At 70.3% G+C, this 111,807-nt stretch carries 119 protein-coding genes (1 of these 119 cut by a window edge); 32 read left to right on the top strand and 87 right to left on the bottom strand.

All coding sequences use genetic code 11. From position 1 onward, the window contains the following. Positions 1-41 precede the first annotated feature (41 nt). Positions 42-980 carry a UDP-glucose 4-epimerase GalE gene (gene galE / locus AW274_RS14650; RefSeq protein WP_062431494.1) on the top strand — a complete coding sequence of 313 codons (939 nt, stop codon included), beginning with the start codon at positions 42-44 and terminating at the stop codon, positions 978-980. A 42-nt stretch (positions 981-1,022) separates the two neighbouring features. Next, positions 1,023-1,154: a hypothetical protein gene (locus AW274_RS42635; RefSeq protein WP_269750571.1), complete on the top strand. Its 132-nt coding sequence runs from the start codon at positions 1,023-1,025 to the stop codon at positions 1,152-1,154. Here AW274_RS42635 and AW274_RS14645 read toward each other — a convergent pair. Beyond that, a complete protein-coding gene (locus AW274_RS14645) occupies positions 1,129-1,920 on the bottom strand; it encodes a DUF11 domain-containing protein (RefSeq protein WP_157520167.1) in 792 nt (263 codons plus the stop codon). The two genes, AW274_RS42635 and AW274_RS14645, sit on opposite strands and share 26 nt — an antisense overlap. Before the next feature lie 60 nt (positions 1,921-1,980). Between AW274_RS14645 and AW274_RS14640 the strand changes: the two genes are divergently transcribed. After that, positions 1,981-2,352: a hypothetical protein gene (locus tag AW274_RS14640; protein WP_062431492.1), complete on the top strand. Its 372-nt coding sequence runs from the start codon at positions 1,981-1,983 to the stop codon at positions 2,350-2,352. Here the strand turns inward: AW274_RS14640 and AW274_RS14635 are convergent. The 4 genes from AW274_RS14635 to AW274_RS14620 form a co-directional block, all read right to left on the bottom strand. After that, positions 2,349-4,208 carry a serine/threonine-protein kinase gene (locus AW274_RS14635; RefSeq protein WP_062431491.1) on the bottom strand — a complete coding sequence of 620 codons (1,860 nt, stop codon included), beginning with the start codon at positions 4,206-4,208 and terminating at the stop codon, positions 2,349-2,351. The two genes, AW274_RS14640 and AW274_RS14635, sit on opposite strands and share 4 nt — an antisense overlap. Before the next feature lie 104 nt (positions 4,209-4,312). Then, entirely contained in the window at positions 4,313-5,527 is a 1,215-nt protein-coding gene (locus tag AW274_RS14630) for an NADP-dependent isocitrate dehydrogenase (protein ID WP_062431490.1), read from the bottom strand. Between the two features lie 49 nt (positions 5,528-5,576). Beyond that, on the bottom strand, positions 5,577-5,891 hold the full coding sequence (locus tag AW274_RS14625) for a DUF3017 domain-containing protein (RefSeq protein ID WP_062431489.1): 315 nt from the start codon (positions 5,889-5,891) through the stop codon (positions 5,577-5,579). 56 nt (positions 5,892-5,947) lie between these two features. Further along, positions 5,948-7,069, bottom strand: a complete 1,122-nt coding sequence (locus AW274_RS14620; RefSeq protein ID WP_062431488.1) for a citrate/2-methylcitrate synthase — start codon at positions 7,067-7,069, stop codon at positions 5,948-5,950. Positions 7,070-7,250: 181 nt separating this feature from the next. On the opposite strand from AW274_RS14620, the gene AW274_RS14615 reads away from it, so the two are divergent. Continuing rightward, on the top strand, positions 7,251-7,913 hold the full coding sequence (locus AW274_RS14615; protein WP_062431487.1) for an FHA domain-containing protein: 663 nt from the start codon (positions 7,251-7,253) through the stop codon (positions 7,911-7,913). Positions 7,914-7,973: 60 nt separating this feature from the next. Here the strand turns inward: AW274_RS14615 and AW274_RS14610 are convergent, their stop codons facing one another. Genes AW274_RS14610 through purN form a run of 3 tightly spaced genes read right to left on the bottom strand, consistent with a single transcriptional unit; the run spans position 7,974 to position 11,017 of the window. After that, the gene (locus AW274_RS14610) at positions 7,974-8,834 is read right to left on the bottom strand and encodes a bifunctional methylenetetrahydrofolate dehydrogenase/methenyltetrahydrofolate cyclohydrolase (protein WP_062431486.1); all 861 of its coding nucleotides are present in this window, start codon (positions 8,832-8,834) and stop codon (positions 7,974-7,976) included. A 10-nt stretch (positions 8,835-8,844) separates the two neighbouring features. Next, the gene (gene purH / locus AW274_RS14605; RefSeq protein WP_062431485.1) at positions 8,845-10,386 is read right to left on the bottom strand and encodes a bifunctional phosphoribosylaminoimidazolecarboxamide formyltransferase/IMP cyclohydrolase; all 1,542 of its coding nucleotides are present in this window, start codon (positions 10,384-10,386) and stop codon (positions 8,845-8,847) included. Positions 10,387-10,408: 22 nt separating this feature from the next. Beyond that, positions 10,409-11,017: a phosphoribosylglycinamide formyltransferase gene (gene purN, locus AW274_RS14600; protein ID WP_062431484.1), complete on the bottom strand. Its 609-nt coding sequence runs from the start codon at positions 11,015-11,017 to the stop codon at positions 10,409-10,411. Between the two features lie 95 nt (positions 11,018-11,112). On the opposite strand from purN, the gene AW274_RS14595 reads away from it, so the two are divergent. Continuing rightward, positions 11,113-11,514 carry a hypothetical protein gene (locus tag AW274_RS14595; protein WP_063813279.1) on the top strand — a complete coding sequence of 134 codons (402 nt, stop codon included), beginning with the start codon at positions 11,113-11,115 and terminating at the stop codon, positions 11,512-11,514. Position 11,515: 1 nt separating this feature from the next. On the opposite strand, the gene AW274_RS14590 is transcribed toward AW274_RS14595, so the two are convergent. Further along, on the bottom strand, positions 11,516-12,058 hold the full coding sequence (locus AW274_RS14590) for a GNAT family N-acetyltransferase (RefSeq protein ID WP_062431482.1): 543 nt from the start codon (positions 12,056-12,058) through the stop codon (positions 11,516-11,518). 89 nt (positions 12,059-12,147) lie between these two features. On the opposite strand from AW274_RS14590, the gene AW274_RS14585 reads away from it, so the two are divergent. Beyond that, a complete protein-coding gene (locus AW274_RS14585; protein ID WP_062431481.1) occupies positions 12,148-12,588 on the top strand; it encodes a MarR family winged helix-turn-helix transcriptional regulator in 441 nt (146 codons plus the stop codon). On the opposite strand, the gene AW274_RS14580 is transcribed toward AW274_RS14585, so the two are convergent. The 4 genes from AW274_RS14580 to icmB form a co-directional block, all read right to left on the bottom strand. Beyond that, entirely contained in the window at positions 12,585-14,120 is a 1,536-nt protein-coding gene (locus AW274_RS14580) for a cell division protein PerM (RefSeq protein ID WP_062431480.1), read from the bottom strand. The genes AW274_RS14585 and AW274_RS14580 overlap by 4 nt on opposite strands. Before the next feature lie 120 nt (positions 14,121-14,240). After that, on the bottom strand, positions 14,241-15,116 hold the full coding sequence (gene sucD / locus AW274_RS14575) for a succinate--CoA ligase subunit alpha (protein WP_062431479.1): 876 nt from the start codon (positions 15,114-15,116) through the stop codon (positions 14,241-14,243). Further along, positions 15,116-16,297 carry an ADP-forming succinate--CoA ligase subunit beta gene (gene sucC / locus AW274_RS14570; protein ID WP_062431478.1) on the bottom strand — a complete coding sequence of 394 codons (1,182 nt, stop codon included), beginning with the start codon at positions 16,295-16,297 and terminating at the stop codon, positions 15,116-15,118. Before sucC ends, sucD begins: the two co-directional genes overlap by 1 nt. 214 nt (positions 16,298-16,511) lie before the next feature. After that, on the bottom strand, positions 16,512-16,913 hold the full coding sequence (gene icmB / locus AW274_RS14565) for a coenzyme B12-dependent isobutyryl CoA mutase small subunit (RefSeq protein ID WP_062431477.1): 402 nt from the start codon (positions 16,911-16,913) through the stop codon (positions 16,512-16,514). 183 nt (positions 16,914-17,096) lie between these two features. On the opposite strand from icmB, the gene AW274_RS14560 reads away from it, so the two are divergent. Next, positions 17,097-17,942 carry a hypothetical protein gene (locus AW274_RS14560; protein ID WP_062431476.1) on the top strand — a complete coding sequence of 282 codons (846 nt, stop codon included), beginning with the start codon at positions 17,097-17,099 and terminating at the stop codon, positions 17,940-17,942. Between the two features lies 1 nt (position 17,943). Here the strand turns inward: AW274_RS14560 and AW274_RS14555 are convergent, their stop codons facing one another. Next, positions 17,944-18,873 carry an amidohydrolase family protein gene (locus tag AW274_RS14555; RefSeq protein ID WP_062431475.1) on the bottom strand — a complete coding sequence of 310 codons (930 nt, stop codon included), beginning with the start codon at positions 18,871-18,873 and terminating at the stop codon, positions 17,944-17,946. Positions 18,874-19,282: 409 nt separating this feature from the next. After that, positions 19,283-21,469: a DNA helicase PcrA gene (gene pcrA / locus AW274_RS14550; RefSeq protein ID WP_232320105.1), complete on the bottom strand. Its 2,187-nt coding sequence runs from the start codon at positions 21,467-21,469 to the stop codon at positions 19,283-19,285. Positions 21,470-21,543: 74 nt separating this feature from the next. On the opposite strand from pcrA, the gene AW274_RS14545 reads away from it, so the two are divergent. Further along, positions 21,544-22,263, top strand: coding sequence for a PIG-L deacetylase family protein (locus AW274_RS14545; RefSeq protein WP_062432036.1), 720 nt, complete (start codon positions 21,544-21,546; stop codon positions 22,261-22,263). Here AW274_RS14545 and AW274_RS14540 read toward each other — a convergent pair. The 5 genes from AW274_RS14540 to AW274_RS14520 are packed head-to-tail and all read right to left on the bottom strand — an operon-like array spanning position 22,252 to position 27,057. Then, entirely contained in the window at positions 22,252-22,995 is a 744-nt protein-coding gene (locus AW274_RS14540) for a CPBP family intramembrane glutamic endopeptidase (RefSeq protein ID WP_083974160.1), read from the bottom strand. The two genes, AW274_RS14545 and AW274_RS14540, sit on opposite strands and share 12 nt — an antisense overlap. A gap of 17 nt (positions 22,996-23,012) precedes the next feature. After that, positions 23,013-23,738 (bottom strand): neutral zinc metallopeptidase, encoded by a 726-nt coding sequence (locus AW274_RS14535; protein WP_062431474.1) that lies wholly within the window; start codon positions 23,736-23,738, stop codon positions 23,013-23,015. Between the two features lie 50 nt (positions 23,739-23,788). Next, on the bottom strand, positions 23,789-25,246 hold the full coding sequence (locus tag AW274_RS14530) for a glutamate-cysteine ligase family protein (RefSeq protein WP_062431473.1): 1,458 nt from the start codon (positions 25,244-25,246) through the stop codon (positions 23,789-23,791). A 27-nt stretch (positions 25,247-25,273) separates the two neighbouring features. Beyond that, positions 25,274-25,912, bottom strand: a complete 639-nt coding sequence (locus tag AW274_RS14525; protein WP_030451408.1) for a response regulator — start codon at positions 25,910-25,912, stop codon at positions 25,274-25,276. Next, positions 25,909-27,057 (bottom strand): ATP-binding protein, encoded by a 1,149-nt coding sequence (locus AW274_RS14520; protein WP_232320104.1) that lies wholly within the window; start codon positions 27,055-27,057, stop codon positions 25,909-25,911. Before AW274_RS14520 ends, AW274_RS14525 begins: the two co-directional genes overlap by 4 nt. Before the next feature lie 158 nt (positions 27,058-27,215). Here AW274_RS14520 and AW274_RS40270 point away from each other — a divergent pair, with 158 nt between their 5' ends. From AW274_RS40270 to AW274_RS14495, 5 genes are all read left to right on the top strand, one after another. Beyond that, positions 27,216-28,688: a PspC domain-containing protein gene (locus tag AW274_RS40270; protein WP_198169176.1), complete on the top strand. Its 1,473-nt coding sequence runs from the start codon at positions 27,216-27,218 to the stop codon at positions 28,686-28,688. Continuing rightward, positions 28,678-28,890, top strand: coding sequence for a hypothetical protein (locus AW274_RS14510; RefSeq protein ID WP_062431470.1), 213 nt, complete (start codon positions 28,678-28,680; stop codon positions 28,888-28,890). The genes AW274_RS40270 and AW274_RS14510 overlap by 11 nt, the downstream gene beginning before the upstream one ends. A 90-nt stretch (positions 28,891-28,980) precedes the next feature. Continuing rightward, positions 28,981-29,598 (top strand): SRPBCC domain-containing protein, encoded by a 618-nt coding sequence (locus AW274_RS14505; RefSeq protein WP_062431469.1) that lies wholly within the window; start codon positions 28,981-28,983, stop codon positions 29,596-29,598. A gap of 111 nt (positions 29,599-29,709) precedes the next feature. Further along, entirely contained in the window at positions 29,710-32,424 is a 2,715-nt protein-coding gene (locus AW274_RS14500; RefSeq protein WP_232320103.1) for a CDP-glycerol glycerophosphotransferase family protein, read from the top strand. After that, positions 32,421-33,479 (top strand): glycosyltransferase, encoded by a 1,059-nt coding sequence (locus AW274_RS14495; RefSeq protein WP_062431468.1) that lies wholly within the window; start codon positions 32,421-32,423, stop codon positions 33,477-33,479. Before AW274_RS14500 ends, AW274_RS14495 begins: the two co-directional genes overlap by 4 nt. 42 nt (positions 33,480-33,521) lie before the next feature. Here AW274_RS14495 and AW274_RS14490 read toward each other — a convergent pair whose 3' ends face one another. Genes AW274_RS14490 through AW274_RS14480 form a run of 3 tightly spaced genes read right to left on the bottom strand, consistent with a single transcriptional unit; the run spans position 33,522 to position 36,406 of the window. Then, positions 33,522-34,568 carry a sulfotransferase family protein gene (locus tag AW274_RS14490; RefSeq protein ID WP_062431467.1) on the bottom strand — a complete coding sequence of 349 codons (1,047 nt, stop codon included), beginning with the start codon at positions 34,566-34,568 and terminating at the stop codon, positions 33,522-33,524. A 4-nt stretch (positions 34,569-34,572) separates the two neighbouring features. Further along, entirely contained in the window at positions 34,573-35,574 is a 1,002-nt protein-coding gene (locus AW274_RS14485; protein WP_062431466.1) for a sulfotransferase family protein, read from the bottom strand. Beyond that, entirely contained in the window at positions 35,567-36,406 is an 840-nt protein-coding gene (locus AW274_RS14480; protein ID WP_062431465.1) for a CDP-alcohol phosphatidyltransferase family protein, read from the bottom strand. The genes AW274_RS14485 and AW274_RS14480 overlap by 8 nt, the downstream gene beginning before the upstream one ends. 229 nt (positions 36,407-36,635) lie before the next feature. Between AW274_RS14480 and AW274_RS14475 the strand changes: the two genes are divergently transcribed. Next, positions 36,636-38,093 carry a stealth family protein gene (locus AW274_RS14475; protein ID WP_198169175.1) on the top strand — a complete coding sequence of 486 codons (1,458 nt, stop codon included), beginning with the start codon at positions 36,636-36,638 and terminating at the stop codon, positions 38,091-38,093. Here AW274_RS14475 and AW274_RS14470 read toward each other — a convergent pair. Genes AW274_RS14470 through AW274_RS14460 form a run of 3 tightly spaced genes read right to left on the bottom strand, consistent with a single transcriptional unit; the run spans position 38,071 to position 43,228 of the window. After that, a complete protein-coding gene (locus AW274_RS14470; RefSeq protein WP_062431463.1) occupies positions 38,071-40,995 on the bottom strand; it encodes a bifunctional glycosyltransferase/CDP-glycerol:glycerophosphate glycerophosphotransferase in 2,925 nt (974 codons plus the stop codon). The genes AW274_RS14475 and AW274_RS14470 overlap by 23 nt on opposite strands. Further along, positions 40,992-42,284 (bottom strand): polysialyltransferase family glycosyltransferase, encoded by a 1,293-nt coding sequence (locus tag AW274_RS14465; RefSeq protein WP_062431462.1) that lies wholly within the window; start codon positions 42,282-42,284, stop codon positions 40,992-40,994. Before AW274_RS14465 ends, AW274_RS14470 begins: the two co-directional genes overlap by 4 nt. Further along, entirely contained in the window at positions 42,281-43,228 is a 948-nt protein-coding gene (locus AW274_RS14460; RefSeq protein ID WP_062431461.1) for a glycosyltransferase family 2 protein, read from the bottom strand. Before AW274_RS14460 ends, AW274_RS14465 begins: the two co-directional genes overlap by 4 nt. 183 nt (positions 43,229-43,411) lie before the next feature. Between AW274_RS14460 and dprE1 the strand changes: the two genes are divergently transcribed. From dprE1 to AW274_RS14445, 3 genes are all read left to right on the top strand, one after another. Beyond that, positions 43,412-44,716 (top strand): FAD-binding protein, encoded by a 1,305-nt coding sequence (gene dprE1, locus AW274_RS14455; protein WP_062431460.1) that lies wholly within the window; start codon positions 43,412-43,414, stop codon positions 44,714-44,716. Then, positions 44,713-45,447, top strand: a complete 735-nt coding sequence (gene dprE2, locus AW274_RS14450; RefSeq protein ID WP_062431459.1) for a decaprenylphospho-beta-D-erythro-pentofuranosid-2-ulose 2-reductase — start codon at positions 44,713-44,715, stop codon at positions 45,445-45,447. The genes dprE1 and dprE2 overlap by 4 nt, the downstream gene beginning before the upstream one ends. A 69-nt stretch (positions 45,448-45,516) precedes the next feature. Next, a complete protein-coding gene (locus AW274_RS14445; protein WP_062431458.1) occupies positions 45,517-46,317 on the top strand; it encodes a polysaccharide deacetylase family protein in 801 nt (266 codons plus the stop codon). Here AW274_RS14445 and AW274_RS14440 read toward each other — a convergent pair. Genes AW274_RS14440 through AW274_RS14430 form a run of 3 tightly spaced genes read right to left on the bottom strand, consistent with a single transcriptional unit; the run spans position 46,215 to position 50,625 of the window. Further along, positions 46,215-47,456, bottom strand: coding sequence for an acyltransferase family protein (locus tag AW274_RS14440; protein WP_198169174.1), 1,242 nt, complete (start codon positions 47,454-47,456; stop codon positions 46,215-46,217). The two genes, AW274_RS14445 and AW274_RS14440, sit on opposite strands and share 103 nt — an antisense overlap. Before the next feature lie 25 nt (positions 47,457-47,481). After that, positions 47,482-49,029, bottom strand: coding sequence for a glutamine-hydrolyzing GMP synthase (gene guaA, locus AW274_RS14435; protein WP_062431457.1), 1,548 nt, complete (start codon positions 49,027-49,029; stop codon positions 47,482-47,484). A 39-nt stretch (positions 49,030-49,068) separates the two neighbouring features. Beyond that, positions 49,069-50,625 (bottom strand): succinic semialdehyde dehydrogenase, encoded by a 1,557-nt coding sequence (locus tag AW274_RS14430; protein WP_062431456.1) that lies wholly within the window; start codon positions 50,623-50,625, stop codon positions 49,069-49,071. A gap of 98 nt (positions 50,626-50,723) precedes the next feature. Between AW274_RS14430 and AW274_RS14425 the strand changes: the two genes are divergently transcribed. Both AW274_RS14425 and AW274_RS14420 read left to right on the top strand, forming a co-directional pair. After that, positions 50,724-52,631: a serine/threonine-protein kinase gene (locus tag AW274_RS14425; protein ID WP_198169173.1), complete on the top strand. Its 1,908-nt coding sequence runs from the start codon at positions 50,724-50,726 to the stop codon at positions 52,629-52,631. 38 nt (positions 52,632-52,669) lie between these two features. After that, complete coding sequence (locus AW274_RS14420; protein WP_062432032.1) at positions 52,670-54,760, top strand: beta-propeller domain-containing protein; 2,091 nt, start codon at positions 52,670-52,672, stop codon at positions 54,758-54,760. On the opposite strand, the gene AW274_RS14415 is transcribed toward AW274_RS14420, so the two are convergent. Both AW274_RS14415 and AW274_RS14410 read right to left on the bottom strand, forming a co-directional pair. After that, on the bottom strand, positions 54,757-56,499 hold the full coding sequence (locus AW274_RS14415; RefSeq protein WP_083974142.1) for a glycerol-3-phosphate dehydrogenase/oxidase: 1,743 nt from the start codon (positions 56,497-56,499) through the stop codon (positions 54,757-54,759). The genes AW274_RS14420 and AW274_RS14415 overlap by 4 nt on opposite strands. A 49-nt stretch (positions 56,500-56,548) precedes the next feature. Further along, positions 56,549-57,289, bottom strand: a complete 741-nt coding sequence (locus AW274_RS14410; protein ID WP_062432030.1) for a MerR family transcriptional regulator — start codon at positions 57,287-57,289, stop codon at positions 56,549-56,551. 57 nt (positions 57,290-57,346) lie between these two features. On the opposite strand from AW274_RS14410, the gene AW274_RS14405 reads away from it, so the two are divergent. After that, positions 57,347-57,799: a DUF6194 family protein gene (locus AW274_RS14405; protein ID WP_062431453.1), complete on the top strand. Its 453-nt coding sequence runs from the start codon at positions 57,347-57,349 to the stop codon at positions 57,797-57,799. Here the strand turns inward: AW274_RS14405 and AW274_RS14400 are convergent. Continuing rightward, positions 57,763-59,172 (bottom strand): WGR domain-containing protein, encoded by a 1,410-nt coding sequence (locus tag AW274_RS14400; RefSeq protein WP_062431452.1) that lies wholly within the window; start codon positions 59,170-59,172, stop codon positions 57,763-57,765. The two genes, AW274_RS14405 and AW274_RS14400, sit on opposite strands and share 37 nt — an antisense overlap. A 129-nt stretch (positions 59,173-59,301) precedes the next feature. Between AW274_RS14400 and AW274_RS14395 the strand changes: the two genes are divergently transcribed. Genes AW274_RS14395 through nagA form a run of 3 tightly spaced genes read left to right on the top strand, consistent with a single transcriptional unit; the run spans position 59,302 to position 61,874 of the window. Next, positions 59,302-59,865 (top strand): dihydrofolate reductase family protein, encoded by a 564-nt coding sequence (locus tag AW274_RS14395; RefSeq protein ID WP_062431451.1) that lies wholly within the window; start codon positions 59,302-59,304, stop codon positions 59,863-59,865. 27 nt (positions 59,866-59,892) lie between these two features. Next, positions 59,893-60,756: an SIS domain-containing protein gene (locus AW274_RS14390; RefSeq protein WP_062431450.1), complete on the top strand. Its 864-nt coding sequence runs from the start codon at positions 59,893-59,895 to the stop codon at positions 60,754-60,756. Further along, positions 60,753-61,874: an N-acetylglucosamine-6-phosphate deacetylase gene (nagA, locus tag AW274_RS14385; protein ID WP_083974140.1), complete on the top strand. Its 1,122-nt coding sequence runs from the start codon at positions 60,753-60,755 to the stop codon at positions 61,872-61,874. Before AW274_RS14390 ends, nagA begins: the two co-directional genes overlap by 4 nt. Before the next feature lie 152 nt (positions 61,875-62,026). On the opposite strand, the gene AW274_RS14380 is transcribed toward nagA, so the two are convergent. After that, a complete protein-coding gene (locus tag AW274_RS14380) occupies positions 62,027-63,145 on the bottom strand; it encodes a GuaB3 family IMP dehydrogenase-related protein (protein ID WP_174553099.1) in 1,119 nt (372 codons plus the stop codon). Between the two features lie 26 nt (positions 63,146-63,171). Continuing rightward, the gene (guaB, locus tag AW274_RS14375) at positions 63,172-64,653 is read right to left on the bottom strand and encodes an IMP dehydrogenase (protein ID WP_062431449.1); all 1,482 of its coding nucleotides are present in this window, start codon (positions 64,651-64,653) and stop codon (positions 63,172-63,174) included. 521 nt (positions 64,654-65,174) lie between these two features. Between guaB and AW274_RS14370 the strand changes: the two genes are divergently transcribed. Both AW274_RS14370 and AW274_RS14365 read left to right on the top strand, forming a co-directional pair. Continuing rightward, a complete protein-coding gene (locus AW274_RS14370) occupies positions 65,175-66,164 on the top strand; it encodes a helix-turn-helix transcriptional regulator (RefSeq protein WP_062431448.1) in 990 nt (329 codons plus the stop codon). 48 nt (positions 66,165-66,212) lie between these two features. Beyond that, entirely contained in the window at positions 66,213-66,590 is a 378-nt protein-coding gene (locus tag AW274_RS14365; RefSeq protein ID WP_062337713.1) for a DUF5319 domain-containing protein, read from the top strand. On the opposite strand, the gene AW274_RS40265 is transcribed toward AW274_RS14365, so the two are convergent. The 4 genes from AW274_RS40265 to groES form a co-directional block, all read right to left on the bottom strand. After that, complete coding sequence (locus tag AW274_RS40265; RefSeq protein ID WP_157520160.1) at positions 66,551-66,712, bottom strand: hypothetical protein; 162 nt, start codon at positions 66,710-66,712, stop codon at positions 66,551-66,553. The genes AW274_RS14365 and AW274_RS40265 overlap by 40 nt on opposite strands. Then, entirely contained in the window at positions 66,709-67,353 is a 645-nt protein-coding gene (locus tag AW274_RS14360; protein ID WP_081898345.1) for a sigma-70 family RNA polymerase sigma factor, read from the bottom strand. The genes AW274_RS40265 and AW274_RS14360 overlap by 4 nt, the downstream gene beginning before the upstream one ends. Before the next feature lie 244 nt (positions 67,354-67,597). After that, complete coding sequence (groL, locus tag AW274_RS14355; protein WP_062431447.1) at positions 67,598-69,217, bottom strand: chaperonin GroEL; 1,620 nt, start codon at positions 69,215-69,217, stop codon at positions 67,598-67,600. Positions 69,218-69,278: 61 nt separating this feature from the next. Beyond that, entirely contained in the window at positions 69,279-69,590 is a 312-nt protein-coding gene (groES, locus tag AW274_RS14350; RefSeq protein WP_062337716.1) for a co-chaperone GroES, read from the bottom strand. A gap of 200 nt (positions 69,591-69,790) precedes the next feature. Between groES and AW274_RS14345 the strand changes: the two genes are divergently transcribed. Together AW274_RS14345 and AW274_RS14340 are read left to right on the top strand one after the other, a co-directional pair. After that, positions 69,791-70,942 carry a class I SAM-dependent methyltransferase gene (locus AW274_RS14345; RefSeq protein WP_062431446.1) on the top strand — a complete coding sequence of 384 codons (1,152 nt, stop codon included), beginning with the start codon at positions 69,791-69,793 and terminating at the stop codon, positions 70,940-70,942. 181 nt (positions 70,943-71,123) lie between these two features. Continuing rightward, on the top strand, positions 71,124-72,299 hold the full coding sequence (locus AW274_RS14340) for a coiled-coil domain-containing protein (RefSeq protein ID WP_062431445.1): 1,176 nt from the start codon (positions 71,124-71,126) through the stop codon (positions 72,297-72,299). Positions 72,300-72,356: 57 nt separating this feature from the next. Here the strand turns inward: AW274_RS14340 and tsaD are convergent, their stop codons facing one another. The 16 genes from tsaD to coaA form a co-directional block, all read right to left on the bottom strand. Continuing rightward, positions 72,357-73,379 carry a tRNA (adenosine(37)-N6)-threonylcarbamoyltransferase complex transferase subunit TsaD gene (tsaD, locus tag AW274_RS14335; protein ID WP_062431444.1) on the bottom strand — a complete coding sequence of 341 codons (1,023 nt, stop codon included), beginning with the start codon at positions 73,377-73,379 and terminating at the stop codon, positions 72,357-72,359. Then, positions 73,372-73,803 (bottom strand): ribosomal protein S18-alanine N-acetyltransferase, encoded by a 432-nt coding sequence (gene rimI, locus AW274_RS14330; RefSeq protein WP_062432026.1) that lies wholly within the window; start codon positions 73,801-73,803, stop codon positions 73,372-73,374. Before rimI ends, tsaD begins: the two co-directional genes overlap by 8 nt. A gap of 20 nt (positions 73,804-73,823) precedes the next feature. Beyond that, positions 73,824-74,525 carry a tRNA (adenosine(37)-N6)-threonylcarbamoyltransferase complex dimerization subunit type 1 TsaB gene (gene tsaB, locus AW274_RS14325; protein WP_062431443.1) on the bottom strand — a complete coding sequence of 234 codons (702 nt, stop codon included), beginning with the start codon at positions 74,523-74,525 and terminating at the stop codon, positions 73,824-73,826. Between the two features lie 32 nt (positions 74,526-74,557). Next, complete coding sequence (locus AW274_RS14320) at positions 74,558-75,097, bottom strand: class F sortase (RefSeq protein ID WP_062431442.1); 540 nt, start codon at positions 75,095-75,097, stop codon at positions 74,558-74,560. Positions 75,098-75,101: 4 nt separating this feature from the next. Next, positions 75,102-75,737 carry a hypothetical protein gene (locus AW274_RS14315; RefSeq protein WP_157520157.1) on the bottom strand — a complete coding sequence of 212 codons (636 nt, stop codon included), beginning with the start codon at positions 75,735-75,737 and terminating at the stop codon, positions 75,102-75,104. 117 nt (positions 75,738-75,854) lie between these two features. Further along, positions 75,855-76,283 carry a tRNA (adenosine(37)-N6)-threonylcarbamoyltransferase complex ATPase subunit type 1 TsaE gene (gene tsaE, locus AW274_RS14310; protein ID WP_062432024.1) on the bottom strand — a complete coding sequence of 143 codons (429 nt, stop codon included), beginning with the start codon at positions 76,281-76,283 and terminating at the stop codon, positions 75,855-75,857. A 26-nt stretch (positions 76,284-76,309) separates the two neighbouring features. Continuing rightward, positions 76,310-77,362 (bottom strand): alpha/beta fold hydrolase, encoded by a 1,053-nt coding sequence (locus tag AW274_RS14305; protein WP_062431440.1) that lies wholly within the window; start codon positions 77,360-77,362, stop codon positions 76,310-76,312. After that, positions 77,359-78,486: an alanine racemase gene (alr, locus tag AW274_RS14300; RefSeq protein ID WP_062431439.1), complete on the bottom strand. Its 1,128-nt coding sequence runs from the start codon at positions 78,484-78,486 to the stop codon at positions 77,359-77,361. The genes AW274_RS14305 and alr overlap by 4 nt, the downstream gene beginning before the upstream one ends. After that, a complete protein-coding gene (locus AW274_RS14295; RefSeq protein ID WP_062431438.1) occupies positions 78,483-79,943 on the bottom strand; it encodes a bifunctional ADP-dependent NAD(P)H-hydrate dehydratase/NAD(P)H-hydrate epimerase in 1,461 nt (486 codons plus the stop codon). Before AW274_RS14295 ends, alr begins: the two co-directional genes overlap by 4 nt. A 98-nt stretch (positions 79,944-80,041) precedes the next feature. Then, positions 80,042-80,500, bottom strand: coding sequence for a holo-ACP synthase (locus AW274_RS14290; RefSeq protein WP_062431437.1), 459 nt, complete (start codon positions 80,498-80,500; stop codon positions 80,042-80,044). Further along, entirely contained in the window at positions 80,497-81,213 is a 717-nt protein-coding gene (locus tag AW274_RS14285) for an ABC transporter permease (protein WP_062431436.1), read from the bottom strand. The genes AW274_RS14290 and AW274_RS14285 overlap by 4 nt, the downstream gene beginning before the upstream one ends. Then, positions 81,210-82,118, bottom strand: a complete 909-nt coding sequence (locus tag AW274_RS14280; protein ID WP_062431435.1) for an ABC transporter ATP-binding protein — start codon at positions 82,116-82,118, stop codon at positions 81,210-81,212. The genes AW274_RS14285 and AW274_RS14280 overlap by 4 nt, the downstream gene beginning before the upstream one ends. Continuing rightward, positions 82,115-82,981 carry an ABC transporter permease gene (locus AW274_RS14275; protein ID WP_062431434.1) on the bottom strand — a complete coding sequence of 289 codons (867 nt, stop codon included), beginning with the start codon at positions 82,979-82,981 and terminating at the stop codon, positions 82,115-82,117. Before AW274_RS14275 ends, AW274_RS14280 begins: the two co-directional genes overlap by 4 nt. Continuing rightward, the gene (locus AW274_RS14270; RefSeq protein WP_062431433.1) at positions 82,978-83,868 is read right to left on the bottom strand and encodes an ABC transporter ATP-binding protein; all 891 of its coding nucleotides are present in this window, start codon (positions 83,866-83,868) and stop codon (positions 82,978-82,980) included. Before AW274_RS14270 ends, AW274_RS14275 begins: the two co-directional genes overlap by 4 nt. A gap of 53 nt (positions 83,869-83,921) precedes the next feature. Next, positions 83,922-84,878, bottom strand: coding sequence for a DUF389 domain-containing protein (locus AW274_RS14265; protein ID WP_062431432.1), 957 nt, complete (start codon positions 84,876-84,878; stop codon positions 83,922-83,924). An 18-nt stretch (positions 84,879-84,896) separates the two neighbouring features. Further along, positions 84,897-85,820: a type I pantothenate kinase gene (coaA, locus tag AW274_RS14260; RefSeq protein WP_083974294.1), complete on the bottom strand. Its 924-nt coding sequence runs from the start codon at positions 85,818-85,820 to the stop codon at positions 84,897-84,899. A gap of 60 nt (positions 85,821-85,880) precedes the next feature. Here coaA and glmS point away from each other — a divergent pair, with 60 nt between their 5' ends. Together glmS and AW274_RS14250 are read left to right on the top strand one after the other, a co-directional pair. Beyond that, positions 85,881-87,749 carry a glutamine--fructose-6-phosphate transaminase (isomerizing) gene (glmS, locus tag AW274_RS14255; RefSeq protein ID WP_439648761.1) on the top strand — a complete coding sequence of 623 codons (1,869 nt, stop codon included), beginning with the start codon at positions 85,881-85,883 and terminating at the stop codon, positions 87,747-87,749. 41 nt (positions 87,750-87,790) lie between these two features. Continuing rightward, positions 87,791-89,197, top strand: a complete 1,407-nt coding sequence (locus AW274_RS14250; protein WP_062432020.1) for a PhoX family protein — start codon at positions 87,791-87,793, stop codon at positions 89,195-89,197. A 34-nt stretch (positions 89,198-89,231) separates the two neighbouring features. Here the strand turns inward: AW274_RS14250 and glmM are convergent, their stop codons facing one another. From glmM to rplM, 3 genes are read right to left on the bottom strand one after another with little or no spacing between them, the layout of a single operon-like run. Further along, positions 89,232-90,563 (bottom strand): phosphoglucosamine mutase, encoded by a 1,332-nt coding sequence (gene glmM, locus AW274_RS14245; RefSeq protein ID WP_083974136.1) that lies wholly within the window; start codon positions 90,561-90,563, stop codon positions 89,232-89,234. Position 90,564: 1 nt separating this feature from the next. Beyond that, positions 90,565-91,086 (bottom strand): 30S ribosomal protein S9, encoded by a 522-nt coding sequence (gene rpsI / locus AW274_RS14240; RefSeq protein WP_062431430.1) that lies wholly within the window; start codon positions 91,084-91,086, stop codon positions 90,565-90,567. Between the two features lie 30 nt (positions 91,087-91,116). Continuing rightward, positions 91,117-91,560, bottom strand: a complete 444-nt coding sequence (gene rplM, locus AW274_RS14235) for a 50S ribosomal protein L13 (RefSeq protein ID WP_062431429.1) — start codon at positions 91,558-91,560, stop codon at positions 91,117-91,119. 292 nt (positions 91,561-91,852) lie between these two features. Here rplM and AW274_RS14230 point away from each other — a divergent pair, with 292 nt between their 5' ends. The 3 genes from AW274_RS14230 (at position 91,853) to AW274_RS14220 (ending at position 95,536) form a co-directional block, all read left to right on the top strand. Further along, on the top strand, positions 91,853-92,536 hold the full coding sequence (locus AW274_RS14230; RefSeq protein WP_062431428.1) for a CAP domain-containing protein: 684 nt from the start codon (positions 91,853-91,855) through the stop codon (positions 92,534-92,536). Between the two features lie 26 nt (positions 92,537-92,562). Beyond that, positions 92,563-93,282: a hypothetical protein gene (locus AW274_RS14225; RefSeq protein WP_062431427.1), complete on the top strand. Its 720-nt coding sequence runs from the start codon at positions 92,563-92,565 to the stop codon at positions 93,280-93,282. Positions 93,283-93,343: 61 nt separating this feature from the next. Then, positions 93,344-95,536, top strand: a complete 2,193-nt coding sequence (locus tag AW274_RS14220) for a hypothetical protein (RefSeq protein WP_062431426.1) — start codon at positions 93,344-93,346, stop codon at positions 95,534-95,536. Here the strand turns inward: AW274_RS14220 and truA are convergent. From truA to rplB, 30 genes are all read right to left on the bottom strand, one after another. Next, a complete protein-coding gene (truA, locus tag AW274_RS14215; RefSeq protein ID WP_062431425.1) occupies positions 95,533-96,336 on the bottom strand; it encodes a tRNA pseudouridine(38-40) synthase TruA in 804 nt (267 codons plus the stop codon). The two genes, AW274_RS14220 and truA, sit on opposite strands and share 4 nt — an antisense overlap. A 75-nt stretch (positions 96,337-96,411) precedes the next feature. Next, on the bottom strand, positions 96,412-96,927 hold the full coding sequence (rplQ, locus tag AW274_RS14210; protein WP_062431424.1) for a 50S ribosomal protein L17: 516 nt from the start codon (positions 96,925-96,927) through the stop codon (positions 96,412-96,414). A gap of 83 nt (positions 96,928-97,010) precedes the next feature. Then, positions 97,011-98,027 carry a DNA-directed RNA polymerase subunit alpha gene (locus AW274_RS14205; RefSeq protein ID WP_030451474.1) on the bottom strand — a complete coding sequence of 339 codons (1,017 nt, stop codon included), beginning with the start codon at positions 98,025-98,027 and terminating at the stop codon, positions 97,011-97,013. A gap of 107 nt (positions 98,028-98,134) precedes the next feature. Beyond that, positions 98,135-98,761, bottom strand: a complete 627-nt coding sequence (rpsD, locus tag AW274_RS14200) for a 30S ribosomal protein S4 (RefSeq protein WP_062431423.1) — start codon at positions 98,759-98,761, stop codon at positions 98,135-98,137. Between the two features lie 20 nt (positions 98,762-98,781). Next, a complete protein-coding gene (rpsK, locus tag AW274_RS14195) occupies positions 98,782-99,186 on the bottom strand; it encodes a 30S ribosomal protein S11 (RefSeq protein WP_020542285.1) in 405 nt (134 codons plus the stop codon). 37 nt (positions 99,187-99,223) lie between these two features. After that, complete coding sequence (rpsM, locus tag AW274_RS14190) at positions 99,224-99,604, bottom strand: 30S ribosomal protein S13 (protein WP_030451476.1); 381 nt, start codon at positions 99,602-99,604, stop codon at positions 99,224-99,226. Between the two features lie 213 nt (positions 99,605-99,817). Further along, positions 99,818-99,931: a 50S ribosomal protein L36 gene (gene rpmJ, locus AW274_RS14185; protein WP_003956441.1), complete on the bottom strand. Its 114-nt coding sequence runs from the start codon at positions 99,929-99,931 to the stop codon at positions 99,818-99,820. Between the two features lie 15 nt (positions 99,932-99,946). Then, a complete protein-coding gene (gene infA / locus AW274_RS14180; RefSeq protein ID WP_030451477.1) occupies positions 99,947-100,168 on the bottom strand; it encodes a translation initiation factor IF-1 in 222 nt (73 codons plus the stop codon). A gap of 451 nt (positions 100,169-100,619) precedes the next feature. After that, on the bottom strand, positions 100,620-101,087 hold the full coding sequence (locus AW274_RS14175; protein ID WP_062431422.1) for a hypothetical protein: 468 nt from the start codon (positions 101,085-101,087) through the stop codon (positions 100,620-100,622). A gap of 128 nt (positions 101,088-101,215) precedes the next feature. After that, positions 101,216-101,659: a DUF1707 SHOCT-like domain-containing protein gene (locus AW274_RS14170; protein WP_062431421.1), complete on the bottom strand. Its 444-nt coding sequence runs from the start codon at positions 101,657-101,659 to the stop codon at positions 101,216-101,218. 31 nt (positions 101,660-101,690) lie between these two features. Further along, a complete protein-coding gene (map, locus tag AW274_RS14165) occupies positions 101,691-102,494 on the bottom strand; it encodes a type I methionyl aminopeptidase (protein WP_062431420.1) in 804 nt (267 codons plus the stop codon). Between the two features lie 128 nt (positions 102,495-102,622). Then, on the bottom strand, positions 102,623-103,303 hold the full coding sequence (locus AW274_RS14160; protein ID WP_062431419.1) for an adenylate kinase: 681 nt from the start codon (positions 103,301-103,303) through the stop codon (positions 102,623-102,625). Further along, the gene (gene secY, locus AW274_RS14155; RefSeq protein ID WP_062337772.1) at positions 103,303-104,619 is read right to left on the bottom strand and encodes a preprotein translocase subunit SecY; all 1,317 of its coding nucleotides are present in this window, start codon (positions 104,617-104,619) and stop codon (positions 103,303-103,305) included. The genes AW274_RS14160 and secY overlap by 1 nt, the downstream gene beginning before the upstream one ends. Before the next feature lie 215 nt (positions 104,620-104,834). Continuing rightward, entirely contained in the window at positions 104,835-105,290 is a 456-nt protein-coding gene (gene rplO, locus AW274_RS14150) for a 50S ribosomal protein L15 (RefSeq protein WP_030451483.1), read from the bottom strand. A gap of 2 nt (positions 105,291-105,292) precedes the next feature. Further along, complete coding sequence (rpmD, locus tag AW274_RS14145; protein WP_030451484.1) at positions 105,293-105,475, bottom strand: 50S ribosomal protein L30; 183 nt, start codon at positions 105,473-105,475, stop codon at positions 105,293-105,295. Positions 105,476-105,477: 2 nt separating this feature from the next. Continuing rightward, positions 105,478-106,110 (bottom strand): 30S ribosomal protein S5, encoded by a 633-nt coding sequence (gene rpsE / locus AW274_RS14140; RefSeq protein WP_030451485.1) that lies wholly within the window; start codon positions 106,108-106,110, stop codon positions 105,478-105,480. Positions 106,111-106,147: 37 nt separating this feature from the next. Then, on the bottom strand, positions 106,148-106,525 hold the full coding sequence (gene rplR, locus AW274_RS14135) for a 50S ribosomal protein L18 (RefSeq protein WP_062337774.1): 378 nt from the start codon (positions 106,523-106,525) through the stop codon (positions 106,148-106,150). Between the two features lie 2 nt (positions 106,526-106,527). Continuing rightward, positions 106,528-107,070, bottom strand: a complete 543-nt coding sequence (gene rplF, locus AW274_RS14130; RefSeq protein WP_062431418.1) for a 50S ribosomal protein L6 — start codon at positions 107,068-107,070, stop codon at positions 106,528-106,530. An 18-nt stretch (positions 107,071-107,088) separates the two neighbouring features. Next, the gene (gene rpsH / locus AW274_RS14125) at positions 107,089-107,487 is read right to left on the bottom strand and encodes a 30S ribosomal protein S8 (RefSeq protein ID WP_030451488.1); all 399 of its coding nucleotides are present in this window, start codon (positions 107,485-107,487) and stop codon (positions 107,089-107,091) included. 69 nt (positions 107,488-107,556) lie between these two features. Then, the gene (locus tag AW274_RS14120) at positions 107,557-107,742 is read right to left on the bottom strand and encodes a type Z 30S ribosomal protein S14 (RefSeq protein ID WP_030451489.1); all 186 of its coding nucleotides are present in this window, start codon (positions 107,740-107,742) and stop codon (positions 107,557-107,559) included. A gap of 5 nt (positions 107,743-107,747) precedes the next feature. After that, positions 107,748-108,317, bottom strand: coding sequence for a 50S ribosomal protein L5 (gene rplE / locus AW274_RS14115; protein WP_030451490.1), 570 nt, complete (start codon positions 108,315-108,317; stop codon positions 107,748-107,750). Continuing rightward, complete coding sequence (gene rplX, locus AW274_RS14110) at positions 108,314-108,577, bottom strand: 50S ribosomal protein L24 (RefSeq protein ID WP_202610623.1); 264 nt, start codon at positions 108,575-108,577, stop codon at positions 108,314-108,316. The genes rplE and rplX overlap by 4 nt, the downstream gene beginning before the upstream one ends. Positions 108,578-108,586: 9 nt before the next feature. Further along, positions 108,587-108,955, bottom strand: coding sequence for a 50S ribosomal protein L14 (gene rplN / locus AW274_RS14105; RefSeq protein WP_030451492.1), 369 nt, complete (start codon positions 108,953-108,955; stop codon positions 108,587-108,589). 192 nt (positions 108,956-109,147) lie between these two features. Further along, a complete protein-coding gene (rpsQ, locus tag AW274_RS14100) occupies positions 109,148-109,441 on the bottom strand; it encodes a 30S ribosomal protein S17 (RefSeq protein WP_030451493.1) in 294 nt (97 codons plus the stop codon). Next, complete coding sequence (gene rpmC / locus AW274_RS14095) at positions 109,434-109,670, bottom strand: 50S ribosomal protein L29 (RefSeq protein ID WP_062432017.1); 237 nt, start codon at positions 109,668-109,670, stop codon at positions 109,434-109,436. The genes rpsQ and rpmC overlap by 8 nt, the downstream gene beginning before the upstream one ends. Next, a complete protein-coding gene (gene rplP / locus AW274_RS14090; RefSeq protein ID WP_062431417.1) occupies positions 109,670-110,089 on the bottom strand; it encodes a 50S ribosomal protein L16 in 420 nt (139 codons plus the stop codon). The genes rpmC and rplP overlap by 1 nt, the downstream gene beginning before the upstream one ends. A gap of 2 nt (positions 110,090-110,091) precedes the next feature. Then, positions 110,092-110,946 carry a 30S ribosomal protein S3 gene (rpsC, locus tag AW274_RS14085; protein WP_062431416.1) on the bottom strand — a complete coding sequence of 285 codons (855 nt, stop codon included), beginning with the start codon at positions 110,944-110,946 and terminating at the stop codon, positions 110,092-110,094. Beyond that, positions 110,946-111,299 (bottom strand): 50S ribosomal protein L22, encoded by a 354-nt coding sequence (gene rplV / locus AW274_RS14080; protein ID WP_030451497.1) that lies wholly within the window; start codon positions 111,297-111,299, stop codon positions 110,946-110,948. The genes rpsC and rplV overlap by 1 nt, the downstream gene beginning before the upstream one ends. 30 nt (positions 111,300-111,329) lie before the next feature. Then, positions 111,330-111,608: a 30S ribosomal protein S19 gene (rpsS, locus tag AW274_RS14075; protein WP_012887835.1), complete on the bottom strand. Its 279-nt coding sequence runs from the start codon at positions 111,606-111,608 to the stop codon at positions 111,330-111,332. A gap of 11 nt (positions 111,609-111,619) precedes the next feature. Continuing rightward, positions 111,620-111,807 carry the 3' portion of a 50S ribosomal protein L2 gene (gene rplB, locus AW274_RS14070; RefSeq protein WP_062431415.1) on the bottom strand. The gene runs 649 nt beyond the window's last position, so only the last 188 of its 837 coding nucleotides appear in the window; its start codon lies beyond the right edge, outside the window; the stop codon is at positions 111,620-111,622.

Here is a 111,807-nt window from a genome sequence, read left to right as displayed (position 1 = left end):
GGGCGTCGTACAAAAACGAACATAGTCGAACGGAATCCAACGTGAAGCTACTGGTTACCGGAGGCGCGGGCTACATCGGCAGCGTGACCGCGGCGCAGCTCGTCGAGGCGGGGCACGAGGTCACCGTGCTCGACGACCTGTCGACCGGCCACGTCGACGCGGTGCCCGACGGCGCGCGGTTCGTCGAGGGTTCCTTCATGGAGCCGGGCGACCTCTCTGGGTTCGACGCGGTGCTCCACTTCGCGGCCAAGAGCCTGGTCGGCGAGTCCGTCGAGAGACCCGCACTCTACTGGTCGCACAACCTGGGCGGGACCCTGCGGCTCCTGGAGGCCATGCGCAAGGGCGGCGTCGGCCACATCGTCTTCTCCTCCACCGCCGCGACCTACGGCGAGCCCGAGAACACGCCGATCAGGGAGACCGACCCGACCCGGCCCACCAACCCCTACGGCGCCTCGAAGCTGGCCGTCGACACCACCCTGACCGCCTTCGCCGCGATGTACGGCATCGGCGCGGTCAGCCTGCGCTACTTCAACGTGGCCGGCGCCTACGGCCGCTACCGCGAGCGCCATGTCATCGAGACCCACCTGATCCCCAACGTGCTCAAGGTCGCGCTCGGCGAGCGCGAGTCGATCAGTCTGTTCGGCGGCGACTACCCCACGCCCGACGGCACATGCGTGCGCGACTACGTGCACGTCTCCGACGTCGCCAACGCCCACCTGCTGGCGCTGGCGGCCTGCGAGAGGGGTGTCCACAAGATCTTCAACCTGGGCAACGGGGCGGGCTTCTCCAACCAGCAGGTCGTCGACGTCTGCCGCGAGGTGACCGGTCACCCGATCCCCTCGGCCATCGCGGCCCGGCGGGCGGGCGACCCGGCGGTGCTGGTCGCCTCGTCCGAGCTGATCCAGAAGGAGCTGGGCTGGCAGCCGGAGCACAGCGGGCTGACCACGATCGTGGAAGACGCCTGGAGAGCAGTTCGGTAATTGTCCGGATTCACAGCGTGAAAATGTGATTAGGTCTCGGCTATGAGGCGAGTGCTCGCATATGCAGGAATCACGCTGCTCGTCCTGCTGGGCAGCCTCGCCTCCGCGGCGGGGGTGGTGTTCGCCACCGGCGGCGGCGCGTACATGATCACCGGGACGCCGCCCTGTCCCTGAGCTTCATCGACGCCTGGTTGTTGGCGGGATGGCGGTCGCCGCGCCCCTGGGAGCGCACGATCGCCGTCACCGCGCGTTCGCCGCGCCGCACCGCCAGCCGGAACCAGGCCGTGGCCCCGGGCCGGATCGTCGGCACCACGCAGCCGGTCCGGCCGCCGCAGCGGGCCCCGTCGACGAAGACCATGGCGTCGCGCACCACCCTCGGGCCCCGGTTGCGGACCGCCGCGTGCACGGTCGTGCGGTGGCCGCTGCGCCGGGCGGCGGAGAGCCGCACGGTCAGGTCGGCCCCTTCGTCGACCTTGGTGACCGACTCGGCCTCGTTGTCGGTGTCGTGGCCGTCGAGCACCTCGGAGGTGAGCCGCGCCTGGGCGCGCAGCGGGCCGAGGGCGCTGGGCCGCACCACACCGGTGATCACCACCCCGCCCGACTTGCCGGCCGCCACGTCCTTGGGCGAGCGGCACACCACCTCCGACAGGCCGCGACCGGGCTGGCACTCGGCGACGTCCACAGCCACGATCTGGAAGTCTGTCGGGACGCGGATCGTCAGCGTCGGCAGCACCGCGTCGCCCGGCCCGCCGTTCTTCACCTGGACGCTGTAGGTCAGCGGCTGCCCCGGCTGGGCCACCTTCGGGTGGGCCTCGATCGACACCGACAGGTCGGCTCCGCCCCACTGGCCCTCGTGCCCGCCGGGCCCGGCCGCCAGCGCGGGACCGGCGAGGGCCCCCGAGACGAAGAGAGCGACCCCCGCGACCATCCATCGACGCATGGCACCCATTGAACGTGCGGGGCGTCGAGATGATCGTCCGGACACGCTACCGTCGACCTCATGGAAGGGACACGGGACGGCAAAGTCCGCGCCCTGCTCTACGACGTCACCACGGTCCTGCTGCTGACCTTCGGCGGCGTGCTGTTCGTCGTCGGCTGGCTCGTGGGCGCCTACCTGCTGCTGGCCTCCCGGCGCTGGCGTCCGTGGGAGAAGGCGCTCGGCCTGCTGGTGTGGCCGCTGGGCGTGTTGTGGGTGTACGTCGTCCCGCTCGTCCTGTTCAACTGCGAGACGGTCGTGGTCGACGGCACCCCGTTCCGTACCACCTGCCCCGCCCACGCCGAATGGCTGACGCCGACGGTGATGGGGGCGGCGTTCGCGATCGAGGTCCTGGTGATGATCGTGCTGCTGCTGCGCCCCCGGCGGCGCGGCTAGCGGCAGGGCACCTTGACCGGGATGCTGCGGTCGGGCGTGAAGACGGCGTTGCCGAAGAACTTGGTCAGCAGGCCGCGCGCGGTGCCGGAGTCGAACAGCTTCACGATGGCGTGCCTGACCGCCTCGCACGTCTCGAAGTCGCCCTTCGGCACCCCGACCGAATAACGGGCCGAGCCCACGCCGAGGCCGAGCACCCGGTACTTCACCGGCTCACGGTTGGCGAACCCGGCGAGCATGATGTCGTCGCCGGGGAAGGCGTCGACCTGGCCGGTCCGCAGCATGTCCATGCACTGACCCGCGTCGGTGCCCTTCACCGGGGTCATGGCGATCCCCTGGCCCGAGAGCCACTTCTGGATCTCCGAGGCGTTGGTGCCCGGCCGCACGCACAACCGCTTGCCCCGCAGGTCGGCCGCCGACCGGATGTCGGAGTCGTCGACCACCAGCACGTCGTTGCGCGCCTGGTAGTAGGGGCCGGCGAGGGTGGCCCAGTCGTTCCTGGACGTCTCCCAGGCGTAGGTCGCCACCACCAGGTCGACCGCCCCGCTGGTCAACGCCTGCACCCGCGTGTACGCCGTCACCTCCCGGACCTCCACGCTCGTCGCGCCGAGCTCCTTGGCGAGATAGCGGCCCACCTCGACCTCGAACCCCGTCGGCTGTTCGTCGCCGGGGCCGAAGCCGACGCCGGGCAGGTCGCCCTTGACCCCGATCACCAGCTTCCCGGTCCGTTTGGCCTTCTCCAGCACCGAGGTGTAGGCGCCCGACCGGCTCGGCGCCGGGCTCGCCTTCGTGGCGGCGTCGGGCGAGTTGACCATCATGGTGACCACGACCGCTACCCCGCCGAGCACCAGCGCGGCGGCGGCCGCCATGGACGCCGGGAGCCACCACTTCGTGCGCTTCGACGGCGGCTTCGAAGACGGCGGCGGCAGCCGGAACGCCCGCGTGTCCTCGTCGGCCTCCTCGACCGCGGCGCCCTTCACCACGGGGAACGGCCCGGTCTCGGGGTTGGCGACTAACGCGCCCTGGGTCATCACGACGGTCGAGGCGTCGCCGGTCTCGGGGTGGCCGAGCAGCCGCAGCAGGATCTGCCCCGCCGTCGGCCGGTCGGCCGGCCGCTTGCTCACGCTCGCCGCCACCACGCCGCGCAGCGGCTCGGGCAGCGGGGTCAGGTCGACGTCGTGGTTGAGGATCCGGTTCAGCACCGCCGCGATCGACTTCGCCCCGAACGCGGCCTGCCCGGTCGCGGCGTAGGCGATCGTCGCGCCCCACGCGAACACGTCGGTGAAGGCCCCGACGTCGTCCCCGGAGACCTGTTCCGGCGCCATGTACGCCGGAGTGCCGATCGCCCGGCTGGTGATGGTGCCGGTGGAGTCGAGGATGCGGGAGATGCCGAAGTCGACCACCCGGGGGCCGTCGGTCGCCAGCAGCACGTTGTCGGGCTTGAAGTCGCGGTGGATGATGCCCGCCTGGTGGATGGCGGTCAGCGCGGTCGCGGTGCCGACGGCGAGCCGTTCGAGGTCGTCGCCGCCCATCGGGCCCGACCGGTCGATCTGCTCGCGCAGCGACGGGCCGTCGATGTACTCGCTGGCGATGTAGGGGACGTCGCCTTCGAGGTCGGCGGCGATCACCCGGGCCGTGCAGAAACTGGCGACCCGCTCGGCGGCCCGCACCTCCCGCGCGAAGCGGGAGCGGGCCATCGCGTCGCCGGAGAACTTGACGTGCAGCAGTTTCACCGCGGCCCGCTCACCCGAGGCATCGGTGCCGAGGTAGACGGTCCCCTGGCCGCCCTCGCCGATCCGCCCGGACAGGGTGAAGGGACCGAGCTGTTTCGGATCCCCCGACCCGAGCGGCTCGATCATGAATGGATTCCCACCGTTTTCGTCATCAAATGGCGAGGCTGACTTTACGGCAAACACAAGAGCCGCCCACCGGGGAAAGGCGAGCGGCTCAGGGAGAAGGGGTTTTACGCCATCTTCTTCTGCAGGTTCTCGTCGAGCGTGGCGAGGAAGTCCTGGGTGGTCAGCCACTCGGCGTCGCCGCCGACCAGCAGGGCCAGGTCCTTGGTCATCTTGCCGCTCTCGACGGTCTCGACGCAGACCTCTTCGAGCTTGGTCGCGAAGTCGACGACCTCGGGCTGGTTGTCGAGCTTGCCGCGGTGCTGCAGGCCGCGGGTCCAGGCGAAGATCGACGCGATCGGGTTGGTCGACGTCGGCTTGCCCTGCTGGTGCTGCCGGAAGTGGCGGGTCACCGTGCCGTGGGCGGCCTCGGCCTCGACGGTCTGGCCGTCGGGGGTCATCAGCACCGAGGTCATCAGGCCGAGCGACCCGAAGCCCTGCGCGACCGTGTCCGACTGGACGTCGCCGTCGTAGTTCTTGCACGCCCAGACGTAGCCGCCCTCCCACTTGAGGGACGCCGCCACCATGTCGTCGATCAGGCGGTGCTCGTAGGTGATCCCGGCCGCCTCGAAGTCGGCCTTGAACTCGCTCTCGAACACCTCGGCGAAGATGTCCTTGAAGCGGCCGTCGTAGGCCTTCATGATCGTGTTCTTGGTCGACAGGTAGACCGGGTAGTTGCGCGACAGGCCGTAGCGCATCGACGAGCGGGCGAAGTCGCGGATCGACTCGTCGAGGTTGTACATGGCCATGGCCACGCCGCCGCCGGGGAAGTCGAAGACGTTGAGCTCGATCGGCTCGCTGCCGTCCTTCGGGGTGAAGGTCAGGGTCAGCGTGCCCTCGCCGGGGACCTTGAGGTCGGTGGCGCGGTACTGGTCGCCGAACGCGTGACGGCCGACGATGATCGGCTTGGTCCAGCCGGGCACCAGGCGCGGCACGTTCGACATGATGATCGGCTCACGGAAGATGACGCCGCCGAGGATGTTGCGGATGGTCCCGTTCGGGGACTTCCACATCTTCTTCAGGCCGAACTCCTCGACACGGGCCTCGTCGGGGGTGATCGTCGCGCACTTGACGCCGACGCCGTACTGCTTGATCGCGTTCGCGGCGTCGATGGTGACCTGGTCGTCGGTGGCGTCACGGTGCTCGATGCCGAGGTCGAAGTACTTGAGGTCGACGTCGAGGTAGGGCAGGATCAGCTGGTCCTTGATGAACTGCCAGATGATCCGGGTCATCTCGTCGCCGTCAAGCTCGACGACCGGACCCGCTACCTTGATCTTGGGCATGCGTGGGGTTCCCCTTCTGAACGAACTGTGGCCGGAGTCCTTTTTGAGGTCACTGGCCGACGAGGCTATCGGACGGTCGTACCTGGTCGACGATGAGGTCGGAGGGATGGAGGTCGACCTCCAGCAGGACCGCGGCCGCCACCATCAGCAGCCCGAAGACCGTGAGCGTGATCGTGTCGGTGAGGCGCGTGCGCACCGACAGGCCGCCGGAGTGACGCCGGGGCAGCAGCAGCCGCAGCACCGCGCCCGCGAGAAAGGCGGCGCCGAGCACGACGCCGCCCAACCAGGGTTCCGGGAGCACGGCGATGAGGATCAGCCCGGTGGCCGCGCCCGCGGCCACCATGACGTAGGCCCCCCAGGCCATGCGCCTCGCGTTGGTGTTGATGGTCGGTTTCCGTCTCTTATCTCATTTGCGGTTGGTCACCGCTCGTCGATGTGGACCCACTTCTGCTCGCGCTTGCCGATGTACTCGCTGTCCGGGCGGATCAGCCGGTTGTCGGCGTGCTGCTCGATGACGTGGGCGGTCCACCCCGCCATCCGGCTGACCGAGAACACCGGGGTGAACAGGTCGGTCGGGATGCCGAGGAAGTGGTAGACCGTCGCGGCGTAGAAGTCGACGTTGGGGTAGAGGCCCTTCTCCGCGAAGACGACCTCCTCCATCTCCTTCGACATCCGATAGTAGGTGTCGTCGCCGGACGCTTCGCCCAGCTCCTCCGACATGCGGCGCAGGTGGGTGGCGCGCGGATCCTCGGTCTTGTAGACCCGGTGGCCGAACCCCATGATCTTCTCGCCGCCGGCGAGCTTCGCGCGCACCGCGCCCGCGACGCCGCTGGGGTCGAGCGACTCCAGGGTGCGCATGACCTGCTCGTTGGCCCCGCCGTGCAGCGGCCCCTTGAGGGTGCCGATGGCGGCGACCACGGCCGAGTGCATGTCCGACAGGGTGGCCGCGCAGACGCGGGCGGCGAACGTCGAGGCGTTCATCGTGTGGTCGGCGTGCAGCACCAGGCACTCGTCGAAGATCTCGACTTCCCGGGGCGTCGGCTCCTTGCCGGTGATCTGGCGCAGGAAGTTGGCCGCGATCGACTTGTCGGAATCGGGCTCGGGGGCGTCCACGCCCCGGCGGGCCGCGTGGAAGCGGGCCACCAGGATCGGCTGCAGCGCCGTCAGCCGGGCCGCCTTGCGCAGGTTCGCGTCGGCGGCGTTGGAGTCCTTGTCGGGATCGTCGGCGCTGGTCAGCGAGAGCAGCGTGCGCAGGGCCTCCATGGGCTCCTGCTTCTCGGCGATCTCCACGACGTTCTGCTCGACGAGACTGCCGAGCGTGCGCCCCCGGACGAGTTCCGCGCCGTATTCGGCGAGCTGGTCGCGGTTCGGGAGGGTGCCGTGCTGGAGAAGGTGGGCGGTTTCCTCGAATGTCGTACGGCCGGCCAGGTCGTGGATGTCGTATCCGCGGTAGAACAACAGACCGGCCTTGCCGTCGATGTCGCTGAGCGCCGTTGACGCGGCGACGACATCGGCGAGGCCTTTGGTGGGCTTGTCTGCCATGAGTGTTTCCTCCGCTTATCTACCGCGAAAGTCTACCCGTGAGCTGCTGAAGCACCCCTCAAGACTTCCCGGCCGCCTAGGCGCCGATTCTGGTCAAGGTAAAGGCGATTCCCGATCCCCACGTTTGGGTAAGCCGCAGCTGATGTGAAAGTAACGGCGGGCTACCTGGGGAGGAACTGCCGTGGAGGGGCCGTTCATACGGATTGAGGACACCGGCGAGGTGGTGCCCTTGCGCCCCGAGATCACCACGATCGGCCGGGGCCGAGGCGCCGACATCCGGCTGACAGACCCGAGCGTGTCGCGTTTACACGCCGAGTTCGTCAGGCGGGGACCTTACCTGTATGTCGTTGACCTGGGCTTGTCCCGCAACGGCACACGGGTGAACGGCAGGCCGATCGCCCGGAGGGTCCTCGACGACGGCGACGTCGTCTCGTTCGGCGCCGCCCGTGCGCGCGTCGGCGGGATACCTCGCGAAGACCTGGCGCCAGAGGTCGAGTTGCGGCGCGCAGCCGCACCCGAGCTCACCCGGCGCGAGGTCGACGTGCTGACGTCGCTCTGTCGGCCGGCGCTGTCGGACGAAGCGTTCGTGGCGCCCGCGACCGCACGCGAGATCGCCGACGACCTGGTCGTCACGGAAGCCGCGGTGAAGCAGCACCTGCTGCGGCTCTACCAGAAGTTCCGCATTCCCGAGGGCACCAACCGGCGCACCCGCCTCGCCAACGAGGTGGTCGCGCTCGGGCTGGTCCGCCCGACCCCGGTCGTCCCGCCACAACGGGCGACCGAGGGAAGCGGAACTCCGGCGCATCCCGCCTCGGCGCCCACCGCGGGGCGCCGGGCGAGCTGATGACCGGCTGGCTGATGACCGGCTGACGGGTCGCGGAGCTCGGCGAGGGGTCTCCGCTTTCTAGCTCAGCAGACCCGCGTCCCGCTCCGCGGCCTCGACCACGTTGGTCAGCAGCAGGGCGCGGGTCATCGGTCCGACACCGCCGGGATTGGGCGCGACCCACCCGGCGACTTCGGCGACGCCGGGCGCGACGTCGCCGGCGATCTTCCCGTCGACCCGCGAGACGCCGACGTCGAGCACGGCCGCGCCCGGCTTCACCATCTCGGCGGTGATGAGCCCGGGCACCCCGGCCGCCGCCACGACGATGTCGGCCCGCCTGACGTGGTCGGCCAGGTCACGCGTTCCGGTGTGGCACAGGGTGACGGTGGCGTTCTCGGTCCGCCGGGTGAGCAGCAGGCCCAGCGGACGGCCGACCGTGATGCCCCGGCCGATCACCACGACCTCGGCGCCGTTGACCGGCACGTCGTAGGCCCGCAGGAGGTCGACGATGCCGCGCGGCGTGCAGGGCAGCGGCGCGTCGACCATGTGGACCAGCCGGCCGAGGTTGACCGGGTGGAGGCCGTCGGCGTCCTTCGCCGGGTCGACCCGCTCCAGCAGCGCCATCGTGTCGAGGTGCCGCGGCAGCGGCAGCTGCACGATGTAGCCGTTGCACGCCGGGTCGGCGTTGAGCTCGTCGATGACGTCTTCGACCTGGCCGATCGTCGCGTCGGCGGGCAGCTCGCGCTGGATCGAGTTGATGCCGACCTCGGCGCAGTCGCGGTGCTTGCTGGCGACGTAGATGTGGCTGGCCGGGTCGTCGCCGACCAGCACCGTGCCCAGGCCCGGCGTGACGCCCGCCTCGGCGAGCTTGCCGACGCGCAGCGCCAGGTCGAGCTTGATCTTGGCCGCGGTGGCCTTGCCGTCGAGAATCCCTGCGCTCATGTCTGGCCCCTTAGTGGAAGAAGTGGCGGGTGCCGGTGAAGTAGAGGCTCACCCCGGCGGCCTGCGCCGCCGCGATGACCTCGTCGTCACGGATCGAGCCGCCCGGCTCCACGATCGCGGTCACGCCGCCGTCGACCAGCACCTGCAGGCCGTCGGCGAACGGGAAGAAGGCGTCGGAGGCGGCCACCGAACCGGCCGCCCGCTCCCCCGCCCGCGTGACCGCCAGGCGCGCCGAGTCGACCCTGTTGACCTGGCCCATGCCGACGCCGACCGAGGCGCCGTCGCGGGCCAGCAGGATCGCGTTCGACTTGACCGAGCGAACGGCCTTCCAGGCGAACTCGAGATCGGCCAGCGTCTCGGCGGAGACCGCCGGACCGGCCTTCAGTTCCCACCCCGCGACGCCGTCGCCGGGCGCGTCGACGCGGTCGACGGTCTGCACCAGCAGCCCGCCGTCGATGCGCCGGAACTCCGCGGCGTTCCGGGGACCCTGCGGGCAGGCCAGCAGCCGGAGGTTCTTCTTCTCCTTGAGGACGGTCAGCGCCTCGTCGGCGAACGACGGCGCGACGACCACCTCGGTGAAGATGGGCGCGATCTGCTCGGCCAGTTCACGGGTGACCTCGCGGTTGACCGCGATGACACCGCCGTAGGCCGAGACCGGGTCGCACTCGTGGGCCTTGCGGTGAGCCTCGACAACGTCGCCGGCCACGGCGATGCCACACGGGTTGGCGTGCTTGATGATCGCGACGGCCGGGGAGTCGAAGTCCCAGGCCGAGCGCCAGGCGGCATCGGCGTCGACGTAGTTGTTGTAGGACATCTCCTTGCCGTGGAGCTGCTGCGCGCCCGCCAGGCCGCCGGAGCCCGTCGAATAGAGGGCGGCGCGCTGGTGGGGGTTCTCACCGTAACGCAGCACGTCTTTGAGGGTCCAGTCAGCGCCCATGAAGGTCGGCCACTCGCCCTCGGGGGCGTAGACGTTGGCGAACCACGAGGCCACGGCCACGTCGTAGCTGGCGGTGTGGGCGTAGGCGGTGGCGGCCAGGCGGCGGCGCTCGGTGACGGTGAAGCCGCCCTCGCCGATCGCGGCCAGCACCGAGGGGTAGCTGCGCGGGTCGACGACCACGGCGACCGTGCCGTGGTTCTTGGCGGCGGCGCGGATCATCGCCGGGCCGCCGATGTCGATCTTCTCCACGCAGTCGGCGTCGGAGGCGCCCGAGGCGACCGTCTCGCGGAACGGGTAGAGGTTGACCACACAGAGCTGGAACGGCTCGATCTCCAGCTCTTCGAGCTGGGTGACGTGATCGGGGTTGGCGCCGTCGGCCAGCAGCCCGGCGTGCACGCGCGGGTGGAGGGTCTTCACCCGGCCGTCGAGGCACTCGGGGAAGCCCGTCAGCGACTCGACCTTCGTGACCGGGATGCCGTAGGCGGCGATGGCGGCGGCGGTGCCGCCGGTCGAGACGATCTCCACGCCCGCCGCTTCGAGCCCTCGCGCGAGGTCTTCCAGGCCGGTCTTGTCGTAAACCGTGATCAGCGCGCGCCGGATGGCGATCCGAGTCACTGTGTAGCCTCCTGTGTTCTGTTCAGAGGGTCGTGCCGAGGCGCACCGTGCGCCCGGAGACCCGCCAGCCCTCGCGGGCCATCCGCCCGACCACCTCGACCAGCAGCCCGCGCTCGACGCCCTTGATGCGCTCGTGGAGCGTCGTCTCGTCGTCGCCGTCTTCGACGGGCACCACCGTCTGGGCGATCACCGGGCCGGTGTCGACCCCGTCGTCGACCAGGTGGACGGTGCAGCCGGTGACCTTCACCCCGTAGGCGAGCGCGTCGCGCACGGCGTGGGCGCCGGGGAAGGACGGGAGGAGCGCCGGGTGGGTGTTGACCACCGTGAACCGCGACAGCACGGCCGGGCCGAGGATCTTCATGAACCCGGCCGACACCACCAGATCGGGTTTGTACTCGGCGATCTTCTCGGCCAGCGCGGAATCCCACGCCTCACGGGCCGTATGATCACTTACCCGCTCGGCGAACGTGGGCAGGCCGGCGCGTTCGGCGCGGGCCAGCCCCTCGATGGCCGGACGGTCGGCCCCGACGGCCACGACGGTCGCTCCGTAGGCCGGATCTGCCGCGACGTCGAGAAGGGCTTGTAGGTTGGTCCCCGAACCCGAGACGAGGACCACGAGCCGGGAAGACAGAGCGGTCTCCTTCGGGGAAGTGAACGGGTGCGTGACAAAGGGTATCGGTCACGCCGTCGTGCGGCGTGAAGGCCCTATCAGCAAGGCGGGAGATCGTGACCACACCACTGCAGACGGCCGCGGAGATGGGCGGGCGCCGGGCGCTGGCCCTCGCTCTGATGGCGCTGATCTTCACACTGTTCGTGCCGACGATGGGCCTGGCCCTGTCGGTCTTCGGCCTCGTCGTGGGCGTCCGCGACCTGCGCACGCTCAAGAAGGGCGGCCAGCCGACCGGGATGGCGACCGGCGCGGTGGTCATCTCCACGCTGGCGTTCCTGCTCGGCGGGGTCACCACGGCCGTGCAGGTCTACCTGGGGACCGAGCTGACGGCGTACACCGAATGCCTGAAGGGGGCCGGCACCGTCACGGCGCAGACCGAGTGCTCCACCGAGCTGAAGACGGCGCTGGAGGCCAAGCTCGGCATGGCGTGGCCGTCGAACATGCCGCTGCCCGGCTGACTCAGCCGGGGTCGCGCAGAGATCGCACGCGCACGGCGGTGCGGACGGGCCGGCCGGCCTGTTCCGCGGTGTATTCGGCGACCTTGACGTAACCGTGGTCGTCGTAGAGGCGGCCCAGTTCGGCGCTGTCGGCCCAGTGGTCGAGGGCCAGCGCGGGAGCGCTCCGCTCCCGGGCGAGGCGCTCGGCCTCTTCCAGCAACAACACGCCGACACCGTGGCCGGCGGGGCCGCGATCGGTCATCACGGTGTGGATGAACATCGATCCGCCGGGCACGGTCCCGGCGGGGATCCGCGGCGGGACCATGGGCGCCGCGGCCAGCATCCCGACACAGTGGCCGTCTCGTTCGGCCAGGGTGACGACGTTCTGGCCGGCCCATTCGGCGACCCGATCGGGGAAGCCGGGGATCCGCGAGAACGGCGTCGTTCCCCACTGCTCGGGCCGGCCCCGGGCCAGAAGCCATGCGTGGACGGAGTCCATCAACGTCAGCAGGGCCCCGACGTCGCCGGCCGTCGCCGGCCGCAGTACGGCAGCGGATTGTGACATGGTGCCCTCCGTGGGAGTTAGACTTCAGTCGGCCAAATTAATTCAACTTTCTAAGGGTTAGATTGTCAAAGCAATCGGGCGTTCAGGCCGTGACCAGGGGTGTTCAGGAGCTGCAGGACGCCACCGACCTCATCGACGAACTCGCCGCCCGGCGGCTCGGCGTCAACCGCACCGACCTGAGATGCCTGAGCCGGCTGACGGCACGCGGCCCGCTCACCGCGAGCGAACTGGCCGCCGCCGCCGGTCTCACCGGAGGCGCGGCCACCACCGCCATCGACCGGCTGGAGCAGGCCGGCCTGGTCGAACGGGTCCGGGACACGGCCGACCGGCGTCGCGTGCGGGTGCATCTGACCGGGAAGGGGCGAGCCGACGTTCAGGAAATCTGGGGGCCGATCGCCGACGACGCCCGTGCCGAGCTGCTCCGGTTCACCGTCGGCGAGCTCGAGCTCATCGAGACCTTCCTGCGCCGCGCGCTGGCCAATCAGACACGGCACGCCGAGCGCCTGCGCGGCGGAATCGCGGCTCCCTAGTCGTCTTTGCTGTTCAGGTAAGTGACGTGGGCGCCGGTCGGATCGTCGATCGGCTCCTCGTCGTCGTCGGGCCTGATCGGGGTCGAGCGTTTGCGGGCGAAGGTCTCGACGGCGTGGTCGTCGGGCTCGACGTCGCGGATCACCGGGATCGGGATGGTGTCGGCCTCGGTGGCGTCCATCCAGTGACCGGGCAGCGGCTCCTTCTTCGCCTTGCGCTTCTTCTTGACCTTCGTGACGACCTCGGCGATCGGCTTCTCCGCCGGGGTGTGGGAGATCAGCCACCAGTTGGCCAAGCCGGCCGAGATGCCCGCCGCCACGCCCACTTCGAGGGTGACCGAGAAGGCCACCTCCCAGGCCGACGGGCCGACGGCGACCATGCGCGCGCCGCCCAGCGGGCCACCCGACAACGCCGCCAGCAGCCCGGCGACCGCGCCGGAACTCAGCCCGCAGACGAACCCCCACAGCGGCGCCGCCTCCAGCGACGGCGTGGGCGCGATGCGGGCGACCACCACCCCGGCCACCGCCCCGGCCGCGAACGGCAGCGCCACCACGGCCATCAGCCACGGCGACACCGGGCCCGACTCGGGCAGCGCGCCCAGCAGCGGCAACGACGGGATCGTGCCGAGTTTCACCCCGGTCGGCGCGACCAGGGTGCCGGTCCCGATGACGAACCCGGCCCCGGTGATGTACGCCATCCCCCAGATCCCGGCGTTGAACAGGTAGAGCGTCTCGACCAGCGCCAGCAGCGCGCCGCCCACCAGACCGGGGTTGAGCGCGTCGGTGAGGGCCTTGATCTCGCCGAACTTGACGGTGATCATGCCGAGCACCAGCAGCAGCCCGGCCCCGAGCATCAGCGACACGGCGACGAACGTGCCGACCACGACCGAGCGCGGCCGTTCGGGCAGCAGCCGGACCATCGCCCGCCACGGCCCGATCGTGCGGGCGACGGCCACCGACCCGGCCAGGAACGCCAGCAGCAGGTGGCTGATCAGCGCCTCGGCCACCGACGGCCGGGTCACCTCGTTGGCCCCCACCAGGGCGATCACCCCGGCCAGCAGGGCGTAGGGCGCGGCCAGCGAGATGCCGGCGCGGGCGATCAGGATCAGCTGGGCCTTGCGGCGGGCGTTCGCCAGGTCCTTGGACGAGCCCTTCGGCAGCCGCGCGGGCAGCCGCAGCCGCAGGTCGGCGTCGCGGGCCATCCACAACCCGGCCCGGTAGAGCAGGGTGCCCGGCAGGATCATCAGGCCCAGCGGGAGCAGGCCCACCCGGCCGCCGCCCGGGATCTCGAACCCGGCGTGGTGGGCGGCCAGCCACAACTGGCAGGCGGTCCGGAACACCCCCGGCAGCCCCGAGCCGAACGTGCCGCGGGGCGCCGCGATCCAGCCGATCAGCGTCAGCGTGGTGAGCACCGCCAGGCCGATGCCGAGCGTGCCCGCCGCGGCCAGCATGCCCGAGACCGGCAGCGGACGCCGGTCGTCGTCGCCGAAGACGGCCCGGGGGACTGTCCGAATCTGGTCGAGAAGCGCCGTCACAGTAGCCGATGCTCTCAAGGGAGGGCCGTATCTCGGTCACGCCGCGCCGATGGGCCGTCCCGTTTGTCCTTGGGAAAAACGAGAACCCCGGCGCTTGCGGCCGGGGTTCTCGGGGAACGACTAGCGGTTCTGCATGATCTCCCGCATGAGGCGGGCGGTCTCGCTGGGGGTCTTGCCGACGCGGACGCCGACCTTCTCCAGCGCTTCCTTCTTCGCCTGCGCGGTGCCGGCCGAACCCGACACGATGGCGCCGGCGTGGCCCATCGTCTTGCCCTCGGGGGCGGTGAAGCCCGCGACGTAGGCCACGACGGGCTTGGTCACGTTCTTCTCGATGTAGGCCGCCGCGCGCTCCTCGGCGTCGCCGCCGATCTCGCCGATCATGACGATGGCGTCGGTGCCCGGGTCGTCCTGGAACGCCTGGAGGGCGTCGATGTGGGTGGTGCCGATGACCGGGTCGCCGCCGATGCCGACCGCCGTCGAGAAGCCGAAGTCACGCAGCTCGTACATGAGCTGGTAGGTCAGCGTGCCCGACTTCGAGACCAGGCCGATGCGGCCCGGGGTGGTGATGTCGGCGGGGATGATGCCGGCGTTGGAGGCGCCGGGCGAGGCGATGCCCGGGCAGTTCGGGCCGATGATCCGGGTCTTGTTGCCCTTCTTGGTGGCATAGGCCCAGAACTCGGTCGTGTCGTGGATCGGCACGCCCTCGGTGATGACGACCGCGAGCGGGATCTCGGCGTCGATCGCCTCCTTGACCGCGCCCGCGGTGAAGGCCGGCGGCACGAAGATGACACTGACGTCGGCCTTGGTCTTCTCCATCGCCTCGGCGACGGTCGCGAACACCGGCAGGCCCTCGTGGGTGGTGCCCGCCTTGCGCGGGTTCACGCCGCCGACGACGTTGGCGCCGGAGGCCAGCATGCGCAGGGTGTGCTTGGTGCCCTCCGACCCCGTGATGCCCTGGACGATGATTCGGCTTTTCTCGGTGAGCCAGATGGCCATTACGCACCTACCGCGGCGAGTTCGGCGGCGCGCTTGGCCGCGTCGTCCATGGTGTCGACCAGTTCGACGCCCGGGAGGGCGGCGTTCTGCAGGATCTCGCGGCCCAGCGCCGCGTTGTTGCCGTCGAGGCGGACCACGAGCGGGCGGGTGACCGCCTCGCCCCGGTCGCCCAGCAGCTTGAAGGCGCTGACGATGCCGTCGGCGACCGCGTCGCAGGCGGTGATGCCGCCGAAGACGTTCACGAACACCGACTTCACGGCCGGGTCGGACAGGATGATCTCCAGCCCGTTGGCCATCACCTCGGCCGAGGCGCCGCCGCCGATGTCGAGGAAGTTGGCGGGCTTCGGCGAGCCGGCGAACTGCTCGCCGGCGTAGGCGACCACGTCGAGGGTGGACATGACCAGACCGGCGCCGTTGCCGATGATGCCGACGCTGCCGTCGAGCTTCACGTAGTTGAGGTGCTTCTCCTTGGCCCGCGCCTCGAGCGGGTCCTCGGCCGCCTTGTCGACGTACGCCTCGTGCTCCTTCTGGCGGAAGTCGGCGTTGGCGTCGAGGGTGACCTTGCCGTCGAGCGCCTTCACCTGGCCGTCGGCCGCGAGGATCATCGGGTTGACCTCGACGAGCGAGGCGTCTTCGTCGACGAAGACGGCCCACAGGCGCTCGATGAGCTCGGCGGCCCCGTCGAGCGACTTCTCGGGCAGCCCGCCCGCCTGCGCGATCTCGCGCGCCCTCGCCCGGTCGATCCCGTCGATCGGGTTGACCGGGACCTTCGCCACCTTCTCGGGGGCGGTGTGCGCGACCTCTTCGATGTCCATGCCGCCGGCGGCGGAGCAGATCGCGAGGAAGGTACGGTTCGCACGGTCGAGCAGGAAGGAGAAGTAGTACTCCTCCGCGATGTCGCTCGCCTCTTCGATCAGGACCTTGTGGACCGTGTGGCCCTTGATGTCCATGCCGAGGATGGCGGTGGCCTTCGCCTCGGCGTCGTTGGCGTCGTCGGCCACCTTCACGCCGCCGGCCTTGCCCCGGCCACCGGTCTTGACCTGGGCCTTGACCACGACCCGCCCGGTCAGTTGTTCGGCCGCCGCCCGTGCCTCAGCCACGGTGTGCGCGACGATTCCGCGCGGCACCGGGATGCCGTACGCGGCGAAGAGCTCCTTCGCCTGATGTTCGAACAGGTCCACGAGGGTCCGTCCCTTTGAATGTCGAGGGCGCCACTGGACAGGGCGCCGTCGTCCTGCCTGGCATTTCCGCGCAGAAAGCCTAGCCCCAGGCCGTGCGTGGCGCGGTCATAGGGGGGCGTTTGGGGGTTGCCGACTTTCCCGTTATGTACTAGACGTCCGGGATGGGGGTGGGAGGGCTCCCGGATACGTACCGAATGGGCGAGTCGGGCCCCGCTCAGACGGCGGTGGGGATCGTCGTCTTGACCCACTCGACGATCTCGTCGGTGGTCGCGCCGGGGGTGAAGATGCCCTTGACGCCCATGGCGCGGAGCTCGGGGATGTCCTCCTCGGGGATGATTCCGCCGCCGAAGACGACGATGTCGGTGGCGTCCTGTTCGCGCAGGAGGTCCATCACCTTCGCGAACAGGGTCATGTGGGCGCCCGAGAGGATCGACAGCCCGATCGCGGCGGCGTCCTCCTGGATGGCGGTGCGGACGATCTGCTCCGGGGTCTGGTGCAGACCTGTGTAGACGACTTCCATGCCCGCGTCACGCAGGGCGCGGGCGACGACCTTCACGCCGCGGTCGTGACCGTCGAGCCCGGGTTTGGCGACGACGATCCTGATCCTGGATTCCATGGTTCGCACTGTAACCCGGCGGTGCCGACGTCTCGGGGAAGCGTCGGCTTGACGGACTTTGTTGGTGATTCGAGTGTGAAGTTTGTGAAAAGACGCGATAAGTGATCGATTTGAGATAGATGTTCCGGCAGAATCCTCCCCTGTCCCCTCTCCCCTCAAGGGACTCATCGGAGGAACCCCACCATGAGGCGAATCCTCGCCATCGCGGCATGCGCCACGGCCGTCGCGGCCGTCACCGCTGTCGGCGCGGCGCCCGCGCAGGCCGCCCCGAACCCGGTCACCGCGCTCAAGGCGCAGTTCAAGACCGGGATCGGCGTGAAGTTCAGTGACAAGTTCCTCGCCGGCAAGCAGATCATGACCCGCCGGACGGGAACGTTCCAGTTCGGCCGTTCCGGCGTGGCCGCGTCGGACATCTCCACCAAGTTCAACCTCAAGGCCGCCGACATCGCGGAGATGCCGGAGAACATCCAGCCGCTCCTCAAGCCCGAGCAGGTCGTCAAGATCGGCTCCGTCGCCTACATCAAGGGCGGCATGTTCGGCGGCTACCTGCCGGAGGACAAGACCTGGCTGCGCGCCCCCGGCGGTCCGGCCGCCGGGCTGACCGGGATGTTCGGTCAGTACCTCAACCCCACCGAGCCGATGACGCTCCAGAAGCTCGTGAAGAAGGCCAAGCGGGCCGGCTCCGTGTACACCGGCAAGATCACCTTCGGGGAGGTCTACTCGACCTCGAAGTGGATCCAGAGCCACACGGACCGTCCCACCGCGGCGCAGAAGAAGGGCGTCATCTCCTACAAGCTCTACGTGAACGCCAAGGGCCTGGTGGTCCGCGTGGTCAGCACGACCAAGGCGTCGACGCTCGGCATCGCGGACCTGCCGCTCATCACCGCCGACACCCGCTACACGGGCTGGGGCTCGAAGGTGTCCATCAAGGCCCCCACCGAGGGCGTCGCCGAGATGGACGAGCTCGACCTCAGCGGCCTCGACGAGATGAGCGCCCCGCTGGGCCGCCTCGTCGGCAAGGCGTCCTGACTCAGGTCGCGCGCGACAGCAGCCGGCGGGCGTTGGCCGTGGTCAGCGCCCGCCAGGCCGCGTCGACCGACGCCACCTGGGCGGCCACCGCCGGGGGCGGCGTGAAGCAGTAGTCGCTGCCGTAGAGGATCTGGTCGGCGCCGACGGCCTTCTCCAGGGCGGGCACCTGCCGGGGGAACGGCGTGCCGGCGATGTCGAACCACAACCGCCCGACCTGGTCGAGCACCGAGGGGTCGTCGGGCGAGCCGCCGAAGAAGGCGGTCCGGAACAACTCCATGCGGTCGGACAGCAGCGGCAGCGCGCCCCCGCCGTGGGTGAAGATCCACCTGATGCCCGGATGCCGGGCCAGGACCCCCGAGAACACCAGGTCGGAGACGGTCCGGGTGGTGTCGAAAATAAACTCCAGCATCGGCCTCGGCCGCCCGAGCGCGACCTGCTCGTGGTTCACCGGCGAGGTCGGGTGCACGAACACCACCGCCCGCCGCCGGTCGAGCTCCTCCCACAGCGGCTCGTAGGCCGCGTCGCCCAGGTAGCGGCCGTGGGCGTTGCTCATCAGGGCCACCCCGTCACTGCCCAGCTCGTCAAGGGCGTGGACGGCTTCCGCCAGCGCCCCCTCCACATCGGGCAGCGGCAACGAGGCGAAGTGGCCGAACCGGTCGGGATGCCGGTGCACCAGGTCGGCGGCGTAGTCGTTGACCTGCCGCGAGAGCTTCCGGGCCGCCACGTCGTCGCCGAAGTGGGTGCCGGGCGAGGAGACCGACAGGAACGACTTGCGGATGCCGTTGACGTCCATGAGGTTCAGGTGGCCGTCGGGGGTCCAGGCCGGCCACCGGGGCATGCCGTCGGGGGTGACGTGCCCCGCCTCGGAGGCGGCGGCGACGTAGTCACCGGTCACGAAGTGGGCGTGCACGTCGATCAGTTCGCCGGCCATGTGATCCTCGTCTCACGGGTGTACGCGTCAGGAAATATCGCATTCCACCCCCACACGTCACCCATTCCCAGATCTTGATCCCCGGCCCGCGACTCCCCACGCCACCAATCCCGCGCCACCAATCCCGCGCCACCAATCCCTGCGCCACAGATCACGGGGAACCGATCCGGGGAACCGATCCGGGGAACCGATCCTGAGGGACTCGTTTGGCGGGTTCACGAGGGGCCGTCTCACGGGCGCGGGCGGGAGCGGTCGTCGGCGCCGGATGCGGCGCGGGCCGGGAGCGGCCGGGCGGTGCCGGGGTGGGCGGAGCCGTAACGGAAAGAAGACCTCGCGCGGCGGCGCGAAAGGCGCGCCAACAGTGGGACCCGTCGCCAGTAGCGAGGAAAGCAGCGTCGGAGCGCCCCGGTTAGAGCTTTTCGAGGCTTTTCGCGTAGTGGGTCATGAGGGTCTTGACGCCCGCGCTGCCGAAGTCGATCTTCGCGCGGGTCTTCTCGCCCTCGCCCTCGATTTCGAGCACCGTGCCCAGGCCGAACTGGTCGTGGGTGACGCGGTCGCCCGTGGTGAAGACGACGGCGGGCTTGCCGCCGCCCCGGCTCGCGAGCGGGCGGGTCTCGCGCTTGGTCGCGGCGCCCCACGCGTTCTTCTTCGGGTCGTTGCGCCACTCGACCAGGTCGTGGGGGACCTCGGCGAGGAAGCGGGAGGCCGGGTTGAAGGAGGGGGCGCCCCACGCGGTGCGGACGGCGGCGCGGGACAGGTAGAGGCGCTTCTCGGCGCGGGTGATGCCCACGTAGGCGAGGCGGCGCTCCTCTTCGAGCTCCTTCGGGTCGCTCAGGGAGCGCATGTGGGGGAAGACGCCGTCTTCCATCGCGGTCAGGAAGACCACGGGGAACTCCAGGCCCTTGGCGGTGTGGAGGGTCATCAGGGTGACCACGCCGCCGCTCTCGCCGTCGGGGTCGGGGATCGAGTCGGCGTCGGCGACCAGGGAGACCTGTTCGAGGAAGTCGACGAGGGTGCCCTCGGGGTTGGCCGCCTCGAACTCCGACGCGACCGAGATCAGCTCGTTGAGGTTCTCGATGCGGCTCTCGTCCTGCGGGTCGCCGGAGGTCTCGAGCTCGGTGCGGTAGCCGGTCGAGGTGAGGATCTCCTCGGCCAGGTCGGAGATCGGCAGCTCCTTGGCCCGCAGGTCGTCGAGCAGGGTGACGAACTCGCGGATCTGGTTGAGCGAGCGGGTCGCGATGCCGTGGGCCTCTTCGGCGCGGCGCAGGCCCTCCCAGAAGGAGACGCGCTCCCGGGACGCGAACGCCTCGACCATCGCCTCGGCGCGGTCGCCGATGCCGCGCTTGGGCACGTTGAGGATGCGGCGCAGCGACACGGTGTCGCTCGGGTTGGCCAGCACGCGCAGGTAGGCCAGCAGGTCTTTGACCTCTTTGCGCTCGTAGAAGCGCACGCCGCCGACGACCCGGTAGGGCAGGCCGGTGCGGATGAAGATCTCTTCGAAGACGCGGGAGGCCGAGTTGGTGCGGTAGAAGACCGCCACCTGGCCGGGGGTGACGCCCTCGTCGTCGGAGAGGCGGTCGACCTCCTGGGCGACGAAGGTGGCCTCGTCGTGCTCGTTGTCGGCGACGTAGCCGATGATCTTGGGGCCGGCGCCCTGGTCGGACCAGAGGTTCTTGGGCTTGCGGCTCTCGTTGCGGGAGATGACCGCGTTGGCGGCGTTGAGGATGGTCTGGGTGGAGCGGTAGTTCTGCTCCAGCAGGATCGTCTTGGCCGACGGGTAGTCGCGCTCGAACTCCAGGATGTTGCGGATCGACGCCCCTCGGAAGGCGTAGATCGACTGGTCGGCGTCGCCCACGACGACCAGTTCGGCGGGGTCGTCGACGCCGACGAGCTCCTTGATCAGCATGTACTGCGCGTGGTTGGTGTCTTGGTATTCGTCGACCATGACGTGGCGGAAGCGCCGCCGGTAGTGCTCGGCGACGTCGGGGAACAGCTGGAACAGCGTGACCGTGAGCATGATCAGGTCGTCGAAGTCCATCGCGCCGGCCTCGGTGAGGCGGCGCTGGTAGGTGCGGTAGGCCTCGGCGAGGGTCTTCTCGAGGTGGGTCTGCGCCTTGTCGGCGGCGGTCTCGTAGTCGATCAGCTCGTTCTTCATGTTGCTGACCTGGGCCGAGAACGACCGCGGCGGGTAGCGCTTGGGGTCGAGGTCCATCTCGCGGCAGACCAGGGCCATCAGCCGCTGGGAGTCGGCCTGGTCGTAGATGGAGAAGCTGGTGGTGAAGCCCAGCCGCTTGGCCTCGCGGCGCAGGATGCGCACGCAGGCGCTGTGGAAGGTCATCACCCACATGGCCTTGGAGCGCGGGCCGATCAGCTTGTCGACCCGGTCTTTCATCTCGCGGGCGGCCTTGTTGGTGAAGGTGATCGCGAGGATCTCGCCCGGGTGGACGTCGCGCTCGGCCAGCAGATGGGCGATGCGATGGGTCAGGACCCTGGTCTTGCCGGAACCGGCTCCCGCGACGATGAGGAGCGGGCCGCCCTGGTGGACGACGGCCTCCTTCTGCTGGGGGTTGAGGCCGTCAAGCAAGGGATGGGTCACCCGTCTAGCGTAGGGCCGCGCAGCGACAGTTCGCTCAAGTGAACGAACATCCGCACGACTTCCGGGAGGACCCCATGTTGGACGCCGCCGAGATCCGCACCGTACTGGTGGTGACGGCCCACCCCGACGACATCGACTTCGGCGGCGCGGGCACCGTCGCCTCGCTGACCGACCGGGGCGTCGAGGTCGTCTACCTCCTGGCCACCTCGGGCGACGCCGGGGGCTTCGACCGGGCCGTCGACGGCGTCGGCATGGCCGAGCTCCGGCGGGCCGAGCAGGCGGCCGCCGCCAAGCTGGTCGGGGTGAGCGACATCCGCCACCTCGGCTATCCCGACGGGGCCGTCGAGGCGACCCTGGCGCTGCGCAAGGACATCGCCCGGGTGATCCGCCAGGTCAGGCCCGACCTGGTGATCACCTCGACGCCCGAGCGCAACTACGTGCGGCTGGGCCCCACCCACCCCGACCACCGGGCGGTCGGCTCGGCCGCGCTCGACGCGGTCTACCCCGACGCCCGCAACCCCTACGCCTTCCCCGACCTGCTGACGGAGGAGGGGCTGGAGGCGTGGACGGTCAGGGAGGTCTGGATGATCGGCTCCCCCACCCCCAACCACTGGGTCGACGTGACCGCGACCCTCGACCGCAAGCTGGCCGCGCTGCGCGCCCACGAGTCGCAGACCGGCCACATGGACGACCTGGAGGGCTTCGTCACCAACTTCCTGGCGGCCAACGCGCGGGCCGGGGGGTTGCCGGAGGGGACGTACGCGGAGTCGTTCCACGTGATGTCAACCGGCTGAGCGGCGGTTCTTCCTGACGTCCATGCGGCGGGCGCCGCGCGCCGCGACGAAGCCCAGCGAGTTGGTCGCCAGGTGGAGCAGCGCGGGGGCGAGCAGGCCCCCGCGCCGGCGCAGTTCGTGGAAGCCCAGACCGGCCAGGGTCGTGGTGGCGACGGTCCCGGCGACCAGGCGGGGGGTGCCCGCCCTGGCGGCGGCCGGGTTGGCGCGGGCCATGTCGAGGGCGGGCAGCACGTGCCACAACCCGAACAGCAGGTTCGAGGCCACCGCGGCGGTCCGGGGCTTGAAGGAGTGGCCGAACAGCTCCGGCAGCACGCCGCGGAAGGCGACCTCCTCCAGCAGGACCGTGCCGACCGGCACCTGGAGCAGCGCCTCCTCGAACAGCCGGGCCCGGGTCAGCGCCAGCGCCCGTTCGTCCATGAACAGGCGCCGGGTGGGGGGCAGCAGCACGCCGCCGGTGTAGCCGGCCGCCACGGCGGCGGCCAGGCCGCCGCCGATCAGCGCACCCCTGGCGGGTGAGGCGAAGCCGAGGTCGCGGGCGCCCGCCCCGGCCCGCCGGGCGATCAGGAGCAGCGCGCCGGTCGCCGCCGCCGAGGTCAGCGGCGCGTAGCGGCGGGCCACCGTGTTGTTGAGGACGTTGGCCACGGCCAGCACCCCCAGCGCCGCCCCGAGTGCCGCGCCGGGCCGCTGCGCCCGTCGTGGCCGGGCCTGTCCACTCGCCATCGCGTGAGCCATCAGGTAGGTCTGCCCTTTCAGCAGGCCCCGACGCCCTGTTGGAAGCCCCGGGCGAAGTTGAGCTGCCGCTGCTGCGCGGTGCCGTGGGCCCCCGGCTCCCACCACGCGTCGGTCGGGTCGCCGGCGTTCTCCAGGTTCGCCATCAGCTCGGCGTCGTCGCCCGGCTGCGCCTGCAGCCGCTTGCCGTCGATCAGGCCCTTGATGGTGCCGCCGGCGTAGCAGTCGGCCTGCAGCTCTGACTGCACGGAGAACTCGAAGTTCGTCATCAGCTGGTTCTGCACCGAATGCCCGAACTCGTGCGGGATCACCAGGTAGACGGCGCCGTCGCCGAGCTGGTCGTAGAGGCCCTGCAGCCAGTTCGCGTCGTAGGCGATGAAGTGGCCGTCGGGGCAGTAGAAGGCGTTGTTCGGCACGGCGGGCTGGCCGCCGCAGTCGGGGCCGTCGTCGCCGCTGTACTCGACGAACCGGGTGATCGGCTGGTAGGTGCCGCCGGAGGCGGTGAACTGCTGGGTCCAGAACTCCTCGGTCAGGCACCGGGCGAGGCGGACGTCCTCGGAGAAGTTCTCGCCCTGGACGTCGCAGTCGGAGCCCGGGGGGTCGGTGGACGGGTCGAGGTCGGTCTCGATCAGGTCGGGCGTGGTCACCTCGGGAGCCGGTCCGGCGCCGGGATCGGGGGCGGTCACGGAACCGCACGACATGGTCAGGGCCAAGAGGGAGAGCACCAGAAGCCTGGGTAATTGCACGCCCTCATCCTGCCGCCGAAAGGCGGATATTTCTTGAGAAGACCGGAGTTCTAGCCCCAGAGGTGGACGGGCTCGTTGGTGTGCATGTTGGCCATGTACTCCAGCGTCATCCGGCGCAGTCCCTCGTGCCCGCCGCCGTGTTCGCGCACCTTGCGGACCTGCCACGTCGCGCCGGTCACCCCGGTCAGGCAGCGCTGCTCGATGATGCCGAGCAGGCGGTCGCGGCACTTGGGGTCGCAGCCCCACAGGTTCAGGCCGTCGTGGGCCAGCGGCAGCAGGCGGCGCAGGATCAGCTCGGAGGCGGTGACCTCGCCCATGCCGGGCCAGTAGAGGCGGGCGTCGATGCCGTGCCGGGCCGCCGCGTGCAGGTTGTCGGCGGCGGCCGAGAACGACATCTGCGTCCAGACCGGGCGGTCGGCGAAGGGCAGCACCCGCATCAGACCGTAGTAGAAGGCCGCGTTGGCGAGGATGTCGGCCACCGACGGGCCGGCCGGCAGCACCCGGTTCTCCACGCGCAGGTGGGGCAGGCCGCCGGAGATGTCGTACACGGGGCGGTTCCAGCGGTAGACCGTGCCGTTGTGCAGGGTCAGCTCGCTCAGCGTGGGCACTCCCCCGGCCTCCAGGACCATCGCCGGGTCTTCGTCGTCGCAGAGCGGCAACAGCGCCGGGAAGTAGCGGTTGTTCTCCTCGAACAGGTCGAAGACCGAGGTGATCCACCGGTCGCCGAACCAGACGCGGGGGCGGACGCCCTGGGCCTTGAGCTCGTCGGGACGGGTGTCGGTGGCCTGCTCGAACAGGCTCAGCCGGGTCTCGCGCCAGAGCTCCTTGCCGAACAGGTAGGGCGAGTTGGCGGCCACGGCGACCTGCGGCCCGGCGATGGCCTGGGCGGCGTTCCAGTGGGCGGCGAAGTTGCGCGGGCCGACCTGGAGGTGCAGCTGGACGCTGGTGCAGGCGGCCTCGGGGGTGATGCTGTCGGCGTAGGTGTGCAGGCGCTCGACGCCATCGATCGCGATGCGCAGGTCTTCGCCCCGGGCCGCGAAGATCTGCTCGTTCAGCAGCTTGTAGCGGGGGTTGGCCGACAGGGTCGCCTCGGAGAGGTCGCTCTCCTTGAGCGTCGGCAGGATGCCGACCAGGACCATGTGGCCGCCGACCGTCCGGGCCTGTTCCTCGGCGTGGTTGAGGCTGTTGCGGACGGTCTGCTCCAGCTCGACCAGGCCGGGCCCGCCCAGCTCGCGGGGGGCCACGTTGATCTCGACGTTGAACTGGCCCAGCTCGGTGTCCCAGTCGGGCGCCGAGATCGCGTCGAGGACCTCGGCGTTCTTCATCGCCGGCTCGCCCCGGTCGTCGACCAGGTTGAGCTCGATCTCCAAGCCCGCCAGCGGCCGCTCGGAGTCGAACCGCGCCTCACCGAGCATGCGGGCGAGCACGTCGAGCGAGCGCTTCAGCTTGTCGCGGTAGCGTCGCCGGTCGTCGCGGCTGAACTGCGTCGCGGGTACGTCACGCCCCATTTGTGAAGCGTGTCACACCCGGCGCTCTCAGACCAGTCGGCGTGCGGTCGCCCAGCGGGACAACTCGTGGCGGTTGGACAGCTGGAGCTTCCTGAGCACCGAGGAGACGTGGGTCTCCACGGTCTTCACGCTGATGAACAGCTCCTTGGCGATCTCCTTGTACGCGTACCCCCGGGCGATCAGCCGCAGCACCTCCCGCTCGCGCTGCGTCAGCGAGTCGAGCTCGGGGTCGATCGGCGGGGCCTCGGTCGAGGCGAACGCGTCGAGCACGAAACCGGCCAGGCGGGGCGAGAAGACCGCGTCGCCGTCGGCCACGCGGGTGATCGCGTCGGTCAGCTCGGCGCCGCTGATCGTCTTGGTCACGTAGCCCCGGGCACCGCCCCGGATGACGCCGATGACGTCTTCTGCGGCGTCGGAGACCGACAGGGCCAGGAAGCGGACCTGCGCCCCGGAGCCCAGCACCCGGCGCAGCACCTCGACCCCGCCGCCACCGGGCATGTGCACGTCGAGCAGGACCACGTCGGGTTCGAGCTCGGCGATCGTGGCCACGGCCGACTCGACGTCCTCGGCCTCGCCGACCACCTGGATGGAGGGGCCGAGCTCGGCCCGCACACCCGACCGGAACAGCCGGTGGTCGTCCACGATCAGCACTCTTACCGTCTTCATGGGGTGGTCCTCTTCATCGTCAGCGTGATCTCGGTGCCCTCGCCGGGGGCCGTCTTGACGCGGGCCGTGCCGCCGAAGCGCTCCATCCGGCCGATGATCGACTGGCGGATGCCCATGCGGTCGTCCGGTACGTCGTCGAGCACGAACCCCTTCCCGCGATCCCGGACGAAAACGGTCGCCTCGCCGGGTTCGACCTCAAGGTAAACCGATACCACGGGCGATTCGGAATACTTCGCCGCGTTGACCATCGACTGCCGGGTCGCGTGGACCATCGCGCGCAGGCCGTCGTCGAGGTCGCAGTCGCCCACGCAGACGATCTCGATCGGCACGCCGTGGGCGTCCTCCTCCTCGGCCGCGGCCCGCCGGACGGCGGCGGCGAGGGTGGCGTCGGCGTCCTGTTTCGGCATGTAGAGCCAGTTGCGCAGGTCGCGTTCCTGGCTGCGGGCCAGGCGGGTGACCTCGCGGGGGTCGTGGGCGGCGCGCTGGATCAGGGTCAGGGTGTGCAGCACCGAGTCGTGGACGTGCGCGGCGACCTCGGCCCGCTCCTCCTGCCGGATCCGCTCGGTGCGCTCCTTCTGGAGTTCGCGCCACAGGCCGGCCAGCCACGGCGCGGCGATCAGCGCGACGCCGCCGAGCACGACCGCGGTGAACACGAGCCCGGTGCTGGCCTGCGCGAGCTGGTCCTGCGCGGCCAGGAAGCCGATGACGCCGACGCCGACGAGCAGCAGGCCGATGCCCGAGCGCACCCAGGTGGCGCGCACCCGGCCGACGGTCGAGGTCATCCACTTCTGCCGCCGGCCCGGCTCGGCCTGCTGCCACAGGATGAGGGAGCCGATCCCGCCGACGGCGATCGGCCACATGGCCAGGCCCCCGGCCGCCGCGCCGCTGACCAGGGCGAGCGCCCCGAAGGCGAACCCGAGCAGGCCGTAGGCGGCCACCTGGCCCCAGTCGCGGGTGCCGTGGGGCTGCTGCTCGTTCTGCTCGGTCGCGGTGAACATCCACAAGGCGGCGTACGCCACCACCCCGACCCCGTCGAGGATCGTGAGCAACACGAACGCCAGCCGCAGCACGACCGGGTCGAGGCGCAGCTGAGCGGCGGCCCCCTGGGCGACTCCGGCGACCACGCGCCCCGCCCGGGGCCTCATCAATCTGGGGGACGCCTCGGCGGCGCCAGGGTTATCCGACATTGCTCCTGCATCGTCACATGTCGTCTCGCGCGTCCGCATCAGGGCGAGCCCCTGAGACGGCTTTCAGGGACGTCCCCGATGGCGGTCGTCCCGGGAAAACGGACAGGATGGGCACCATGACCGAGGCACCACCCGAGGAGATCCAGCTGGCCCGTTCGTCCGACGGGCGCATGCTCATGGGCGTCTGCGCCGGGATGGGCCGTTTCACGGGCATGGACCCGGTGCTGTTCCGCGTGGGGTTCGCGGTGCTGCTCCTGGGGTCGGGCATCGGCTTGATCCTCTACATCGCGGCCTTCCTGCTGATGCGCGAGCCGGGCGGGGGGCCCGGCCACGTGGAGCAGTGGACGCGCAGGATATTCGACCCCGAGACCGTGATGGCCCTGCTCGTGGCGGTCTTCACGCTCGGCCTGGTGATCAACCTGGCCTCGGGCGGCATCGACCGGGGCACGATCGTGGTGGGGGTGCTGCTGGCGATCACGCTGCTGGCGGCCCACGCGCGGGGCGTCGACGTGCTCGGGCTGATCACCTCGATCCCCGAACGGCTGTCGGGCCGGCGGGGCACCACCAAGATGGAGCCGGCGCCCGCGACCGCCTCGACGTTCACACTCGGAGCCTTCACCACGGGGGCGACCGGCGGGAACCTGCGGGAGACGGTGAAGGAGTCGTTCCGCGAGTCCTACCAGACCTCGTTCGGCCGCTACCCGTCGACCAGTTCGGCCGACGCCGAACCGGCGGCCCAGGAGGCGCCGCAGACTCCCACCAGGGAGTACCCGGCGACGCCCCCGCCGCCCCCGCCACCGCCGCCGCCCCGGCCGAAGGCCCCCGACGGCTATCGGCGGTTGTCCGACCTGGCGTACGAGGCCAGGCAGGCGGCCTACGCGGCCGGCGACGCGTTCGCGCCGCACGGCCCCTACGCCAAGAAGGCGCCGCCGCCGCCACCGCCCGTCAGAGCGCCCAAGGCGCCCAAGGTCAAAAAGCGAAGGTCCTTCGTCGGCGGCCTGACATTCGTGCTCGCAATGATCGTTGGAGGGGTCATGGTCGCCGTGCAGCAGCCCGGGACCGAGTCGGTGAGTCTGCCGATGGTCGGCGGGGCGGTGCTGGCCGTCATCGGAGGGGGCCTGCTCGTCGCCGCCTGGTTCGGCCGGGGGGCCGGGCTGATCGCGCTCGGGGTGATCGTCGCGGTGGCCCTGGTGGTCGGCACGTCGGTCACCGGCATACCGAAGCGGGTCGGCAGCTACAGCTGGCACCCGACCACGGTCGCGGCCGCCCAGCGCACCTACGCCGTGGGCGTCGGGGCGGGCGAGCTCGACCTGACCGACCTCGAACTCGCGCCCGGCTCCAGAGTGAGGTTCGACGCCTCGGTGTCGCTGGGCCAGCTCACGGTGGTGGTGCCGCCCGATGCCGTCATCGAGGTCCACGGCACCACCCGCCTGGGCGACGTCAAGATCGAGCACTTCGTCAGCGACGGCACCGACGTCGAGATCAGCCGCGTCCTCAACCCGGTGACCAGCCCCGAGGGCCTCGCGCCCACGATCGAGCTGTACGTCTCGGCGGGCGTCGGCGACGTGGAGGTGCGCCGTGGCGCCTGACGTGCCGGAGCGCAACGACCGCAAGAGGGGCCACCGGACCGACTGGATGGCGTTGTTGTGCGGCCTGCTGTTCGTGGGGGTCGGGGTGCAGTATCTGACCGACCCGACGCCCGACCCGGCGGTCATCGGGCCCATCCTCATCGGGGGTCTGGGGCTGGCGGGCATCGCGGGAATCCTGGCCAAGGTGATCCGGAAGCGGTGACCCGGGGGTTGATCTGGGAGTTCGCAGGCGTACGTTCGGAGTCTGGCGGTAGTTGTCTCCGGAGCGGCTTTGAGAGAACGGAGTCGAGCCATGCGATTCGAGCACGAGTTCACCGTGCCGGTCCCGGTCGACCAGGCCTGGTCGGTCCTCCTCGACGTTGAACGGCTGGCCCCCTGCCTCCCCGGCGCCACACTCGACTCCGTCGAGGGCGACACGGTCACCGGGAGGATGCGGGTCAGGGTCGGCCCGGTCACGGTCGACCACCGGGGCACCGTCCGGATCGCCAACGCCGACAAGGACGGGCGGACCGTCGACGTCGTCGCCGAGGGCGTGCACGCGACCGGGGCGACCGAGGCGGCCCTGACCGTCCGGCTGCTGGAAGACCCCCCGGGCACCCGGGTCACGCTCGTGACGACGTGCGCGACCGACCTGCCGCAGGTGGTGCTCGACGAGGTCGGCGCGCGGTTCGCCGCCAACCTGGCCGCGGTGATCGAGGGCCGGCGGCATCTGACGGTCGTCCCCGACCCCGACCCCGTCCACGCCTACCCGCCCGGCACGCTGCGCACCTCCCGGACCGCCGAGGAGGAGGCGTTCGACCTGCGGGAGGCCGCCGGGGCGTCGCTGGTCAAGCGGCTGGCCCCGGTGGCGGGCGGTCTCGGCGCGATCGGACTGATCGTTTACGTCGTCCGGCGATGGGGCCGCCGGTAAGTCGTCGGCAAAAGATGACCACAGAGGGCAATCGTCCGATTTCGTCAGGGAACATCCCATATCAGTGATTTTCTACTGATATGGGGGGTGGGTATGGCGGCCCGACCGGCTGTGAGTGTGGTCGTGATCACCTACAACGACGCGGCCCGCCTCCCGAGGGCCGTGCACTCCCTCTACGCCCAGACCCTCCAGAACCTCGAGATCATCGTCGTGGACGACGCCAGCACCGACGACACCGCCGACGTCGCCGGCCGGTTCCCGGGCGTGCGCTACATCCGGCGCGAGAGCAACTCCGGCGGCTGCGGCGCGCCGCGCAACGCGGGGCTCGACGCGGCGCGCGCGCCCTACGTCATGTTCCTCGACAGCGACGACGAGCTGCCCCGGCACGCCTGCAAGGCGCTGCTCACGGAGATCGAGCGCACCGGCGCCGACTTCGTGGCGGGCCAGATCATGCGCCACTACGACGACAGCGGCGCCCGCGCGCCCTACTACCCCGAGCTGTTCACGCCCCGGCGCACGGTCGAGGGCATCCGGGCCGAACCCGACCTGTTCCTCGACGGCTTCGCCACCAACAAGATCTACGACGTCGAGTTCCTGCGCACCCACGACCTGCGCTTCCGCGAGGACGCCCTCTACGAGGACCACGTCTTCACCGCCCGCCTCTACGCCCGCGCGCGGCGGTTCGCGGTGGTGCCGTGGCCGGTCTACCTGTGGCACCGGGCGACCGGCGAGAGACGGTCGATCTCGCTGAGCCTGCGCGACGTCGCCAACGCGCGGGCCCGGGTCGCCGCCGCCGAGAGCGCCGACCAGGCGCTGCGCGACGCCGGGATGGGCGACCTGGTCGCCCGCCGCCAGGCCCGGTTCGTCCAGCAGGACCTGCGGGTCTACCTGAACGCGCTGCCGAGGTTCGACGCGACGTGGGCCAAGGAGATGTCGGCGGTCATGCGCCCCTACCTGGAGCGCCTGGAGGAGGGCGTGCTGGAGGGGGCCGACCCGATGACGCGGGTCTGCGGCGAACTGCTGCTGCGCGACCGGGTCGACGACCTGTGCGTGGCCGCCCGCAGCCTGACCGGCCCGAAGGCGCCGCCCCGGCACGCGACCAGGGCCGACGGCCTGACCTACTGGGGCAGCGAACCCGACCCGGCCTTCGAGATCACCGCGATGCGGCTGGCCGAGCTGCCCTTCTCTGAGTCGCGGCTGCGCCACGAGGTCACCGAGATCTCCGCCAGCGGATCGGTCCTGTCGATGTCGATCACCACGTACGACCCCTTCGGCGTCGTCGGGCTCGACACGGTGGCCGACCTCATCGCGAAGCAGCACCGCATCCGGCTGATGCCGCGCCGCCGGCCCGACGGGACGATCGAGACCGAGGTCGCGCTCGACCTGGCCGCCGTCGCACCCGGCCGCAGCGTCGCCGTCGAACCGCGCCTGGGCTTCACCCGCCCGCTCGACGGCCACACCACCAGCGACCCGCTGCTGGTCGGCGCGGGGATGGAGCCGCTGACGCTGAAGACCAAGGGGTACGAGATCACCGCCCGCCCCCTCGGCGACGCCGCGACGCTGCGGCTCGACTGGCGGCGCACGGGCCTGCTCAGGGCCGTCGCGCGGCGGCCGTCCATCCGGCCGCACGCCCTGCGGGCCGCCGGGCTGCCCAAACGGCTGCGCAGGCGGCTGGGCGTCCGCGAGGTGAAACTCGCGGTCTACAAGGTGCTGATCCGGGTCGTCCCGCGCAAGAAGGACCTGGTGCTGTTCGAGGCCGACTGCGGCCGGGGCTACACCGGGCACCCGCGCTACGTCCACGAGGAGCTCGTCCGCCGGGGGTCGCGCCTGCGCGCCGTCTGGTCGCGGGCGTCTGGGGTGTTCCCCACGCACCTGACGACGGTGCGCCGGATGAGCTGGCGGCACATCTGGACCATGGCCCGCGCCGGCTGGTGGGTCGACAGCCACGGCATGCCCCTCGGCTTCCCGAAGCCGCGCGGCACCCGCTACCTGCAGACCTGGCACGGCCAGGGCATCAAGTCGACCGGCCTGGACGCCCCCGACCTGCGCGGCGACTTCCCCGGCCCGCGCGAGGAGTGGCGCGCCAACGTCGCCCGCTGGGACGCCCTGGTCTCCCCCGGCGCCGAGTTCGAACGCACCTTCGTGCCCTCGAACGAGTACATCGGCCCGGTCCTGCGCCACGGCTCGCCCCGCTGCGACGTGCTGTTCCACGGCGACCCCGAGGCGGCCGCGCGGGTGCGCGCGGCCCTGGAGATCCCCGCCGCCAAGAAGATCGTCGTGTACGCGCCCACCTACCGCGACCTGTCCCGCGGGGCCTCGGTCCGGGCCGACCTGCGCGAGCTGGCGGCGGAACTGGGCGACGAGTGGGTCCTGGTGCTGCGCACCCACCCGATCGAGAAACACCCGATCCCGCAGGATTTGCGGTGGTTCGCCCGCCAGGCCGGCGGCTATCCCGAGGTCAACGACCTGCTGCTGGCCGCCGACGTGCTGGTGACCGACTACTCCTCGCTGATGTGCGACTTCGCCGTGACGGGCAAGCCGATGGTCTTCCTCATCGACGACTGGGAGACCTACCGCCGGACCGAACGCGGCAGCCGGTACGACCTGCCCGAGATCGCCCCCGGACCCTGCGTCACCACGACGCGGGACCTGGCCGCGGCGATCCGCGACCCGTGGAGCCCCGAACGCTACGCCGCCTTCCGCCGGACGTGGTGCGCCGAGGAGCGCGGCCACGCGGCGGCGCGGGTCGTCGACGCGTTCTTCGACGGCGTCACGCCCGAGATGCCGGTCGCCGTGATCCCGCAGCCGACGGAGGCCGCCCTGTGAACACCGTCTCCTTCGCCTGCCTGGACGCCGACGCGCTCGGCGGCCTGCAGCGCGTCACCCACACGCTGGCCCAGGGCCTGGCCCGGCGCGGCTACGACGTCCACATCATCGGCCTGCACCCGTCGGCCGACCCGGTGACCTACATCGAGGACCCGGCCTACGGCCACCACGAGCTCACCGCGGGCCCGCGCTGGGGTCTCGGCGCGGGCCGGCGCGCCCGCATGCTCCTGGACGACATCGCGCCCGGCCTGCTGGTGATGACCTCACCGGGGGTGGTCGCCCGCCTGTCGGGCCACCTGGGCGGACACCGCGGCATCGGCCAGTATCACGGCTCGTTCGCGCACGCCCGCGGCACCTGGCACTTCGGCGCGGTCAGGGCCCACTACGCCGACCTCGACCAGGCCGTCTTCCTCAGCCAGGACGACGCGTGGCGCTTCTCGGAGGAGGCGCTGCTGCCCAACACCTGGCACATCCCGAACCCGCTGCCCGGCTGGCCGCACCGCCCGTCGCCGCTGCGGCGGCTCCGCATCCTGGGCGTCGGCCGCCTGACGGGCGTCAAACGCTTCGACCGCCTGATCTCCGCCTTCGCCCGCGCGGGCCGCCCCGACTGGGAACTCCACCTGATCGGCGACGGCCCCGACACCGACCGCCTGATGTTCCACGCGGTGACCGAGGGCGTGTCGCAGCAGGTCGTCTTCCGCGGCCGGATCCCGGCGGGCGAGATGCCGACCGAATACCGCGCCGCCTCACTGGTCGCCCTGTCGAGCGACCACGAGGGCTTCCCGCTGGTCCTGGGCGAAGCGGCCGCCTTCGGCATCCCGTCGATCGCCTTCGACGTCTCGGGCGGCGTCCGGACACTGATCGACGACGGCGTGACGGGCGTCCTGGTCCCGCCGGGCGACGTGACGGCCCTGGCGACGGCCCTGACGGAACTGATGGACGACGAACCGAGAAGAGCCGAAATGGGCGCGGCCGCCCGCACCCACGCGGACGCCTTCCGCCTGGAACCCGTCCTCGACCAGTGGGAGATCCTCTTCACCCACCTGAGCCGCTGAACGCGGAGACGCCCCACCGGAAGAGCGGGGCGTCTCCGTCGATCAAGACGATTCGACCAGTTGCTGGCGTGGCAGGGGTGGCAGGCCCGCCAGGGATCGTTGGCCCGCGGTCAGCAGGGCCGGGATCGGGCCCGGTTCCCACAGGCGGACCAGGCGGTCGCGGCTGGTGCGCTTCAGTCGCGCGCCGCGTCGCTTGGCCGCTGTGGTCTGGTAGGCCAGGCGGTGGTCCCGGGTGGCCCGGGGCGCGTCGCTCAGGTCGTAGCCGTGGGCTTCCAGGCGGGAGCCCAGAACCGTCTCGCACAACGAGATCTGCCAGGGTTCCAGGCGGCTGGACCAGCTGCCGCTGCGGGCGGTGGTCACGGCCGTGTGGGTGTTGGCGTGCCAGACCTTGTGGGCCGGCACGGCCACCTGGGCGACGTGCCGGGGTTCGCACATCGCCGGGTCGTATTCCTCGCCGATGAAGCCGCACAGGCGCTTCAGCGACGACTCCGGGTCGGCCGTCAGGTCCTCGTACCGGAGTTCGTAGTAGGAGCCCGCCGGGAGGTGGGCGGCGTGGTGGCGGCCGAAGTCGATCGCCTCGGCCCAGTTCGCGATGGCGTGGTAGACGTCCAGTTTGTACCAGGGCATCTCCATCAGCGAGGCCACGCAGTCGCGGCCGTCGCGGACCAGGTGGATGAACTGGGCGTCGGGGAACAGGCGCAGCAGCATGCCCACGTGCTTGAAGTAGCTGGGGCGTTTGTCGCCCCACCTCGGCTTGCCGAAGCGGGCCGCGTAGTCGCGGAACACCGTGCCCAAAACCGAGCCGAGCGAGCCGGGGGCCGCCACCGCGTGGTCGACGTACTCGGCGCGGTCGAGGCCCAGTTCGCGGAACTTGGTGTCCTTGCCGCCGGCCACCCATTCGGCCAGGCGGCGCCGGTTGTCCGGGCGCCGCATGTCGCCGTGCTTCCGTCGTGCGTGGTATGCCTGGATCATGAAGCGGGTCTCCGGCGGGACCGCGATCCGCGGGTGACTGTGCAGCATGAGCTGCAGCATCGTGGTGCCCGAGCGGGGGCAGCCGATGACGAAGACCGGCCTGTCCAGGGTCTCCATCCGGTCAGGAACCCAGCCCGGACAGCTCTCGCTGACCGTCGGTGAGCTGCGCGGCGACCGGGCCGGCCTCGCGGAAGCGGTTGAACCACTCCGTCACGGCCCGCTTGCGGTACCGGCGCTTCCAGTAGGCGGCCGTCTTCTCGTACTGGGCCACGTGCTTGCGCTCGGCCTTGGGGGCGCCCGACAACTCGTAGCCGTACGCCGTGAGGCGCTCGCCCATCACGGTCTCGCAGAGCGAGAGCTCCCAGGGGTCGAGGCGGGTGGCCCAGGTGCCGGTGCGCGCGGTGGTGACCTCGCCTCGGGTGTTCTCGTGCCACGACTTGTGCGAGGGGATCGTGTCGGCGACCTTCGACGGCTCCTTCATCGCCGGGTGGTACTCCTCACCCAGGAAGGCGCACAGCTTCTTCAGTTCGAGCTCGGGGTCGGCCGTCAGGTCCTCGTACCGCATCTCGTAGTAGCTGTCGGGGCCCAGGCCGCACTTGCGGCCGAAGTCGATGGCCTCGCACCAGCGGTTGACCGCCTGGTAGATGTCCTCCTTGAACCAGGGCATCTCCTTCAGCGACGAGACGCAGTCGCGGCCGTCGCGGACGATGTGGATGATCTGGCAGTCGGGGAACATCGCGATGAGCGCGTCCATGTGCTTGATGTACGGCGGCCGCTTGTCGCCCCAGCGCGGCTTGCCGTGCATCTCGCCGAACATCTTGTAGACCAGGCCGACGACCGAGCCGAGCGAGCCGGGCCCGGCCACGGCGCGCTCGATGAACTCGTGCTTGTCGATGCCCAGGTCGCCGAACTGGGTGCGGTGGCCGCCGGTGACCCACTGCGCCATCTCGCGGCGGCGCTCGGGGTTGCGCAGGTCGCCGAAGCGGCGGCGCTTGAGGTAGGCCTGCACGAGGATGCGCGTCTCCGGCGGGATCGCGATGCGCGGGTGGGCGTGCAGCATGAGCTGGAGGAGCGTGGTTCCCGAGCGGGGGCACGCGACGATGAAGATCGGCCGATCAGACAAGCACTTTCACCCTTTCCGGTACGACCCGGTCGGCCTCACGGGCCGCCAGCCAGGTGCGGTAGACGAGAGCGGCCTCGAACGCGGCCAGCAGCGCGCCCGTGGCGAGCGCGGTCCAGAGCATCGCGGCCGCCCCGAACAGGGGCGCGACGACGAAGACCGCCGCGTGGAACTCGATGCCGCTCATGAGATGGGTCCGGACGCGGCGCCGCCCGAGGAACAGGCGGAACCGGTCGAACCAGGGGAATCTGCGGCGGAAGGCCGACTGGAGATCGACGACGGCGTCGTCGCGGACGTCGGCCAGCGGGTCGGCCAGCAGGACGTCTTCGACGAACACGGGGTCGCCGCCGGTCGCGGCGCGCACGCGGTCGCGCGCGGCCTCCCTGACCCTGAGGAGCTGGGGCCCGTTGACGTACCGGAACAGGTCCAGGACCGCGATCCCGGCGGCCAGCCACAGGGCCTCCAGGGTGCCCTCGCCGGCGGCGAAGCCGAACGCGCATCCCGCGACGCGCACCCGGTCGCCGACGTAGTCGAGCCAGAGGCCGAACGAGGTCCCGCTGCCCTTGAGCCGGGCGATCTTGCCGTCCATGCAGTCGACGGTGAAGCTCAGGTAGAACAGCGCCGCGCCCGCGGCGAGCTCACCGGCGGCGAAGCAGGCGGCCGAGGCGACGCCGAGCAGCATCGACAGGCCGGTCAGCCCGTTCGGCGTGATCGAGGTGTGGTTGGCGGTCAGGAGCGCGAGCCGGCACGCGACCGGGTCGACCGCGAAGACGGTCCACCAGGAGTCCCGTGGCTTGCGCGTCGCCAGTATGTCGTCGAGCGTGAAGCCCCCCATGAACGTAAGAATGACTACGTTCGGTAGTCGGCAACGGCTTCTTCTGGGCTCCCCAGAGCATCTCGTTGCCACTTCTTGACCATTGCCCTGACGTGGGCAAAGCCCCCGCCAACGCACTCAGGCGTCCGGTAGGGTCGCCGCATTCTTCGGGGGGAGAGCCATGCCGGTGTCTACGTTGTACCGACAGCTTCACAGCCGCCTGACAGCGCGCGAGCCGATGCCGCCCAGGGTGGCTCTGATCAGGCAGGACGCCAGTCCCGCGCAGGCTTCGCGGGAGACGTTCGACCTGATCTGCCGATCACTGTCCGGATCGGCGATTCCGTTCTTCTGTGTACGGCCCATGCGCGGCCGTCCACCGGTCATCGCGGTGCGCACGACGTACCGGCAGAGGGCCATCACGTCACTGGCCCGCCACGGGGTCTACGGCGCGCGGCTGCCGGGAGGCCGGCACAAGGTCAACGAGCTGGGCAAGATCCGGCAGTTGCGCCGCAACGACATGGCCGACGCCAAGGCGGTGCGCCTGTGGCTCTACTACGCGAGCCCGTCGCGCACGCTCACGCTCGGCCCCGAGTCGGGCGTCGACCTGGAGTTCTGGCAGCGTGAGGGCGAGCTGCTGGTGGCGCCGCGGCCCAACCGGGTGTGCGAGGCGGTGCCCGTCCACGAGGAGACCGTCGACGCGCCCGAGTCGCTGTTCAACCGGCTGGTGTCGGAGTCGGCGCGGGTCTATCCGACACGCCCGGAGTTCACGCGGCGGCTGGTCGACGACGTCGACTTCCCGATCGACGCGGTCTACACGTGGGTCGACGGCAACGACCCGGAGTGGCGGGCCCGCAAGGAGCTGGCCCTGACGGGCGGCCTGAGCGACCTGGCCACCTCCGACGCCCGGTTCGTCAGCCGCGACGAGCTGCGTTACTCGCTGCGCTCGCTGCTGACGTACGCGCCCTGGATCAGGAACGTCTTCATCGTCACCGACCGGCAGAAGCCGTCGTGGCTGGTCGAGGACGACCGCATCAGGATCGTCGACCACCGGGAGATCTTCGCCGACCAGTCGGTGCTGCCGGTGTTCAACAGCCACGCGATCGAGTCGCGGCTGCACCACATCGAGGGCCTGTCGGAGCACTTCCTCTACCTGAACGACGACTTCTTCCTGGGCAAGGTGCTCTACCCGGAGACGTTCTTCGAGGGCAACGGCATCACCCGGTTCTTCCCGTCGATCGCCCAGGTCCCGTTCATCCTGAACGAGGACAACCCCGTCCACCAGGCCGGCATGAACAACCGCCGGATGCTGGAGGAGCTGTGCGGGCGCACGCTGACGCAGAAGATGAAGCACGTGCCCTACGCGCTGCGCCGGTCGTTGCTGTTCGAGCTGGAGGAGCGGTTCCCGGCCGAGTTCAAGACGGTCTCGGCCAGCCGGTTCCGCCGCTCCAGCGACATCTCGACGGCCTCGTCGCTGGCGCACTACTACGCCTACCTGACGGGCCGGGCGCTGCCGGGCCAGATCGACTACACCTACGTCGACCTGGCGCTGCCGAAGACCCCGGCCAAGCTGCGCCGCATGCTCGCCAACCGCGAGCACGACGCGTTCTGCCTCAACGACACGGCGCCGACGACAGCGGACCAGGACAACGCCCTGGCCCGCTTCCTCGACGCCTACTACCCGACCCCTACGCCATTCGAGAGCCACTGAGCAGCAGGTCGACCACGCGGGACGACGCCCTCCCGTCGTCCCACGGGCAGAACTTCTGCCGGAACGTCCCGTAGGCCGCGGGCACCGCGGCCTCCCTGATGGCGTCGATGGTCTCGTCGGTGGTCATCGTCAGCGGCCCCGGCGCCTCGGCGGTGAAGTCGAAGTAGAAGCCGCGCAGGGTGTCGCGGTAGCGCTCCAGGTCGTAGGTGAAGAACACCATCGGCTTGCCGGTGCAGGCGAAGTCGAACATGGCCGAGGAGTAGTCGGTGACCAGCACGTCGGCCGCCAGGTAGAGGTCGGCGATCTCGGGGTAGCCGGTCACGTCGATCGCCGGGGCCTTGATCTTCGGCCGGTCGGTGATCAGGTGGTGCGCCCGCACCAGCACCACGTGGTCCTTGAGCGCGAACCGCATGCGGGCCAGGTCGAGCTCCATCGACAGGCGGCGCTTCTTGCCCCGGTGGAGGTCGTCGCGCCACGTGGGGGCGTACAGGACCACCTTCTTGCCCGCAGGCACGCCCAGCCGCCTCTTGATCGCCTCCGAGCGGTCGGCGAACAGCAGGTCGTTGCGGGGGTAGCCGGTCGACAACACCACGCCCCGGTAGCCGAACGCGCGCCGCATGATGGGCGTCGAGAACGGGTTCGGGGAGATCAGCAGGTCCCACTGCGGCACGTCGCGGGCCATCCAGTCGAGCAGCTCGGTGCGCCGGAACGGCAGGTCGCGCAGGTCGTGGCCGAGCTTCTTCAGCGGCGTGCCGTGCCAGGTCTGCAGGTAGGTCTGGCCGGGCGGCTTGGTGTACCAGTTCGGCTGGGTGCGGTTGCCGACCAGGTAACGCGCCGTCGCCAGCGCGTGCTCGTGCTCCTTGGAGCCGTGCAGGACGACCCGGGAGTCCTCCGGCGTCTCGAACGAGCCGTCGCGGGTGACCCAGACGTACTCCAGCGGCAGGTCCCGCGACCGCATCTCCTCGAAGATCGCGCGCGGGTTGCACGAGGCCAGCCGGCCGCCGTAGGCGTCGAAGACGACGGTCTCCCTGATGGGGCTGCGCTTGAAGTGCCGCACGGTCCCCCGCAGGCGCCGTTCGGCGAACCGGCCCCGCTCGTCGTCCTCCAGCGCGGGCTGCACCACCACCAGGACCTCCCCTTCGAGTTCGGTACGGAACGACACCAGGTGCACGCCGATCCGGCGCGGAGACGGCGACACCCCCACGCGCAGGCGAAGGGGTGTGCCGTCCGTCTTCCTGATGCGCCAGACGCCCACCCGGGCGGGCGGGGTGATGAGGACCCGGCCGTCGTCGCCGGGCCGGTGGATCGCCTTCTGGAACACGAGCCGCTGCCTCTTGCGCGTCGTGACCGCGATCCGGTCGCCGCTCCACTCGATCCAGGCGTGCCCCCGGTCCTTGACCGGCCGCCGCAGCACCAGCCCCTCTTCGGTGAGGCTCGGCTGGTGCACTCCGCCGGGCGGATAGCGCCGGTGCCCGGTGTCGGGATGGGCCTGCGGCACGCCCTTCCTGACGACCTCGCCGTCGCGGACCGAGCAGTGCAGGTTCCAGCGGCCGGGCGGCACGTCGGCCAGGTCGATCGACGCCTCGAACCCGGCGTCGTCGTGGCAGGTGGCCGACTGGCCGGAGTCGGCGGTGGCGTCCATCCGGGCCACCCGCTTCACCTCCAGCGGCAGCCGGACCCCCTCGCGCAGGAACCACACGTCGATCGTGGTGCGGGAGCTGTCGAGGTGGGTGATGTACGCGTACCCCCGGGCGGTCATCCGGGTGCCGTCCATCTCGACGCCGTCGACGACCGCCTTGAGCTGGAAGTCGACGGAGGGGTCGTACACCGAGTCGGGGATGCCCTTCGCCGGGTCGCGCAGGTAGGGGTAGTCCATGAACCAGCGGCGGCGCTTGAACCAGCCGTGCCTGACCGCGCCGGCGTCGCTCAGCGACGCGCGGCGGAACATCCGGACCTCGCGCAGTTCGGGCACCATCCGGTTGGCGGCCAGGTGCAGTTCCAGCCGCCGGATCGACGGCTGCCGGGCGATGGCCTTCGGGTGCAGCACGCCGAGGGTCTCGGCCAGCGAGTCGAGCAGCGCCTCCTGCTCGGCGCCCTCGGCCGTCTCCAGCGACTCCAGCAGGAACGCCAGGTCGAACTCGGTGACCAGCAGGTCGTGCTTGGCCCACAGGCGCGGCGCGTGCTCGTTCAGGAACTCCGACACCTCGCGCATCGAGGCCAGCCGGTCGAGCACGTTGGCCGGTTCGGTGCGCCGCTGCGAGATCGAGCCCGAGCGCACCCGCCAGTGGTAGACGACCTCGTCGAGCACGTCGGTCGAGCGCGACAGCACGTGGGCCCGGATGGTGACCGGCGAGTCCTCGTAGGCCCTGGCGGGGAACTCGAAGCCGTGCCGGTCCCAGAACTCGCGCCGGAAGACCTTGTTCCAGATGGTCCGGTCGGCGAGCAGCGCGTGCCGGCGGCGGATGTGGGTGCCGGCGGCCGGTTCGGCGAACGCCTCGGCGTGCCCGGCCGAGGGCCGCAGCTTGCCGCCGACGATCCGCCGGACGTTCCCACAGGCCAGGTCGGAGCCGGTGGCCTCCAGGCTGGCGACGAGCGAGGCGTAGGCGGTGCGCGGCAGGGTGTCGTCGCCGTCGGCGAAGGCCAGGTAGGTGCCCCGGGCCGCCCGCGCCCCCGCGTTGCGGGCCGGCCCGAGGCCCCGGTTCTCCTGCTCGATGAGCGTGAACCGGGGATCGGCGGCGGCCTTCTCCTTGGCGACGACCGCGCTGCCGTCGGTGGAGCCGTCGTCGACCAGGACGTACTCGATGCTCTTGAAGCGCTGTTTGGCCAGCGAGTTGAGGCAGCGCGGCAGGAACTCGGCGACGTTGTGGAAGGGCACCACGACCGAGAGGACCGGCCGGTTCACTGACCCACCAGCCGGCGTGCGTAGCGCAGCGCCCGCCGCCAGAGCGAGGGCTCGGAGACCTTCTTGACCAGGCCGTACTGGGCCAGGAGACGGCGCGGGAAGTAGCGCCGGCGCACGTCCTTGCGCAGTTCCCGGACCACCGCCTCTGCGCTGGCCCGCAGGTGCGGCATGCGCTTGCGCTGGGCGCAGTAGACGACGGCCTCGACGAGCCGGGGCAGCAGGTCGGGCTCGACCGGGGCCGGCACCAGCGCGCCGGTCCGGGTCAGCTCGGGCACGCTCGCGTCGACGATCGTCACGGCGACCCGGTTGCTGTTCTCGTAGGGCCGCATCCGCTCCAGCACCCGCGGGCAGCCGACGGTCGCGACCGGGATGCCGAAGTAGTGCCGGGCGGTGATCAGGCCGGTCGAGAAGGTGCCGACGACCAGGTCGGGCCGGTAGGCGGCGAAGCAGGTCTCGGCCGGCACCGACTCGGGCACCACGGTGAGCTGCACGCCCAGTTCCTCGGCCAGCGTCCGCAGACCGCGCACCTGGCGGCGGCCGGCCGACGGGTGCGGCTTGAACCGGACGGTGGTGAAGCCGCGGGCGACGACGCCCTGCAGCATCGCCTCGTGGATGGCCTGCTCGTCGTCCCACGAGATGAGCCCGGCGTCGGACATGTACTGGCTGAGCAGCAGCGCCCTGCCGCGCCCGCCGACCGGCGTGACCGCGCCGACCTTGCCGACGATGTCGCGGAAGGCCACGTCGGGCACCGCGACCGCCGGGACCTTGTGCTCCGCCAGCATCAGCGGCCGCATGCCCTCGATCAGGTCGAGGTAGAGCAGTCGCTCCACGCGCGCCCCCAGGTCGCCGGGGATCGGGTCGCGGGTCGGGCCGTAGCTCATCAGGCCCTCGGAGTAGACCGTGATCGGGCAGCCGGAGAAGATCTCCACCAGCCCGCGCGCCGGGTAGGCGCCGATCGACTCGACGATCAGCTCGTCGGGGGCGTGCCCGTCGAGCAGCCGCTGGGTGAGCAGCCGCCGCAGCAGCGGCCCCTGCTCGGGCCTGACCCGGACGCGGACGGGGTGGTAGGGGGCGATCAGCTCGTTCCAGAAGTGCACGTGGTCGAACCGGTCGCCGATCGCGTCGAAGGCGGGCGTCCGGTGCAGGGGGGAGATCAGCTCGGGTACGGCCACGTTGCTCGACACGAGCAGCACGCGCCGCCCGGCCGGGCCGAACAGGCCGGCGTCGATGGCCGCGGCCAGCGTCATCGCCCCGAACAACGTCGAACAGTAGAAGAGCTGGGTTTTCACGGAAGGAACCTCCTGAGCAGCTTCTCGCGGGCGTGGCCCAGCGTCGGCAGGACCACCGCGAGGGCGTCCGGCGGGACTTCCCGCAGGGCGGCGGTGGCCCGGGTGTCGAAGGTGGCCGCGACGTCGGGGCGCAGCCGCCCGCGCAGCTTGTGGTGGTAGGCGATCAGCGCGCACAGGTTGTGCGTCGCCTTGCGGACGAACTCCGGGTCGTCTCCGTCGAGGTCGTGGATGACGCCGAGGTAGGCGTCGATGAAGTGCAGTTGCCGTTCGTCGCCGACCTGGGTGAGCGAGGCCTTGCGGCCACGCCGGTAGAACACGCCGGTCAGCGAGGCGACGGCGTAGGTGGCGGCGTGGAGGTGGAGACGCCACACCCAGGCCCGGTCCTCGGCGGTGGCCAGGGTGGGGTCGAACGTGAGGAGACCCTGGCCGGCGAGGGAACGCCGGTAGATCCCGGCCCAGGCGACCGGGTAGTCGACCATGCCGAGGCGGCCCATGCCGGTGATGCCCTCGCGGCCCGGGAAGACGACCCCGCGCCGCTGTTCGGGCGCCCGGCGCACCTCTCGGGTGGTGCCGGTCACCCGCACGTGGTCGACCCGGACGAAGTCGCAGCCGAGCCGGTCGATGGCGGTGACGAGCTGGGGAAGGTAGCCGGGGGCGTACCAGTCGTCGCCGTCGAGATAGGTGACGTACGTCCCGCCCGCCGCCGACAGGCCCAGGTTGCGGGCCGCGGAGACGCCGGAGGAGGCGTCCCTGCCGATGACGGTCAGGCCCGGCAGGTCGCCCTTGAAGCTCTCGGCGATCTCCCGGGTCGCGTCGGCCGAGCCGTCGTCGACGACGATGAACTCGAAGTCGTCCCGCGCGTTGGCGCGCAGGGAGGTCAGGGCGTCGGCGATGTGGCGTTCGCCGTCCCTGACGGGAACGATCACCGAGAGGGTGGCGGCCATCCGGGGCAACTCCAACGGGCGGAACGGTGCGGTTACCCCGCAACCCTGCCGGTCACGGTGAGTCACGGCCGATCTCTTGACCCATCCTTGAGGCGCAGGTCACCCGCCCGTGGCGGGTGCGTGCTCGCGATCCCCCGAATGCCGGGATAACGTGACGCGATCGGTCAATCACGGAGAGAGTCGATGGCGAACAAGACGATCCTCACCGGCTGGGGCCGTACCTCCCCGAGCGTCGCCGAGTTGCTGCGGCCCGGCGCCGAGGCGGAGCTGACCCCGCTGGTGCTGGCTTCGGGCGGGCGCGGCATGATCGCGCGCGGCCTCGGCCGCAGCTACGGCGATCCGGCGCAGAACGCGGGCGGGCTGGTGCTCGACATGACCGGCCTGGCCGCGATCGGGCCGGTCCGCGACGGCTACGTCACGGTCGAGGCGGGCGTGAGCCTCCACCGGCTGATGCGCGAACTGGTGCCCGAGGGCTGGTTCCCGCCGGTCACCCCGGCGACCCGGCAGGTGACCGTGGGCGGCGCGGTCGCCGCCGACATCCACGGCCGCAACCACCACGCCGACGGCTCCTTCGGCGGCCACGTCACCGCCCTCGACCTGCTCGGCGCCGACGGCGTGACGCGTACGCTCACGCCCGCCGACCCCGACTTCTGGGCGACCGTCGGCGGCATGGGCCTGACCGGGGTGATCACCAAGGCGACGATCAGGCTCACCCCGATCGAGACCTCCCGCATGATCGTGAACACCTGGAAGTGCCCCGACCTCGAATCGGTGATGACGCGGCTGACGCAGGCCGACCTCGCCCACCGCTACACCGCCGCCTGGGTCGACTGCCTGTCGCGGCAGGGCCGGGGCGTCGTCGAGGGCGCCGACCACGCGCGCCAGGGCGCGGCCCGCTCGTTCCGGGCCCGCGGGTTCGAGTCGGGCCCGGGGTTCCTGCCGGTCGGGCTGCTGAACCGGCACACCATGGGCCTGGTCAACCGGGGCCTCTACACCACCACCAAACGCGAGTCGGTGCAGGTCAGGCCGCTGGCGTCGTTCTTCCACCCGCTCGACCGGGTGGGTCACTGGAACCGCCTCTACGGGCCGCGCGGGCTGGTGCAGTACCAGTTCGTGGTGCCGCTGGGCGCCGAGCAGACCCTCATGAAGATCGTCGAGCGGATCAGGCGCAGCCACGCGGCGTCGTTCCAGACCGTGCTCAAGCGGTTCGGGCCGGGCAGCGGCGGCTGGTTGTCGTTCCCGACGCCCGGCTGGTCGCTGGCGCTCGACTTCCCGACCACCACCAAGGGCCTGGCCTGGCTGCTCGACCGGCTCGACGAACTGGTGGCCGAGGCGGGCGGGCGGGTCTACCTGGCCAAGGACTCGCGGTTGCGGCCCGAACTGCTGCCGGTGATGTATCCGGCGCTGACCGCCTTCCGTGAGCGGCGGCGCGAGCTCGATCCGCGCCTGGTCTTCCAGTCAGATCTCGCCAGGAGGTTGTCGTTGTGAAGAACGCGTTCGGCGAACCGCAGAGCCTGCTGCTGGTCGGCGGGGCGTCCGACATCGCGATGGCGACCGCGATGCGGCTGGTCCGCCGCCGGGTGCGGCGGGTGATCCTGGCCGGGCGGCCCTCGCCGGCCCGCGAGGCCGCGGCGATCCGGCTGGCCGAGGCGGGCGCGACCGTGGAGACGGCCGACTTCGACGCGTTCCGGGTCGAGGAGCACGCCAAGGTGATCGGCGACGTGTTCGCCGAGGGCGACGTCGACGTCGCGCTGGTCGCCTGCGGCCTGCTCGGCGACGCCGACCTCGACCCGCTGAAGGCCGCCGACGTGGCGATGGTCAACTACGTCGGGGCGATGACCGCCGCGATCGTGTGCGCCGACGCGATGCGCCGGCAGACCCACGGCGCGCTCGTGGTCTTCTCGTCGGTCTCGGCGGGCCGCCCGTCCGCCGCCGATTTCCTGTACGCCTCCGCCAAGTCGGGCCTCGACGCCTTCGCCCGCGGCCTGACAGAGGCGCTGCGCGGTTCCGGCGTCCACGTGATGGTGGTCCGGCCCGGTTTCGTGCGCACCCGCCTGACCAGGGGCGTCACCCCTCCGGCCATCGCGACCAGCCCCGAGACGGTGGCCGGCGCGGTGCTCGACGGCCTGCGGGCGAAGTCGGAGGTGGTCTGGGTGCCGGGCATCCTCGGACAGCTGACCCGGCTGCCCGGATCGATCGTCCGCCGCATAACCGGATGAGACAGGCTCAGAGAACTCCCAATAACAGGCGTTACGCTTCGGGCTTGAGTGATCCCCGAGGAGTTTGTGATGCGCCGTCTGATCCCCACCCTCGCCGCCTTAGCGCTGGTGGTGACCCTGCCCGCCGCACCCGCCGCGGCGAAGCCTGAGAAGGCCCCCAAGAAGCCGTTCTGCGCCACGCACAAGTGCCTGGCGCTGACCTTCGACGACGGCCCGGGGCCCTATACGACCAGGTTGCTGGCGACCCTGAAGAAGTACGACGCCAAGGCCACGTTCTTCGTGATCGGCCGCGAGGTGAACAAGCACCAGACGCTGCTGAAGAACATCGCCAAGGCCGGCCACCAGATCGGCAACCACACCTGGTCGCACCCGTGGCTGACCGAGCTGACCCGCACCGAGGTCTACGACCAGGTCAACGAGACCCACAAGCTGATCAAGAAGGTCATCGGCAAGGCCCCGACCGTGATGCGGGCCCCCGGCGGCCTGACCGACGAGACCGTGCGCGAGATCGCCGCCAAGTTCGGCATGGTGCTGATCCCCGGCACCACCTCGACCGGCGACTGGGTCGCGGCCAACCGCGACGTCGGCCTGCTGACCACCAAGGCCCTCGAAGTGGCCGGGCGCGGCGAGGTCGTCCTGATGCACGAGACCGTCAAGCAGACGGTCGACTCGATGCCGAAGGTGCTGGCCACGCTGAAGAAGCAGGGCTACCACTTCGTCACGGCGTCGACCCTGCTCGAAGGGGTCAAGCTGACGCCGGGCCAGTCCTACCCCGAACCGCCGGCCGCGCCCGAGGGCAGCGACGACGACGGCCAGTTGCTCGAGGACGAGGACGACCCGTTCGGCGGCCAGCCCGCCGGCGAGGTCTGACGCTTCTTCACGAGGCGCCTGCCCAGTCGCTGGGCGGGCGCCTCGACCCATGTGTACGTCGCCCAGCTGACCAGCAGCAGCACGACGAGATAGCCGGCGGCCAGCAGCGCGCGTTCCCACACCGGCTTGGACATCATGTGGCCGAACACGATCGGCACCATGCGCAGGATCGGGTGGTGGACGAGGTAGACCGAGTAGCTGATCAGCCCGAGCCAGACGAACACCTTCGGCAGCGCGCGGTGGCGTAGCGCCCGCCCGGCCCAGAAGGTGGCCCCGGCCAGCACCAGCGTGGTGATCCACACCGGCGGCTGCACCCACCACCAGCCCGCCGCGATGGCCCACGCCGGGCTGAGCGCGACCAGCGCGGCGGCCGCGAACACCGGCCAGAGCGGGCCGGTGCCCTTCTCCCAGCGGTAGATCGCGGTCCCGGTGAACATCATCGCGAGGATCGCCGCCCCGAACCACGGCACGTAGGACGACCCGATCAGCAGCACCAGCGCCATGACGCCGAGGACCAGCGCGGCGGCCGTCTGGAACCGCCCGCTGAACAGCCCTGCCATGCCGATCGCGAAGACCACGCCCGACACGACGGCGGGCCACGGCCCCGGCAACCACGGCGCGCCGATGACGAGCCCGGCGACCACCGCGAGCGCGCCGAAGGCGACGGCGTACCACCCGCTGAACCGGTGCACGCCCTTCACGAACAGGGCCGTCACGACGAGGTAGAACACCATCTCGTACGACAACGTCCACATCGGGTCGGCCAGCCCGCCCACGTGGACGACGTCGAGCAGCATCGAGACGTGCGCGAGCACCCCGGAGGCGTCGCGCGGCACCTGCTCGCGGATCGGCACCCACAACCCGACCAGCAGCGCGATGGCGCACACCAGCAGGTAGAGCGGGTAGAGCCGGAACAACCGGCTGGTCCAGAACGCCCGCACGTCTCCCCGCCCCTCCAGCGAGGCGGGGATGATGTAGCCGCTGACCAGGAAGAACACGACCACGCCGTACATGCCGATGTTCATGAAGGTCGGCCGGAGCGGCGGATAGACCCACGGGAGCAGGTGTTCGGCCACCACGGCGAGCGCGCCAATGCCGCGCAACGCGTCAAGCCAGGCCAGGCGGTTAGACGTGGTCACCGGGGCCAATCTACCCCGACCACGACTATTCCCACTCGATGGTGCCCGGCGGCTTGCTCGTGACGTCGAGGGTGACGCGGTTGATCTCGCGGACCTCGTTGGTGATCCGGGTGGAGATGCGGGCCAGCACGTCGTAGGGCACCCGCGACCAGTCGGCGGTCATCGCGTCTTCGGAGCTCACCGGCCGCAACACGATCGGGTGGCCGTAGGTGCGGCCGTCGCCCTGCACGCCCACCGACCGCACGTCGGCCAGCAGCACGACCGGGCACTGCCAGATGTCGCGGTCGAGCCCGGCGCGGGTCAGCTCCTCGCGGGCGATGGCGTCGGCCTCGCGCAGGATCTCGAGCCGGTCCTGGGTGACCTCGCCGATGATCCGGATGCCGAGCCCCGGACCCGGGAACGGCTGCCGCCACACCATCGCGGCCGGCAGACCGAGCTGCTCGCCCGCGCGCCGCACCTCGTCTTTGAACAGCGCGCGCAGCGGCTCGACCAGGTCGAACTGGAGGTCGTCGGGCAGGCCGCCGACGTTGTGGTGGCTCTTGATGTTGGCGGTGCCGGTGCCGCCGCCCGACTCGACGACGTCGGGGTAGAGGGTGCCCTGGACCAGGAAGTCGACCGGCCCGTCGGCCAGGATGGCGCGCTGCTCGTCTTCGAAGACCCGGATGAACTCGCGGCCGATGATCTTGCGCTTCTCCTCGGGGTCGGTCACCCCGGACAGCGCCTTGAGGAACCGCTCGGCGGCGTCGACGACCCGGAGCTTGACCCCGGTGATCTCGACGAAGTCGCGCTCGACCTGCTCGGCCTCGCCCTTGCGCAGCAGCCCGTGGTCGACGAAGACGCAGGTCAGCCGGTCGCCGATGGCGCGCTGCACGATCGCGGCGGCGACCGCGGAGTCGACCCCGCCCGACAGGGCGCAGATGGCCCGGCCGTCGCCGATCTTCGCCTTCACGGCGTCGACGGCGTCTTCGACGATGTTCAGCATCGTCCAGCTCGGGCGGCAGCCGGCCGCGTCGAGGAACGCCTTCAGCACCTTCTGCCCGTGGTCGGTGTGCATGACCTCGGGGTGGAACTGCACGCCGTAGAAGCCCCGGGCGGGGTCTTCGAACCCGGCGACCGGGGTCTCGCCGGTCGAGGCCGTGACCGTGAAGCCCTCGGGGGCCTGGCTGACGGCGTCGCCGTGGGACATCCAGACCTGCTGGGAGACCGGCAGCGCGCCGAAAAGGCGGCCCGGCTCGACGACGGTCAGGTCGGTGCGGCCGAACTCGGCGATCCCGGTCTTGGACACCGTGCCGCCGAGGGCCTGGGCCATGACCTGGAAGCCGTAGCAGATGCCGAACGTCGGCACGCCGGTCTCGAACAGCCCGGCGGGGGCGGCCGGGGCGCCTTCGGCGTAGACCGAGGAGGGCCCGCCCGAGAGGATGATCGCCTTGGGCTTCTTGGCCAGCATCTCCGCCACCGGCATCGTCGAGGGGACGATCTCGGAGTAGACCTGGCATTCACGTACCCGGCGTGCGATCAGCTGGGCGTATTGCGCCCCGAAGTCGACGACCAGAACCGTGTCGAACTCTGACACAGGAGGACTCCCTGAAGATGAACCGGCGGTAGCGCCAGTCTACTTAAGGTGCAACCGCTTCATCGCCTTGAGCAGGGTGACCAGGGTGTCCGCATATGTCTCGTAGGACAGGCCGAGGATCGGGTCGAAGCCGAGCCAGGCCGCCTGGGAGGAGATCGTCTGGCTCTCGGTGAACTTGGTCAGCCCCTCGTTCCCGTGCCGCCGCCCCAGGCCGGAGTTCTTCATCCCGCCCATCGGGGAGTCGAACGACCCGTACGCCGAGGCGTAGCCCTCGTTGATGTTGACCGTGCCCGCCTTGATCCGCGACGCCAGGGCGCGGCCCTTGGCCGGGTCGCCGGTCCAGACGGAGGCGTTGAGGCCGTAGAGGGTGTCGTTGGCCAGCTCCAGCGCCTCGGCCATGGTGCCGAACCGGTAGAGGGCGACGACCGGGCCGAAGGTCTCGGCGCGGCACAGGGCCATGTCGTCGGTGACGTTCTCGAGGATGGTCGGCTCGTAGAAGAACGGGCCCAGGTCGGGGCGGGCCCTGCCGCCCGTGACGACCGTGGCGCCCTTCTCGACGGCCTCCTCGACGTGGGCGGTGACGGCGTCGAGCTGGCGCTGGGAGGTGAGGGAGCCCATCTGGGTGGCCCAGTCGTGGCCGGGGCCGATGTTCATGTTCGCGACCTGGCGGGCGAACCGCTCGGCGAAGGCGTCGTAGACGGCGTCGTGGACGTAGAGGCGCTCGATCGAGACGCACAGCTGGCCGGCGTTGGTGAAGCAGGCCCTGATCGCGCCGGCGGCGGCGCGGTCGACGTCGGCGTCGTCCAAGACGATCATGGGGTTCTTGCCGCCGAGCTCCAGCGAGCAGCCGATGAGCCGCTTCGCGGCGGCCTCGGCGACGCCCCGCCCGGCCCGGGTCGAGCCGGTGAAGGCGACGTAGTCGGCCTCGTCGATCAGGGGTTCGCCGACGTCGGCGGGGTCGCCGACGACGACCTGCCAGATCTCGGGCGGCATGCCGAGCTCGGTGAGCAGGTCGATGGTCCACAGGGTCGACAGCGGCGTCTGGGTGTCGGGTTTGTGGACGACCGCGTTCCCGGCGATCAGCGCCGGCACGACGTCGCTCACGCCCAGCGACAGGGGGTAGTTCCACGGGCTGATGAACGCCACGACGCCGCGCGGGTGGCGTACCTCGACGGTCCGGGTGGCCAGCGGGAACGGGCCCCGGCGGGCGCGCGGCGCGAGCAGGCCGGGCGCCTTCCGCACGTAGTGGAGGCTGCTCGCGGCGACGTCGAGGACCTCCTCGTAGGCGTGCCTGCGGGCCTTGCCGGTCTCCCACTGGATGACGTCGAGCAGGTCGGCGCGGCGGTCGAGGATCGCGTCGTGCAGCCGCTCGAACGGCCTGATCCGGTCTTTGACCGGCAGCTCGGCCCAGGCCGCCTGGGCCTCGCGCGCCTGCCGGTAGGCCCGGCGCACGTCGTCGGCCGACGAGATCGGCACCTCGGCCAGCGGAGCCCCGGTGAAGGGCGCGACCACGGTCTGCGTCTTGCCCTCCGACGTGACGTGACGCAGGAGACGGTCGAGCAGCGAGGGGTCGGGCACCCGGAGTTCACCAGCCATACTCGCGAGACTATTCCGGAGCGAAGCTCATGACTACCGGCGGGTACGGTCAATTCGCAATGTCCGCCCGACCCAGGTCATGGGCCACAATTCGAATCATGGCGACTCCCCTACGCCCGTCCGACCCCCCTGTGCTCGGCGGCTACCGGCTGGAGGCGGTCCTCGGAGAAGGCGGTCAGGGCATCGTCTACCTGGGGGCCGGATCCGACGGCGAACGCGTGGCGATCAAGTGGCTGCGGCCCGACCTGGCGCAGGACCAGACGATGGTCCGGCGGTTCCTCCAGGAGGTCAGCACGGCCAAGCGGGTGGCGCCGTTCTGCACCGCCCAGGTGATCGACGTCGGCGCCGAAGACCAGCGGCCCTACATCGTGAGCGAGTACATCGAGGGCGAGTCGCTGGCCCAGGCGATCCCGCGCGGCGGGCCGCGTACGGGCAGTTCGCTGCACCGGCTGGCGATCGGCACCGCGACCGCGCTGGCGGCGATCCACCAGGCCGAGATCGTGCACCGCGACTTCAAGCCGCCGAACGTGATCCTCGGGTCCGACGGCCCCCGCGTGATCGACTTCGGCATCAGCAAGGCCCTGGGCAGCCACACGGCGCTGACCTCGACGATGATCGGCACCCCCGCCTACATGGCCCCCGAGCAGCTCGCCGGCGGGCCGGTCGGGCCGGCCGCCGACCTGTTCTCCTGGGCGGGCACGATCGCCTACGCCGCGACCGGCCGGGCGCCGTTCGGCAACGACACCATGCCCGCCGTGATCAACCGGGTGCTGCGCATGCCGCCCGACCTGGGTGACGTGCCCCAGCCGCTGCGCGGCATCCTGCTCGACTGCCTGAACAAGAATCCGGCGCTGCGCCCGACCACGCGCCAGGTGATCGACCGGCTGCTGGTCAGCGACCCGGCGACGGCCCGCTCGACGGTCCCGCAGGTCTTCCGGCAGAAGCGCAAGTTCCCGACGCTGGCCGTGGTCACGGGGGCGACCGCGCTGGCGGTGATCGCGGCGATCGGCGGCGTGTGGGCCGCCACCTCCAGCGACGCCCCGCCCCCGTCCCCCGCGACGAGCCCCGCGACGACCTCGGCGGCGGCGCCGCCCCCGCCGTCCCCGAGCGCCGAGCGGCCGATCACCATCGACATGGACGACACCACGGCGGTGGCGCTGGAGCGGCCCGACGACCCGGCGTACCTGTCGATCTTCTGGGTCGACCGCGAGAAGTGGGACGCCTACGTCCGCGAACCCGGCAAGGCGACCTTCACCCGCCACTCCTACGTCGACGCCGCCCCCAGCCCCACCGCCGACCGGCTGGCCGGCATCCCGTGGGAGTACGACTCCGACGACCGCGACTCGCTGAAGATCACCAACGTGTCGAGCGGCTCGACGGTGACCGTGCCGACCGTCAAGAAGCCGCTCACCACCAACTACGTCCAGTGGTCGCCCGACAGCTCGAAGATCCTGCTGACCATGCGCAAGAAGGTCGGCGACAAGACGACGACCAGGGGTTTCGTCGTGGTCGACGTGCAGACCGAGACCGCCCGGATCGTCGAGGTGCCCGGCCTGACCGAGGACGCCGCGTTCGCCTGGACCGGCGACGGCGACACGGTGGCGGCGATCTTCGCCGACAAGACGGGCCGCGTGCCCCACGTCTTCGACCTGGCGGGCAAGGAGCTGAAGACCCTCCCGGAGATCGGCGGCGACCTGACCGACCCGCGCGACCTGTTCACCGCCGGGGGCGGCGCGTTCGTGGCCACCTGCGCCGCCAAGACGGTGACCCTGTGCGTCTGGGACACCGCGACCGGCACGGTGCTGAACGAGTTCGAGTCGGGCTGCGACACCGTGCTGGGCTGGTGGGACACCACCCATGTCTTCTGCACCGCCACCGGAGACGACGACGAGGACGCCGTGGTCGTCACCGACCTGACGGGCGCCGAGACCCAGACGCTGATCAGGGCCACCGACGCGGCGATGGACAAGCTCTACTTCCGCAGCGCCTACCTGCGGCGCGACTGACGCCCGAACCGAGGCGGCCGCCGATCCGTCTTGTGGGCATGACCACCTCGATTCGCGTGGCGGGCGCCATCGCGATTGCCCTGCTGGCGACGGCCTGCACCTCGGGCGCCGCCCCGTCACCCGATCCGGTGACGCCGATCAACCTGACGTCGAACATCAAGCTGGTCGCGTTCGACGACTGCGACAGCATGCTCGAAGAGCTGCGCGCGGCCGCGGTCGAGCACGCCCAGGCCTTCCAGGTGCTGCCCATGGCGATGGCCGAGGCGGCCGACGGCGCCAGGTCGACCGCGGCCGCCGGCGCGCAGACCCACTCGACGACCAACGTCCACGAGGCCGGGGTCGACGAGCCCGACCTGGTCAAGACCGACGGCGAACGGGTCGTCACGGTCAACCGGGGTGTGCTGCGGGTGCTCGACGCGGCCTCCGGCAAGGTGACCGGCACCCTGCGGCTCGTCGCCGACGACCAGTCGTGGGCCGAGGCGAACCTGCTGGTGGCCGGCGACCGGGCGCTGGTGCTGTTCAACAACGGCGGGTACGTCCCGGCCGCCACCGCCCGCTCGGCGATCCGCCCCGAGATGCTGGCCGCGCCGCGCTACGTCATGGTCGACCTCTCCGGCACCCCGAGGGTGCTGGGCAGCATGTCCCCGGCCAACGCGATCCACGTCGACGCGCGCATGGTCGGCACCACGGTCCGGATCGTGGTGCGCAGCGAGCCGAAGGTGCCGCTGCCCGAGTACGACAGCTCGGCCACCCAGAAGGAGATGCTGGAGGCGGTCAAGGAGACGTACCGGACGGCGCCCCTCGACGCCTGGTTGCCCAAGTTCGAGATCGAGTCGAACGGCCAGGTCACGCAGGGCGCCGTGAAGTGCGAGAACGTCAGCCACCCGGCCGAGTTCACGGGCCGGTCGCTGGTGACCGTCCACACCCTCGACCTGAACGGCTCGTTCGGCACCACCGAGCCGATCAGCGTCGCGGCCGACGGCGACACCGTCTACGGCACCCAGGACAGCCTCTACGTGACGAGCAACCCGTTCTGGTGGGGCGGCTTCTTCCCGATGCCGATCGCCGTGGACGTCGCCCCGGCGCCCATCCCCGAGGCGGCCCCCGCGTCTCCCGTGGCCCCCTCGCCCGACCCGGACATGCCGACCCAGATCCCCGACCCGGGCAAGATCGCCCCCGAGGCGCAGCCGACGCCGAGCGACGCCGAGAAGGTCGTCCCGACCGCCGAGGTCATCAGCCCTTCGCCTTCCCCGCGCGACGACACGGTGGAGGAGGCCGTCCAGCCTGAGCGCACCGAAATCCACCGGTTCGACGTGACCGGCACCGGCGTGCCCCGCTACGTCGCCTCCGGCGCGGTCCCCGGGCGGCTGCTCAACCAGTACTCGATGTCGGAGTACGACGGCCACCTGCGCATCGCCACCACCACGACCCCGCGCGACCAGGACCAGAAGTCGGAGAGCGGCGTCTACGTCCTGAAGGCCGACACCCTCGCCGAGACCGGTCAGGTGACCGGGCTGGGCAAGGGCGAGCGCATCTACTCGGTGCGGTTCATCGGCCCGGTCGGTTACATGGTCACCTTCCGCCAGGTCGACCCGCTCTACACCCTCGACCTGCGCGACCCGCAGACCCCGAAGGTCACCGGCGAGCTGAAGATCACCGGCTTCTCCGCCTACCTGCACCCGGCGGGCGAGGGCCGCCTCATCGGCGTCGGCCAGGAGGCCGACACCCGGGGCCGGACGAAGGGCACCCAGGTCTCGCTGTTCGACGTCCGCGACCCGGGCGCCCCGGCGGTGTTGTCGCGCTACCACCAGGAGGACTCGGCCACCCAGGCCGAATGGGACCCGCACGCCTTCCTCTACTGGCCGCAGGACGGCCTGGCCCTGATCCCGCTGGCCACCTGGGGGGCCGACTACTACGACGGCTCGCAGGCGCTCGTGCTGAAGATCGGCGACACGATCGAGAAGGCCGGCGTGATCACTCATCCGAAGCCGGGCGACCCGAACCTGCCGCTCGACCCGTCGATCAGGCGCAGCGCGATCATCGGCGACACGGTCTGGACCTTCTCCGACCTCGGCATCAAGATCAGCGACAAGGCGAGCCTGGCCGACCGGGCCTGGGTGAAGTTCTAGACGGGTTTGCGGTCGGGCGCGGCCACCGGGACGATCTCGGGCGCGCCGATGGTGATCGCGTCGGCCTCCTGGTCGGTGTCGGTCTCCTGGGCGGCGCGCTCGGCCTCGATCCGCTTGGTGTAGTACTCCACCTCACGTTTGACCTGGTCGTCGTCCCAGCCCAGCGGACCCGCGAGGAGCTGGGCGACCTCCTCGGCGACGGCCAGGCCGCGGTGGAAGGTCTCGATCGAGATGTGGGTGCGCCGGCTGAGCACGTCGTTGAGGTGCCGGGCGCCCTCGTGGGTGGCGGCGTAGACGATCTCGGCCCGCAGGTGGTCGTCGGCGCCGGTCAGCGGGCGGGCCAGGCTCGGGTCGTCTTCGATGAGGCCCAGCACCTCGTCCATCATCGAGCCGTAGCGCTGGAGCAGGTGCTCGATGCGGGCGACGTGCAGGCCCGACTGCTGGGCCAGCCGGTAGCGGGAGTTCCAGCGGGCCTGGTAGCCCTCGGCCCCCACGAGCGGGACGGTGTCGGTGCACGAGGGCGGCACCCGGGTGGCCAGGCCGTGCACCACCGCGTCGACGGCGTCGGCGGCCATCTTGCGGTAGGTGGTGAACTTGCCGCCCGCGACCAGCACCAGCCCCGGCACCGGGTGGGCGACGACGTGCTCGCGCGACAACTTGGACGTCTGCTCCGACTCGCCCCGCAGCAGCGGCCGCAGGCCGGCGTACACCCCTTCGACGTCGTCTCTCGTCAGCGGGACCGCCAGCACCTCGTTGACGTGGTCGAGGACGTAGTCGATGTCGGTCCGGGAGGCGGCCGGGTGGGCCAGGTCGAGGGTCCAGGCCGTGTCGGTGGTGCCGATGATCCAGTGGCGCCCCCACGGGATCACGAAGAGCACCGACTTCTCGGTACGCAGGATGATCCCGGTCAGCGAGTGGATGCGGTCGCGCGGCACCAGCAGGTGCACGCCCTTGGACGCCTTGACGTGGATCTGCCCCCGCCCGCCGACGAGCTCCTGGATGTCGTCGGTCCACACCCCGGTGGCGTTGACGACCTGCCGGGCCCTGATGTCGATCTCCTCGCCGGTCTCCAGGTCGCGCACCCGGACCCCGGTGACCCGCTCCCCCTCGCGCAGGAAGCCCACGACCTGGGTGCGGGAGGCGACGTGGGCGCCGTAGGTGGCGGCGGTGCGCAGCAGGGTCATGACGTAGCGGGCGTCGTCGACCTGGGCGTCCCAGTACTGGACGGCCCCCTTGAACGCGGTCTTCCGCAGCGCCGGGGCCAGCCGCAGCGCGCGGGTGCGCGACAGGTGCCGGTGGCCCGGCACGCCCCGGGTGAACCCGAACGAGAACCCCAGCGAGTCGTAGAGCACCAGGCCCGCGCCGACGTAGGGCCGCTCCCAGCCCGTGTGGGTGAGCGGGAACAGGAACGGCACCGGCCGCACCAGGTGGGGGGCGATGCGCTGCAGCAGCAGCGCCCGCTCCTGGAGCGCCTCTCTGACCAGGTCGAAGTTGAGCTGTTCGAGATAGCGCAGCCCGCCGTGGATCAGCTTGGACGACCGCGACGAGGTGCCCGAGGCGTAGTCGCGCGCCTCCACGACCCCCACGGTGAGCCCCCGCGTGGCGGCGTCGAGCGCGACGCCCGCGCCCACCACGCCGCCTCCGACCACCACGACGTCGAGCTCCTGCGCCGCCATCTGCGACAGGGCCGCGTGGCGTTCCGCCGGCCCCAGCCGCCCCGTTCCCATAAGCGCGGTCATGGGTTCAACTCTCCCTTTGTACGGCTCTCAGTCGTTCCTACCCATCCTGTCAGGATCGCCCGCACGGCCGATGACCGCATGGCGTCGTCAGCGCCAACAGTCCGGCGGCCGCCTGGAGCAGGGCGCGCGACCGCGCGTCGATGTTCTCGTCCCGGGCCCGCAGAGCGGCGGCGACGTCGGAGGCGCGGCCGTGCCCCCGCAGGGTCGGCATGAGCGCCCGCAGCGGCGGGATGCGATAGCCGGCCAGGCGCAGCTGGTGGACGATCCGCGCGTCCCGGACGTCGGCCGGGGTGTAGACGCGGGCCCGCCCGCGACCCGCCCGGGTGGGGGTGAGCAGTCCTTGACGTTCCCAATACCGCAGCGTGGAGGTGGGCACCCCCAGCGCGGAGGCCAGTTCGGAGACGGTCATGGCGTCGTGCGGCCGGGCGTCGTCGAGGGGTTCGGCCCCGATCGCGGCGATCGCGGCCCTGGCCAGGGCGACGTCCCGCCGCTCGGCGTGCAGGCGGGCGTGCGCCCGGTCGACGAGCGCGAGCAGGTCGCTCTCCGGGCCGGTCCGGGCCACGCGGACGAGGTCCCTCGCCTCCGCCGGCCCGACGCCTGCGGCGAGCACGACGTAGGCCGCCGCCGCCAGCGCGTGGCTCTCGGTCCAGACGCGATACCCCGACGGCGTCCGCGCGGGCGGTGCCAGCACCCCGTCGCGTTCGAGGTTGCGCACCTGCTGCACGGAGCAGCCAGCCCGCCGGGCCACATCGGCGGTCCGCAACGGGCGGTGGAGGGTTTCCTTCGTCATCGTCGAGGTCTCCCGATCGAAAGTCTCCACAAGCAGTTCAATGTGACGCTAGAACACATGAACCTGGACGACCTCATCGATCACGCCCGGACGCTCGACGGCGTGCTCATCCTGCGGCCACAACCGGGCGACGGGTCGCCCGAAGTCAGCTGGGGCGACGTGTTCGTCTACTACGCGCCCGACGGGGTGATCCCGGCGACCCAGCCCTTCGCCACGATCGTGACGAAGGACTACCCCGACGAACCCGCCTCCGGCCTCGACGAGCCGGGCGCCTTCCGGCTCAACATCGCCGTGCCCAGGGCCGAATTCGCGCGCGTCATCGGCTCCCCGCCGCACGACGCCCGCGCCCGCGACACCTGGTTCCCCCATCCGGTCTACGGCGCGGCGGGCTGGGTGTCGGTCGTCGACCCCGACACCCGGCTACCCGAGGCGCTGCGCCTGCTCGACGCCGCGCACGGGGCCGCCCGCGACCGTCACACCAGGCGGCGGATGTCGCCGAAGGCGCGGTAGAAGCCCCCGTTGCCCGAGGGCCGGATGCCCTCGACCACATAGCGCGCGCCCGGCTCGCGGATCTCGCGCGGGAACTGCACGTTCCACGCCTCGTACCCGGGGCTGAGCACCCGGATCCGCAGCCGGCCGCCCTCGCTGAAGCACTCGACGAGCACGCCGTCGCCCGTGTCGGTCGTGGTCTCCACGGTCACCGAGGGCTCGACGACGGGCAGCGAGGCGGCGATCTTGACGTCGCGGGCCTGCGGGACGGTGCCCTCGCGGGCCGCCGCGATGGCCTGCTCGGTCGCGTCGATGCAGGCCAGCGAGCCGTCGGTGGTCACGATGTAGAGGCGCTCGTCGAGGTACTGCATGGAGAACGCCGACCCGCAGCCGGTGCCCAGCTTCCACAACCGGGTGCCGTCGGCGGAGAAGCAGTAGACCGAGGAGGAGGAGTCGCCGGCGAAGACGTACTGGCCGCCGGGCGAGGTCGCGCACGAGTAGATCGCCGCGTCGCACCGGTAGACCGCCTCGACCGCGCCGTCGGCCTTGGCCAGTTTGTGCACGGTCCGGCTGGCGGTGCCGGCGTACACCGACTTCTCCTCCTGCCAGCCGAACAGCACGCCGGAGGCGGCGGTCTGGTACCAGGCCTGGTTGCCCTGGAGGTCGTAGCGGGCCACGCCGCCGGAGTGCCCGTGGTAGACGGCGTCGGCGTCGTTGCGCACCATCCACCCGGAGCTGCCGCCGCCGGTGCGGGCCCAGAGGAACTCGTCCTCGTAGTCGATCGTGGTGATGCGGCCCGAGTCGTCGGAGACGCCCAGGACGCCGTCGGCGATGTCGAGCCAGTAGATGTCCACGTCGGAGGCGATCTCGTACGCCGCCCTCGGCACCTTGCCGCTCAGGTCGTAGACCTTGCCGTCGTCGCAGCCCGCGTAGATCCAGAAGTCGTCGGCGACGATGCACTTGACCCCGTCGGGCAGCTTGTAGCGCCCGGTCATCTCGCCTTCGGGGGTCAGCGTGAAGACGTGCCCGGCCTGGTTGCCGACCCAGCAGCGGTCGCGGTCGACGAAGATGCCGAACGCGGCCGAGCCGCTGGCGAACCGCCAGAGCACCGGCGCCTGCTTGGCGGTGGAGCGGGTGCTGGCGATGGCCCGCCGGGTGATCGAGCGGCGCTGGCGCACCCCTCTGACCGCCGCGGCGTAGCCCTTCTTGGTCTTCTCCGCGATCTTCTTGGCCGCGGCCGCCTGCGCCTTCTCCTCACTTGGGAAGTCGGTGACCTTGACCTGCCCGTTCTCTCCGATCCGGCCGTACGTGATGGTCACCCGCGTCCCCGAGACCACGGCCTCGTAGAACTTGTGCGCCCCGCCGCCTTCCTCGGACAGCTCCAGGTACGTCATATCCCCATTTCCTCCCTTTGATCAGTGATCGCGAGCGTAGGGGAAGTGACGGACATTTTTGTTGGTACGGATGTAGAGAACCCGCCCCCGGCTCCGACCCACTGGCGAAACGACGACTGAGGAGCGGACATGCGCAAGATCGTTTATTACGTCAACACGTCGGTCGACGGCTACATCGACGGCCCCGGCGAGTTCGACTGGGCCGAGATGGGCCCCGAACTGTCGGCCTTCTCCGAGGCGCAGACCGACGCCACCGACATCCTGCTCTACGGCCGGGTCGTCTACGGCTGGATGGCCTCCTACTGGCCCACCGCCGACCAGGTCAGCGACCACCCGCACGACATCGCCTACGCCCCCAAGTGGCGGTCGAAGCCCAAGGTCGTCGTCTCCGACACGCTGACCGAGGTCCCCGACGACACCCGGATCATCCGGGGCGCCGGCCTGGCCGCCGAGCTGACCGCCCTGAAGGGCGAGGGGACCGGGAACATCATGCTGACCGGCGGCAACGCGCTGGCCTCGACACTGGCCGGCCTGGGCCTGCTGGACGAGATCGTCACCGCCGTCCACCCGGTGATCCTCACCGGCGCCACCCCCCTGCTCAGCGGCGTCAAGGACCGCCTGCGGCTGCGCCTGATCGAGTCCCTCACCTGCGGCTCCGTGACGGTGAACCGCTACGCCCCCGCCGGTTCGTGAGGGACCCGCCTGGATAAAGTGCCGGTTGTGACGCACACCGAATCGGAAATCGCCTCACAACCGGCCCTCTGGGCCAGGGCCGCCGACCTAGCCGCGAGCGCCCCGCTTCCCCGGCCGGGGGAACGGGTCGCCGTGGTCGGCTGCGGCACGTCCTGGTTCGTCGCCCAGGCGTACGCCGCCCTGCGGGAGTCCGCCGGCCAGGGCGAGACCGACGCCTTCGCCGCCTCGGAGTTCCCGCTCGGCCGCGCCTACGACCGGGTCCTCGCGCTGACCCGGTCGGGCACGACGACCGAGGTGCTGGCCCTGCTGACCGCCGTCGAGACCCCGACCGTGGCGATCACCGCCGACCCGGCCACGCCGGTGATGACGGCGGCGGGCGAGGTGATCGTGCTCGACTTCGCCGACGAACGGTCGGTCGTACAGACCCGCTTCGCCACCACCCAGCTGGCCCTGCTCCGCGCCCACCTGGGCGAAGACCTGACCGGCCCGATCGCCGACGCGGAACTCGCCCTCGCCGACGACCTCGGCGACCTGCCGGCGGCCGGCCAGTACACCTTCCTCGGCCGGGGCTGGACGACCGGCCTGGCGGCCGAGGCGGCGCTGAAGATGCGCGAGGCGGCCCGCGCCTGGACCGAGAGCTACCCGGCGATGGAATACCGCCACGGCCCGATCTCGATCGCCGGCCCCGGCCGGGTGACGTGGATGCTCGGCGACGCCCCCGAGGGCCTGGCGGCGCAGCTCCTCGACTGCGGCGGCACGTTCGTCGAGTCGGCCCGCGACCCGATGGCCGAACTGGTGAAGATCCAGCGGGTGGCCGTCGCCCGCGCCCTGGCCGCCGGCCTGAACCCCGACGAACCGCTCCACCTCACGAGATCGGTGATCCTGCCTTGAGCACGACCCTCGTCAACGCCCGCATCGTCACCGGCTCCGCGGTCACCGACGGCTGGCTCGCCATCGAGGAGGGCCGCATCACCCACATCGGCCACGGCGCCGCCCCCCGCGACGGCGAGTCGCTGGGCCACCGGTTCGTGGTGCCGGGCTTCGTCGACATGCACGTCCACGGCGGCGGCGGCGCCGGCTACCCCACCGGCCTGGTCACCGAGGCCCGCCGCGCCTTCGCCTTCCACCTGTCGAAGGGCACCACCACAGCGGTCGCCAGCCTGGTCACCGCCCCGCTCGACCACCTCCGCCAAGCGGCCGGCGAACTGGCGGAACTCTGCCGCGAGGGCCTGCTGGCGGGCATCCACTTCGAGGGCCCGTACATCTCGGCGGCCAAATGCGGCGCCCACCGCCCCGCCCTCCTGCGGGACCCGTCGGTGCCGGAGTTCCTCGACCTCATCAAGGCGGCGCACGGCCACGCCCGCATGTTCACCATCGCCCCGGAACTCCCGAACGCCCTCGACGCCATCGCCGCGTGCGCAGCCAACGACGTGATCGCCGCGATCGGCCACACCGACGCCACCTACGACGAGGCCCAGGCCGCCATCGACGCGGGCGCCACGGTCGCCACCCACCTGTTCAACGCCATGCGCCCCCTGGGCCACCGCGACCCCGGCCCGATCACCGCGGCCCTGGCCGACGAACGGGTGACGGTCGAACTGATCAACGACGGCTTCCACCTCCACGAGGCCGTCATCGACCTCGCCCTCCGCTCCGCCAAGGGCGGCGTGGCCTTCATCACCGACGCCATGGACGCGGCCGGCATGCCCGACGGCGACTACGACCTGGGCCCGATGCGCGTGGAGGTCAGAGGCGGCGAAGCCCGCCTGGAAGGCGGCGGCTCCATCGCCGGCAGCACTTTGACCATGGACAAGGCGTTCCGGCGCGGCGTCCAGCTGAACGGCCTGACCCTCCCCCAGGCGACCGAGATCACCTCCCTGAACCCCGCCAAGGCGCTGGGCCTCGACGGGGAGGTCGGCTCGATCGCCGTGGGCAAGCGCGCCGACCTGGTCGTCCTGGACGAGGACCTCCAGGTCCACCGGGTCATGCGCCACGGCGAGTGGATCTGAGCCGACGAAGGAGCGCCGTAGCCCGAACAAACGACAGACCTCAGCCATCGGGCGCAAGCGCCCGAAATTTCGGCATATGCGCTGTGTGCCGACCGCACCGGAAACGCGACAGGGCGCCGAGAGAGATCTCGGCGCCCTGTCTCAGCTGGTCGTCACGGGGTCGGCGGGGCGACCACTACCTCGACGCGCTGGAACTCCTTGATGTCGCTGTAGCCCGAGGTCGCCATCGTGCGCTTCAGGGCGCCCATCAGGTTCATCGAGCCGTCGGCGACCGAGGACGGGCCGTGGAGGATCTCGGCCAGGGTGCCGATGGTGCCGAACTCCACGCGGCGGCCGCGCGGCAGGTCGGGGTGGTGGGCCTCGGAGCCCCAGTGGAAGCCCCGCCCGGGGGCCTCGGCGGCGCGGGCCAGCGGGGAGCCGACCATGACCGCGTCGGCGCCGCAGGCGATGGCCTTGGCGATGTCGCCCGAGCCGCCCATGCCGCCGTCGGCGATGACGTGGACGTAGCGGCCACCCGATTCGTCCATGTAGTCGCGGCGGGCCGCGGCCACGTCGGAGATGGCGGTCGCCATCGGGACCACGACGCCCAGGACGTTGCGGGTCGTGTGGGACGCGCCGCCGCCGAAGCCGACCAGGACGCCCGCCGCGCCCGTGCGCATCAGGTGGAGGGCGGCCGTGTAGGTGGCGCAGCCGCCGACGATCACCGGGACGTCGAGCTCGTAGATGAACTGCTTCAGGTTCAGCGGCTCGGCCCGGCCCGAGACGTGCTCGGCCGAGACGGTGGTGCCGCGGATCACGAAGATGTCGACGCCGGCGTCGATGACGGCCTTGTGGTGCTGGACCGTGCGCTGCGGCGACAACCGCACCGCGGTGGTCACCCCGGCGGCGCGGATCTCCTCGATGCGGCGGCCGATCAGCTCGTCTTGGATCGGCGCGGTGTAGATCTCCTGCAGCCGGCGGGTCGCCGCGGCGGTGCCGAGTTCGGCCACCTCGTCGAGCAGCGGCTGCGGGTCGTCGTAGCGGGTCCAGAGACCTTCGAGGTCGAGGACGCCGAGGCCGCCGAGCCGGCCGATCTCGATCGCCGTGCGGGGTGAGACGACGCTGTCCATCGGGCTGACCACGACCGGCAGGTCGAAGCGGTAGGCGTCGATCTGCCAGGAGATCGACACCTCCTCGGGGTCGCGGGTGCGCCGCGAGGGAACGATGCCGATCTCGTCGAGGGCGTAGGCGCGCCGTCCGGTCTTACCGCGCCCGATCTCCACCTGAGTCATGTGTGTTTCCTGTTGGTCGATAGAGGTCAGCGACGGTGGTAGTTCGGAGCCTCCACCGTCATCTGGATGTCGTGGGGGTGGCTCTCCTTCAGCCCGGCGGCGGTGATCGGCATCAGTTCGCCGTTCTCACGCAGCTCCGCGATGGTGCGGGAGCCGGTGTACCACATACCCTGTCTGACCCCTCCGACCAACTGGTGGGCGACGGCGGCGACGGGGCCTCGGTAGGGGACCTGGCCCTCGATGCCCTCGGGGATGTACTTGTCGTCGCCGGAGACGGCGTCCTGGGCGTAGCGGTCCTTGGAGAAGGACACGCCGCCGCGCTCGCGGTTGCGGACGGCGCCCAGCGAGCCCATGCCCCGGTAGGACTTGAACTGCTTGCCGTTGATGAAGATCAGCTCGCCCGGGGACTCCTCGCAGCCCGCGAGCAGGGAGCCGAGCATGACCGCGTCGGCGCCGGCCGCGATGGCCTTGGCGATGTCGCCGCTGTACTGGAGACCGCCGTCGCCGATCACCGGCACCCCGGCGGGACCGGCCGCGAGCGACGCCTCGTGGATGGCGGTGACCTGCGGGGCGCCGACGCCGGCGACCACGCGGGTGGTGCAGATGGAGCCGGGGCCGACGCCGACCTTGACGGCGTCGACGCCCGCGTCGATGAGCGCCTGGGCGCCCGCGCGGGTGGCGATGTTGCCGCCGATGACCTGGACGGCGGTGTTGGCCTTGATCTTGGCGATCATGTCGCAGACGCCCTTGGAGTGACCGTGGGCGGTGTCGACCACGATCACGTCGACGCCCGCGTCGAGGAGGGCGCGGGCCCGCTCCTCGGCGTCGCCGGCGACCCCGATCGCGGCGCCGACCATGAGGCGGCCGTCGGCGTCCTTGGTGGCCAGCGGATACTGCTCGCTCTTGGTGAAGTCTTTGACCGTGATCAGGCCCTGGAGGCGGCCGCGGTCGTCGACCAGCGGCAGCTTCTCGACCTTGTGGGTGCGCAGCAGCCGGAACGCCTCCTCGCGGGAGACCCCGACCGGCGCGGTGACCAGCGGCATCTTGGTCATCACGTCGCTGACGCGCTGGGAGTGGTCGGTCTCGTAGCGCATGTCGCGGTTGGTGACGATGCCGACCAGCACGCCCTCGGCGTCGGTGACCGGGGCGCCGGAGATGCGGTAGGTGGCGCAGAGCGCCTCGACGTCGGCCAGGGTGTCGTCGGGCGAGCAGGTGACCGGGTTGGTGACCATGCCGGCCTCGGAACGCTTCACGAGGTCGACCTGGCGGGCCTGGTCGTCGATCGACAGGTTGCGGTGGAGGATGCCGACGCCGCCCTGGCGGGCCATCGCCACCGCCATGCGCGCCTCGGTGACCGTGTCCATCGCGGCGCTGATCAGCGGGATGCGCAGCGTGATCGTGCGGGTGAGCCGGGTCGCGGTGTCGGCGTCACCCGGCTGCATGTCCGAAAAGGCGGGCACCAACAGTACGTCGTCGTACGTCAGCCCTTGTTCGGTGAATCTGGCCATGGTGTCCGCGAACCCCCTCCTGCGGCAAAGAAGACCTCGTCAGGCCTCTGGGCCAGTCTAGGGCTCACGCAAAGAGGCGTCCGCCACGCGCCCTCGTCGGGGGCGGTGCGGACGCGGCCGGTCGGCGCCGGATGCGGGGCGGGCCGGGCGCGGCGGTCGGGGCCGGCCAGGCGGGAGCCGTAACGGAGAGAAGAGAGAAAGCGGAAAGGGGGGACCGTCGTAGGACGGACCCCCCTGACGCGCCGGTTGGTGGAACCCCCACGGTGACCGCCGAGCCCCCCTCCGCGCCCGGTCGGTCACGGCGTCCCACCCGTGCGACGCAGGGTCAAGAGTGCGTCACCCAGGGTCCCGACACAATGTCCGAACCTGCAACTACACGAAGCTGCACCTCTCGCGGTTTTCTCCGCCCGAAACGCAATAGCGCGTTATTCTCGCGAAGTCGCTCGGTGGCCCAGCCGGGGCGGCTCCGGGCGAGGGAGCAGACATCTGGGCGCGACCACGACCTGGAACTGGACCGACCAATGACCACCTCTGCCGACCCTTTGGAACGCCTGGGCCTCACCAGGGCCCAGAAGGCGGTGTACGAAACCGTCCTGCGCCTGCACCGGGCCACGCTCCCCGAAATCGCCGAGGCCGTCGACGAACCGGCCGCCGAGGTGGCCGCCCGGCTGGCCGCCCTGGTCCGGCTGGGCGCGATCGACGAGCAGGCCGGCGAATACCTGGCCCGCCATCCCGCCGCCGCGATCGGCCGCCTGATCGCCGCCCGCCTCGACCGCCTGGCCGAGGAGAGCCGGCAGATCGACGAGGTGCTGGCCTCGGTGGGCGGGCTGACGCTGACCTACGACGCCGGGCGCGATTATCAGGACCGCCGCTTCCCCGTCGAACTGGTGAACGGCGCCGACGAACTCTACGAGAGCGTCATCGGGCTGGCACTCCAATCGCCGCCTTCTGATCTCGTGACCGCGATCCCCGATGAACGCAGTTTGACGGATTTCATCCGCAAATATGCCGACACATGGATCGAGGCGCTCAAAAGCGATCTCCTTTCCGCCCGCGCGGTGGTGCCCGCATCGGCCCTCGCGATCCCCGGAATGCGCGACTCCCTCGACCGGCTGGCCGGCGCCGGGGCGGGCATCCGGGCCCTCGATCGGGTGCCGAGCTGGTTCTTCGCGCTCGGCCACGACGCGGCCGGGCTGCCGGCCGACTGGGGGGTGTCGTTACCCGGCAGCGCGTACAACTGTTACCTGGTCAGGGCGCCGATCGTGGTGGGCGCGCTGCGGGCGCTGTTCGACGAGATGTGGCAGCGGGCGGTGCCGATCCGGCACTCGCCGGGGGCCGTCCAGGTGATCAGGCTGGCGTCCCAGGGCATCTCCGACGACACCATCGCCCGGCGGCTCGGGTTGTCGGTCCGGACCGTCAGGGCCCGCTTCGCCGACGCCATGGCGGAGCTCGGCGCGCAGACCCGCTTCCAGGCCGGGGTGGAGGCCGCCCGGCGGGGCTGGCTGTCCTGACCCGGCCTTTGAGCACACCGGGGGCGATGGGAGTCATATGGTGGTTACGTGCTGGAAGACGTCCCCCGCGACCCGTTCGCGGACGACCCCAACGACCCCGCCGTGGAGCTGGGCGAGCTCGACGACCCCGAGCCGCTCACGATGGCCGAGCGCGACGAGGCCCTGACCGACCTCGCCGACGTGGAGGTCTTCCGCTCCCTGCTCGAACCGCAGGGGGTGCTCGGTCTGGTGCTCGACTGCCCGGAATGTGGCGAACAGCACTACTTCGACTGGGACCTGCTCCGGGGCAACCTACGCCAGATGATCGACAACGGCCGACCCCAAGTCCACGAGCCCGCCTTCCAACCCGACCCCGCCGACTACGTCAGCTGGGAGTACGCCAGAGGCTACGTCGACGGCGTCATCGACACCGAAGAGAGCCGCTGAGCTTCCGCAATGCTGTCAACATCGGCGATCAGGGTCTTCAGCACCAAGATCGCCGGATCGGCTGACCGCACCGCCTCGCGCCGGGCCAACGCGTCGAGCACGGCGTCAACGTCGATTGTCACGCAATCGACTCTAGCTCCGCCATCTGACGGAGCCGGGCAAGAGCACGATGCTGGGCCACTCTGACCGCACCCGGTGACATGCCGAGGACGTTGCCCGTCTCCTCGGCCGACAACCCCGAGACCACCCGCAGGATCAGCAGTTCGCGCTGGTTCTCCGGCAGCCGCGACAGCAGCGCGCGGGCGTGTTCGGCCTCGATGTAGCGCACCACGGTCTCCTCCGGCCCGGGACCCTCGTCGGGCCCGTCGGGGAGATCCTGGGTCGGCACGGCCGAACGCACCGAACTGCGCAGCGCGTCGGCCACCTTGTGAGAGGCGATGCCGAAGACGAACGACGCGAACGGGCGGCCCATGTCCCGATAACGCGGCAGCGCCGACAGCACCGCGATGCAGACCTCTTGGGCCACGTCGTCGGCGTTGTGATAATGCCCGGAAACTCTGCCGAGCCGGGCTCGGCAATAGCGCACGACCATCGGCCGCAGCTGCGTCAGCAGCCTCTCGATGGCGGTGCGGTCCCCTGTCACGGCCAGACTGGTCAGCTCCCTGAGGTCGGACTCCTCCGGCCTCACGTCGACTCTGGACCCAATCGCAAGCCTTACCCCAGTTGCGGCGTCGGCGACGCATCCCTCGGTCACGTTAGGCATGATGCCCGCCACACAGAGAACTGTCGTCATGGTGAACGGATACGGATTGGTCACATTGGGGCGGCGATAACCGCAAGTAATCGCACGAACACTCGACGGTTTTGGACATTTCACTAATATGTGGAAATTGCTGTATTTCTGTCAGATGTTCTGACAGCTCAGACCCATTGGGCGTTCAGCTTCTATATAGAACTACGGCCCCCACCCCGGGAATGGGGTGAGGGCCGTAGAACTGCAACCGTTATTAGTGACCGTGCCCGTGGCCGTGACCGCCGGCGGGAGCCGGGGCCTCCTCCTCGGGCTTGTCGACGACGAGCGCCTCGGTCGTCAGCAGCATGCCGGCGATGGACGCGGCGTTCTGCACGGCCGACCGGGTGACCTTGACCGGGTCGATGACGCCCTGGGCGACCAGGTCGCCGTACTCGCCGGTGGCGGCGTTGAGGCCGTGGCCCACGGGGAGCTCGGTGACCTTGGAGGTCACGACGTAGCCCTCGAGGCCGGCGTTCTCGGCGATCCAGCGGGCCGGCTCGACCAGAGCCTTGCGGACGACGGCGACACCGGTCGCCTCGTCGCCCGACAGGCCGAGGTTGTCGAGTTCGGCGGCCACGTGGACCAGCGCCGAGCCGCCGCCGGAGACGATGCCCTCTTCGATCGCGGCGCGGGTGGCCGAGATCGCGTCCTCCAGGCGGTGCTTCTTCTCCTTCAGCTCGACCTCGGTGGCCGCGCCGACCTTGAGCACGCACACGCCGCCCGACAGCTTCGCGAGGCGCTCCTGGAGCTTCTCGCGGTCCCAGTCGGAGTCGGACTGCTCGATGGCGAGCTTGATCTCCTTGACGCGGTCGGCGATGGCCGAGCCCTCACCGGCGCCGTCGACGATCGTCGTGGCGTCCTTGGTGATGACGACGCGGCGGGCCGTGCCGAGCACCTCGAGGCCGACGTGCTCCAGCTTGAGGCCGATCTCCTCGGAGACGACCTGCGCGCCGGTCAGGATCGCGATGTCCTGCAGCATGGCCTTGCGGCGGTCGCCGAAGCCGGGGGCCTTGACGGCGACCGAGGTGAAGGTGCCGCGGATCTTGTTGGTGACCAGGACGGCCAGGGCCTCGCCCTCGACGTCTTCGGCGATCACGAACAGGGCCTTCTTGGTCTGGGCGACCTTCTCCAGCAGCGGGAGGAAGTCGGCCAGGGAGGCGACCTTGCCCTGGGTCAGGAGGATGTAGGGGTCGTCGAGGACGGCCTCCATGCGCTCCTGGTCGGTGACCATGTAAGCCGACAGGTAGCCCTTGTCGAACTGGAGGCCCTCGGTGAACTCGAGCTCCAGGCCGAGCGCGTTGCTCTCCTCGACGGTGATGACACCGTCCTTGCCGACCTTGTCGAACGCCTCGGCGATGAGCTCGCCGATCTTGGCGTCCTGGGCGGAGATCGTCGCGACGTGGGCGATCTCCTTCTTGTCCTCGACGTGACGCGCGGAGGACAGCAGCTTCTCGCTGATCGCCTTGGCGGCCAGGTCGATGCCGCGCTTGAGCGACAGCGGCTGGGCGCCGGCGGCCACGTTGCGCAGGCCCTCGCGGACCATGGCCTGGGCCAGCACGGTCGCCGTGGTGGTGCCGTCGCCCGCCACGTCGTTGGTCTTGGTGGCGACTTCCTTGGCGAGCTGGGCGCCCAGGTTCTCGTAAGGCTTGTCGAGCTCGACCTCGCGAGCGATGGTCACGCCGTCGTTGGTGATCGTCGGCGCGCCGAACTTCTTGTCGATGACCACGTTGCGGCCACGCGGGCCGAGGGTCACCTTGACCGCGTCGGCGAGGGCGTTCACGCCACGCTCAAGAGCGCGGCGGGCGTCCTCGTCGAACGACAGGGTCTTGGGCATCTACAGTCCTCTCAGCGTCGAAGACCCCGGGCGCTCGGCGCGCCCGGGGTCTTCTCACGGCTTACTTCTCGATGATGGCGAGCACGTCACGGGCGGAGAGCACGAGGTACTCCTCGCCGCCGTACTTGACCTCGGTGCCGCCGTACTTGCTGTAGAGGACGACGTCGCCCTCACTGACGTCGAGCGGAACCCGCTTGCTGCCGGACTCGTCCCAGTTGCCGGGGCCCACCGCGAGGACCTTGCCCTCCTGGGGCTTCTCCTTCGCGGTGTCCGGGATGACCAGGCCGGAGGCGGTGGTCTGCTCGGCCTCAAGCGGCTGGACCACGATGCGGTCGCCGAGCGGCTTAACGGGAACCTTGGTGGCGGTCGTCACGATCGGACCTCCCCTTCAGATTGCGATGAATGAGCTGAAGAGGCGACCAGCGGCCTGCCGTCGCGGGTGTCAGACCTATCTGCGTCGCATTGGCACTCTCACTAGGCGAGTGCCAACACGACACAGTATGCACCTTCCCCGAGCCCGTCAACACGATCGAGGCGTGCCGGTCAGCCGGTTGCGGGCGCTAGCGTCTCCGTGTGGATCCGGAGAGCTTCGCCCGCCTGCTCACGCCCGACGGCCAGACGGCTCTCGACGAGGCGGGCGCGGTGCTGGCCTCGGGCGCGACCCAGATAGCGGCGGTGACCACGCTGCGCCGGCGCTTCGACGCCGGCCTGGCCGCCGCCGCGCTCACCCAGGCGGGCCTGCGCCGCAGGGCGGCGGCGAAGTTCGGCCCCGACGCCGACGTGATGTATTTCACCCCCCACGGCCTCGAACAGGCCACCCGCCCCGAGGTGGCCGCCCACCGCGCGAAGCGGCTGGCCGGGCTCTCGGTCGCCGACGCCTGCTGCGGCATCGGCGGCGACCTGATCGCCCAGGCCCGCGCGGGCTGCGAGGTCGACGCGGTCGACCTCGACCCCCTGACCGTCGCCGTGGCGACGGCGAACGCCCGAGCTCTGGGTGTACGGGCGACCGTCCGCCTGGCCGACGCGACCACCCTCGACCCGTCGGCCTACGACGCGCTGTTCGCCGACCCCGCCCGCCGGACCACCCGGGGCCGCGTCTTCGACCCCGCCGCCTACTCGCCCGCCTGGGACGTGGTCCTCGGCCTGATCGCGAAGGCGCGGCGGGCCTGCCTGAAGGTCGCCCCCGGCATCCCCTACGAGTACATCCCGCCCGGCATGGAGGCCGAGTGGGTCTCGTTCCGGGGCGAGGTGAAGGAGGCGGTCCTCTGGTCGGGCGCCGAGGGGCGCAGGGCGACGCTGCTCCCGTACGGCGAGACCCTGACGGCGCGCGGCGTCGAGGCCGACGTCGCCCCCATCGGCCGCTACCTCTACGAGCCCGACGGGGCGGCGGTCCGCGCCCATCTGGTCGGCGAGGTCGCCGAGATCGTCGGCGGCCGCCTGATCGACCCCCAGATCGCCTACCTGACCGCCGACTCCCACGTGGCCACCCCGTGGGCGGCGGGCTATCTGGTCGAGGAGGTCATGCCCTTCTCGCTGAAGAGGCTCAGGTCGGCGCTGCGGGAGCGGAACGTGGGCGTCGTCACGATCAAGAAGCGAGGATCGGCGGTCGACGTCGAGAAGCTCCGTCACGATCTGCGACTGTCCGGAGAGGGGTCCATGGTGGTCCTGCTGACCCGTCTGGGCACCCGTCCCGTAGCCGTGCTGGCCTCGGAAATGGGCAGGTAAAGCCGCCAGTTCGGGCAATCCATCGGGAACCCCGATCTTTCCCTGTCCCCGGGAAAGTGGCCGCGCCGAGGGTTATCGTTCGGTGACATTACGTGTTCACGTCTTCCTCTTGATCCGGAGCCCTTCGGTGGAAAACCACACCCTCCTTCAAGCGGGCGGTCAGGCCGCAGTGTCCGACCGGATGCGCGAGCTGCTGGCCCGCGCGGCCCAGGACCATGTCTACGAGCAGCGCACCCAAGGGGCGGTGCTCGACGAGATCCGCCAGCGCATGGAGGGCATGGAATGGCTGCTCCGCGAGGTGCGCGAGCGCGAGCTCGGCGGCATCAGCGCGACCATGGAGACCGTCGGCGGCCGCCTCGACGACCTGACGGGCCGCCCGCCCGCCTGGGCAGAAAGCCTCGCCCAGCACATCGAGATGGTCCGTGACCACGTCGACGTCGTCGGCGAGAAGGTCACCCCCATCGGCGAACTCCCCAGCCTGTGGGCCGACGTCGGCACCATGGGCGAGAACGTCGACGAGTCCCTCACCCGGCTCGCCTCGATCACCGACCGCCTCACCCAGATGCAAGCGAACATGGAGGCGGCCGCGGCCCGCTTCAGCCGCATCGACAAGGCCGTCACCGACCTCACCGAGCGCCTCGACCGGCTGGAGCTCGACTTCACCGAGTCGCTCACCACGGGCCTCGACAACGTCGTCACCCGCCTGACCGCGACGCTCGACCAGATCGCGACCCGCATCTCCGGCGTCGAGGGCCAGCAGTCGGCCAGCAACGCCCGCCTGAGCGCCATCAGCGAGGCCCAGTCGGGCGCCAAGGCCCAGTTCCACGCCCTGGAGGGCCAGGTCGCCGGGGTGACCGCCCGCCTCGACCGCATCGACGCCCGCATCGAGACGGCCGACGAGTGCCTGGCCGACATCGACACCCGCGTGACGGGCGTCGAGGCCAAGCTCACCGAGAACGGCGAGAAGCTCGACGGCACCGACCGCGCCGTCAGCGCCCTCGACGAGCGCCTGGGCGCCTGTGTGGGCGACTCCGAGAGCCGCCTGGCGTCCAAGGTCGAGGCCCTGGAGGAGCAGCTCGGCGAGCGGTTCGACGGCGTCGACGACCGCGTCGAGTCGATCAACCAGCGGCTCGGCCAGCTCCCGGCGACCCTGGAGATCGGCGAGCTCCACCGCCTCGTCGGCGAGATCGGCCCGCTGGTCGAGACCCGCCCCGACCGCGAGGCGGTCCGCGAGGCCCTGTCGACCACGGTGGAGCCCGCCCACACCGACCTGACCCGGAGGCTGGGGGCGCTGGAGGAAACCATGCTGGCGCTGGCTGAGGCCCTCCTGCGGCCAACCAGGGGCTCCAAGGACTGAACTCCGCACACATGAAAGGGCCGGGCGATTTCGCCCGGCCCTTTCGTGTTCGTACGTTCAGACGCTCACAGTCGTGATCGGCATCGACGAGTCGGCCGGGATGTCGAGCAGCGAGGGCGCCGCCCCCGCCGCGACCAGGTTGGACCCCAGCGCCGCCACCATCGCCCCGTTGTCGGTGCACAGCCCCGGCCGGGGCACCCGCAGCCGGACCCCGGCCGCGTCGCACCGCTCCTGGGCCAGCGCCCGCAGCCGCGAGTTGGCCGCCACGCCGCCGCCGATCAGCAGGTCTTCCACGCCGTTGGCGCGGCACGCCTGGAGCGCCTTGCGGGTCAGCACGTCGACCACGGCCTCCTGGAACGAGGCCGCCACGTCGGGCACCGACACCGAGTCGCCCTGCTTCTCCACGTAGCGGGCCACGGCCGTCTTCAGGCCGGAGAAGGAGAAGTCGAGCGTTCCGTCGTCGACCTTGCCCCGGGGGAACGAAATCGCGTCGCCGCGCCCCTCGCGGGCGGCCCGGTCGATGTAGGGGCCGCCGGGGAACGGCAGGCCCAGCACCCGCGCGACCTTGTCGAACGCCTCGCCCGCGGCGTCGTCGACGGTCGAGCCGAGCGAGATCACCTCTCGGGTCACGTCGGGCACCAGCAGCAGCGACGAGTGGCCGCCGGAGACCAGCAGCGCCATGCACGGCTCGGGCAGCGGGCCGTGTTCGAGCTGGTCGACGGCCACGTGGGCGGCCAGGTGGTTGACCCCGTAGAGGGGCACGCCCAGACCGACCGAGTAGGCCTTGGCGGCGGCGACGCCGACCAGCAGCGCGCCGGCCAGGCCGGGGCCCGCCGTCACGGCGATGGCGTCGATGTCGGAGAACTTCAGCCCGGCCTTCGCCAGGGCGCTCTCGACCGTGGGGGCCATCGCGTCGAGGTGGGCGCGGGAGGCCACCTCGGGCACGACGCCGCCGAAGCGGGCGTGCTCGTCCATGCTGGAGGCGATCGTGTCGGCCAGCAGGGTGTGGCCCCGCACGATGCCGACGCCCGTCTCATCGCAGGACGTCTCGATCCCCAGGACGATCGGCTCGTCAGCCATCGAGTTTCCTCACCATCGTGATCGCGTCGGTTCCGTCGTCGTAGTAGCCCCGCCGGAGGCCGAGCTGCTGGAAGCCGAACCGTTCGTACATGGCCTGGGCGGGCGCGTTGTCGGCCCGGACCTCGAGGAAGACCGCGGAGGCCCCCCGGCGGCCGGCCTCGTCGAGCAGGGCGTTGAGCATCAGGGCGCCGACCCCGGCGCGCCGGTGCTCGGCGAGCACGGCGATGGTCTGCACGTCGCCCTGGTCGCCCGCCACCGCCAGACCGGCGTAGCCGACGATCCGGCCGTCGCGCTCGGCCACGATGTAGTGGCGGGTGCGCGGCTGGTCGGCGAGCTCGCCGAGCATCATGCGCTCGCTCCACGCGTCGGCGGGGAAGGTGGCGCGTTCGAGCTCCATGACGGCCGGCAGGTCGTCGACCATCATGCCGCGCAGCGTCACCACGCTCACGCCGTCACCCTCTTGGGCGCCCCCGGGATCTGCGCGTCGGGCCGCCGCAGGTAGATCGGCGCCGGCGGGCCGAGGATCGCCCGGTTCTGGGCCGCCTCGACCGAGTCGATGCGCCCCTCGGGCAGCTTGGCCGCCGCGGCGAGCTCCTCGGGCGACAACCGGGCCAGTTCGACGGCGGCCAGCGCCGCCAGCGACCCGGCCGACGGGTGTTCGGGACCGGTCACGCCGTCGAGGTAGAGCCGGGCGCCCACGACCGCGCCGTTCACCGGCACGTCGGCGGGCTTGTCGACCCGGGGGCCGTCGAGCCGGGTGGAGCCGTCGGCGTAGGTCGCCCAGAACAGCTCCTTGCGGCGCGCGTCGGTGATCACCGTGAACGGGCCCGGCACGCCGGCGGCGTAGGCGATGGCGTCGAGGGTGCAGATGCCGTAGGCGGGCACCCCGAGCGTCGTCGACAGGGCCCGCGCCGTGATCAGGCCGACCCGCAGCCCGGTGTAGGGCCCGGGACCCGCCCCGGCGACGACGGCGGTGACGTCGTGGACGGTCGCGCCCGCCTCACGCAGGACGGTCTCGATCGCCGGCGCGAGCAACTCCCCGTGGCGCCGGGCGTCGATGGTGGTGGATTCCGCCAGCACGCGTGTTCCGTCGTGCACCGCGGCGGTCACGGCAGGGGTCGCCGTGTCGAAGGCCAGGACCAGCACAAAAAGCAAGCCTAGCCCTACAGGGCGTGTGGTCAGGCGCGGGATGCGTACACGATGACGTTGTCCTTGTACTCGTGGGCGTCCCAGTCGAACTGGCCCCCGCAGGTGATCAGGCGCAGGCCCTCGCCGAGGTAGACCTTCTCGGCGGGGAAGGACTCCTTGGGGATCTGCTCGATCGCGTCGACCTTGTAGGCCACGGTCTTGCCGTCTGACCTGACGACCTTGACGGCCGCGCCCTTCTTCAGCTCCCGCAGCCGGTAGAAGACGGCGGGCGCGGTCTTGGTGTCGACGTGGCCGATGATCACCGCCGCGCCCTTGTCGCCGGGGACGGAGCTGCCCTCGTACCACCCGGCGATCTTCGGTTTCTCGTACGGCGGCAGCTCGACCTCGCCGCTTCCGGTGAGGCCGAGCTTGATCAGCGGCGCCTTCATCTGCAGCACGGGGATGTCGATGCGTTCGGGCACCGCGCTGCTGCGCGCGCCCTCGACCTCGGCCGTGTCGGGCTTGGTCATCGCGAACAGGACGAACCCCGAGACGATCGCCGCGACGACCATCCGGGTGGAGACGGCCAAAGCGTCAGCCCCGGGCGCGCCTGCGGGCCACCGCGATGCCGAGACCGGCCGCGGCCAGCAGCCCCACGGCGAACGGAGTGACCGGGATGCCCGAGTCGTCGGACGGGCCGCCGGCGGCCGTGCCGCCGCCCCCGGCGCCGGGCGCCTTGGTCGGGAAGCGGGTCTCGTCGGCGGTGGTGCCGCTGCGGAGCACCTGCAGGCGGGCGTTGCCGATGTCGTTGGTGGCCGAGCAGCGCACCTCGACGCGGTAGCCGCCGGCCTTCGCGCTGGCCCTGAGCACGGCCACGCCGGTCAGCCGGGGCGCGGGGGCCGGGGAGGGCGCGGGCGTCTCGGCCGCGGGGGCCAGCAGGCTCACGATGCCGGTGAAGGCGTCGGAGTGGGCGCTGGCCTGGTAGCTGGTGCCCGGCTGCGCGGGCGGACAGTAGGCGGTGATGCGGATGTTGCGGGACTGCCCGCCCTGGATCTCGTCGGGGGTGAGGGTGACCCGCACCTCCTGCCGCGGCGGGATGCTGGCGGTGACCGTCGGCACCGGCGGTGTCACCGTGATGGACGCCTCCGGGACGATGCCCGCCTCCGCGGAACAGCCGGCGACTCCGAGCAGCACCACCCCGGCCAACGCGGCCTTCGATAACGCGTTCATCGGCCCCACCCCTCCCACCGCCGACCATTACCCAGAAAATCTAGGCCAATCCATTAGTAAAGATCTTCATTTTCTAACGAATCGGCGGCGGTGTGGAAGGCTCCAAGCGAGACCGTACTAGATCGACCCTGCGGGAATTTCGGACCAACGACGACCAACACCCCGAAGCAGGACATACCTACTCTCATCGGTGTCGTCTCGGTCAATCACGATCTCGAGCCGCTCGTCCGACAGACCCTCGACGAGGCCCTCGCCCCACTCGACCACGGTGACCGAGTCGGCCAGCGAGGCGTCGAGGTCGAGGTCGTCGACCTCCAGCGCGCCGCCCAGGCGGTAGGCGTCGGCGTGGACGAGGGCCGGGCCCCCGGACAACGACGGATGCACCCGGGCGATCACGAAGGTCGGGGAGGTGATCGGGCCGCGTACCTTCAGGCCCTCGCCTATCCCCTGGGTGAGAGTCGTCTTCCCGGCTCCCAGCGGGCCGGTCAGCACGACCAGATCACCCGCCCGCAGCAGCCCGGCGATCTTCACGCCGAGTGCGCGCATGTCCTCGGCCGTGGCCGCAGGCTCCTTCACCTGTCCCCCCGTTCCGCCCGTTCGATCAGGTCGATCAGGGCATCGTTCACGATTCCCGGACACTCGAGCTGCACCAGGTGGGAACTGTCGGTCACCATGGTCAGCGTCGCCGTCGGCACGGCCGCCGCGATCGCCCTGCTGTGCTCGGGCGGGGTCAGCCAGTCGCGGTCGCCGACGATGATCGACGTGGGCACCTTGTTCAGCACGTCGAGCGCCTTCAGCTTGTCATGTGACATGAGCGCCGGGTAGAAACCGGCGATCACGTCGGCGGGCGTGGCCCGGATCATCGACTCGGCGAAGTCGACCAGGGTCGGGCTGACCCGGCCGGAGTCGCCGAACCCGAGGTGGCGCAGCAGCAGGAACGAGATGTCGTTCCCGGCCTGCCGCCCCCGGTCGACCAGCGCCGCCTTCTTCTTCATCACGGCGACGGCGGTGGGCGTGGCCTTGTGGACCAGCTTCGCCACCAGGGCGGGCATGCCGAGGCTGAGCTCGGCCAGTTTGCCCGCGGAGGTCGAGATGAGCGCGACCCCCTTGATCTTGTCACCGAACAGCTCGGGCCGGCGGTCGGCCAGCGCCATGATCGTCATGCCGCCCATCGAGTGGCCGACCAGCACGCACGGCCCCGGCACCAGGTCGTCGATCACCTGGGCGAGGTCCTCGCCCAGCCGGTCGATCGACTGGTCGACGTCGAGCGCCCGCTCCGACCGGCCGTGGCAGCGCTGGTCCCAGACGACGACGCGGTACTTCTCGCGCAGCAGCCGCCACTGGTAGTGCCAGGAGTCGGAGGTCAGGCAGTAGCCGTGGCAGAGCACGATGGTGAGGGGGGCGTCGGGCGGCCCGTCGACCTCGGCGGCGAGGGTGAGGTTGTCGGAGGTGACGACCTGGGCGGTGGTGCCGTGGAGTTCACCGAAGGGTTCGCTGGCCTCCAGGTCGGGCCGCAACCGGATGCGGCCCACGGCGTAGCGCTTGGCCAGGGCGGCCACCGCCACACCCGCGGAGGCCGCGCCGACCACGATCCCCGCGATGCCGGCTGTGCGCCGTACTGTCATTCCCGATCTCCTTGCCGCACGTGCACACGTGGCACCCGGGTGCCGATCCTGGTCACGATCTCATGAGTGATCGTGCCGAGGGAATCAGCCCATTCCTGACATGTGGGTTCATTTCTATCGCCTGGACCGAAAAGGACAACTTCGTCCCCTTCGGTGGCGGGGTGGTCCCCCAGGTCGATGCTGAACTGATCCATGCAGACGCGGCCGGCGATGGTGAAGCGTTGGTCGTTGACGAGGACTTCGGCACGGTTGGTGGCGTTTCGCATGATTCCGTCCGCGTACCCGAGCGGAACCAGGCCAAGCGTCGTGTCGGTGTCGGTGATGTAGAGGTGGCCGTAGGAGACGCCCGTGCCCTTCGGCACCCTCTTGACGAGGGCGAGGCGGGCGGTGAGCGTCATCGCGGGACGCAGGCCGAAGTCGCCCAGCTCGGGGATCGGGCTCAGGCCGTAGAGGGCGATGCCCGGTCTCACCAGGTCGTAGCGGGCCCGCGGCAGCGTGACGATGGCGGCGGAGTTGGAGATGTGCCGCCGCACGCCGGGCAGGCTCTCGGCCGCCTCGTCGAAGGCGGCCAGCTGCTTGTCGATCGACGGATGGCCGGGGATGTCGGCGCAGGCGAAGTGGGACCAGACGCCGTCGACCACGATCACGCCCTCGGCCTGGGCCTTCAGGGCGGCGTCGACCAGGTCGGGCCACGCCTCGGCGGTCGCGCCGCCCCGGGAGATGCCCGTGTCGACCTTGAGGTGGACGTTGACCGTCCGGCCGGTCCGCCGCGCGGCGGCGGCGATCTCGTCGATCAGCCACGGCGCCCCGGCCGAGAGGTCGACGCCCTTGGCCACGGCTTCGTCGAGCGGCTCCCCCGGCGGGATCAGCCAGGCCAGCACCGGCGCCGTGACGCCCGCGTCTCTGAGCGCGACGGCCTCGCGGACCGTGGCGACCCCCAGCCCGGACGCCCCGCCCTCAAGGGCCGCCTGCGCGCACGGCACCAGGCCGTGGCCGTAGGCGTCGGCCTTGACGGCCGCCATCATCTCGGCCCCGCCGGCGGCCTCCTTGAGGAGGGCGGCGTTGTGGCGGATGGCCGACAGGTCGACCCTGGCCTCGGCAGGAGTGACGAAGCTGCTGCTCATGCCTCCATATTTGCAGCCGTCCGGAGGTGCCGGATCACATCCGGCAACGAGACGGCCACATCGAGTGCGGCGATGGGCGCGCCCCCGGCGGCCTTCCGGGCCGCCAGGCCGTGCAGGAAAGCGGCCGCGCTGCCGGCGTCGTAGGGGGCCAGACCGGCGGCCAGCAGCGTTCCGGAGATGCCCGACAGCACGTCGCCGGTGCCCGCCGTGGCCAGCCAGGAGGTGCCGGTCGTGTTCACCCTGATCGGGCGGCCCTGCTCGGCGACCACCGTGGTCGACCCCTTGAGCAGGACCGTCACCCCGAGCTCCTCGACCGCCCGGCGGACGTGCTCGATGCGCCGGGCCTCGACGTCGCCGGGGTCGACGCCCAGGAGCCTGCCCAGCTCGCCGGCGTGCGGGGTGATCAGCGTCGGGGCCCGGCGGCTCAGGAGCTGGAGATCCTTCGAGACGATGGTGAGCGCGTCGGCGTCCACGATCACCGGCAGGTCGGTGCCGAGCACCTCGGCGGCGATGCGCCGGGCCCGCTCGTCGGTGCCCATGCCGGGGCCGAGCACCCATGCCTGGACCCGCCCGACCTCCTCGACCGGGTCGTCCTGCAGCAGCGTCGTGACGGCCTCAGGCCAGCGGGCCCTGACCTGGTGGACGGCGTCACCGGGCCCGGCGAACCGGACCATGCCCGCCCCCGACCTGACCGCCCCGCCCACGGCCAGGACGGCCGCCCCGGCGAACCGGTCGCTCCCGGCCAGAACCCCGACGACGCCCCGGCGGTACTTGTCCGACTCGATCCCGGGCACGGGCAACAGCGCCGCCACGTCGGCGGCGGTCAGCGCGGTGAGCTCCGGCTCGGGCAGGTGATCGGCCAGGCCGATGTCGACCAGCTCGACGATCCCGGCCCGCGCGGCCCCCGGGTCGACGAGCAGCCCGGCCTTCCTGGCCCCGAACGTGACGGTGACCTGGGCCTTCACGGCCTCGCCCGCGACCTCGCCGGTGCTGGAGTCGACCCCGCTCGGCACGTCGACGGCGACAACGGGAGATCCCGATCCGGCGGCGATCCGGGCGAGGGCGGCGTAGGGCTCCCGCAGGCCGCCCCTGCCGCCGATGCCGAGCAGGCCGTCGAGGATCAGGTCGGGCGAGCCGACCTGACCGGCCTCGATCACCCGGCCGCCGGCCTTCTTGAGTGCCGAGAGGCCGCCCTCGTGGCTCTTGCCGCCCGCGAGCACCGCCTCGACGCGGGCCCCCCGCGCGGCCAGGCGCGCCCCGGCGTAGAGGGTGTCGCCGCCGTTGTCGCCGCCGCCGACGAGCAGGACGACCCGGGAGCCGTAGACGCCGGGCAGCAGCCGGGCGCAGACGGCGGCCAGCCCGGCGGCCGCCCGCTGCATGAGCTCGCCGTCGGGCACCAGCGCCATCAGCGTGTGCTCGGCCTGCCTGACCTGATCGCCGGTGAAAGCAGTCAACATGAAGTCGACGCTATCCCGGACGCGTTTCGGCGCTTCGCATGAGCGGCGAGGAGCGCCGTGGCGCCAGGGTGGGCGGAGCCGTAACGGAGAAAGAAGGATCAGCCTTCGGCGATCACGTAGGCGACCGCGAAGCCGCCGTCGTGGCTCAGGGACAGGTGCCAGCGGCGCACGCCGAGCTCCCCGGCGATCTCCCCGGCCCGGCCGCTGACCGTCAGCACCGGCCGGCCGTGGTCGCCGACGACGACCTCGGCCTCGCGGTGGGCCAGGCCCGGCGGGCCGCCCAGCGACTTGGCGACCGCCTCCTTGGCGGCGAAGCGGGCCGCCAGGGAGGCCACCGGGACCTCGCGGCCCGCGTCGGCGAAGGTCTCGCCGCACAGTTCGTCTCCGGCGTGGCCGGTGCACATGGCGCCGGCCTGGCCGGAGACCAGCCCGGTGGAGACCGAGCGGCCCTGGAGTTCGACCTCGGTGAAGAGGCGTTCGCGCAGGGCGGGCCGGCGTTCCAGCGTGGCCGCGAAGCGCGCGACGTCCACCAGATCGACCCCGATACCGACGATCACTCGTCCCCCGTGAGTGAGAGCACCCGTAGCCGTTGACCGGCCCACAGCACCGATCCTGCCACGACGATGATCATGGCCGGGACGGCGAAGCTCAGCGCCACCTCCGACTTCAGGAAGGCCGAGGTCGTCACCTGGTCGGCGACCGACTGGGCCCACTGCTGGATGGAGAAACGCCGGGCCCCCGGCACATACCCGCCGATGAGCCCTTCCCACACCAGCGCGTAGATCACGCCGATGGTGACGGCGTGCCGGGAGACGACGCCGAGCAGCAGGAACACGGCGGCGTAGGCGATCCCGGCGAACAGGGCGCCCAGCGCGAAACCGCTGGCGATGCCCGACTCGCTGCCGATCAGGATGTAGGCCGCCACGTAGGTCGGGATCACCGAGAAGCCCACCATCAGCGAGGCCGCGACGACGAACTTGGTGAACGCGATCACCGGACGGGAGATCGGCTTGGACATCAGGTGGATGATCGTGCCGTCTTCGATCTCCGGCGCGATCACCCCGGTCCCGGCGATGAGGCCGAGCAGCGGCAGCATGGTGCCGATCGCGAAGGTCTTCATGAGCTCGACGGCGACGCTCTCGTCGCCGCCCCCGATGAAGCGGAACAACAACGCGAAGGCGATCAGCGCGATGGGCAGCAGGGCCAGCAGCCAGATCCGCTTGCGGCCCAGCATGGCCCGGTAGGTGATGGACGCGACGACGGTGTTCATGATCGGCCGCTCAGGTAGGAGAAGACGCTTTCCAGGTCTTCGTCGGTCGGGGACACCTGCCACAGGCGTACGCCCAGGTCGCGGGCGAGCCTCGGGAGCTGGTGGGTGAAGCGCCGGAAGTCGACGGTGCGGACCTCCAGGCCCTGCGGCGTGAACGACACCCCGCCCGACGCGGTGTCGGCGATCAGGGCGGCCGCCAGCCGCCGGTCGTCGGAGGAGCGCACCCGGAACAGGTGGGGCCGGTCGGTCATCCGCCGCCGGATCTCGCGGTAGTCGCCGGAGGCGGCGTGCCGCCCGGCGACCATGACCTCGATCTGCTGGGCGACCCGCTCGACCTCTTCGAGGATGTGGGAGCTGAACACGATGGTCTTGCCGGCCGCGCCGAGGTCGCGGACCAGGTCCATCAGGTGGAGCCGCTGGCGCGGGTCCATGCCGTTGAACGGCTCGTCGAGCAGCAGCACCGAGGGTTCGTGGACGAGCGCCCCGGCGACCTTGATGCGCTGCCGCATGCCCTTGGAGTAGGTCTCGATCCGCCGGTCTCTGGCGGCGGCCATGTCGACCTGGGCGATGGCCCGTTCGGCCGCGTCGTCGCCGAGGCCGTGAAGGCGGGCGGCCGACTGCACGAACTGCCAGCCGGTGAGGAAGCCGTAGACGCCCTCCTTCTCGGGCACCAGGCCGATCGTGTGGTAAACGTCCTTGTTCTTCCAGATCGGCTTGGCGTCGAGGGTGGCCGTGCCCCCCGACGGCTGGAGGAAACCGGCCATCAGGTGCAGGAGGGTCGACTTGCCGGCGCCGTTGGGGCCGAGGAGGCCGGTCACGCCGGGGCCGATCGTCATCGTCACGTCGTTGACCGCGACGACGTTGCCGTACCAGCGGCTGACCTGCCGGATCTCGATCACGCTCATGCGGCCAGCGCCTTCCGGTAGCGGGCGTACAGCCCGGTGAGGGCCAGGGCCACCACGGCGAGGAGGATCAGCGCCGGAGCGACCCCCGAGGGGAAGGGCAGCCCTTCGACCGGCTGGGTGCCGAACAGATTGGTCTGTACGGCGTTGACCAGGAAGAACGGGTTGAGAAGGATGGTCCACGACGCGGCGTCGCGCTGGCCCTCGCTTTCGAGCACGCCGGTGAGCACCGCCGAGGCGGCCAGCGTGAACATGTAGAACGCGATCACCGACGCCACCCCGAGCCCCCGGCGCGGCGTGAACGACGCCAGCGCCAGCCCGATCGAGGCCAGCAGCACCGCGTTGATCACCGAACCGCCGAGCGCGGCCAGGTATTCGTGGGTGTGCAGCGGCATCGGCAGGTCGATCAGCATCTCGCCGACGAACTGCACGGTGATCGGCACGACCAGAAGGATCAGCAGCGCCGTGATCATCGCCGCGAGCTTGGCCCCGATGTAGTCGACGATCGTGACGGGCCGCGACAGATAGAGCGGGATCACCTTGTGGCGCAGGTCGGGCGCCACGAGCACGGGCGACTGCGCGGCCAGGAAGATCGCGGTGACCGCCTGCATGAAGACCGCGTAGTCGGGATAGCTCATCGGCTCCTGCTTGAGCAGCGCCATGATCGCGATCGACACCACGGCCGGCAACATCATGGCCCCGAACAGCAGGAACGGCATGATCTTCGACTTGAAGGTGCGGCCGAGCCCGAAGGTGCCGCGCAGGCTGTAGATCCACAGGGCGACGACCGCGCCGCCCCGCCCGAGCCGGGGCCCGTCGTAGTGGCGGTAACCGATGTCGTGGATGACGCCGGTGGGCTGGCTCATCGGAACACATCCTCAATGCGGGCGTGCCGCTGCTCCAGGCGGACCAGGTTGAGGTCGAGGTCGACGACCGCGTCTCTGAGCAGGTCGTACGTCTCGTCGGCGCGTACCTGGACCGTCAGCGCGCGGCCCTCGACGGCGACGGTCTCGCCCGTCTCGGTCAGCCGGGCGGCCAGCTTCTCCAGGCCCTCCTCGACCTCGACCGAGATCACCTGGGACGCCTGGGTGAGCTCGCCGATCGCCGAGGAGCGCAGCAGCCGCCCGGCGTCGATGACGATCACGTGGTCGCAGATGCGTTCGAGCTCGCCCAGCAGGTGGGAGCAGACCAGGACGCTGATGCCGAACTCGGTGCCGATCCGGTGGACCAGCCGCAACATCTCGTCGCGGCCCTGCGGGTCGAGGCCGTTGGTGGGCTCGTCGAGGAAGATGACCTTGGGGTCGTGGACGAGCGCCTGGGCCAGCTTGACCCGCTGCTTCATGCCGGTCGAGTAGCCGCCGATCGGCCGGTAGCGCTCCTCCTGGAGCCCGACGTGGCGCAGCGTGTCGGCGGCGCGTTCGCGGGCGGTGGTGCGCGGCAGGCCGGACATCCGGGCCATGTGCACGACGAACTCGGTGGCGGACTGGTCGGGCGGCAGGCAGTCGTGCTCCGGCATGTAGCCGACGGAGCGCCTGATCTCCTGCCCCTGCGTGGCCGGGTCGAGGCCGAGCACCCGGGCCGAGCCCTCGCTCGCCGGGACCAGCCCGAGAAGGATCTTGATCAGTGTGGACTTGCCCGCGCCGTTCGCGCCCACCAGCCCGGTCACCCCGGTGCCGACGGCGACGGTGAGCCCGTCGAGCGCGGTGACCCGGGGATATCGCTTGGTGAGCGCCTCGGTGGCGAGGATGGTCATGATCCGGACAGTACTCCCTCACCCGGGAACGGGTCGTCGCCCATAAGAACGAGTCATCGGTCAGACCGTGGTCGCGGACCCACGCTCTCGCCGTACTTCCCCCAGAGGAGCCGCTGGGCCAGGAGGGTGAGCGTGCCCGCGATGACCATGCCGAGGATGTTCACCCCGAGCTGCAGCGCGGCGTGCCCGACCTCGCCCCACTCGCCGAGGGCGACCGCGACGGCGGCGTATCCGGCGGCCGGCACGGTGGTGACCGAGATGAACACCCCGACCAGCGACGACGACTTCCCGGCGGTGATCGACAACACCCCCGCGACCCCGGCCAGCAGGGCGACGATGAACGACCACCGGTCGGGCTTGACGATGAAGTTCACCTCTTCGGTGTTGCCTTCGGCGATCATGACCGGTTCGATCCAGCCGAGCCCCCGGGCCACCAGCGCGCAGGCCAGGGTGACGACGATGGCGGCGGCGAACCCGATGACCAGGTTGCGGACCGCGGCCCCGATCAGCCCGGCCTCCCGCCGCATCAGCCCGAAGCAGACGGCCGCGATCGGCCCGAACTCCGGCCCCAGCACCATCGCCCCGACGATGAGGATCGGCGAATTGAGCAGCACCCCGATCGCCGCGAGCTGGGTGGCGATGGCGAGGAAGACGACGAACGCCCAGGTCATGCGGCTGTCGTCGGCCACCCGCGCGGCGAGCTCCTCCCAGACGACCGCGTCGTCGCCCTCGCCGGGGGCCTCCTCGCGGGCCCGGTCGGCGGCCTCGGAGATGGCCAGGTCGATCTTCTCGACCGCGATCGACCCGCTGGTCTCGATCCCGAACCCGCGCAAGCTCTCGATGACGCCGTTGGCGGCCTCCCGGGCGACGTCGAACTCGACGAGATCCCCGGCGGGATGGCGGGCCGCTCCTGACAGCACGACGAGGTTGGTGACCCCGGTCGCCTCTTGCAGGCAGCCGATGACCTCATCGGTCACCGTTTCGGGGCTGATCACGCGAATGTGCAGCACGGACCGATTATGGCCGCGTCAGACGCGGCGCAGCCGGATCCTCCTGATCGAGTGGTCGGGCCCCTTCTGCAGGATGAGCCCCGCCCGCCCCCGCGTGGGGGCGATGTTCTCGACCAGGTTGCGCTCGTTGATGTCGCGCCACACGTTCCGGGCGAACACCGTCGCCTCGTCCTCCGACAACTCCGCGATGTGCCTGAAGTAGGACTTCGGGTCGGCGAAGGCGGTGCGCCGGAGCTTGTGGAAGCGGTCGACGTACCAGCCTCGGATGTCTTCCACCCGGGCGTCGACGTAGATCGAGAAGTCGAAGTAGTCGTTCACCGCCAGCGCCGTCGGCGGCGCGGGCTGCAGGACGTTCAGCCCCTCCACGATCAGGATGTCGGGCCGCTTGACCACCTGGCGCGCCCCGGGCACGACGTCGTATTCGAGGTGGGAGTAGACCGGCGCGTGCACCTCGGCCCGGCCGCGCTTCACGTCGGCCACGAACTTGACCAGCGCCCGCCGGTCGTAGCTCTCGGGGAAGCCCTTGCGGTGCATGATGTCGCGCTCGGCGAGGACCGCGTTGGGGTGGAGGAAGCTGTCGGTGGTGATCAGGTCGACGCGCGGGTGCTCGGGCCAGCGGGCCAGCAGGGTGTGCAGCAGGCGCGCCGTCGTCGACTTGCCGACCGCGACGCTGCCGGCGATGCCCAGGATGTAGGGCGGCGGCGCGGCGTCGTCGCCGAGGAAGGTGCTGACGGCGGCCCCGCGCTGGCGGGCCCCGGTGAAGTGGAGGTTCAGCAGCCGGGTCAGCGGCAGGTAGATGTCGGTGACCTCGGCCAGATCGATGGGGTCGTCGACGCCCCTCAGCTCTTCGAGCTCGGCCTCGGTGAGCGTCATCGGCGTATTGCGCCGCAGCTCACCCCACTGGGCCCGGCTCAGCTCGACGTACGCGTCCCGATCCGCCACGACGCCCAACCCTACCCCGATCTTGACCGCCGATGGAGTTTCCGGGACTGGTGAAATGGAATGTTCTGTCCCATACGTGATTGGGGGCGAACTATGTGCGGGATTGTCGGATACGTGGGATCACGTCTCGCCATCGACGTCGTCGTCGACGGCCTGGCCCGGTTGGAGTACCGGGGCTACGATTCGGCGGGCATCGCCCTGGTCAACGGGAAGCTGAGCGTACAGAAGCGGGCCGGGAAGCTCGCCAATCTCCGGGCCGCCCTGGCCGAGACCCCGCTCGTCGAGGCCACCGTCGGCATCGGCCACACCCGCTGGGCCACCCACGGCGCCCCGACCGACCAGAACGCCCACCCGCACACCGACTGTCCCGCGCAGGTCGCGGTCATCCACAACGGGATCATCGAGAACTTCGCCGCCCTGCGGGCCGGTCTGGCCGAGAAGGGCCACATCCTGGCCTCCGACACCGACACGGAGGTCGTCGCCCACCTCATCGAGGACGAACGGGCCACCGGCGCGGGCCTCGCCGAGGCGATGCGGCGCGTCTGCCGGCGGCTGGAGGGGGCGTTCACCCTGCTCGCGGTCGACACCGCCGAGCCCGACCTGGTCGTGGGGGCCCGCCGCAACTCGCCGCTGGTCGTCGGCCGGGGCGTCGGCGAGAACTTCCTGGGCTCCGACGTGTCGGCCTTCATCGCGCACACCCGCCGCGCCATCGAACTGGGCCAGGACCAGGTCGTCGAACTGCGCGCCCACGACGTCACGATCACCGACTTCGACGGCATCCCGGTCTCCTGCCGCGAGTTCGTCGTCGACTGGGACGCCACGGCCGCCGAGAAGGGCGGCCACGACCACTTCATGCTCAAGGAGATCGCCGAGCAGCCCCGGGCGGTCGCCGACACGCTGCTGGGCCGGGTCGACGAGCAGGGCCGGCTGCGGCTCGACGAGGTCCGGCTCCCGCTCGGCGCGGTCGAGAAGATGATCATCGTGGCCTGCGGCACCAGCTACCACGCCGGGCTGATCGCCAAGCACGCCGTCGAACGCTGGGCCGGGCTGCCCTGCGAGGTCGAGCTGGCCAGCGAGTTCCGCTACCGCGACCCCATCCTCTCGTCGGGAACCCTGATCGTGGTGATCTCCCAGTCGGGCGAGACCATGGACACCCTGATGGCGCTGCGGCACGCCCGCGAACAGGGCTCGGCCGTACTGGCGATCTGCAACGTGAACGGCTCGACCATCCCGCGCGAGGCCGACGCGGTGATCTACACCCACGCCGGGCCGGAGATCGCGGTCGCCTCGACCAAGGCGTTCCTGACCCAGCTGGTCGCCTGCTACCTGATGGCCCTCTACCTGGCGCAGCGCCGCCGGACCCTGCCCGACGAGGAGATCGCCGGCATCCTCGCGCGCCTCTCCAAGGCCCCCGCCGACGTCGAGGCGGTGCTGGCCACGGTCGAGCCGGTACGCGAACTCGCCCGCACGCTGAAGAACCAGCGCTGCGTGTTGTTCCTCGGCCGCCACGTCGGCTACCCGGTGGCCATGGAAGGCGCGCTGAAGCTCAAGGAGCTGGCGTACATGCACGCCGAGGGCTTCGCCGCCGGGGAGCTCAAGCACGGCCCGATCGCCCTGATCGAGCCGGGCCTGCCGGTCGTCGTGGTGGTCCCCTCGCCCAAAGGCGAACCGACCCTGCACGGCAAGATCGTCTCCAACATCCAGGAGATCCGCGCCCGCGGCGCGATGACCGTGGTGGTCTGCGAGGACGGCGACACCGCCGTCGAACCCTACGCCGACGCCCTGATCCGCGTCCCGGCCGTGCCGACGCTGCTCCAGCCGCTGGTCACCACGGTCCCCCTGCAGGTCTTCGCCTGCGAACTGGCCAGCGCCAAGGGCCTGGACGTCGACCAGCCCCGCAATCTCGCCAAGTCCGTGACGGTCGAATGAGATTAATGTGACCTGAACGACGAGTGACCAGGGAGACCCTCATGGACCGACGTTCGTTCATCACCGGCAGCGCCGGGATCGCCCTCTTAGGCGGCCCCTTCGCCGGAGTCGCCGCGGCCGGCGCCCACCCCACGCGCGTCCACGGAGCCGACTACGGCCCACTGGCCCTCGTCGCCGACCTGCGCGACGGCGTGGTCCGCCTCGAACTGCCGAAGGGCTTCGCCTACCGGTCGTTCAACCCCGCCGGCAGCGCCTTCACCCAGGGCGGCCTCACCCCCGGCCGCCACGACGGCATGGCCGCCTTCGCCGGTCCGCGCGGCACCGCGATCCTGGTACGCAACCACGAGGTCAACGGCCCGGTCGGGGCCTTCGGCGACGTGGCCGCCGCCTACGACCCGGCGGCCGGCGGCGGGTGCGCCACCCTCACCGTCACCCGGTTCGGCGAGGTCGTCAGCTCCGGCGTGTCGCTGAACGGCACCCAGATGAACTGCTCCGGCGGCCCCATGCCGTGGGGCGCCTGGGTGACCTGCGAGGAGACCGTCAACGGGCCCGACGTCGGCAACGACTTCACCGGCGCCGACAACACCCTGCTCAAGCAGAAGCACGGCTACATCTTCGAGGTGCCGCTGCAACGGCCCGCGTCCCGGACGCCCATCAGGAAGGCGGGCCGGTTCGCCCACGAGTCGGCCGCCTTCGACCCCCACGGCGGCGCGATCTACCTGACCGAGGACAACTTCGGCTTCCCCTCGGGCTTCTACCGCTACCTGCCGCCCAAGCACCCCGGCCGGGCCGGCCGGATCCTCGACGGCGGCCGCCTCCAGATGCTCGCCGTGAAGCGACGTCCGGGCGCCGACCTGTCGGTCGGGCTGAAGCCGGGTTCGACGTGGGAGACCACCTGGGTCGACATCGACGACCCCGACCCGACCTTCACCACGAAGCCCACCAACGACCAGGCCATCCAGTACGTCGGCAACCAGGGCCGCGACCAGGGCGCGGCGCTGTTCTCCCGCCTCGAAGGCGCCGTGTACGACGACCACACGATCTACTTCGTCTCCACCCAGGGCGGCGCGACCGCATCGGGCGACACGCCCCCGTCGGGGTTCGGCAAGGGCCGCGGCCAGGTCTTCGCCTACGACACCCGCACCGGGCGGCTGCGTCTCATCTACGAGTCGCCGTCGTCATTGGCGCTCGACCTGCCCGACAACATCACCGTCAGCAGGCACGGCACGCTGGTCCTGTGCGAGGACGGTGACGGCGGCAACTACCTGCGCGGCCTCACCCGGCGCGGCCAGATCTTCGACTTCTCCCGGCTGATCAGCACCGACGGGGGCGCGGAGTTCGCCGGGGCCTCGTTCGGGCCGGGCGGTCACACCCTGTACGTCAACGTCCAGTCGTCCCAGGGCCTGTCGTTCGCCATCTGGGGACCATGGCAGAAGGGCGGCTTCTGAGAGATCAGAAACCGCCCTTCCCCGGTGGCCGGGTTCATCCGCAGGTGACTCGGACGACCTCGGCCAGCCGGTCGGCCATCTCCGTCGCCTGGTCGTGCGAGGCCGCCTCGACCATGACGCGGATCATCGGCTCGGTGCCGCTCGGCCGGATCAGCACCCGGCCGGTGTCGCCGAGCTCCAGCTCGGCCTGCGCGACCGCCGCCAGCAGCGCGGCGTCGCCCGCGCGGTTCTTGTCGACGTTCTTCACGTTGACGAGGACCTGCGGGAGCTTCGTCATCACCGAGGCCAGCTCGGCCAGCGGCTTGCCCGACCGGGCCACCGCCGCGAGCAGGTGGAGCGAGGTCAGCAGGCCGTCGCCGGTGGTCGCGTGGTCGAGCATGATGACGTGGCCCGACTGCTCGCCGCCGAAGGTGAAGCCGTCTTCGCGCATGCGCTCCAGCACGTAGCGGTCGCCGACGGCCGTCTCGACGACCGTCACCCCCGCCTCGCGCATGGCCAGCTTGAAGCCCAGGTTCGACATCACCGTGGCGACGACCGTGTCCTTGGCCAGGCGGCCTTCGGCGCGCATCGCCATGGCGAGGATCGCCATGATCTGGTCGCCGTCGATCTCGGCGCCGTCGCCGGTCACCGCGAGGCAGCGGTCGGCGTCGCCGTCGTAGGCGATGCCCACGTCGGCCCCGCGCGAGAGCACCGCCTCACGCAGCGGGCCCAGGTGGGTGGAGCCCACGCCGTCGTTGATGTTGAGGCCGTCGGGGGCGGTGCCGATCGTCTCGACCTCGGCCCCGGCGCGCAGCAGCGCCTCGGGAGCCACCATGTGGGCGGCGCCGTGGGCGCAGTCGACGACGACCCGCAGGCCGTCGAGCCGGTGCGGGAGCGAGCTCAGCACGTGGGAGACATAGCGTTCGGTCTCGCCGTACGCCTCCCGGACCCGGCCCACGGCCGCGCCGACGGGACGTTCCCACTTCTCCCCGAGACGCCGTTCGATCTCGTTCTCCACCGCGTCGGGCAGCTTGAAGCCGTGGCGGTTGAGGAACTTGATGCCGTTGTCGGGCGCCGGGTTGTGCGAGGCCGAGAGCATGACACCGAGGTCGGCTCCCAGCTCAGGGGTCAGATGAGCGACCGCCGGGGTGGGCAGCACGCCGAGACGGAGCACGTCCATGCCAGACGACGCGAGGCCGGCGACCACGGCGGCTTCGAGGAATTCCCCCGAAGCGCGCGGGTCCCGGCCTACGACGGCGAGCGGGCGGCTCCTCCCGGCATCGCGCAGGACGTGCGCGGCGGCCACGGACAGGTCCATGGCCAGCTCGGCGGTGAGGTCGCGACCCGCGACCCCACGTACCCCGTCGGTGCCGAAGAGGCGGCCCAACTTAACGCTTGCTGTACTGCGGAGCCTTACGGGCCTTCTTGAGGCCGTACTTCTTCCGCTCCGTGGCGCGGGCGTCACGGGTGAGGAAGCCGGCCTTCTTCAGCGGCGGCCGGTTGGTCTCCGCGTCGAGGATCGCCAGCGCGCGGGACAGGCCCATGCGCAGGGCGCCGGCCTGGCCGGTCACGCCGCCGCCGTCGATGCGGGCGATGACGTCGAACTGCTCCTCGGCGCCGAGCACCACGAAGGGCTCGTTGACGATCTGCTGGTGGACCTTGTTCGGGAAGTAGACGTCGATGCTACGACCGTTGATGGTCCACTTGCCGGTGCCCGGAACGATCCGGACACGGGCCACGGCCTCCTTGCGGCGGCCGGTGCCGTACGAGTTGCCCGTGGTGACGGGCTTGCGCACGGGGGCGTCGGCGGCGGGAGCCGACTCGGTGGTGTACTCGGACGGGAATTCCTCGCCCGCGAAGTCCTCGACTTCGCCCTCGACGAGCGTCTCGGTACCGGTGGTCTCAGCCACGGTTCTCCTCTTAACTTTCCTGGCTCGGCGTTACTGGGCGATCTGAGTGATCTCGAAGGGCACCGGGCTCTGCGCCTTGTGCGGGTGCTCCGGACCGGCGTAGACCTTGAGCTTCTTGGCCATCTTCCGCCCGAGGGCGTTCTTGGGCAGCATGCCCTTGACGGCCTTCTCGACGGCCCGGTCGGGACGCTTCTCCATCAGCTCGCCATAGGTGACCGAACGCAGACCGCCCGGGTAACCGGAGTGGCGGTAAGCCTTCTTCTGCTCCAGCTTGTTGCCGGACAGAGCGATCTTGTCGGCGTTGACGATGATCACGAAGTCGCCGGTGTCGACGTGGTTCGCGAAGATCGGCTTGTGCTTGCCACGGAGCAGGACCGCGACGTGGCTGGCCAGCCGGCCGAGCACGACGTCGGTGGCGTCGATGACGTACCACTGACGATCGACGTCGTTGGGCTTCGGGGTGAACGTGCTCACGGCAGTGCCTTCTGTCGGATGGTGAACAGTCGGAGGTCGCGCGGGCCCACGACGCACAACCATCCGTCTCCACACATACGGGAGATGACGCCGGACGCGCCGTGTTCAGTCAGCGAAGGACTGAAGCACACACAACGATCCACCACCATACCCGCAGCCGCCGAGTTGAGCAAAACGCAACGGTCCAAAACGGAGCGCTTACTCCGCTGCCCTGATCTGCGGGTCAGGTACCCATCCGGTCTCTCCATTCTCATTTTCAACAGGCTCTCGGATCCCTATATTTGGCTGCGGTATGTGGCAGAACCCTCACAACCGGCATTCCCAGCCAAGCGCCCGACGCGGGACGCTGCTGGGCGTTCTGGCATGCGTCCTGGCGGTCCTGGTCCTCGGCATCGTGATCGGCCGGATCACCGTGCTGGGCAACGGCTCCAGTGAGGTCTACCTGCGCGACAACCAGCCGGCCGCCAAGGCGACCCCGTCGCCGCCGCCCCGGCACCGTCCCGGGCTGGTCCCGGTCGCGCCCGTGGGCGGCGAGGAGTCGGTGGCCTCCCCCGGCGGCGACACCGGCCCCACCCCGTCCCGCGTCAGCGGCCACGTCGCCGAACTCGAGGCCAACGTGGTCTTCTTCGTCAACGAGGCCCGCGCCAAGGCGGGCTGCCCCAAGCTGCGCATCGACCACCGGCTGGTGTCCTCGGCCCGGCAGCACTCCGCCGAGATGGCGGCGACCGGGAAGTTCGTCCACGAGTCGCCCGACGGCGCGAGCCCCTGGGACCGCATGACCCGCGCCGGCTACCGGCTGGGCGGCGCCGAGAACATCGCCAAGGGCTACAGCAGCGCCGCCGACGCGGTGAAGAGCTGGCTGAACAGCCCCTCCCACCGGCGCAACATCCTCAACTGCCAGCTGACCGTGACCGGCGTCGGCGTCACCCTCGAACCCGGCGGGCCGTGGTGGACGCAGGACTTCGGGTATTCCTGACCCGGTCTGCGGTTAATCTCAAGGTCATGGGTACCCCCGCCAGACGCCGGTTCGCCGGCGCCGTCCCCGCCGGTCTGGTCGCCACCCTGGTCGTCGGCCTGGTCACCGGCTGCTCTGACGCCGCCGCCCCGCCCGCCGCCGAAACGTCGGCCGCGCCCAAACCAAGCCTCCCGGTCGCCCCCGGAGGCACGTTCGGCTACGCCGCCTCGCGCGAGACCGACCCCGAGCCGCTCACCCTGAACGAGATCTTCGGCCGCAGCCGCTTCAAGATCAAGGGCCGGTCCTACAAGATGACCGTCCGGGACATGAAGAAGAAGGACTGCAAGGACGCGGTCACCGGCGACAAGCTCCAGAAGGCCCTGAAGGCGGCCGGCTGCACGCAGCTCGCCCGCGCCAGCTTCCACGACGCCAAGGGCACCGTGATCGGCACCGTCGGCGTCGCCAACCTGAAGACCAGCAAGGCCGCCAAGACCGTCGCCGGGGCCGGGGCGGGCAAGGAGCGCAAGGACTACCTGAAGCCGCTGGCCGGCGACGACGACCACACCAAGGAGCTCGGCGACGGCGAGGCCTACGCCGGCGGCTGGACCCAGGGGCATTATGCGATTCTGCTCTGGTTCCAGTTCAAAGACGGGCACGAACCGAAGAAAGCCGAGCTCAAGCGCCTATACCAGGCAGCCGTCGACATCACCGACGCCACCGTGTTCCCCGCGCTCGACACCAGGTCAGTGCGGGGGCGGCCCGGCTAGCACGATGCGGAAACGCCCATAGCGGCACGACGATCTCGCGTGCGCCGATACGCTTCCGGGTATGCGTGGCCAGGATTCCGCCTCCGAGCACGACCACGAGGGCAAGGTGCCCCCGCCCAGTTTCGGGCAGTCGGCTCGTGACGAGAACTACCCGCAGCCCGGCGAGGGCTCCGGCAACGGCTGGTTCGCCGTATCGACGGCCCGCCCTGCCCAGCCTGAGTGGCCGCCCGCTCCCGAAGCGCGGCCCGCAGAGCCCCCGACGTGGCCCCCGGCCCCCGCGCGCGAGCCGGCCGAGTCCGGGGGGTGGTTCGCCCCGGAAGACGCCGGACAGCCCGCCGACCCGGTCCCGACCTGGCCGACGCCCCGCTCCTGGCAGCCGCCCGCGCCGGTGACCGAGCACACCCCCGAGGCTCCCCCGACGGGCCACTTCGGCTTCCCGAAGACCTCGCCCGCCCCCCAGTCCGCGTGGCCCCCTCCGGCGTACGACCCGGAGACCGAGGAGACCCGCGACCCCAGGTCCCCGTGGCCGGTCCCGGCCGCCCCCGTCTACGATCCGGGCACCGAGGACACGTTCGACTCCCGGTCCGCCTGGCAGCCGCCGCAGGCGCCCGAAGCCGACGTCGACACCCAGGACACCCGGTCCGCCTGGCCGCCGCCGGTCTACTCCGCCGACACCGAGGAGACCCGCGACCGCGACGCCGCCTGGCCGCCGCCCGCGTACGACCCCGAGACCGAAGAGACGCGCGACCACGGCAAGGCCGGTTCGTGGCCCCCGGCGCAGCAGTGGCAGGGCTGGCCCGCCGCGCCCACCGCGTCGACCGCGCCCGCCCCGGAGCCCTCGGTGCCCGTCGAGGAGCCCGCCGACGCCACCACCTCCGGTCTCCCGCCGCTCCCCGAGTGGCCCGCCGCCGAGAGCGAGCGACCCGGCGAGCCGGGCGACATCGCCGTCTGGCCGCCGCGCCTGCCCGGCGAGGAGCAGGCCGCCTCCGGCGAGGCGGTCGAGTCCCACGACGACCCGCCCGTCTACCCGCGCCACTGGCCTTCGGCCGCCCACGCGGCCGAGGCGCCCGCCGAATCCGACACGGGGGTGGCCACCGTCCCGGGCGAGCGTCCCGAGGCGGGCACGTGGCCGCCCGCCCAGCAGTGGGCCAGCGACACCGGCACCCCGTGGCCGTCGGCCGCGATCCCCGACGAGGAGCCCGCCGAGACGACGATCCCGCGCGAGGAACAACCGGCCTTCCAGGCGTTCGACCCGGCCGTCCAGGAGAGCCCGCAATCGTTCGGCGCGGTGAACGGGACCGCCGCCGACGTCCCCACCGACCCGGAGATGCCGTTGCAGAAGGTCGACCCTCAGCCCGACCAGACCCAGGAGAACCTCTTCACTCCCCCCGTGCCGCCGGCCGCGCCGGCGTCACCGGGCCGGGGGTTCGAGAGCCTGGGCGCCGCGCCGGTGACCGAGGGGATCGTCCATCCGCCGCTGCCCAAGGGCTACCGCCCGGCCGAGGCCGCGCCGATCACCGAGGCGCCGGCCAAGAAGAAGGGCGGCGGCGCCAAGAAGGTGCTGCTGGCCGGGGGCGCCCTGGTCGTGATCGCGGCCATCGGCACGTCGGCCTACCTGGCCTACGCGGGCGAGGAGACCCCGGCCGAGGAGGTCGCGGCTCCCCCGGTGACCGACGCCCCCGCCGCCCCCGGCGGCGAGGCCGACCCGGCCCCGACGGTCGAGGCGGCGATGCTCGACTCCGAGACGACCGACCCGCGCAAGCTGACCCTCAGCGAGGCGTTCCCCGACGCGAAGATCAGCGTGAACGGCCGCACCTTCAAGCGCGTCAAGGTCAACATCACCGACGACTGCGCCTCGGCCGCCGCCGGCGCGTTCGCCCAGTCCCTGTCGGAGAACGACTGCCGCCGGGTGCTGCGCGCGACCTACGTCGACGGCAAGAAGCAGTACGCCGTCACCACCGGCATCGCCGTGCTGCCCACCAAGAACGCGGCCCTGGCCGTCGACCAGACCAAGAACCTCGGCAGCAACCTGTGGTTCCGCGGCCTCAACGGCGACGCCGACTCGGGCGCCGACCGGGTGGCGATCAGCGGCGGCTACGCGGCGGGCATGGTCTGGGGGCGCTACATCGTCTTCAGTTACGCCACCTACGCCGACGGCCACACCCCGGCCGAGAAGGAGAAGGACCTCGGCCCGGTCAGCGGCGCCTTCCGCGACCAGACCGCCGAGATCATCGAGAAGCGCGTCACCAGCTAGGCGCTGAGGGTGCGCACCCGGCGGGTCATCGCCGCCCGGCCCGCCAGCTCGGCGTCGGCCGGATAGCGCACCTCCTCCAGCGTCAGCCCGAGCGCCGGCGCGACGTGCACGCCTGAATCGCGGACCGCGCGCCGGAGCACCTCGCCGGGCCATTCGACCGGCTGGCGTCCGTCGCCGACCATCAGCAGGGAACCCACCAGGGCCCTGACCATCGAGTGGCAGAAGGCGTCGGCGACCACCGTCGCCGTCAGGAACGTGTCGTCCTGCTCCCACGACAACCGCTGGAGCTCGCGGATCGTGGTCGCGCCCTCGCGCTTCTTGCAGAAGGCCGCGAAGTCGTGCTCGCCGAGCAGGGCCGCCGATCCGGCGTTCAGCAGCCCGAGGTCGAGGCGCCGGTTGTACCAGAGCACGTCCTTGCGCCGCAGCGGGTCGACTCCCCCGGCGTTGTCGCTCACGCGGTAGCCGTACCGGCGGGACAGCGCCGAGAAGCGGGCGTCGAAGCCGGGCGGGGCGACGCTGACCCGGTTCACCCGCACGTCGAGGGGCAGCACGCCCGCGAGCCGCCGCAGCAGCATGGCCGGTTCCTCGACGTCGTCGTCGAGATCGACGTGGGCGACCTGGCCGCGCGCGTGCACGCCCGCGTCGGTGCGGCCGGCCACCGTCAGAGACGGCGGCTCGGGCAGGCGCAGGATGCGGCCCAGCGCGGCTTCCAGCTCTCCTTGGACGGTACGCCTGCCGGGCTGCTTGGCCCATCCCGAGAACTCGGTCCCGTCATAGCCCAGATCGAGCCGCAGCCGCATCGAGAAACCCCTTCGGTGAAAAGAAACGGGTCCGGCGCCCTGGTAAGGGACACCGGACCCGTGAGACCTGACGGATCAGGCCTCGTCGTCCTTCTTGGCCTCGGTCTCGGTGACCTCGGCCTCGTCGGCGGACGCCTTGGTCTCCTCGACCTCGTCGAGCTCCGCGGCCTTCGGCTCCGACGCCGGGGCGGCGGCGGGCTCGGGGGCCTTGCGGGTCGTGGTGACGGCGTTCAGCGGCTCGGAGACGAGCTCGATGACGGCCATGGGAGCGGCGTCACCCTTACGCTGACCGATCTTGGTGATCCGGGTGTAGCCACCGGGACGCTCGGCGAAGGTCACCGCGATCTCGGTGAAGAGGTGGTGCACGACGCTCTTGTCGCGGACGACGGTCAGCACCTGGCGACGGTTGTGGATGTCGCCCTTCTTCGCCTTGGTGATCAGGCGCTCGGCCACCGGGCGCAGGCGCTTGGCCTTGGCCTCGGTGGTCTTGATCTTGCCGTGCTGGAACAGCTGCGTCGCCAGGTTCGACAGGATCAGCTTCTCGTGCGCCGCGGAACCACCGAGACGTGCACCCTTGGCGGGCTTGGGCATGACATGCTCCTTTGGATAACCCGCCCCGGCCGTATCAGGTACCGGGGTCGGGCCGATCGAACGATCGTTCTATCTGCGAAAAATCAGTACTGCTCGGTCTCGATGAAGCCGCCGTCCTCGTCGTCGTAGCCGCCACCGGCGACAGCGGACGGGTCGAATCCGGGCGGGCTGTCCTTGAGCGCGAGACCCATCTCGTGCAGCTTCTGCTTGACCTCTTCGATGGACTTCGCACCGAAGTTGCGGATGTCCAGCAGGTCCTGCTCGCTGCGCGCGACGAGCTCGCCCACGGTGTGGATGCCCTCGCGCTTGAGGCAGTTGTAGGACCGGACGGTGAGGTTGAGCTCCTCGATCGGCAGCGCCAGGTCGGCCGCAAGGGCGGCGTCGGTCGGCGACGGGCCGATGTCGATGCCCTCGGCCTCGACGTTGAGCTCACGGGCCAGGCCGAAGAGCTCGACGAGGGTCTTGCCGGCCGAGGCCACCGCGTCGCGGGGCTTCATGCACGGCTTGGTCTCGACGTCGAGGATCAGCCGGTCGAAGTCGGTGCGCTGCTCGACACGCGTCGCCTCGACCTTGTAGGTGACCTTGAGCACCGGCGAGTAGATGGAGTCGATCGGAATACGGCCGATCTCCTGGCCGGGCTGCTTGTTCTGGGCGGCGGAGACGTAGCCGCGACCGCGCTCGACGGTCAGCTCCATCTCCAGCTTCGCCTTGCCGTTCAGCGTGGCGATGTGGAGGTCGGGGTTGTGCACCTCGACACCGGCCGGGGGCGCGATGTCGGCGGCGGTGACCTCACCGGGGCCCTGCTTGCGCAGGTACATGACCACCGGCTCGTCGTGCTCGGAGGAGACGACCAGGTTCTTGAGGTTCAGGATGATGTCGGTGACGTCTTCCTTGACCCCGGGAACGGTCGAGAACTCGTGGAGCACACCCTCGATGCGGATGGAGGTCACGGCCGCGCCCGGAATGGACGACAGCAGCGTGCGCCGCACGGAGTTGCCGATGGTGTAACCGAAGCCCGGCTCCAGCGGCTCGATGACGAACTTGGACCGGTGCTCCTCGAGGGACTCCTCGACGAGACTGGGACGCTGTGCGATGAGCATGCGTGATTCCCTTCACAGGCGGCGCCCGCTATTTGACGCCACTCGACAACAACCATGATGCCGCACGATCCGGTCAAACCGGACCATGCGGCATCAAGGAGCACTACTTACTTGGAGTAGAGCTCGACGATGAGCTGCTCCTGGACCAGCGTGTCGATCTGCTGGCGGACCGGGAGCTGGTGGATGAGCACCCGCATGGCCTCGGGGGCGACACCCAGCCACGCCGGGACGGTCTTGTCACCGGCGGTGGCGCGGGCCACCTCGTAGGGCATGAGGTTGCGCGACTTCTCGCGGATCTCCACGATGTCGTGCTCGCGGACGCGGTAGGACGGGATGTCCACCTTCTTGCCGTTCACGATCACGTGACCGTGGCGGACCTGCTGGCGGGCGGCGTCACGCGACTCCGCGAAACCGGCGCGGTAGACCACGTTGTCGAGACGGCTCTCCAGGATCTGGAGGAGGTTCTCGCCGGTCTTGCCGGACTTGCGGTTGGCTTCCTCGTAGTAGTTCCTGAACTGCTTCTCGAGGATGCCGTAGATGCGGCGGGTCTTCTGCTTCTCACGAAGCTGGAGCTGGTACTCAGACTCCTTGGGACGACCGCGACCGTGCTCACCCGGGGGGTAAGGACGGATTTCGATGGGGCACTTCGCGGACTCGCACTTCTTGCCCTTGAGGAAGAGCTTGGTCTTCTCTCGACGGCAGAGCTTGCAGTCCGCACCCGTGTAACGAGCCATTTTCTCTTATCTCCTGGACGTCAGACGCGGCGGCGCTTCGGCGGACGGCAACCGTTGTGCGGGACCGGCGTCACGTCCTGGATGGACCCGACCTCGAGCCCGGTCGCCTGCAGCGAACGGATCGCGGTCTCCCGGCCGGAACCGGGGCCCTTGACGAAGACGTCGACCTTGCGCATGCCGTGCTCCATGGCGCGGCGAGCGGCGTTCTCGGCGGCCATCTGGGCGGCGAACGGGGTGGACTTACGGGAGCCCTTGAACCCGACGTGGCCGGCGCTGGCCCAGGAGATCACGTTCCCGTTCGGGTCGGTGATCGAGACGATCGTGTTGTTGAACGTGCTCTTGATGTGGGCGTGCCCGTGAGCGACGTTCTTCTTTTCCTTGCGGCGCACCTTCTTCGGTGCGCCCTGGCGGCTCTTCGGCGGCATTTAAGCGCTATCTCCTGAAATGGGCTGCAGCTAAGGACTACTTCTTGCCGGGCTTCTTCTTGCCGGCCACGGTCTTCTTCTTGCCCTTGCGGGTACGCGCGTTCGTCTGCGTCCGCTGACCGTGGACGGGCAGGCCCTTGCGGTGCCGGATGCCCTGGTAGCAGCCAATTTCGATCTTGCGACGAATGTCGGCCTGAACTTCGCGGCGGAGGTCACCCTCGATCTTGAAGTTGGCCTCGATGTAGTCACGCATGGGCACGAGCTCGGTGTCGCTGAGCTGGTGCACCCGCAGGTCACCGGAGACGCCGGTGGCCTCGAGGATCTCGAGCGCGCGGGTACGGCCGATGCCGTAAATGTAGGTGAGAGCGATCTCCAGCCGCTTGTCGCGGGGGAGGTCGACGCCAACCAGGCGAGCCATGGTCGGGCATTCTCCTTCGTTTCGCGGAGGTCCTGCGCCCCACGCCCCTCCCCAATGCCCGGGGTGAGGGCCCCGGCCTCCGACCGGGGGTCTCCCGCGTGGTTCACCCCGGAAAGGGGCGCCTTCGCGAGTGTGGCGCGCGATTACAAGTCCCGGCCCCGCACATGCGTCGAGTCCGTCACCGTGGACGGACTCAGCAGGGGCCGGCGGCGACTAGCCCTGACGCTGCTTGTGGCGCAGGTTGTCGCAGATCACCATGACTCGACCGTGCCGGCGGATCACCTTGCACTTGTCACAGATCTTCTTGACGCTCGGCTTGACCTTCATAGTCCTTAATCGTTCCTACTTGTACCGGTAGACGATCCGACCGCGGGTCAGGTCGTAGGGGCTCAGCTCCACGACGACCCGGTCGTCCGGGAGGATGCGGATGTAGTGCATGCGCATCCTGCCGCTGATGTGGGCCAGGACCTTATGGCCGTTGTCAAGCTGCACCCGGAACATGGCGTTCGGGAGCGACTCGACCACAGTGCCCTCGATCTCGATGGCGCCGTCTTTCTTGGCCAAAAGATCCTCACGTTTCACTGATGCTCGGTCGTCTGAGGCTTCGGAACACTAATCAGCCGCGACCTTCAGGCGTTCAGAGAGCGGCGGCTGCAAGGCCGCCACGCAAAAGGTCATAGTGAACCGACAAAGGAGTGTACGGCAACCCGGTGCGGAACGCGAAACGATCACACAGAACGGGCCCTCGTACACAACCGCATTCCAGGATAGCGCAAAACCGAGCCCACCCGTCCGGCACCGCCGACATGCCGGATCGGGTGGGCCCGGTGGCTTCGCGCCCGGGCGGCCCGCTCAGCCAGGACGCCCGGCGGCCGAGGGACTCCCACCCGGCCGACAAAGATCACCTACCCGGCGGGAACCCGGTCAACGAGCCCGTAGGGCAAAGAGTGCCCATGAATGGGAATAGGGCCCGTCCTGGTCAGGACGGGCCCTGTTTCTGCAGGTGCCGCACGGCTTAGAACGCGTCGTTCCAGCCACCGCAGTCGTCGAACCGGCTGGTGCCCTCGCAGACCCGGAAGTCCACGTCCCGGACGAAGCCCTTCTTGAAGCCGAAGAACTTGTCGAAGTCGCCGTGGCCGAAGGAGCGGTTCTTGAACCACTTCGTGTGGCTCTTGCCGAAGCGGTCGGTGTAGCGGTACCAGACGTACGACCACTGGCGGTCGCGGTCGGTGTCGAACAGGTCGCCGTAGAACCAGTACTGGTTGCCGCTCTTGGTCCAGTAGCCCTTGAAGTAGGACCGGTGGCTCTTCTCGAACTTGTCGCCCCAGTGGGAGAAGTAGGGGCCGAAGAAGTGCTTGGACGAGGCGGCCGAGGCCGAGCCGGTCGAGGCGGTGGCGCTGGCGGTCGCGGGGGCGGCCATGGCGCCCGCCATGAGACCGGCGGCGAGGGCGGTGCCGGCGAGAACGCGGGGGAGCTTGCGCATTTTTCTGTCCTCCAGTGAGACCCTCCGGGGATGCTGCTCATCTCCGGACACCGCTCACATTAGGAAGACCCGACCTGCAGTTCTGTGGACGAATGCACACTCAATGCCGAGCGTGCACAACGGCACATTCAGGGGCCCAATTCGCGCTTTTTCCCGTTGTTCTGACTTTGGGCGAGAGTCGCGATGAGCAGCCCGATCCCCCACGGGCCCATCACCCACAACGGCCACGGATAGACCAGTTCCCCGCTCGTCACCGCGATGACGATCCAGACGCCCCAGTTGACCAGGGAGACGAACGCCCAGCCTCCCCACGCCCCCTTCAGGTTCCCCGACACCGGGGCTGCCTGCGGTTTCATCGGCTCGGGGCGGGCGGGGAGGTTCTTCAGGTCGATGTCGGGGAGGTCGCGGGTGAGCACCCGGAGCTCGCCGAACGTCTTGGCGGCGTAGGCCGCCTCCAGGCGCTCGTTGAACTCATCGGCGTTCAGGCGGCCGACGACCATGTGCTCCCGAAGCGCGGCCGCGACCTTCTCGCGGTCGGCGTCGGAGGCGCGCATCTCCGGACTGAATGCCATCGTCGAACCTCCCAATGCGTCTTTTTACCAATTATGAGGCGGTGAGCCGTTCTTTGCCGCCGTCGATGGCCGTCAGAACGAGCGGGCCTTCCGCGGTGACCGCCACGCTGTGCTCGAAATGCGCCGACGCCTTGCCGTCCTGGGTGACGACCGTCCAGTCGTCGGCCAGCACGCGGGTCTGGTCGGTGCCGAGGTTCACCATCGGCTCGATCGCGAGGCACATGCCGGCCTCCAGCTTCGGGCCCCGGCCGGGCTTGCCGTGGTTGGCCACCCACGGGTCCATGTGCATCTCGGTGCCGATGCCGTGGCCGCCGTACTCCTGGGGGATGCCGTAGCGCCCCTGGGAGCGCACGTAGCGCTCGACCTGGTGGCCGATGTCCGACAGGTGGGCGCCGACCTTCAGGGCCCGGATGCCGGCCCACATCGACTCCTCGGTGACCCGGATCAGCTCCAGCAGCTTCGGGTCGACCTCCCCCACCGGGACGGTGACGGCCGAGTCGCCGTGCCAGCCGTCGAGGATGGCCCCGCAGTCGATCGAGATGATGTCGCCCTCGCGCAGCGGCCGCGTGTCGGTGGGGATGCCGTGGACGACCTCCTGGTTGACCGACGCGCAGATCGTCGCCGGGAAACCCTGGTAGCCCTTGAAGGACGGGATCGCGCCCTCGTCCCTGATCGCCTTCTCGGCGATGGCGTCGAGGTCGAGCGGCGTCATGCCCGGCTCGACCGACCGCTTCAGCAGGTCGAGCGTGCGCCCCACGACGAGACCGGCCGCGCGCATCTTGGTGATCTGCTCGGCCGACTTGATCTGGATCCCGTGCTTGTTCTTGCGAAACATCCCGTAGGCACCCCTTGGGTGGATCATCTTTCAGGGGCATATGCCCGAATCAATAACATTGTCTCCCACATACACGGAACGCCACCCCACGTGATCCGTGAGATGGCGTTCCGAGTGGGTCTGACGGTCTAGCTCTCGTCGTCGTCTTCGGCGTGCTCGCGGGTGAACTTGCGCAGTTCGCCCATCGCGCGGCCGGTGACCTCTTCGACCGGACCGGTGGCGTCGACGCCCCGGAGGATGCCCTCGTCGGCGTAGAAGTTGATCAGCGGCGACGTCTGCTCCTGGTAGACCTCCAGGCGGTGCCTGATGGTCTCCTCACGGTCGTCGTCACGCTGGAACAACTCGCCGCCGCAGGCGTCGCAGACGCCCTCCTTCTTCGGCGGGTCGAAGTCGAGGTGCCAGACCTTGCCGCACGAGCGGCAGGTGCGGCGACCGGCGAGGCGGCGGACCACCTCGTCGTCGTCGACCACGAGTTCCAGCACCAGGTCGAGCCCGGAGCCCAGGTCAGCCAGCATCTTCTTGAGGACCTCGGCCTGCGCCACGTTCCGCGGGAATCCGTCGAGCAGGAAACCATCCTGCGCGTCGTCTTCCGCGAGGCGACCGCGGACCATCGCGATCGTGACCTCGTCGGGAACCAGGTCCCCGCGGTCCATGTAGGTCTTGGCCAGCTTTCCGAGCTCCGTGCCACCCGACACGTTGGCGCGGAAAATGTCACCTGTCGAGATTTTCGGGATCGACAGATGTGATGCGATGAACTGGGCCTGCGTCCCCTTGCCCGCTCCGGGGGGCCCGACCAGGACGAGACGCACTATCTCAGGAAGCCCTCGTAGTTGCGCTGCTGCAGCTGGCTCTCGATCTGCTTCACCGTGTCGAGACCGACACCCACCATGATCAGAATGCTCGTTCCTCCGAACGGGAAGTTCTGGGTCGCGCCGGCCAGCGTGAGGGCGAAGATCGGGACCATGGAGATCAGGCCCAGATACAGCGACCCCGGCGCGGTCAACCGGGTGAGCACGTAGTTCAGGTACTCGGCGGTCGGCCGGCCCGGACGGATGCCCGGGATGAACCCACCGTACTTCTTCATGTTGTCGGCGACTTCAACGGGGTTGAAGGTGATGGACACGTAGAAGTAGGTGAAGAACACGATCAGGAGGAAGAACGTCGCCATGTAGATCGGGGTGTCGCCGGAACCGAAGTTCTGCGCGATCCACTCGACCACGGCGTTGCTCTCCTGGCTGTTGGCGAACAGCGTCACCAGCAGCTGCGGCAGGTAGAGCAGCGAGGAGGCGAAGATGACCGGGATGATGCCGGCCTGGTTGACCTTCAGCGGGATGTAGGTCGAGGTGCCGCCGTACATCCGGCGGCCGACCATGCGCTTGGCGTACTGCACCGGGATGCGGCGCTGAGCCTGCTCCACGAAGACGACCGCGGCGATCATGAAGATGCCGACGATCATGACGATCGTGAAGGTGAAGGCGCCCTTCTGCCGGAAGATGTTCATCAGTTCCGACGGGAAGACCGCGATGATCTGAGTGAAGATCAGGATCGACATGCCGTTGCCGACGCCGCGGTCGGTGATGAGCTCACCGAGCCACATGATGACGGCCGTACCCGCGGTCATCGTGATGACCATCACGACGACGGTGAAGATGTCGTCGTTGAGCAGGATCGGGAGATCGTTGGCGGAGGTGCCGAACAACTGTCCGGACCGGGCCAGCGCGACGAACGCCGTCGACTGGAGAACCGCCAGGCCGATGGTGAGATACCGGGTGTACTGTGTGATCTTCGCAGTGCCCGCCTGGCCCTCCTTCTTGAGGGCTTCGAGGCGGGGGATCACGACAGTCAGCAGCTGCAGGATGATGCTGGCCGTGATGTAGGGCATGATGCCCAGCGCGAACACTGAAAGCTTCAGCAACGCGCCGCCACTGAAGAGCTGGACCATCCCGTAGATGCTGCTGAGTTCGCTAGATTGAGCTGCTTCCAGAGCCTTACGGGCGTTCTCGGTGTTCACACCTGGCGTCGGCAGCACCGAGCCCAGGCGGAAGATCACAATGATACCCAGGGTGAAAAGCAGCTTCTTGCGCAGGTCCGGCGTCCGGAATGCCCGGGTAAGAGCGGTTAGCACGGTCCCTCCTGCGCGCCAGAGACGCGGTAACGGTGAGCGATGGTGCGGGGGTCGTCCATCGGCAGGTCTTCTTGCGGGTCTTACCAAAACAACGGGTCTTGCAAATGGAAAACGAGCGCTTTGACAGCGAGACTCGGCTGACTGTCCAGCGAACTCTAACGCACTACGGGCGCGGAGGCTCATAGCGAGCCCCCGCGCCTCGTGATGCGTGCGGCCTACAGCTCCGTGGTGGAGCCGCCGGCCGCGGCGATCTTCTCCTTGGCGCTGGCGGAGAAGGCGTGCGCCTGCACGTTCAACGCCACGGAGATCTCGCCGGTTCCGAGAACCTTGACCAGTTCGTTCTTCCGGACCAGACCGTTCGCCACCAGGTCGGCGACGGTCACGTCGCCACCGGAGGAGAAGACCTCGCCCAGCTTGTCAAGGTTGACGACCTGGTAGGTCGTCTTGAACAGGGAGTTGGAGAAGCCCTTCAGCTTCGGCAGCCGCCGCTGGAGCGGAACCTGGCCACCTTCGAAGCCGAGAGGCACGGTGGTACGCGAGTGGGAACCCTTCGTACCACGACCGGACGTCTTGCCCTTGGAGCCCTCGCCACGGCCCTTGCGGACCTTGGCCTTGTTGGCACCCGGGGCGGGACGCAGGTCATGAATCTTCAGCGGTGCGTTCTCAGTCATGACTAGTCGACCTCTTCAACCTCGACGAGGTGCGTCACGACGGCGACCATCCCGCGGATCTCGGGACGGTCCTCCTTCACGACGACGTCGCCGATTCGCTTCAGGCCAAGCGAACGCAGCGAGTCACGCTGGTTCTGCTTGCCGCCGATCTTGGACCGGGTCTGCGTGATCTTCAGGCGGGCCATGTTCAGCTCCCCGCCTTCGCAGCGGCCGCAGCCTCGGCGAGACCCTCGGCGCGCGCCTTGAGCATCGCCTTGGGGGCGACGTCCTCGATCGGCAGACCACGACGGGCGGCGATCTCCTCGGGGCGCGAGAGGCCCTTCAGAGCCGCCACGGTGGCGTGCACGATGTTGATCGGGTTGTCCGAGCCGAGCGACTTGGACAGCACGTCGTGGATCCCGGCGCACTCCAGGACCGCGCGCACCGGGCCACCCGCGATGACACCGGTACCGGGCGAGGCCGGACGCAGGAGGACGACGCCGGCGGCGTCCTCGCCCTGCACGGTGTGCGGGATGGTGCCCTGGATGCGCGGCACCTTGAAGAAGTGCTTCTTGGCCTCTTCGACGCCCTTGGCGATCGCCGCGGGCACTTCCTTGGCCTTGCCGTAGCCGACCCCGACGAGGCCGTTGCCGTCGCCGACGATGACCAGCGCGGTGAAGCTGAAGCGCCGACCACCCTTGACGACCTTGGCCACGCGGTTGATCTTCACGACGCGCTCGATGTACGAGACGCCCTTCTCCTGGGCGCCACCGCGGCGATCGTCACGACGTTCCCGCCGCTCGCCACCGCCGCCGGCACCCCGACGCGGAGCTCCAGCCATCAGTGGTTCCTCTTCTCATTGCTCATAGGACGGGTCATCAGAAGCTCAACCCGCCTTCACGGGCGCTGTCCGCCAGGGCCGCGATGCGACCCGCGTAGCGGTTGCCACCACGGTCGAAGACGACCGAAGTGATCCCGGCGTCCTTGGCCCGCTGAGCGAGAAGCTCGCCGACCTTCTTCGCCTTCTCGGTCTTGTCGGCCTCGAGCGAACGCAGCGACGAGTCCATGGTGGACGCGCTGACGATCGTGTGACCCTTGCCGTCGTCGACGATCTGCACGAACAGGTGACGCGCGGACCGGTTCACGACCAGGCGCGGACGCTCGACCGTGCCCACGACGTTCTTCCGCACGCGGCGGTGGCGGCGGGCTCGCGAAATGGCGCGAGCGGCGCTGTGCTTGCCGTACTTCGCAGCCATTACTACTTACCAGCCTTTCCGACCTTCTTGCGGACGACTTCGCCCTGGTAGCGCACGCCCTTGCCCTTGTACGGGTCGGGCTTGCGCAGCTTGCGGATGTTGGCCGAGACCTCGCCGACCTTCTGCTTGTCGATCCCGTCCACGTGGAACAGGGTCGGCTTCTCGACGCGGAAGGAGATGCCCTCCGGCGCGTCGACGATCACCGGGTGGCTGAACCCGAGCGAGAACTCGAGCTGCGTCGGGCCCTTGGCCTGAACGCGGTAGCCGACGCCGACGATCTCCAACGTCTTCGAGTAACCCGCGGTCACACCGGTCACCATGTTGGCGATCAGGGTGCGGGACAGGCCGTGCAGCGCACGGACCTTGTTCTCGTCGTTGGGACGGGTGACGGCGAGATTGCCGTCGTCACCGCGCGAAACCTCAATGGGCTCGGCGACGATGTGAGAAAGCGTGCCCTTCGGGCCCTTGACCTGGACACTCCGGCCGTCGATCGTGATGTCGACACCGCTCGGTACAGGGATGGGCAGCCGTCCGATTCGCGACATGCTGTGGTTCCTCCCCTCTTACCAGACGTAGGCGAGGACTTCCCCGCCCACTCCGCGCTTGCCGGCCTGCTTGTCGGTCATCAGGCCGCCGGACGTCGAGATGATCGCGACGCCCAGCCCGCCCAGGACTCGGGGCAGGTTGTCCTTCTTGGCGTAAACCCGCAGACCGGGCTTCGAAACCCGGCGGATGCCGGCGAGCGAACGCTCACGGCTCGGGCCGAACTTCAGCTCCACCACGAGGTTCTTGCCAACCTTGGCGTCTTCGACGCTCCAGGACTGGATGTAACCCTCCTGCTGGAGGATCTCGGCGATGTGCGCCTTGATCTTCGAGTACGGCATGGTCACGGTGTCGTGATACGCCGAGTTCGCGTTACGCAGACGCGTCAGCATGTCTGCGATCGGGTCGGTCATCGTCATGATCGATGGCCCTCCTCGCCGCGGTTTCCCAAGAATGAAGGGGACCTACGGCGTAGTGATGCTCTGGAATTACCAGCTGGACTTGGTGATGCCGGGCAGCTCGCCCCGGTGCGCCATCTCGCGGAAGCACACGCGGCACAGGCCGAACTTGCGGTAGACGGCGCGCGGACGGCCGCAGCGCGAACAACGAGTGTACGCCCGGACCTCGAACTTCTGCTTGCGGGCCGCCTTGACCTTCAGTGACGTCTTCGCCATGTGGATCAGGCCTCCTTGAACGGGAACCCGAGCAGCTTCAGCAGCGCGCGGCCCTCGTCGTCTGTGCGGGCGGTCGTGACGACCGTGATGTCCATACCGCGCTGCCGGTCGACCTTGTCCTGGTCGATCTCGTGGAACATGACCTGCTCGGTGAGACCGAAGGTGTAGTTCCCGTGCCCGTCGAACTGCTTGGGCGACAGACCGCGGAAGTCGCGGATACGCGGCAGGGCCAGCGACAGCAGGCGGTCGAGGAACTCCCACATGCGGTCGCCGCGCAGCGTGACGTGCGCGCCGATCGGCATGCCCTCACGCAGCTTGAACTGCGCGATGGACTTGCGGGCGCGGACGACGGCCGGCTTCTGGCCGGTGATGGCGGTGAGGTCGCGCACGGCGCCCTCGATCAGCTTGGAGTCGCGAGCGGCCTCGCCGACGCCCATGTTCACCTTGATCTTGGTGAGACCGGGGGTCAGCATGACGTTCTCGATGCCGAACTGCTCGCGCAGCTGGGCCGCGATCTCCTCGCGGTACTTCTGCTTGAGACGGGGGGTCACCCGCTCAGCGGTCTGGGCAGTCACTTGGCGTCCTCGTCCTTCGGCTTCTCGTCATCCTTGAGCTTCTTGACGTTGCTCACGTGGATGGGGGCCTCCAGGGTGGTGACGCCGCCTTCCTTGGCGCCGCGGGGACCCTGGTTGGTCTCCTTCGAGTGCTTCTTGATCATGTTCACGCCGGCGACGATCACACGATCCTCGGTCGGCAGCGCGGCGATGACCCGGCCCTTGGCGCCCTTGTCCTTGCCCGCGATGACCTGAACCAGGTCACCCTTCTTCACGTGCAGCTTCCCCATTTAGAGCACCTCCGGCGCCAGCGAGATGATGCGCATGAACTTCTTGTCACGCAGCTCGCGGCCGACCGGCCCGAAAATACGCGTGCCCCGGGGGTCGCCACTGTCCTTGATGATGACCGCGGCGTTCTCGTCGAACTTGATGTACGACCCGTCCTGACGGCGGCGCTCCTTGACGGTGCGGACGATGACGGCCTTGACGACGTCACCCTTCTTCACACCGCCGCCGGGGATCGCGTCCTTGACGGTGGCGACGATGATGTCGCCGATCCCGGCGTAGCGACGCCCAGAGCCACCGAGAACGCGGATGCAGAGGATCTCCTTGGCACCCGTGTTGTCGGCGACCTTGAGTCGCGACTCCTGCTGAATCACAGCTGAACTCCTGATGTGTCGTGCCGGTTCTCGGGGCGGGCCCCGAGCCTGGCCGAACCTACATGTCTTGTCCCTCGACGCCAGCTGGGAACAGCCGCCGCCGCGGGCGAACCACCCGTACGGGAGGCTCCTTGGACACCGTCATGGGGGCCGGGCCGAAGCACGGCCCCCACGAGGCGCGATCGCGTTATGTTACTTGGCCCGCTCGAGGATCTCGACCACGCGCCAGCGCTTCGTCGCCGACAGCGGCCGGGTCTCCATGAGGAGGACACGGTCGCCGACGCCGGCGGTGTTCTCCTCGTCGTGGGCCTTGTACTTGGTCGTACGGCGGATGACCTTGCCGTACAGCGGGTGCTTCACGCGGTCCTCGACGGCGACGACGACGGTCTTGTCCATCTTGTCGCTGACGACCAGACCCTCACGGGTCTTGCGGTAGTTCCGCGCGGTCTTCTCGGTGGTCTCGACGTTCTCAGTTGTTTCAGCCATCGCTCGACTCCTTCTCGACCGTGACGATTCCAAGCTCGCGCTCGCGCATCACGGTGTAGATACGGGCGATCTCACGGCGGACGGCGCGCAGCCGCCCGTGGCTCTCCAACTGACCGGTCGCAGCCTGGAAGCGGAGGTTGAACAGCTCCTCCTTGGCCTCCTTGAGCTTCTGGACGAGCACCTCCCCGTCCTCCACGCGCAGCTCACCGGCGGTCAGGCCCTTAGCCATCACGCCTCACCCACTTCACGCTTGACGAACCGGCACTTCATGGGGAGCTTGTGCATCGCACGGCGCAGCGCCTCACGGGCGATGGGCTCGGCGACACCCGACAGCTCGAACATGACGCGACCGGGCTTGACGTTGGCGATCCACCACTCGGGCGAACCCTTACCGGAACCCATTCGCGTTTCCGCGGGCTTCTTGGTGAGGGGACGGTCGGGGTAGATGTTGATCCACACCTTGCCGCCACGCTTGATGTGCCGGGTCATGGCGATACGAGCCGACTCGATCTGGCGGTTGGTCACGTAGGAGTGCTCAAGCGCCTGAATGCCGAACTCGCCGAACACGACCCGGGTTCCGCCCTTGGCGGCACCGCTGCGGTCAGGCCGGTGCTGCTTGCGGTGCTTGACCCTGCGCGGGATCAGCATGGTCAGCTCCCTTCAGCACCCGGCTGCTCCGCCGGGCCGGTCTCGGGGGCGGCCTGGGCGGCCGCCTCATTACGGGGGGCGCGGTCGCCACGACCGGCACCGGCGCCACCGCGGCGCGGACGGTCGCCGCCGCCACGACGGGGACGCTCGGCGCCGCCGCCACGACGGTCGTTGTCGCGACGCTGGCCACCGGCGCGGGCGCCGGCAGCGGCGGCCTCACGCTCGGCGCGGCTGGTCGGGGCCTCGCCCTTGTAGATCCAGACCTTCACGCCGATGCGGCCGAAGGTCGTCTTGGCCTCGTAGAAGCCGTAGTCGATGTCGGCGCGGAGCGTGTGCAGGGGCACGCGGCCCTCGCGGTAGAACTCCGAGCGCGACATCTCCGCGCCGCCCAGACGACCCGAGCACGCGACCCGGATGCCCTTGGCGCCGCTCTTCATCGCGGACTGCATCGCCTTGCGCATGGCACGACGGAACGAGACACGGCTGGAGAGCTGCTCGGCCACGCCCTGCGCGACGAGCTGCGCGTCGATCTCGGGGTTCTTGACCTCGAGGATGTTGAGCTGAACCTGCTTCTTCGTCAGCTTCTCCAGGTCGCCGCGGATGCGGTCGGCCTCCGCACCACGACGGCCGATGACGATGCCCGGCCGGGCGGTGTGGATGTCGACCTGGACGCGGTCGGTCGTGCGCTCGATCTCGACCTTGGAAATGCCGGCCCGCTCCATGCCCTTCTGCAGCATGCGGCGGATCGCCACGTCCTCGGCGACGTACGACTTGTAGAGCTTGTCGGCGTACCACCGGCTCTTGAAGTCGGTCGTGATGCCGAGGCGGAACCCGTGCGGGTTAACCTTCTGACCCACTAGCGGGCCCTCCCCTTCGGCTCGCGGGACTCCACGATCACGGTGATGTGGCTGGTCCGCTTGTTGATCCGATAGGCGCGACCCTGAGCGCGGGGGCGGAACCGCTTGAGCGTCGGGCCCTCGTCGACCCACGCGCGGCTCACGACCAGCGTCTCGCGGTCGAGCTTGAAGTTGTGCTCGGCGTTCGCGATCGCGGACGAGAGGACCTTGTAAACGGTCTCGCTCGCCGCCTGCGGCGCGAACTGCAGCACGGCCTGCGCCTCCGAAGCGCCCAGGCCGCGAATGAGGTCCACCACGCGGCGGGCCTTCCGGGGCGTGTGGCGCGCGTACCGCGCCTGTGCCCTGGCTTCCATCGCTGTCTCCTATTGCTTTTCGAAGGACGCTTACCGCCGGCTGCGGCGGTCTTCCTTGACGTGGCTGCGGAACGTCCGCGTGGGCGCGAACTCGCCGAGCTTGTGGCCGATCATCGACTCGGTGACGAACACCGGGACGTGCTTGCGGCCGTCGTGGACGGCGATCGTGTGGCCGAGCATGTCGGGCACGATCATGGAGCGCCGCGACCACGTCTTGATGACGTTCTTGGTGCCCTTCTCGTTCTGGACGTCGACCTTCTTCTGAAGGTGGTCGTCCACGAAGGGACCCTTCTTAAGGCTACGTGGCATTTCGGCTGCTCCTACCGCTTCTTCCTCTTGCTCCGACGCCGGATGATCAGGCGGTCGCTGGCCTTGTTGGCCTGGCGGGTGCGGCCCTCGGGCTTGCCCTTCGGGTTCACCGGGTGGCGACCACCGGAGGTCTTGCCCTCACCACCGCCGTGCGGGTGGTCGACCGGGTTCATGGCGACACCACGGACGGTCGGGCGCT

Origin of the sequence: Herbidospora daliensis (assembly GCF_001570585.1) — a bacterium.
GTDB lineage: Bacteria > Actinomycetota > Actinomycetes > Streptosporangiales > Streptosporangiaceae > Herbidospora > Herbidospora daliensis.
Note: the sequence above shows the minus strand (reverse complement) of the source record. Positions and strands in the feature narration are given on the sequence as shown.

Coding starts and splice junctions, on each gene's coding strand:
- AW274_RS42635 (WP_269750571.1), top strand. CDS start 1,023: ATGAGGCGAGTGCTCGCATATGCAGGAATCACGCTGCTCGTCCTGCTG.
- AW274_RS14645 (WP_157520167.1), bottom strand. CDS start 1,920: ATGCGTCGATGGATGGTCGCGGGGGTCGCTCTCTTCGTCTCGGGGGCC.
- AW274_RS14640 (WP_062431492.1), top strand. CDS start 1,981: ATGGAAGGGACACGGGACGGCAAAGTCCGCGCCCTGCTCTACGACGTC.
- AW274_RS14635 (WP_062431491.1), bottom strand. CDS start 4,208: ATGATCGAGCCGCTCGGGTCGGGGGATCCGAAACAGCTCGGTCCCTTC.
- AW274_RS14630 (WP_062431490.1), bottom strand. CDS start 5,527: ATGCCCAAGATCAAGGTAGCGGGTCCGGTCGTCGAGCTTGACGGCGAC.
- AW274_RS14625 (WP_062431489.1), bottom strand. CDS start 5,891: ATGGCCTGGGGGGCCTACGTCATGGTGGCCGCGGGCGCGGCCACCGGG.
- AW274_RS14620 (WP_062431488.1), bottom strand. CDS start 7,069: ATGGCAGACAAGCCCACCAAAGGCCTCGCCGATGTCGTCGCCGCGTCA.
- AW274_RS14610 (WP_062431486.1), bottom strand. CDS start 8,834: ATGAGCGCAGGGATTCTCGACGGCAAGGCCACCGCGGCCAAGATCAAG.
- AW274_RS14590 (WP_062431482.1), bottom strand. CDS start 12,058: ATGTCACAATCCGCTGCCGTACTGCGGCCGGCGACGGCCGGCGACGTC.
- sucD (WP_062431479.1), bottom strand. CDS start 15,116: ATGGCCATCTGGCTCACCGAGAAAAGCCGAATCATCGTCCAGGGCATC.
- icmB (WP_062431477.1), bottom strand. CDS start 16,913: ATGGAATCCAGGATCAGGATCGTCGTCGCCAAACCCGGGCTCGACGGT.
- AW274_RS14560 (WP_062431476.1), top strand. CDS start 17,097: ATGAGGCGAATCCTCGCCATCGCGGCATGCGCCACGGCCGTCGCGGCC.
- AW274_RS14555 (WP_062431475.1), bottom strand. CDS start 18,873: ATGGCCGGCGAACTGATCGACGTGCACGCCCACTTCGTGACCGGTGAC.
- AW274_RS14545 (WP_062432036.1), top strand. CDS start 21,544: ATGTTGGACGCCGCCGAGATCCGCACCGTACTGGTGGTGACGGCCCAC.
- AW274_RS14540 (WP_083974160.1), bottom strand. CDS start 22,995: ATGGCTCACGCGATGGCGAGTGGACAGGCCCGGCCACGACGGGCGCAG.
- AW274_RS14530 (WP_062431473.1), bottom strand. CDS start 25,246: ATGGGGCGTGACGTACCCGCGACGCAGTTCAGCCGCGACGACCGGCGA.
- AW274_RS14525 (WP_030451408.1), bottom strand. CDS start 25,912: ATGAAGACGGTAAGAGTGCTGATCGTGGACGACCACCGGCTGTTCCGG.
- AW274_RS14520 (WP_232320104.1), bottom strand. CDS start 27,057: ATGAGGCCCCGGGCGGGGCGCGTGGTCGCCGGAGTCGCCCAGGGGGCC.
- AW274_RS40270 (WP_198169176.1), top strand. CDS start 27,216: ATGACCGAGGCACCACCCGAGGAGATCCAGCTGGCCCGTTCGTCCGAC.
- AW274_RS14505 (WP_062431469.1), top strand. CDS start 28,981: ATGCGATTCGAGCACGAGTTCACCGTGCCGGTCCCGGTCGACCAGGCC.
- AW274_RS14490 (WP_062431467.1), bottom strand. CDS start 34,568: ATGGAGACCCTGGACAGGCCGGTCTTCGTCATCGGCTGCCCCCGCTCG.
- AW274_RS14480 (WP_062431465.1), bottom strand. CDS start 36,406: ATGGGGGGCTTCACGCTCGACGACATACTGGCGACGCGCAAGCCACGG.
- AW274_RS14460 (WP_062431461.1), bottom strand. CDS start 43,228: ATGGCCGCCACCCTCTCGGTGATCGTTCCCGTCAGGGACGGCGAACGC.
- dprE1 (WP_062431460.1), top strand. CDS start 43,412: ATGGCGAACAAGACGATCCTCACCGGCTGGGGCCGTACCTCCCCGAGC.
- AW274_RS14445 (WP_062431458.1), top strand. CDS start 45,517: ATGCGCCGTCTGATCCCCACCCTCGCCGCCTTAGCGCTGGTGGTGACC.
- AW274_RS14430 (WP_062431456.1), bottom strand. CDS start 50,625: ATGGCTGGTGAACTCCGGGTGCCCGACCCCTCGCTGCTCGACCGTCTC.
- AW274_RS14425 (WP_198169173.1), top strand. CDS start 50,724: ATGGCGACTCCCCTACGCCCGTCCGACCCCCCTGTGCTCGGCGGCTAC.
- AW274_RS14420 (WP_062432032.1), top strand. CDS start 52,670: ATGACCACCTCGATTCGCGTGGCGGGCGCCATCGCGATTGCCCTGCTG.
- AW274_RS14415 (WP_083974142.1), bottom strand. CDS start 56,499: ATGACCGCGCTTATGGGAACGGGGCGGCTGGGGCCGGCGGAACGCCAC.
- AW274_RS14410 (WP_062432030.1), bottom strand. CDS start 57,289: ATGACGAAGGAAACCCTCCACCGCCCGTTGCGGACCGCCGATGTGGCC.
- AW274_RS14405 (WP_062431453.1), top strand. CDS start 57,347: ATGAACCTGGACGACCTCATCGATCACGCCCGGACGCTCGACGGCGTG.
- AW274_RS14400 (WP_062431452.1), bottom strand. CDS start 59,172: ATGACGTACCTGGAGCTGTCCGAGGAAGGCGGCGGGGCGCACAAGTTC.
- AW274_RS14395 (WP_062431451.1), top strand. CDS start 59,302: ATGCGCAAGATCGTTTATTACGTCAACACGTCGGTCGACGGCTACATC.
- AW274_RS14380 (WP_174553099.1), bottom strand. CDS start 63,145: ATGACTCAGGTGGAGATCGGGCGCGGTAAGACCGGACGGCGCGCCTAC.
- guaB (WP_062431449.1), bottom strand. CDS start 64,653: ATGGCCAGATTCACCGAACAAGGGCTGACGTACGACGACGTACTGTTG.
- AW274_RS14370 (WP_062431448.1), top strand. CDS start 65,175: ATGACCACCTCTGCCGACCCTTTGGAACGCCTGGGCCTCACCAGGGCC.
- AW274_RS14360 (WP_081898345.1), bottom strand. CDS start 67,353: ATGCCTAACGTGACCGAGGGATGCGTCGCCGACGCCGCAACTGGGGTA.
- groL (WP_062431447.1), bottom strand. CDS start 69,217: ATGCCCAAGACCCTGTCGTTCGACGAGGACGCCCGCCGCGCTCTTGAG.
- AW274_RS14340 (WP_062431445.1), top strand. CDS start 71,124: ATGCGCGAGCTGCTGGCCCGCGCGGCCCAGGACCATGTCTACGAGCAG.
- tsaD (WP_062431444.1), bottom strand. CDS start 73,379: ATGGCTGACGAGCCGATCGTCCTGGGGATCGAGACGTCCTGCGATGAG.
- rimI (WP_062432026.1), bottom strand. CDS start 73,803: ATGATGGTCGACGACCTGCCGGCCGTCATGGAGCTCGAACGCGCCACC.
- AW274_RS14315 (WP_157520157.1), bottom strand. CDS start 75,737: ATGAACGCGTTATCGAAGGCCGCGTTGGCCGGGGTGGTGCTGCTCGGA.
- tsaE (WP_062432024.1), bottom strand. CDS start 76,283: ATGCGCGCACTCGGCGTGAAGATCGCCGGGCTGCTGCGGGCGGGTGAT.
- AW274_RS14305 (WP_062431440.1), bottom strand. CDS start 77,362: ATGACAGTACGGCGCACAGCCGGCATCGCGGGGATCGTGGTCGGCGCG.
- alr (WP_062431439.1), bottom strand. CDS start 78,486: ATGAGCAGCAGCTTCGTCACTCCTGCCGAGGCCAGGGTCGACCTGTCG.
- AW274_RS14295 (WP_062431438.1), bottom strand. CDS start 79,943: ATGTTGACTGCTTTCACCGGCGATCAGGTCAGGCAGGCCGAGCACACG.
- AW274_RS14285 (WP_062431436.1), bottom strand. CDS start 81,213: ATGAACACCGTCGTCGCGTCCATCACCTACCGGGCCATGCTGGGCCGC.
- AW274_RS14280 (WP_062431435.1), bottom strand. CDS start 82,118: ATGAGCGTGATCGAGATCCGGCAGGTCAGCCGCTGGTACGGCAACGTC.
- AW274_RS14275 (WP_062431434.1), bottom strand. CDS start 82,981: ATGAGCCAGCCCACCGGCGTCATCCACGACATCGGTTACCGCCACTAC.
- AW274_RS14270 (WP_062431433.1), bottom strand. CDS start 83,868: ATGACCATCCTCGCCACCGAGGCGCTCACCAAGCGATATCCCCGGGTC.
- glmS (WP_439648761.1), top strand. CDS start 85,881: ATGTTCTGTCCCATACGTGATTGGGGGCGAACTATGTGCGGGATTGTC.
- AW274_RS14250 (WP_062432020.1), top strand. CDS start 87,791: ATGGACCGACGTTCGTTCATCACCGGCAGCGCCGGGATCGCCCTCTTA.
- AW274_RS14230 (WP_062431428.1), top strand. CDS start 91,853: ATGTGGCAGAACCCTCACAACCGGCATTCCCAGCCAAGCGCCCGACGC.
- AW274_RS14225 (WP_062431427.1), top strand. CDS start 92,563: ATGGGTACCCCCGCCAGACGCCGGTTCGCCGGCGCCGTCCCCGCCGGT.
- AW274_RS14220 (WP_062431426.1), top strand. CDS start 93,344: ATGCGTGGCCAGGATTCCGCCTCCGAGCACGACCACGAGGGCAAGGTG.
- truA (WP_062431425.1), bottom strand. CDS start 96,336: ATGCGGCTGCGGCTCGATCTGGGCTATGACGGGACCGAGTTCTCGGGA.
- rplQ (WP_062431424.1), bottom strand. CDS start 96,927: ATGCCCAAGCCCGCCAAGGGTGCACGTCTCGGTGGTTCCGCGGCGCAC.
- AW274_RS14205 (WP_030451474.1), bottom strand. CDS start 98,027: ATGCTCATCGCACAGCGTCCCAGTCTCGTCGAGGAGTCCCTCGAGGAG.
- rpsD (WP_062431423.1), bottom strand. CDS start 98,761: ATGGCTCGTTACACGGGTGCGGACTGCAAGCTCTGCCGTCGAGAGAAG.
- rpsK (WP_020542285.1), bottom strand. CDS start 99,186: ATGCCGCCGAAGAGCCGCCAGGGCGCACCGAAGAAGGTGCGCCGCAAG.
- rpsM (WP_030451476.1), bottom strand. CDS start 99,604: ATGGCTCGCCTGGTTGGCGTCGACCTCCCCCGCGACAAGCGGCTGGAG.
- rpmJ (WP_003956441.1), bottom strand. CDS start 99,931: ATGAAGGTCAAGCCGAGCGTCAAGAAGATCTGTGACAAGTGCAAGGTG.
- AW274_RS14175 (WP_062431422.1), bottom strand. CDS start 101,087: ATGCGCAAGCTCCCCCGCGTTCTCGCCGGCACCGCCCTCGCCGCCGGT.
- AW274_RS14170 (WP_062431421.1), bottom strand. CDS start 101,659: ATGGCATTCAGTCCGGAGATGCGCGCCTCCGACGCCGACCGCGAGAAG.
- map (WP_062431420.1), bottom strand. CDS start 102,494: ATGTTTCGCAAGAACAAGCACGGGATCCAGATCAAGTCGGCCGAGCAG.
- rplO (WP_030451483.1), bottom strand. CDS start 105,290: ATGACTGAGAACGCACCGCTGAAGATTCATGACCTGCGTCCCGCCCCG.
- rpmD (WP_030451484.1), bottom strand. CDS start 105,475: ATGGCCCGCCTGAAGATCACGCAGACCCGGTCCAAGATCGGCGGCAAG.
- rpsE (WP_030451485.1), bottom strand. CDS start 106,110: ATGGCTGGAGCTCCGCGTCGGGGTGCCGGCGGCGGTGGCGAGCGGCGG.
- rplR (WP_062337774.1), bottom strand. CDS start 106,525: ATGGCTGCGAAGTACGGCAAGCACAGCGCCGCTCGCGCCATTTCGCGA.
- rplF (WP_062431418.1), bottom strand. CDS start 107,070: ATGTCGCGAATCGGACGGCTGCCCATCCCTGTACCGAGCGGTGTCGAC.
- rpsH (WP_030451488.1), bottom strand. CDS start 107,487: ATGACGATGACCGACCCGATCGCAGACATGCTGACGCGTCTGCGTAAC.
- AW274_RS14120 (WP_030451489.1), bottom strand. CDS start 107,742: ATGGCGAAGACGTCACTGAAGGTCAAGGCGGCCCGCAAGCAGAAGTTC.
- rpsQ (WP_030451493.1), bottom strand. CDS start 109,441: ATGGCTGAAACAACTGAGAACGTCGAGACCACCGAGAAGACCGCGCGG.
- rpmC (WP_062432017.1), bottom strand. CDS start 109,670: ATGGCTAAGGGCCTGACCGCCGGTGAGCTGCGCGTGGAGGACGGGGAG.
- rplP (WP_062431417.1), bottom strand. CDS start 110,089: ATGCTGATCCCGCGCAGGGTCAAGCACCGCAAGCAGCACCGGCCTGAC.
- rplV (WP_030451497.1), bottom strand. CDS start 111,299: ATGGAAGCCAGGGCACAGGCGCGGTACGCGCGCCACACGCCCCGGAAG.
- rpsS (WP_012887835.1), bottom strand. CDS start 111,608: ATGCCACGTAGCCTTAAGAAGGGTCCCTTCGTGGACGACCACCTTCAG.